The 112,334-nt window shown below is 37.5% G+C and carries 137 protein-coding genes, 1 tRNA gene, 5 pseudogenes and 3 riboswitches (2 of these 146 running past the window's edge); of the genes and pseudogenes, 36 read left to right on the top strand and 107 right to left on the bottom strand.

The annotated features are described in order from the left end of the window. On the bottom strand, nt 1–31 hold the beginning of the coding sequence (locus tag BMX63_RS04635) for a glutaredoxin family protein (protein WP_093132439.1). The gene continues 209 nt to the left of window position 1, outside the view; 31 of the gene's 240 nt are visible here — the first part of the coding sequence; its start codon is at nt 29–31; its stop codon lies off the left edge, out of view. A gap of 205 nt (nt 32–236) precedes the next feature. On the opposite strand from BMX63_RS04635, the gene BMX63_RS04630 reads away from it, so the two are divergent. Then, complete coding sequence (locus tag BMX63_RS04630; protein ID WP_093132437.1) at nt 237–854, top strand: class I SAM-dependent methyltransferase; 618 nt, start codon at nt 237–239, stop codon at nt 852–854. Between the two features lie 4 nt (nt 855–858). Here BMX63_RS04630 and BMX63_RS04625 read toward each other — a convergent pair whose 3' ends face one another. The 5 genes from BMX63_RS04625 to BMX63_RS04605 all read right to left on the bottom strand — a co-directional run bounded on the left by BMX63_RS04625 (nt 859) and on the right by BMX63_RS04605 (nt 5,005). Then, nucleotides 859–1,245: a VOC family protein gene (locus BMX63_RS04625; RefSeq protein ID WP_093132435.1), complete on the bottom strand. Its 387-nt coding sequence runs from the start codon at nt 1,243–1,245 to the stop codon at nt 859–861. Nucleotides 1,246–1,260: 15 nt separating this feature from the next. Beyond that, nucleotides 1,261–2,691: a hypothetical protein gene (locus tag BMX63_RS04620; protein ID WP_093132432.1), complete on the bottom strand. Its 1,431-nt coding sequence runs from the start codon at nt 2,689–2,691 to the stop codon at nt 1,261–1,263. Then, nucleotides 2,684–3,382 carry an ABC transporter ATP-binding protein gene (locus BMX63_RS04615; RefSeq protein WP_093132430.1) on the bottom strand — a complete coding sequence of 233 codons (699 nt, stop codon included), beginning with the start codon at nt 3,380–3,382 and terminating at the stop codon, nt 2,684–2,686. Before BMX63_RS04615 ends, BMX63_RS04620 begins: the two co-directional genes overlap by 8 nt. Nucleotides 3,383–3,460: 78 nt before the next feature. Next, nucleotides 3,461–4,360: a cysteine hydrolase family protein gene (locus BMX63_RS04610; RefSeq protein WP_093132428.1), complete on the bottom strand. Its 900-nt coding sequence runs from the start codon at nt 4,358–4,360 to the stop codon at nt 3,461–3,463. Between the two features lie 90 nt (nt 4,361–4,450). Next, nucleotides 4,451–5,005: a Rossmann-fold NAD(P)-binding domain-containing protein gene (locus BMX63_RS04605; protein ID WP_177167180.1), complete on the bottom strand. Its 555-nt coding sequence runs from the start codon at nt 5,003–5,005 to the stop codon at nt 4,451–4,453. Between the two features lie 142 nt (nt 5,006–5,147). On the opposite strand from BMX63_RS04605, the gene BMX63_RS04600 reads away from it, so the two are divergent. From BMX63_RS04600 to BMX63_RS04585, 4 genes and pseudogenes are all read left to right on the top strand, one after another. Further along, nucleotides 5,148–6,146 carry an LLM class flavin-dependent oxidoreductase gene (locus BMX63_RS04600; protein WP_093132516.1) on the top strand — a complete coding sequence of 333 codons (999 nt, stop codon included), beginning with the start codon at nt 5,148–5,150 and terminating at the stop codon, nt 6,144–6,146. A gap of 16 nt (nt 6,147–6,162) precedes the next feature. Continuing rightward, nucleotides 6,163–6,861, top strand: a complete 699-nt coding sequence (locus BMX63_RS04595) for a VOC family protein (RefSeq protein WP_177167179.1) — start codon at nt 6,163–6,165, stop codon at nt 6,859–6,861. A 133-nt stretch (nt 6,862–6,994) separates the two neighbouring features. After that, entirely contained in the window at nt 6,995–7,645 is a 651-nt protein-coding gene (locus BMX63_RS04590) for an MOSC domain-containing protein (protein ID WP_093132422.1), read from the top strand. A gap of 23 nt (nt 7,646–7,668) precedes the next feature. Then, nucleotides 7,669–9,458, top strand: a pseudogene (locus BMX63_RS04585) (M3 family oligoendopeptidase). Between the two features lie 191 nt (nt 9,459–9,649). On the opposite strand, the gene BMX63_RS04580 reads toward BMX63_RS04585, so the two are convergent. Beyond that, a complete protein-coding gene (locus BMX63_RS04580) occupies nt 9,650–10,144 on the bottom strand; it encodes a GNAT family N-acetyltransferase (protein WP_093132420.1) in 495 nt (164 codons plus the stop codon). A 251-nt stretch (nt 10,145–10,395) separates the two neighbouring features. Here BMX63_RS04580 and BMX63_RS04575 point away from each other — a divergent pair, with 251 nt between their 5' ends. Next, a complete protein-coding gene (locus BMX63_RS04575; protein ID WP_093132418.1) occupies nt 10,396–12,510 on the top strand; it encodes a heavy metal translocating P-type ATPase in 2,115 nt (704 codons plus the stop codon). A gap of 42 nt (nt 12,511–12,552) precedes the next feature. Continuing rightward, entirely contained in the window at nt 12,553–13,107 is a 555-nt protein-coding gene (locus BMX63_RS04570) for a hypothetical protein (protein WP_093132416.1), read from the top strand. Nucleotides 13,108–13,144: 37 nt separating this feature from the next. On the opposite strand, the gene BMX63_RS17920 is transcribed toward BMX63_RS04570, so the two are convergent. The 9 genes from BMX63_RS17920 to hisZ form a co-directional block, all read right to left on the bottom strand. After that, nucleotides 13,145–13,300 (bottom strand): hypothetical protein, encoded by a 156-nt coding sequence (locus tag BMX63_RS17920; protein WP_177167178.1) that lies wholly within the window; start codon nt 13,298–13,300, stop codon nt 13,145–13,147. A gap of 306 nt (nt 13,301–13,606) precedes the next feature. Beyond that, nucleotides 13,607–14,677 (bottom strand): histidinol-phosphate transaminase, encoded by a 1,071-nt coding sequence (hisC, locus tag BMX63_RS04565; RefSeq protein ID WP_093132414.1) that lies wholly within the window; start codon nt 14,675–14,677, stop codon nt 13,607–13,609. Continuing rightward, complete coding sequence (gene hisIE / locus BMX63_RS04560; protein WP_093132412.1) at nt 14,670–15,350, bottom strand: bifunctional phosphoribosyl-AMP cyclohydrolase/phosphoribosyl-ATP diphosphatase HisIE; 681 nt, start codon at nt 15,348–15,350, stop codon at nt 14,670–14,672. Before hisIE ends, hisC begins: the two co-directional genes overlap by 8 nt. After that, a complete protein-coding gene (gene hisF / locus BMX63_RS04555) occupies nt 15,347–16,111 on the bottom strand; it encodes an imidazole glycerol phosphate synthase subunit HisF (protein ID WP_093132410.1) in 765 nt (254 codons plus the stop codon). Before hisF ends, hisIE begins: the two co-directional genes overlap by 4 nt. Before the next feature lie 2 nt (nt 16,112–16,113). Next, a complete protein-coding gene (gene hisA / locus BMX63_RS04550) occupies nt 16,114–16,818 on the bottom strand; it encodes a 1-(5-phosphoribosyl)-5-[(5-phosphoribosylamino)methylideneamino]imidazole-4-carboxamide isomerase (RefSeq protein ID WP_093132408.1) in 705 nt (234 codons plus the stop codon). Then, nucleotides 16,815–17,432, bottom strand: coding sequence for an imidazole glycerol phosphate synthase subunit HisH (gene hisH, locus BMX63_RS04545; RefSeq protein WP_093132406.1), 618 nt, complete (start codon nt 17,430–17,432; stop codon nt 16,815–16,817). The genes hisA and hisH overlap by 4 nt, the downstream gene beginning before the upstream one ends. A 23-nt stretch (nt 17,433–17,455) precedes the next feature. Next, nucleotides 17,456–18,040 carry an imidazoleglycerol-phosphate dehydratase HisB gene (hisB, locus tag BMX63_RS04540; RefSeq protein ID WP_093132404.1) on the bottom strand — a complete coding sequence of 195 codons (585 nt, stop codon included), beginning with the start codon at nt 18,038–18,040 and terminating at the stop codon, nt 17,456–17,458. Nucleotides 18,041–18,057: 17 nt separating this feature from the next. Further along, nucleotides 18,058–18,696 (bottom strand): ATP phosphoribosyltransferase, encoded by a 639-nt coding sequence (hisG, locus tag BMX63_RS04535; protein WP_093132402.1) that lies wholly within the window; start codon nt 18,694–18,696, stop codon nt 18,058–18,060. 22 nt (nt 18,697–18,718) lie between these two features. Further along, nucleotides 18,719–19,717 (bottom strand): ATP phosphoribosyltransferase regulatory subunit, encoded by a 999-nt coding sequence (gene hisZ, locus BMX63_RS04530; protein WP_093132400.1) that lies wholly within the window; start codon nt 19,715–19,717, stop codon nt 18,719–18,721. A gap of 153 nt (nt 19,718–19,870) precedes the next feature. Between hisZ and BMX63_RS04525 the strand changes: the two genes are divergently transcribed. Beyond that, nucleotides 19,871–20,656 carry a histidinol-phosphatase HisJ family protein gene (locus tag BMX63_RS04525; protein WP_093132398.1) on the top strand — a complete coding sequence of 262 codons (786 nt, stop codon included), beginning with the start codon at nt 19,871–19,873 and terminating at the stop codon, nt 20,654–20,656. A 123-nt stretch (nt 20,657–20,779) separates the two neighbouring features. Here BMX63_RS04525 and BMX63_RS04520 read toward each other — a convergent pair whose 3' ends face one another. The 16 genes from BMX63_RS04520 to thiT all read right to left on the bottom strand — a co-directional run bounded on the left by BMX63_RS04520 (nt 20,780) and on the right by thiT (nt 40,482). Continuing rightward, entirely contained in the window at nt 20,780–21,595 is an 816-nt protein-coding gene (locus tag BMX63_RS04520) for a DUF368 domain-containing protein (protein WP_342731482.1), read from the bottom strand. Nucleotides 21,596–21,774: 179 nt separating this feature from the next. Next, on the bottom strand, nt 21,775–22,548 hold the full coding sequence (locus tag BMX63_RS04515; RefSeq protein ID WP_093132396.1) for an ABC transporter ATP-binding protein: 774 nt from the start codon (nt 22,546–22,548) through the stop codon (nt 21,775–21,777). Nucleotides 22,549–22,558: 10 nt separating this feature from the next. Further along, nucleotides 22,559–23,578: a FecCD family ABC transporter permease gene (locus BMX63_RS04510; RefSeq protein WP_245732716.1), complete on the bottom strand. Its 1,020-nt coding sequence runs from the start codon at nt 23,576–23,578 to the stop codon at nt 22,559–22,561. A 52-nt stretch (nt 23,579–23,630) separates the two neighbouring features. After that, nucleotides 23,631–24,608, bottom strand: a complete 978-nt coding sequence (locus tag BMX63_RS04505; protein ID WP_093132392.1) for an ABC transporter substrate-binding protein — start codon at nt 24,606–24,608, stop codon at nt 23,631–23,633. Nucleotides 24,609–24,766: 158 nt separating this feature from the next. After that, a riboswitch (cobalamin riboswitch) is annotated at nt 24,767–24,951 on the bottom strand. A gap of 323 nt (nt 24,952–25,274) precedes the next feature. Beyond that, nucleotides 25,275–26,858, bottom strand: a complete 1,584-nt coding sequence (locus BMX63_RS04500; protein WP_093132390.1) for a peptide chain release factor 3 — start codon at nt 26,856–26,858, stop codon at nt 25,275–25,277. A gap of 384 nt (nt 26,859–27,242) precedes the next feature. Then, entirely contained in the window at nt 27,243–28,196 is a 954-nt protein-coding gene (ilvA, locus tag BMX63_RS04495; RefSeq protein WP_093132388.1) for a threonine ammonia-lyase, read from the bottom strand. Nucleotides 28,197–28,252: 56 nt separating this feature from the next. Continuing rightward, nucleotides 28,253–28,840, bottom strand: a complete 588-nt coding sequence (gene leuD, locus BMX63_RS04490) for a 3-isopropylmalate dehydratase small subunit (RefSeq protein WP_093132386.1) — start codon at nt 28,838–28,840, stop codon at nt 28,253–28,255. A 27-nt stretch (nt 28,841–28,867) separates the two neighbouring features. After that, a complete protein-coding gene (leuC, locus tag BMX63_RS04485; RefSeq protein WP_093132384.1) occupies nt 28,868–30,286 on the bottom strand; it encodes a 3-isopropylmalate dehydratase large subunit in 1,419 nt (472 codons plus the stop codon). Between the two features lie 48 nt (nt 30,287–30,334). Continuing rightward, nucleotides 30,335–31,441, bottom strand: a complete 1,107-nt coding sequence (gene leuB / locus BMX63_RS04480; protein ID WP_093132382.1) for a 3-isopropylmalate dehydrogenase — start codon at nt 31,439–31,441, stop codon at nt 30,335–30,337. A 42-nt stretch (nt 31,442–31,483) separates the two neighbouring features. Next, nucleotides 31,484–33,028: a 2-isopropylmalate synthase gene (locus tag BMX63_RS04475; protein WP_093132380.1), complete on the bottom strand. Its 1,545-nt coding sequence runs from the start codon at nt 33,026–33,028 to the stop codon at nt 31,484–31,486. Next, entirely contained in the window at nt 33,015–34,049 is a 1,035-nt protein-coding gene (gene ilvC, locus BMX63_RS04470) for a ketol-acid reductoisomerase (RefSeq protein WP_093132378.1), read from the bottom strand. Before ilvC ends, BMX63_RS04475 begins: the two co-directional genes overlap by 14 nt. A gap of 22 nt (nt 34,050–34,071) precedes the next feature. Continuing rightward, nucleotides 34,072–34,593, bottom strand: a complete 522-nt coding sequence (gene ilvN / locus BMX63_RS04465) for an acetolactate synthase small subunit (RefSeq protein ID WP_093132376.1) — start codon at nt 34,591–34,593, stop codon at nt 34,072–34,074. Next, on the bottom strand, nt 34,590–36,311 hold the full coding sequence (ilvB, locus tag BMX63_RS04460; RefSeq protein WP_093132374.1) for an acetolactate synthase large subunit: 1,722 nt from the start codon (nt 36,309–36,311) through the stop codon (nt 34,590–34,592). Before ilvB ends, ilvN begins: the two co-directional genes overlap by 4 nt. A gap of 375 nt (nt 36,312–36,686) precedes the next feature. Beyond that, nucleotides 36,687–38,354 carry a dihydroxy-acid dehydratase gene (ilvD, locus tag BMX63_RS04455; RefSeq protein ID WP_093132372.1) on the bottom strand — a complete coding sequence of 556 codons (1,668 nt, stop codon included), beginning with the start codon at nt 38,352–38,354 and terminating at the stop codon, nt 36,687–36,689. A 12-nt stretch (nt 38,355–38,366) separates the two neighbouring features. After that, nucleotides 38,367–39,275: a branched-chain-amino-acid transaminase gene (ilvE, locus tag BMX63_RS04450; RefSeq protein ID WP_093132370.1), complete on the bottom strand. Its 909-nt coding sequence runs from the start codon at nt 39,273–39,275 to the stop codon at nt 38,367–38,369. 604 nt (nt 39,276–39,879) lie between these two features. After that, the gene (gene thiT, locus BMX63_RS04445; RefSeq protein ID WP_245732715.1) at nt 39,880–40,482 is read right to left on the bottom strand and encodes an energy-coupled thiamine transporter ThiT; all 603 of its coding nucleotides are present in this window, start codon (nt 40,480–40,482) and stop codon (nt 39,880–39,882) included. Between the two features lie 123 nt (nt 40,483–40,605). Then, nucleotides 40,606–40,709, bottom strand: a riboswitch (TPP riboswitch). A gap of 326 nt (nt 40,710–41,035) precedes the next feature. Between thiT and BMX63_RS04440 the strand changes: the two genes are divergently transcribed. After that, the gene (locus BMX63_RS04440; RefSeq protein ID WP_093132368.1) at nt 41,036–42,298 is read left to right on the top strand and encodes a helix-turn-helix domain-containing protein; all 1,263 of its coding nucleotides are present in this window, start codon (nt 41,036–41,038) and stop codon (nt 42,296–42,298) included. 138 nt (nt 42,299–42,436) lie between these two features. Then, the gene (locus BMX63_RS04435) at nt 42,437–43,210 is read left to right on the top strand and encodes an enoyl-CoA hydratase (RefSeq protein ID WP_093132366.1); all 774 of its coding nucleotides are present in this window, start codon (nt 42,437–42,439) and stop codon (nt 43,208–43,210) included. Nucleotides 43,211–43,249: 39 nt separating this feature from the next. On the opposite strand, the gene typA is transcribed toward BMX63_RS04435, so the two are convergent. Both typA and BMX63_RS04425 read right to left on the bottom strand, forming a co-directional pair. Next, nucleotides 43,250–45,076, bottom strand: coding sequence for a translational GTPase TypA (gene typA, locus BMX63_RS04430; RefSeq protein WP_093132364.1), 1,827 nt, complete (start codon nt 45,074–45,076; stop codon nt 43,250–43,252). A 138-nt stretch (nt 45,077–45,214) separates the two neighbouring features. Continuing rightward, nucleotides 45,215–46,120, bottom strand: a complete 906-nt coding sequence (locus tag BMX63_RS04425) for a helix-turn-helix domain-containing protein (protein WP_093132362.1) — start codon at nt 46,118–46,120, stop codon at nt 45,215–45,217. Between the two features lie 197 nt (nt 46,121–46,317). Here BMX63_RS04425 and BMX63_RS17915 point away from each other — a divergent pair, with 197 nt between their 5' ends. Both BMX63_RS17915 and BMX63_RS18830 read left to right on the top strand, forming a co-directional pair. Then, the gene (locus BMX63_RS17915; RefSeq protein WP_177167177.1) at nt 46,318–46,455 is read left to right on the top strand and encodes a hypothetical protein; all 138 of its coding nucleotides are present in this window, start codon (nt 46,318–46,320) and stop codon (nt 46,453–46,455) included. 914 nt (nt 46,456–47,369) lie between these two features. Further along, nucleotides 47,370–47,651 (top strand): annotated as a pseudogene (locus BMX63_RS18830) (3D domain-containing protein); the annotation flags it as partial. Between the two features lie 116 nt (nt 47,652–47,767). On the opposite strand, the gene BMX63_RS04415 reads toward BMX63_RS18830, so the two are convergent. After that, nucleotides 47,768–48,001: a hypothetical protein gene (locus tag BMX63_RS04415; RefSeq protein ID WP_093132358.1), complete on the bottom strand. Its 234-nt coding sequence runs from the start codon at nt 47,999–48,001 to the stop codon at nt 47,768–47,770. A 73-nt stretch (nt 48,002–48,074) separates the two neighbouring features. On the opposite strand from BMX63_RS04415, the gene BMX63_RS04410 reads away from it, so the two are divergent. From BMX63_RS04410 to BMX63_RS04400, 3 genes are all read left to right on the top strand, one after another. Continuing rightward, on the top strand, nt 48,075–48,263 hold the full coding sequence (locus BMX63_RS04410; RefSeq protein WP_093132356.1) for a DUF5370 family protein: 189 nt from the start codon (nt 48,075–48,077) through the stop codon (nt 48,261–48,263). A 75-nt stretch (nt 48,264–48,338) separates the two neighbouring features. Beyond that, entirely contained in the window at nt 48,339–48,950 is a 612-nt protein-coding gene (locus tag BMX63_RS04405) for a hypothetical protein (protein WP_093132354.1), read from the top strand. 110 nt (nt 48,951–49,060) lie between these two features. Beyond that, on the top strand, nt 49,061–49,357 hold the full coding sequence (locus BMX63_RS04400; protein ID WP_093132352.1) for a 4a-hydroxytetrahydrobiopterin dehydratase: 297 nt from the start codon (nt 49,061–49,063) through the stop codon (nt 49,355–49,357). Nucleotides 49,358–49,395: 38 nt separating this feature from the next. Here BMX63_RS04400 and BMX63_RS04395 read toward each other — a convergent pair whose 3' ends face one another. The 3 genes and pseudogenes from BMX63_RS04395 to BMX63_RS04385 form a co-directional block, all read right to left on the bottom strand. Further along, nucleotides 49,396–49,848 carry a GNAT family N-acetyltransferase gene (locus BMX63_RS04395; RefSeq protein ID WP_093132350.1) on the bottom strand — a complete coding sequence of 151 codons (453 nt, stop codon included), beginning with the start codon at nt 49,846–49,848 and terminating at the stop codon, nt 49,396–49,398. Between the two features lie 110 nt (nt 49,849–49,958). After that, nucleotides 49,959–50,170, bottom strand: a pseudogene (locus BMX63_RS04390) (zinc ribbon domain-containing protein). 196 nt (nt 50,171–50,366) lie between these two features. Beyond that, complete coding sequence (locus BMX63_RS04385; protein ID WP_093132348.1) at nt 50,367–50,564, bottom strand: cold shock domain-containing protein; 198 nt, start codon at nt 50,562–50,564, stop codon at nt 50,367–50,369. A 267-nt stretch (nt 50,565–50,831) separates the two neighbouring features. Between BMX63_RS04385 and BMX63_RS04380 the strand changes: the two genes are divergently transcribed. Beyond that, nucleotides 50,832–50,954, top strand: a complete 123-nt coding sequence (locus tag BMX63_RS04380) for a DUF4023 domain-containing protein (RefSeq protein ID WP_093132346.1) — start codon at nt 50,832–50,834, stop codon at nt 50,952–50,954. Between the two features lie 241 nt (nt 50,955–51,195). Here the strand turns inward: BMX63_RS04380 and BMX63_RS04375 are convergent, their stop codons facing one another. Beyond that, on the bottom strand, nt 51,196–51,405 hold the full coding sequence (locus tag BMX63_RS04375; RefSeq protein ID WP_093132344.1) for a YozQ family protein: 210 nt from the start codon (nt 51,403–51,405) through the stop codon (nt 51,196–51,198). Nucleotides 51,406–51,543: 138 nt separating this feature from the next. Here BMX63_RS04375 and BMX63_RS04370 point away from each other — a divergent pair, with 138 nt between their 5' ends. Then, on the top strand, nt 51,544–52,350 hold the full coding sequence (locus BMX63_RS04370) for a DUF2935 domain-containing protein (RefSeq protein ID WP_093132342.1): 807 nt from the start codon (nt 51,544–51,546) through the stop codon (nt 52,348–52,350). Nucleotides 52,351–52,396: 46 nt separating this feature from the next. Here BMX63_RS04370 and BMX63_RS04365 read toward each other — a convergent pair whose 3' ends face one another. From BMX63_RS04365 to ribD, 6 genes are all read right to left on the bottom strand, one after another. Next, nucleotides 52,397–52,879, bottom strand: coding sequence for a spore coat protein (locus tag BMX63_RS04365; protein WP_093132340.1), 483 nt, complete (start codon nt 52,877–52,879; stop codon nt 52,397–52,399). Between the two features lie 94 nt (nt 52,880–52,973). Beyond that, on the bottom strand, nt 52,974–53,486 hold the full coding sequence (locus BMX63_RS04360) for a GNAT family N-acetyltransferase (RefSeq protein WP_093132338.1): 513 nt from the start codon (nt 53,484–53,486) through the stop codon (nt 52,974–52,976). A gap of 10 nt (nt 53,487–53,496) precedes the next feature. Beyond that, nucleotides 53,497–53,967 (bottom strand): 6,7-dimethyl-8-ribityllumazine synthase, encoded by a 471-nt coding sequence (gene ribH, locus BMX63_RS04355; protein ID WP_093132336.1) that lies wholly within the window; start codon nt 53,965–53,967, stop codon nt 53,497–53,499. A gap of 20 nt (nt 53,968–53,987) precedes the next feature. Beyond that, nucleotides 53,988–55,193 carry a bifunctional 3,4-dihydroxy-2-butanone-4-phosphate synthase/GTP cyclohydrolase II gene (locus BMX63_RS04350; protein ID WP_093132334.1) on the bottom strand — a complete coding sequence of 402 codons (1,206 nt, stop codon included), beginning with the start codon at nt 55,191–55,193 and terminating at the stop codon, nt 53,988–53,990. A 55-nt stretch (nt 55,194–55,248) separates the two neighbouring features. After that, the gene (gene ribE / locus BMX63_RS04345) at nt 55,249–55,857 is read right to left on the bottom strand and encodes a riboflavin synthase (RefSeq protein ID WP_093132332.1); all 609 of its coding nucleotides are present in this window, start codon (nt 55,855–55,857) and stop codon (nt 55,249–55,251) included. Between the two features lie 5 nt (nt 55,858–55,862). After that, a complete protein-coding gene (ribD, locus tag BMX63_RS04340; protein WP_093132330.1) occupies nt 55,863–56,963 on the bottom strand; it encodes a bifunctional diaminohydroxyphosphoribosylaminopyrimidine deaminase/5-amino-6-(5-phosphoribosylamino)uracil reductase RibD in 1,101 nt (366 codons plus the stop codon). Nucleotides 56,964–57,123: 160 nt separating this feature from the next. Beyond that, nucleotides 57,124–57,268, bottom strand: a riboswitch (FMN riboswitch). Between the two features lie 152 nt (nt 57,269–57,420). On the opposite strand from ribD, the gene solA reads away from it, so the two are divergent. The 3 genes from solA to BMX63_RS04325 all read left to right on the top strand — a co-directional run bounded on the left by solA (nt 57,421) and on the right by BMX63_RS04325 (nt 59,252). Continuing rightward, the gene (gene solA, locus BMX63_RS04335) at nt 57,421–58,551 is read left to right on the top strand and encodes an N-methyl-L-tryptophan oxidase (RefSeq protein WP_093132328.1); all 1,131 of its coding nucleotides are present in this window, start codon (nt 57,421–57,423) and stop codon (nt 58,549–58,551) included. Nucleotides 58,552–58,698: 147 nt separating this feature from the next. Further along, nucleotides 58,699–59,019 (top strand): YbjQ family protein, encoded by a 321-nt coding sequence (locus tag BMX63_RS04330; protein WP_093132326.1) that lies wholly within the window; start codon nt 58,699–58,701, stop codon nt 59,017–59,019. 2 nt (nt 59,020–59,021) lie between these two features. Then, nucleotides 59,022–59,252, top strand: a complete 231-nt coding sequence (locus BMX63_RS04325; protein WP_093132324.1) for a hypothetical protein — start codon at nt 59,022–59,024, stop codon at nt 59,250–59,252. Between the two features lie 45 nt (nt 59,253–59,297). On the opposite strand, the gene BMX63_RS04320 is transcribed toward BMX63_RS04325, so the two are convergent. The 6 genes from BMX63_RS04320 to BMX63_RS04295 form a co-directional block, all read right to left on the bottom strand. After that, complete coding sequence (locus BMX63_RS04320; RefSeq protein WP_093132322.1) at nt 59,298–60,104, bottom strand: (2Fe-2S)-binding protein; 807 nt, start codon at nt 60,102–60,104, stop codon at nt 59,298–59,300. 157 nt (nt 60,105–60,261) lie between these two features. Next, on the bottom strand, nt 60,262–60,891 hold the full coding sequence (locus BMX63_RS04315) for a response regulator transcription factor (RefSeq protein ID WP_093132320.1): 630 nt from the start codon (nt 60,889–60,891) through the stop codon (nt 60,262–60,264). Between the two features lie 19 nt (nt 60,892–60,910). Next, nucleotides 60,911–61,945: a sensor histidine kinase gene (locus tag BMX63_RS04310; RefSeq protein WP_093132318.1), complete on the bottom strand. Its 1,035-nt coding sequence runs from the start codon at nt 61,943–61,945 to the stop codon at nt 60,911–60,913. Next, nucleotides 61,942–62,679, bottom strand: coding sequence for a cell wall-active antibiotics response protein LiaF (gene liaF, locus BMX63_RS04305; protein WP_093132316.1), 738 nt, complete (start codon nt 62,677–62,679; stop codon nt 61,942–61,944). The genes BMX63_RS04310 and liaF overlap by 4 nt, the downstream gene beginning before the upstream one ends. A 172-nt stretch (nt 62,680–62,851) precedes the next feature. Beyond that, nucleotides 62,852–63,493: a PspA/IM30 family protein gene (locus BMX63_RS04300; protein ID WP_093132314.1), complete on the bottom strand. Its 642-nt coding sequence runs from the start codon at nt 63,491–63,493 to the stop codon at nt 62,852–62,854. Between the two features lie 23 nt (nt 63,494–63,516). Then, the gene (locus BMX63_RS04295) at nt 63,517–63,867 is read right to left on the bottom strand and encodes a lmo0954 family membrane protein (RefSeq protein WP_093132312.1); all 351 of its coding nucleotides are present in this window, start codon (nt 63,865–63,867) and stop codon (nt 63,517–63,519) included. A gap of 239 nt (nt 63,868–64,106) precedes the next feature. On the opposite strand from BMX63_RS04295, the gene BMX63_RS04290 reads away from it, so the two are divergent. Beyond that, the gene (locus BMX63_RS04290; RefSeq protein ID WP_093132311.1) at nt 64,107–64,559 is read left to right on the top strand and encodes a YueI family protein; all 453 of its coding nucleotides are present in this window, start codon (nt 64,107–64,109) and stop codon (nt 64,557–64,559) included. 6 nt (nt 64,560–64,565) lie between these two features. Here BMX63_RS04290 and BMX63_RS18275 read toward each other — a convergent pair whose 3' ends face one another. Next, a complete protein-coding gene (locus BMX63_RS18275) occupies nt 64,566–64,712 on the bottom strand; it encodes a DUF5670 family protein (protein ID WP_220083814.1) in 147 nt (48 codons plus the stop codon). A 210-nt stretch (nt 64,713–64,922) separates the two neighbouring features. Between BMX63_RS18275 and BMX63_RS04285 the strand changes: the two genes are divergently transcribed. Further along, entirely contained in the window at nt 64,923–65,702 is a 780-nt protein-coding gene (locus BMX63_RS04285) for a Cof-type HAD-IIB family hydrolase (protein WP_093132309.1), read from the top strand. Between the two features lie 57 nt (nt 65,703–65,759). Here BMX63_RS04285 and BMX63_RS04280 read toward each other — a convergent pair whose 3' ends face one another. Beyond that, the gene (locus BMX63_RS04280; protein ID WP_093132307.1) at nt 65,760–66,683 is read right to left on the bottom strand and encodes a manganese-dependent inorganic pyrophosphatase; all 924 of its coding nucleotides are present in this window, start codon (nt 66,681–66,683) and stop codon (nt 65,760–65,762) included. A gap of 514 nt (nt 66,684–67,197) precedes the next feature. On the opposite strand from BMX63_RS04280, the gene BMX63_RS04275 reads away from it, so the two are divergent. The 3 genes from BMX63_RS04275 to mnmH all read left to right on the top strand — a co-directional run bounded on the left by BMX63_RS04275 (nt 67,198) and on the right by mnmH (nt 69,534). Beyond that, nucleotides 67,198–67,659 (top strand): LytTR family DNA-binding domain-containing protein, encoded by a 462-nt coding sequence (locus tag BMX63_RS04275; RefSeq protein WP_177167176.1) that lies wholly within the window; start codon nt 67,198–67,200, stop codon nt 67,657–67,659. A 17-nt stretch (nt 67,660–67,676) separates the two neighbouring features. Beyond that, a complete protein-coding gene (locus BMX63_RS04270; RefSeq protein ID WP_093132303.1) occupies nt 67,677–68,399 on the top strand; it encodes a hypothetical protein in 723 nt (240 codons plus the stop codon). Nucleotides 68,400–68,490: 91 nt separating this feature from the next. After that, nucleotides 68,491–69,534, top strand: a complete 1,044-nt coding sequence (gene mnmH / locus BMX63_RS04265) for a tRNA 2-selenouridine(34) synthase MnmH (RefSeq protein ID WP_093132301.1) — start codon at nt 68,491–68,493, stop codon at nt 69,532–69,534. 216 nt (nt 69,535–69,750) lie between these two features. Here the strand turns inward: mnmH and BMX63_RS04260 are convergent, their stop codons facing one another. After that, nucleotides 69,751–70,440 (bottom strand): LrgB family protein, encoded by a 690-nt coding sequence (locus BMX63_RS04260; RefSeq protein ID WP_093132299.1) that lies wholly within the window; start codon nt 70,438–70,440, stop codon nt 69,751–69,753. Beyond that, entirely contained in the window at nt 70,433–70,813 is a 381-nt protein-coding gene (locus tag BMX63_RS04255; protein ID WP_342731433.1) for a CidA/LrgA family protein, read from the bottom strand. The genes BMX63_RS04260 and BMX63_RS04255 overlap by 8 nt, the downstream gene beginning before the upstream one ends. 191 nt (nt 70,814–71,004) lie before the next feature. On the opposite strand from BMX63_RS04255, the pseudogene BMX63_RS04250 reads away from it, so the two are divergent. The 3 genes and pseudogenes from BMX63_RS04250 to BMX63_RS04240 all read left to right on the top strand — a co-directional run bounded on the left by BMX63_RS04250 (nt 71,005) and on the right by BMX63_RS04240 (nt 73,006). Next, nucleotides 71,005–71,366, top strand: a pseudogene (locus tag BMX63_RS04250) (Lin0512 family protein). Nucleotides 71,367–71,516: 150 nt separating this feature from the next. Continuing rightward, the gene (locus tag BMX63_RS04245; protein WP_093132508.1) at nt 71,517–72,566 is read left to right on the top strand and encodes an IS1595 family transposase; all 1,050 of its coding nucleotides are present in this window, start codon (nt 71,517–71,519) and stop codon (nt 72,564–72,566) included. 83 nt (nt 72,567–72,649) lie between these two features. Next, a complete protein-coding gene (locus BMX63_RS04240; protein WP_093132296.1) occupies nt 72,650–73,006 on the top strand; it encodes a hypothetical protein in 357 nt (118 codons plus the stop codon). Between the two features lie 212 nt (nt 73,007–73,218). Here BMX63_RS04240 and BMX63_RS04235 read toward each other — a convergent pair whose 3' ends face one another. After that, entirely contained in the window at nt 73,219–73,980 is a 762-nt protein-coding gene (locus BMX63_RS04235; RefSeq protein WP_093132294.1) for a PepSY domain-containing protein, read from the bottom strand. 172 nt (nt 73,981–74,152) lie between these two features. Between BMX63_RS04235 and BMX63_RS04230 the strand changes: the two are divergent. The 3 genes and pseudogenes from BMX63_RS04230 to BMX63_RS04220 all read left to right on the top strand — a co-directional run bounded on the left by BMX63_RS04230 (nt 74,153) and on the right by BMX63_RS04220 (nt 75,644). Beyond that, nucleotides 74,153–74,895, top strand: a pseudogene (locus BMX63_RS04230) (MerR family transcriptional regulator). Nucleotides 74,896–75,020: 125 nt separating this feature from the next. Beyond that, nucleotides 75,021–75,093, top strand: a tRNA-Thr gene (locus tag BMX63_RS04225). Between the two features lie 302 nt (nt 75,094–75,395). Then, nucleotides 75,396–75,644 (top strand): hypothetical protein, encoded by a 249-nt coding sequence (locus tag BMX63_RS04220; RefSeq protein WP_093132292.1) that lies wholly within the window; start codon nt 75,396–75,398, stop codon nt 75,642–75,644. A 245-nt stretch (nt 75,645–75,889) separates the two neighbouring features. Here the strand turns inward: BMX63_RS04220 and BMX63_RS04215 are convergent, their stop codons facing one another. From BMX63_RS04215 to BMX63_RS03995, 49 genes are all read right to left on the bottom strand, one after another. Further along, complete coding sequence (locus BMX63_RS04215) at nt 75,890–76,345, bottom strand: hypothetical protein (protein ID WP_093132290.1); 456 nt, start codon at nt 76,343–76,345, stop codon at nt 75,890–75,892. Beyond that, nucleotides 76,346–77,041 (bottom strand): DUF3800 domain-containing protein, encoded by a 696-nt coding sequence (locus BMX63_RS04210; protein ID WP_177167175.1) that lies wholly within the window; start codon nt 77,039–77,041, stop codon nt 76,346–76,348. A 226-nt stretch (nt 77,042–77,267) separates the two neighbouring features. Next, nucleotides 77,268–78,218 (bottom strand): glycoside hydrolase family 25 protein, encoded by a 951-nt coding sequence (locus tag BMX63_RS04205; protein ID WP_093132286.1) that lies wholly within the window; start codon nt 78,216–78,218, stop codon nt 77,268–77,270. Nucleotides 78,219–78,271: 53 nt separating this feature from the next. Continuing rightward, nucleotides 78,272–78,529 carry a holin gene (locus tag BMX63_RS04200; RefSeq protein ID WP_093132283.1) on the bottom strand — a complete coding sequence of 86 codons (258 nt, stop codon included), beginning with the start codon at nt 78,527–78,529 and terminating at the stop codon, nt 78,272–78,274. Nucleotides 78,530–78,547: 18 nt separating this feature from the next. Further along, entirely contained in the window at nt 78,548–78,832 is a 285-nt protein-coding gene (locus BMX63_RS04195) for a hypothetical protein (protein WP_093132280.1), read from the bottom strand. A 56-nt stretch (nt 78,833–78,888) separates the two neighbouring features. After that, a complete protein-coding gene (locus tag BMX63_RS17910; RefSeq protein ID WP_177167174.1) occupies nt 78,889–79,032 on the bottom strand; it encodes a hypothetical protein in 144 nt (47 codons plus the stop codon). Between the two features lie 113 nt (nt 79,033–79,145). Then, nucleotides 79,146–79,346, bottom strand: a complete 201-nt coding sequence (locus BMX63_RS04190) for a hypothetical protein (RefSeq protein ID WP_093132279.1) — start codon at nt 79,344–79,346, stop codon at nt 79,146–79,148. 14 nt (nt 79,347–79,360) lie between these two features. Then, nucleotides 79,361–82,795 (bottom strand): siphovirus ReqiPepy6 Gp37-like family protein, encoded by a 3,435-nt coding sequence (locus BMX63_RS04185; protein ID WP_093132277.1) that lies wholly within the window; start codon nt 82,793–82,795, stop codon nt 79,361–79,363. A 10-nt stretch (nt 82,796–82,805) separates the two neighbouring features. Further along, complete coding sequence (locus BMX63_RS04180; RefSeq protein WP_093132275.1) at nt 82,806–83,765, bottom strand: hypothetical protein; 960 nt, start codon at nt 83,763–83,765, stop codon at nt 82,806–82,808. A gap of 218 nt (nt 83,766–83,983) precedes the next feature. Beyond that, nucleotides 83,984–84,835, bottom strand: coding sequence for a phage tail family protein (locus BMX63_RS04175; protein ID WP_093132273.1), 852 nt, complete (start codon nt 84,833–84,835; stop codon nt 83,984–83,986). A 10-nt stretch (nt 84,836–84,845) separates the two neighbouring features. Further along, a complete protein-coding gene (locus BMX63_RS04170; RefSeq protein ID WP_093132271.1) occupies nt 84,846–87,320 on the bottom strand; it encodes a hypothetical protein in 2,475 nt (824 codons plus the stop codon). 35 nt (nt 87,321–87,355) lie between these two features. Then, nucleotides 87,356–87,505, bottom strand: a complete 150-nt coding sequence (locus BMX63_RS17905; protein WP_177167173.1) for a hypothetical protein — start codon at nt 87,503–87,505, stop codon at nt 87,356–87,358. 50 nt (nt 87,506–87,555) lie between these two features. Continuing rightward, on the bottom strand, nt 87,556–87,921 hold the full coding sequence (locus BMX63_RS04165; RefSeq protein WP_093132269.1) for a hypothetical protein: 366 nt from the start codon (nt 87,919–87,921) through the stop codon (nt 87,556–87,558). 13 nt (nt 87,922–87,934) lie between these two features. Continuing rightward, on the bottom strand, nt 87,935–88,513 hold the full coding sequence (locus tag BMX63_RS04160) for a major tail protein (RefSeq protein ID WP_093132266.1): 579 nt from the start codon (nt 88,511–88,513) through the stop codon (nt 87,935–87,937). Nucleotides 88,514–88,525: 12 nt separating this feature from the next. Next, nucleotides 88,526–88,855: a hypothetical protein gene (locus BMX63_RS04155; RefSeq protein ID WP_093132264.1), complete on the bottom strand. Its 330-nt coding sequence runs from the start codon at nt 88,853–88,855 to the stop codon at nt 88,526–88,528. Beyond that, entirely contained in the window at nt 88,852–89,199 is a 348-nt protein-coding gene (locus BMX63_RS04150; protein ID WP_093132262.1) for an HK97 gp10 family phage protein, read from the bottom strand. The genes BMX63_RS04155 and BMX63_RS04150 overlap by 4 nt, the downstream gene beginning before the upstream one ends. Beyond that, nucleotides 89,199–89,495, bottom strand: coding sequence for a phage head closure protein (locus BMX63_RS04145; protein ID WP_093132260.1), 297 nt, complete (start codon nt 89,493–89,495; stop codon nt 89,199–89,201). Before BMX63_RS04145 ends, BMX63_RS04150 begins: the two co-directional genes overlap by 1 nt. Next, a complete protein-coding gene (locus tag BMX63_RS04140) occupies nt 89,488–89,760 on the bottom strand; it encodes a phage head-tail connector protein (RefSeq protein ID WP_093132258.1) in 273 nt (90 codons plus the stop codon). Before BMX63_RS04140 ends, BMX63_RS04145 begins: the two co-directional genes overlap by 8 nt. Then, the gene (locus BMX63_RS17900) at nt 89,760–90,101 is read right to left on the bottom strand and encodes a hypothetical protein (RefSeq protein WP_177167147.1); all 342 of its coding nucleotides are present in this window, start codon (nt 90,099–90,101) and stop codon (nt 89,760–89,762) included. Before BMX63_RS17900 ends, BMX63_RS04140 begins: the two co-directional genes overlap by 1 nt. Nucleotides 90,102–90,130: 29 nt before the next feature. Continuing rightward, complete coding sequence (locus BMX63_RS04130) at nt 90,131–91,396, bottom strand: phage major capsid protein (RefSeq protein WP_093132256.1); 1,266 nt, start codon at nt 91,394–91,396, stop codon at nt 90,131–90,133. Beyond that, nucleotides 91,359–91,970, bottom strand: a complete 612-nt coding sequence (locus BMX63_RS04125; protein ID WP_093132254.1) for an HK97 family phage prohead protease — start codon at nt 91,968–91,970, stop codon at nt 91,359–91,361. Before BMX63_RS04125 ends, BMX63_RS04130 begins: the two co-directional genes overlap by 38 nt. Beyond that, nucleotides 91,954–93,135: a phage portal protein gene (locus BMX63_RS04120; protein ID WP_245732712.1), complete on the bottom strand. Its 1,182-nt coding sequence runs from the start codon at nt 93,133–93,135 to the stop codon at nt 91,954–91,956. Before BMX63_RS04120 ends, BMX63_RS04125 begins: the two co-directional genes overlap by 17 nt. 184 nt (nt 93,136–93,319) lie before the next feature. Next, the gene (locus tag BMX63_RS04115) at nt 93,320–95,065 is read right to left on the bottom strand and encodes a terminase large subunit (RefSeq protein WP_093132252.1); all 1,746 of its coding nucleotides are present in this window, start codon (nt 95,063–95,065) and stop codon (nt 93,320–93,322) included. Next, the gene (locus BMX63_RS04110) at nt 95,062–95,412 is read right to left on the bottom strand and encodes a P27 family phage terminase small subunit (RefSeq protein ID WP_093132250.1); all 351 of its coding nucleotides are present in this window, start codon (nt 95,410–95,412) and stop codon (nt 95,062–95,064) included. The genes BMX63_RS04115 and BMX63_RS04110 overlap by 4 nt, the downstream gene beginning before the upstream one ends. Nucleotides 95,413–95,496: 84 nt before the next feature. Beyond that, nucleotides 95,497–95,805: an HNH endonuclease gene (locus tag BMX63_RS04105; protein ID WP_093132248.1), complete on the bottom strand. Its 309-nt coding sequence runs from the start codon at nt 95,803–95,805 to the stop codon at nt 95,497–95,499. Between the two features lie 85 nt (nt 95,806–95,890). Then, nucleotides 95,891–96,322 carry a DUF3908 family protein gene (locus BMX63_RS04100; protein ID WP_093132246.1) on the bottom strand — a complete coding sequence of 144 codons (432 nt, stop codon included), beginning with the start codon at nt 96,320–96,322 and terminating at the stop codon, nt 95,891–95,893. Between the two features lie 79 nt (nt 96,323–96,401). Continuing rightward, on the bottom strand, nt 96,402–97,031 hold the full coding sequence (locus BMX63_RS04095) for a hypothetical protein (RefSeq protein ID WP_093132244.1): 630 nt from the start codon (nt 97,029–97,031) through the stop codon (nt 96,402–96,404). A gap of 131 nt (nt 97,032–97,162) precedes the next feature. Then, nucleotides 97,163–97,357: a hypothetical protein gene (locus BMX63_RS04090; RefSeq protein WP_093132242.1), complete on the bottom strand. Its 195-nt coding sequence runs from the start codon at nt 97,355–97,357 to the stop codon at nt 97,163–97,165. Nucleotides 97,358–97,591: 234 nt separating this feature from the next. Further along, nucleotides 97,592–98,170: a hypothetical protein gene (locus tag BMX63_RS04085; protein WP_093132240.1), complete on the bottom strand. Its 579-nt coding sequence runs from the start codon at nt 98,168–98,170 to the stop codon at nt 97,592–97,594. A 47-nt stretch (nt 98,171–98,217) separates the two neighbouring features. Further along, nucleotides 98,218–98,442: a hypothetical protein gene (locus tag BMX63_RS04080; protein WP_093132238.1), complete on the bottom strand. Its 225-nt coding sequence runs from the start codon at nt 98,440–98,442 to the stop codon at nt 98,218–98,220. Nucleotides 98,443–98,659: 217 nt separating this feature from the next. Continuing rightward, nucleotides 98,660–99,202 (bottom strand): site-specific integrase, encoded by a 543-nt coding sequence (locus BMX63_RS04075; protein WP_093132236.1) that lies wholly within the window; start codon nt 99,200–99,202, stop codon nt 98,660–98,662. Further along, nucleotides 99,199–99,648, bottom strand: a complete 450-nt coding sequence (locus BMX63_RS04070) for an ArpU family phage packaging/lysis transcriptional regulator (RefSeq protein WP_093132234.1) — start codon at nt 99,646–99,648, stop codon at nt 99,199–99,201. Before BMX63_RS04070 ends, BMX63_RS04075 begins: the two co-directional genes overlap by 4 nt. 139 nt (nt 99,649–99,787) lie before the next feature. Beyond that, complete coding sequence (locus BMX63_RS17895) at nt 99,788–99,961, bottom strand: hypothetical protein (RefSeq protein WP_177167172.1); 174 nt, start codon at nt 99,959–99,961, stop codon at nt 99,788–99,790. Nucleotides 99,962–100,062: 101 nt separating this feature from the next. Continuing rightward, entirely contained in the window at nt 100,063–100,737 is a 675-nt protein-coding gene (locus BMX63_RS04065; protein ID WP_093132232.1) for a DUF4407 domain-containing protein, read from the bottom strand. Beyond that, complete coding sequence (locus tag BMX63_RS04060) at nt 100,734–100,889, bottom strand: XtrA/YqaO family protein (protein ID WP_425441453.1); 156 nt, start codon at nt 100,887–100,889, stop codon at nt 100,734–100,736. The genes BMX63_RS04065 and BMX63_RS04060 overlap by 4 nt, the downstream gene beginning before the upstream one ends. A 112-nt stretch (nt 100,890–101,001) precedes the next feature. Next, nucleotides 101,002–101,241: a hypothetical protein gene (locus BMX63_RS04055; RefSeq protein WP_093132228.1), complete on the bottom strand. Its 240-nt coding sequence runs from the start codon at nt 101,239–101,241 to the stop codon at nt 101,002–101,004. After that, complete coding sequence (locus tag BMX63_RS18825) at nt 101,242–101,412, bottom strand: NrdR family transcriptional regulator (protein WP_425441448.1); 171 nt, start codon at nt 101,410–101,412, stop codon at nt 101,242–101,244. A 51-nt stretch (nt 101,413–101,463) separates the two neighbouring features. Further along, nucleotides 101,464–101,730: a hypothetical protein gene (locus tag BMX63_RS04050; protein WP_245732711.1), complete on the bottom strand. Its 267-nt coding sequence runs from the start codon at nt 101,728–101,730 to the stop codon at nt 101,464–101,466. Between the two features lie 25 nt (nt 101,731–101,755). Beyond that, nucleotides 101,756–101,950 carry a hypothetical protein gene (locus tag BMX63_RS04045; protein WP_093132226.1) on the bottom strand — a complete coding sequence of 65 codons (195 nt, stop codon included), beginning with the start codon at nt 101,948–101,950 and terminating at the stop codon, nt 101,756–101,758. Nucleotides 101,951–101,954: 4 nt separating this feature from the next. Then, nucleotides 101,955–102,119, bottom strand: coding sequence for a hypothetical protein (locus BMX63_RS17890; protein WP_177167170.1), 165 nt, complete (start codon nt 102,117–102,119; stop codon nt 101,955–101,957). Between the two features lie 338 nt (nt 102,120–102,457). Then, nucleotides 102,458–102,685, bottom strand: coding sequence for a hypothetical protein (locus tag BMX63_RS04035; RefSeq protein WP_093132222.1), 228 nt, complete (start codon nt 102,683–102,685; stop codon nt 102,458–102,460). Nucleotides 102,686–102,859: 174 nt separating this feature from the next. Beyond that, nucleotides 102,860–103,663, bottom strand: a complete 804-nt coding sequence (locus BMX63_RS04025; RefSeq protein ID WP_093132218.1) for an ATP-binding protein — start codon at nt 103,661–103,663, stop codon at nt 102,860–102,862. An 11-nt stretch (nt 103,664–103,674) separates the two neighbouring features. Beyond that, complete coding sequence (locus tag BMX63_RS04020; protein ID WP_093132216.1) at nt 103,675–104,412, bottom strand: DnaD domain-containing protein; 738 nt, start codon at nt 104,410–104,412, stop codon at nt 103,675–103,677. Nucleotides 104,413–104,447: 35 nt separating this feature from the next. Then, nucleotides 104,448–104,627, bottom strand: coding sequence for a hypothetical protein (locus BMX63_RS04015; protein ID WP_093132214.1), 180 nt, complete (start codon nt 104,625–104,627; stop codon nt 104,448–104,450). 424 nt (nt 104,628–105,051) lie between these two features. After that, nucleotides 105,052–105,345 carry a hypothetical protein gene (locus BMX63_RS04010; protein ID WP_093132212.1) on the bottom strand — a complete coding sequence of 98 codons (294 nt, stop codon included), beginning with the start codon at nt 105,343–105,345 and terminating at the stop codon, nt 105,052–105,054. A gap of 5 nt (nt 105,346–105,350) precedes the next feature. After that, on the bottom strand, nt 105,351–105,875 hold the full coding sequence (locus tag BMX63_RS04005; RefSeq protein WP_093132210.1) for a hypothetical protein: 525 nt from the start codon (nt 105,873–105,875) through the stop codon (nt 105,351–105,353). Nucleotides 105,876–105,928: 53 nt separating this feature from the next. Beyond that, nucleotides 105,929–106,066, bottom strand: coding sequence for a hypothetical protein (locus BMX63_RS17885; RefSeq protein WP_177167169.1), 138 nt, complete (start codon nt 106,064–106,066; stop codon nt 105,929–105,931). Next, nucleotides 106,038–106,754: an ORF6C domain-containing protein gene (locus BMX63_RS04000; RefSeq protein WP_093132208.1), complete on the bottom strand. Its 717-nt coding sequence runs from the start codon at nt 106,752–106,754 to the stop codon at nt 106,038–106,040. The genes BMX63_RS17885 and BMX63_RS04000 overlap by 29 nt, the downstream gene beginning before the upstream one ends. Nucleotides 106,755–106,810: 56 nt before the next feature. After that, a complete protein-coding gene (locus tag BMX63_RS03995) occupies nt 106,811–107,068 on the bottom strand; it encodes a helix-turn-helix transcriptional regulator (RefSeq protein WP_093132206.1) in 258 nt (85 codons plus the stop codon). A 148-nt stretch (nt 107,069–107,216) separates the two neighbouring features. Between BMX63_RS03995 and BMX63_RS03990 the strand changes: the two genes are divergently transcribed. The 4 genes from BMX63_RS03990 (at nt 107,217) to BMX63_RS03975 (ending at nt 110,990) form a co-directional block, all read left to right on the top strand. Then, nucleotides 107,217–107,645 carry a helix-turn-helix domain-containing protein gene (locus BMX63_RS03990; protein WP_093132204.1) on the top strand — a complete coding sequence of 143 codons (429 nt, stop codon included), beginning with the start codon at nt 107,217–107,219 and terminating at the stop codon, nt 107,643–107,645. A gap of 80 nt (nt 107,646–107,725) precedes the next feature. Next, nucleotides 107,726–108,694, top strand: a complete 969-nt coding sequence (locus BMX63_RS03985; RefSeq protein ID WP_093132202.1) for a hypothetical protein — start codon at nt 107,726–107,728, stop codon at nt 108,692–108,694. Between the two features lie 338 nt (nt 108,695–109,032). Continuing rightward, nucleotides 109,033–109,530, top strand: a complete 498-nt coding sequence (locus tag BMX63_RS03980; RefSeq protein WP_093132200.1) for an ImmA/IrrE family metallo-endopeptidase — start codon at nt 109,033–109,035, stop codon at nt 109,528–109,530. A 20-nt stretch (nt 109,531–109,550) separates the two neighbouring features. Then, nucleotides 109,551–110,990, top strand: coding sequence for a recombinase family protein (locus BMX63_RS03975; protein WP_093132199.1), 1,440 nt, complete (start codon nt 109,551–109,553; stop codon nt 110,988–110,990). On the opposite strand, the gene BMX63_RS18820 is transcribed toward BMX63_RS03975, so the two are convergent. Next, entirely contained in the window at nt 110,968–111,201 is a 234-nt protein-coding gene (locus BMX63_RS18820; RefSeq protein ID WP_177167168.1) for a competence protein ComK, read from the bottom strand. The two genes, BMX63_RS03975 and BMX63_RS18820, sit on opposite strands and share 23 nt — an antisense overlap. A 328-nt stretch (nt 111,202–111,529) precedes the next feature. On the opposite strand from BMX63_RS18820, the gene BMX63_RS03965 reads away from it, so the two are divergent. Beyond that, entirely contained in the window at nt 111,530–112,117 is a 588-nt protein-coding gene (locus BMX63_RS03965) for an SCO family protein (RefSeq protein WP_093132195.1), read from the top strand. 72 nt (nt 112,118–112,189) lie between these two features. Here BMX63_RS03965 and BMX63_RS03960 read toward each other — a convergent pair whose 3' ends face one another. Further along, nucleotides 112,190–112,334 carry the 3' end of an ABC transporter ATP-binding protein gene (locus BMX63_RS03960; protein ID WP_093132193.1) on the bottom strand. Its footprint extends 653 nt past the window's final position, so 145 of the gene's 798 nt are visible here — the last part of the coding sequence; its start codon lies beyond the right edge, outside the window; it ends in the stop codon at nt 112,190–112,192.

Genomic DNA, 112,334 nt, shown 5'->3' with positions numbered 1-112,334 from the left:
TTGTATATACCAAAACCTCATTTTGCCTCACCAGCGATCACCTCAATTAACATGGTGTCAATGCTGTCCTGTCATTATTGTTACCCTTCAATAAATTATCTTAAACTTCGTCCTTAAGACCAGCTGTAAAAAGGCACTGATTCTATCCAGTGTCTTAAAATGATTTAAGCCCATCTGATAAATATGATATTATGCCTTTATATAGTCTGGACGAGCATAAAAAGGAGATGTAAAATATGCTACAAGATACCGGTGAGCGCGTCATACCTGATAATATGGATTCAATGAATATGCTATTACTTGAGCATTTAGCCCGTTACCAATTTTCATTACCACATGTTCATGGAAGAGTATTAGATCTTTCATGCGGTGCAGGATATGGAACTCAGTTCATTGCAAAACGGTTAAAAAATGAGATCCATGAAGTCATTGGTATAGATATTGATAAGGATGTTATTCATTATGCAAAAGGGAGATACCATCATCCCAAAGCCAGTTATTATGTCAAAGATGCCACTGACCCTTCGCTCCCACAACAATTGGGGCAATTTGACAGCATTATTAGCTTTGAAACCTTAGAACATATTGCTAAGGAGGAAAAACTTCTTCAAAATTATTATCAGTTGTTAAAGCCTGGTGGGACATTAATCGTCTCGACTCCTTTTGGTAAAGGAAGAGGCAAAAAATGTGGTTCGCCTTTCCATGTCCACCAATTAACCCCAGGCGAATTTCGTGACTTATTTACTTCCTATCAAGAGGTATCTTTTTTCTATCAAAACGGTGTATTAATTGAACCCCACCCACCTAAAGAGGGGGTTTACTATCCGCTTGGTATTGCTGTATCTAAGAAGTGAATAGCTATTTCTTAACGATGTCACCACAAATCATAATGACATTCTCATCAGGATCGCTAATGTAAAACCATCCAAAGTTACCATGTGCCTCCACTTCACGTACTATTTGAATCCCCTCCTGCTTTACCCATTTGTAGGTAGCATACAGATGACTTGAAAAAAAGTTGAAAGCAGGGTGCTGAGAGGGGCTAAATTCAAATGCTGGATCGAAAGTATGGTCATCTAATGTCATATATACCCCTTCCTTTAAAGGCATATTGTATACAGGTGACTGCACATTTTCCGCATAATAGGGTAAATTAAGCAGCTTACTATACCATGAGGCAGACCTTTTTAAGTCTCTTACATGTACAAACACAGCATGAACAGATTGATTTAAATAATTAGACACGCTCCATTCTTCCTTTCATTTTAACGTTATTTCATCCGGGATAATCGTCATCCTGCTAAATCGTGTGTAGAGAATGAGGACAGCGAAAACAACACTTATCCATGGATTTTGAATACTAAAGAAAATGATAACCATACCCATCATTCTTCCAGCAAAAAACCATTCGTTTCCATTCCAAATTCCCATTAACCGCCTTACTTTTGGAGCAACGCACATCTCTAAGTCGAAGGAGACCCATAGAAAGTAAAGCACTACATTACCCAAAATGGCCAGTAAGCTTAACCCTTTCAGAAAATGCATGCCACTAAAAATAATGATAAAGAAAATCAACACAAACACAAACCACTTGTAATAAGATTTGAACCATTCTGTTACTCGCCAGGGAATGAAACGGGTTATGGGCTGTTGAAATTGATACATAAACATACTGCCTGAGATTTGATTGAGGACAAAGATTCCAAGCGCTATAGCTATACCAAGCTGCCATTCCCCTTGAAACCCAAATACAACTACCAGTAAAAGTATTACTCCTATTGTTCTTATGACTACTTCTAGTTGATCTTTAAATAAAGAGCGCCACAGGCGGACCGTTATTTTTGAAATCTGATATTCAAACGGCCTACTTGCTTTTTCCCCTTGCAAAACCTTCGTTAAGAATTGATACTTTCTCGAAGGTTTGATAGATGTTTTTGTCATTTGTTGTACAACCATCATATTCCATATCACGACATCACTGAAGCTTATCACCTTAGGCCAATCTACATTCTTTAAGGGATGGTTCATAGATAAAAAGATTGTTAATAAAAACCCCAGGATAAAACCCACCCACATTACCGGGATAACAGGAATAGAAGTAAACAGCACCATTGTCCGTAGTCCTATTAATAACACTATAGAGAAAAGAGGAATCCATATCTTATTGATCCCGTTTATCTGAAAAAGCCTCCATTGTATAACCCGTCCTAGTAATTGACCACACAAAAGGGCTATAAATAGTAAGCCAGTTGTTGCAAAAGTTACGGGCGTGAAAATATACAAAATCAAATGGATTAGAAAAAGCTGAACAACCGTTTTTATCATTGTTTCGATAACGTTATAAAGCCAGATCTTTTCTCGTGAATAAGGAAGCAGGCTTAATTGAAATTCAGTCGTTGTTACATAGAAGCCAGGATTACGGAAGGATATAATCAAGGAACGAATAATTATAGCAATAAAAAATGTAAAGACCCATTCATAAGATAACTGTTCAAAGATTGTAAAAAATTCAAAGCTATGGAACCAATCCCTGATGGCAATTAAGCTAATGAGACCAAACACAGATAAGTATATCGCTAACGTAAGATCCATAAACATATTGATAACCTGCTTATATAAAGCCAGCTTTTTTTTAAAGCGATTTCTTTTCAGCCATTTCAACGTGGGGTATAAGGAAGGAACATTACTCATCTACTTCCCTCCTTGTTAATCCACTAAATTCCTGTATATCCCCAGACTCAGCTATCATTCCATCGGCTAGCAATACATATTTATCACAAAGATCTGTAACTTTCTCCATCTGGTGGGAGGTTAGTAAAATCGACATTCCCTCTTTATTTCTTCTTTTTAGTTCGTCCAATAAGAACTGTGTGGCATAAATATCTAATCCCATAAAAGGCTCATCAATCAAAAGTAAAGGAACATCAGGAAGCAGCGCACAAATCGTTTGAACCTTTTGACGCATTCCCTTCGAAAGTGCCTCAGGGAACTCACTCAGTTTATCCTGGATTTCAAATTCACTCGTATAGTATTTAATACGGTTTTCCAGTATATCATTATCCATTTGATAGCTAGCTCCATATAATTGAAAATGCTGATAGACCGTTAGCTCTGTCATTAACAATGGTTCTTCAGGTATGTAAGAAAAGAGCGTTTTGAAGTAGAGAAAATTATCATCCTGAGACACTCCTTGAATATAAATCTCCCCTTGAAGTTTCTTATACCAGCCCATGATGGCCTTCATAGTTGTTGATTTCCCTGCCCCATTGTGTCCTATTAGCGCAAGAATTTTGTTATTCGGAACGTGGAAACTGATATCTTTAATAATCGTCTCATTTTGAATGGATAACTGTAAGCTTTTTACTTCTAACGCATTCCCCATTTATTTACACCCTTTTATTTTTTATATGATTACGTATTTATATGGCTAATGGTTTCGTATGCATTGAAAAGTAAGTCATCACCACTGATTTGAGGTAAGAAGCTGTATTCCATAATCTTTCTCCAATTGGGCAAATTCCTCTTCTGTCTCCTCTTCAAATCCTGGAATCGAACTCATACAATCTGTCAAAATATGAATATGATTAAGCTGATTTGTGCCTTCTTTTAAATGGTCGACGATTTGTTTAACAGATTCAATGACACAATGGGATTTTGCTTGTCCAGCAATAATTACGTTGTCATAGCCTTTTATCTGTTCAATAACGTCTCTTCTTACTAAATCCCTTTCACTATATTCAGGTTGAATGATTCCATACATTTCACTGAGCGGATCCTCTCCCTTTACAACCGTCTTCAGCTCGTAATCTCGCAATAAAGAATGGAGATAAGCCATTCTTGTAAACTGTCCTTCTAATGAAATGCCGTAGGAGCCTTGTATACAATGGTATGGCCAAATGCATAACTGTTTTTTACTTCTTTCCTCAAGCTTTTGAACATAGGTTTTACTTTCCTGTTCAAAAAAGCGCGGTTTCCATTTACTAGCTTTGATATCTGCCCACTCTATAATCGTTAATGGCTCTGGTTCATTTCCTTCCGCATCCTCCCACCAGCACGGATGAAAAATTTGCTGGGGCTTATGGGTATCAATCGAAGCCATCACATGAGTAATGTCTTCAAAGTGGTTATACATAAAATGAAGTAATCGTTCCATATCCTGTTTTGCACCTGGAACTCCTAATGCTCCTGAATCCATAAAATCATTTTGAACATCAATGGCTAATAAGAGTGATTTTTCTTTATCTGCCCCGGATTTTTGTATCGATTGATTTGGCTGTGCTAAAAAATCTCCTAGTGGTTGATTAATAGGTTCTCCTATTTTATCTACATCAACGATATGTTCAAATTCCCGAAGTTTCATAACCATTCCTCCTATTTTATTAATTTTTTGAAACGTCTTCTCCTCCACTAAAGCAAATCAATCAAACGTTTGATTAAATAGACTACTTACCTAGTGTGGCCGCTCATCCCAGGGTTCTATTTGACCTACAACGGTTTGAAGACGGCGATGATGTATAGAATCCTTCACTCCCTCTGAGATTTCCTGGTGAGTAAGCCAGCGGGAATGACCTTTATAAGCTTTAAAGCCTAGATAAATTTCATGATAGACACAATTACTAGGTCGTATAAGAGTTTCATTCTCATAATAACGGGTATGCGATTTTACATGGAAGAATTCAAACGGCTCGTTTTGATACTGATTTTGTAATTCTAATATGGCTGGAATGACCTCTGGTGCGGAAGAATGAACCCATGCCACTACCAAATTATATGGACCGTGCGTTTCCACAGCTTCCTTTAATGCCTGTTTTAATTCCTTTGTTTGATGGTAATCGACTAATAGGGCGGAAATATTATGGGAATGTTCGATTTGTTCCATTAATTGATGATATCTTTCTTTTCTTCGCCCTATTACCGAAACAAAATAACCTTTTTTATTCAACCATATCGTGACGTCTGAGAGCATACCAGTTCCACCAATAACCAGTGCATGTCCGGATTCCATTATAGTCCCTCCCATTCATCCTATTATTCCTATATTAGCCATTTATCGCCAAAACCCTCTTTTCGATCTAAGCAGGATGATTGAATTTTATCTAATGAAGGGGAAAAATAATCTTAAACCAATTTATAAAGGAATGTTTGTTATGTCTATAAAATTAAGTGTATTAGATCAATCACCATTACTTCCTGGTGCAACAGCCCGTGATGCGCTAATACAAACTACAGAACTTGCCCAATGGACAGATAAACTGGGCTACCATCGTTTTTGGGTATCGGAACATCATAGTACGAAAACCCTTGCAGGCTCTGCACCTGAAATTCTCATCACTCATTTAGCTGCCAATACGAAAAATATTCGTGTCGGAACAGGTGGGGTTCTCCTGCCACACTACAGTGCTTATAAGGTTGCAGAAGTTTTTCGCGTTTTAGAATCGTTATATCCCAATCGAATAGATTTAGGAGTTGGACGGGCTCCAGGTGGAATGCCTGGTGTGAACTATGCATTAAATAAAGGAAAATACCCTAATGTTCAAGAATATCCTAAACAAGTGATGGAATTAATGAATTATGTACGTGGGGAAAAACATCCTACTTATCAGGTGTCTGCAACACCTCTTGGTGAAACAGCACCCCCTATTTGGATGCTGGGATCCAGTACCAGAAGTGCTTCCCTTGCTGCAGAACTAGGGACTTCCTATACCTTCGCTCAATTTATCAATGGTGAGGGTGGAATAAATGCCATGAAAGATTACTATAATCACTTTAAGCCATCCGAACAGCAGAAGGTACCTCAAGGAAATGTAGCCATTTTTGTAGTCTGTGCAAAAACGGAAAAAGAAGCTGAATATTTAGCGAGCACGCTTGATCTTCAATTGTTACGCATAGAGAATGGCGATTTTCGTCATGGTTATCCAGACCCAGAAGAAGCTGTTGATTATCCTTATACATCATTTGAATTAGAAAGGGTACGTCAAAATCGCCAGCGAATGATTGTAGGCAATCCACAGCAAGTAAAAGAACAACTTGAAACGTTAGCCCAAACTTATGGTGTTGACGAAGTGATTGTCAATACGATTGCCACTTCTAAAGAAAAGCGTTTTGAATCTTATCAACTCATTATGGATGCTTTTAAAACGAAATAAAAAGGGGGGAGTGAATGTGCTTGCTTTTGATCACCTCGTTGTATTCTCAAAATCGATTGAAAAAGAGGTCCAGGATTTTACCAATCAGTATGACCTAATCTTCAGTAAAGGTGGAAATCACGAACCATGGGGAACCTATAATCATGTAGCCTTTATGAGTAATAATAGCTATATTGAGTGGCTTGGAATCAATGATAGTAACAAAGCAAAGGCGTCTGATAATCCACTTATTCAGCACGCAGCTTTCGCCAATGACCAAAACCATGAAGGACCTATTCAGTTTGCATTACGTACCCAGCAAATGGATAACCTCATTCACCATTATCAGAAAAATGGAGTTTCTTATAAAGGACCCTTCCCCGGTAGTCGTAAAAAGCCGGATGGAACTACACTCAGCTGGCGGATGCTTTTTCCTGAATATGAAGCTGGTCAAAACGTAAAGCCTTTTTTAATTGAATGGGAGAAAGAAGGGAATCACCCCCCGAATCAGGACATGGTTAATTCCGTCCCTTTTACAGCCATCCAAATAGGGGTCTCCTCTATAAATCAGGAGGTGGAGGCATTTACAAACATTTATAAGCTTCCAGAACCTGAATTCAGTCAAAACGATTATGGTCAAACCATTGCTGAATGGCCATTAGAAAATGGTGACCTTCAACTGGTAAAAGGGAATCATCTAAATGCGAGGTTTGGTCACATGATCTATTCCAGCTAGTCCACTTATCCGCTTCCCATCCATTTAAGGAGGACTCTTTACACTGGATTAACAGAATTTTTCGGCATATCAATCGACTGTGTTATGAATTATGCTAAACTATTAATAATTCCATAGGGATGGAGGACGTAAATTGAAACAAAAGATATTTCCGCTTCAATCGATTAATGTAGGAAAGGTTGAAACCCTACAATATGGAGAAAAAACATTAAAAACGGCTATGCGTAAACAACCTATAACAGGGCCAGCTTACATAAACAAGGTGGGATTTGTTGCGGATCAGCAGGAGTTTAAAAAACATGGCGGAACCGAAAAAGCCCTTTGCTTATATCCATCCGAGCATTATTCTTACTGGCGCGACATTTTACAGGGGATTGAGGTACATACTTCCCTTTTTGGAGAAAATTTAAGCTCTATTGGGATAACAGAAGACAATACTCATATTGGAGATATCTTTAAATTTGGAGAGACGGTTATTCAAGTTACTGAACCACGTACACCTTGTCATAAAATTGCGACCCGCTATAATGTTCCGGACCTGGAACGAAAAATGAGGGATAAAGGGAATACAGGATTTTTACTCCGCGTATTAGAAGAAGGCTATGTAAATCCAGATGATACCTTACAATTAATCGAAACAGATGCCCATGAAGTACCTGTATCCTTTGTGAATCATGTGAAGTTTTTTGATCCGAAAAATCCGGCTAAAATTGAAAAGATATTAGCTGTAGATGGACTGTCTAAAACATTACGAAGGTCTTTAGAGAAACGTATAGCCAACTAAATATTGTCACGAGGAGGAGCAACATGAGTCATACTTATTCAGAAGTTTGGGACCTGGAATCCATTTTTCCAGGTGGAAGTCATTCCACGGAGTTTCAACATCATTTAGATCAACTAAGAAGCCAGACAGCTGATTTTTCCAGAAAACTAGAGGATTTTCAAACCCCCAAAAAAGCTGATGATGTTGGTATGGTAGCTGAGTTAATAAACCAGGCAAAAAATATCAAGATGAATGTAACGCAGGCTGGAGGATTTGTAAGCTGTCTGGAAGCCCAGGATATGACCGACAAACAAGCCAACGTCCTTAGGAGTAGAATGACGCATTTAATTGCTGAGTTTTCAACAGCTTTTAATACCTTGCAGCAAAAACTGGCGAAAACAAATGATTCGGTTTGGAACGACCTCATTCAGCATCCTAAGCTACAGGAATTAACCTTTATTTTGAATGAATGGCGCAGGAAAGCAAAGGAGAAGCTTTCTGAAACCGAAGAGGCACTCATAGAATCTTTGGCTGTAGATGATATCATGGCTGGGGACAGATGTATGATACCATTGTAGGATCCATGACGATTCCCATTACAATAGATGGTAAGACAGAGGAATTATCCGTTGGGCAGGCCAACAATCTCTCTACACATGGAAATCCTGAGATCCGAAAAGAAGTATTTGATCGATTAGAAGAAGCCTGGAGTGAAAAAGAAGAGCTCTTTGCTAAAACCTTAAACCATCTGGCCGGGTTCCGACTTCATGTATATGAAAAACGAGGCTGGGATGACTTTCTTAAAGAACCACTGGAATATAACCGTATGCAAAAATCAACACTTCAAGCGATGTGGAATGCCATTTCCAAGCATAAAAAGCCATTTGTAGATTATTTAAATAAAAAGGCTCATTTATTAGGTAAAGATAAACTGGATTGGTACGATTTGAATGCCCCCCTATCGAATGATGACGAGACACTATCTTTTCAAGAAGGTGCTCAGTTTATCCTAAAACATTTCCATTCATTTAGCCCGAAAATGGCACAATTTGCAGAAAAGGCTTTTGAAGAAGCCTGGATTGAGGCTGAGGATCGCCCAGGCAAACGTCCTGGTGGTTTCTGTACCTCTTTCCCATTAAGTGGACAGTCCCGAATTTTTATGACTTATAATGGCTCGATGTCCAATGTGGCAACATTAGCTCATGAATTAGGGCATGCTTTTCATAGTTATACATTACAGTCCATGCATCCATTAAACCGCAACTATGCCATGAATGTAGCTGAAACAGCATCAACCTTTGCTGAATCCATTGTTTCAGATGCGTCAGTAAATGAAGCAAAGACAGCTGAACAGAGAAAATCACTTCTGGAAGCCAAGCTTCAAAGAAGTGTTGCGATGTTTATGAACATTCATGCTCGTTTCTTATTTGAATCAAGATTTTATGAAGAACGAAAACAAGGGATCGTACCAGCTTCACGGTTAAATGAGTTAATGGTGGAAGCTCAACGGGAAGCTTATGCAGGAGCTATCAACGAAGTACATCCTAGATTCTGGGCATCCAAGCTTCACTTTTATATTACGGATGTACCTTTTTATAATTTCCCATACACCTTTGGCTATCTATTCTCCTTAAGTATTTACGCGAAGGCCCGGGAAGAGGGCGCCAGCTACGAGGAAAAATATATGGCTTTGCTGCGTGATACAGCGATTATGCCTGTTGAAGAGCTGGTGATGAAGCATTTAGGTGAGGATATCACGGAAGAATCCTTCTGGGAGAAAGGGATTCAGCTTTGTATTAAGGATGTTGAGGCGTTTATAGAACTGGCCAATTAAAATGAACACAGGGTAACCTCTGATGTTTACATTTTTGGTTGATGGTGTTATTGAAGTTTATTCAAGAATGTATTAAGCGGGATGGAGATCTCCTCTTCATGATATTGTCATCTACTCGAAGCTTTCCAGTGATTGGACGCAGGATAAAAAAGCCTAAATGACATATACATCATTTAGGCTTTTTAAGATATTCAAAATCTCTTTTCATAATAATAGAAAGGCGCTTCCCTGCCGTCGTTTATCCGTTCCTCCACAAAATGATAGCCTGCCTTCTCAAACAGTTTTACTGCCCCTTGATTTTTGGAATAAGTATCTGTCCGTATGGTATGTATTCCTTTAGCTAATGCCATTTCCTCTGCCTTTTGATAAAACGTTAAGCCAATACCTTTTTTTCGTTCCAAAGGATTTACAGCGAGTCGCTTTATACAAAGATAAGGGGAGTCAAAAGACCACGCTACCTCGTCATACTCATGGTGCCCCTGATGACTAATACAGGCCACTCCCTGAACTCCTGTTTGATCTTCATATACATATAATTGACCGGCTTCTATATCATTTTCATAATGCTTGGCTAATGGATAGTCCTTACCCCATTGTTCATTTCTTTCTTCCTGCATAATTGCAACTGACGCCTGGATTAGATTCATAATGGTGGGAATATCAGAATGCCTGGCTTCTCGAATCATATATATCCTCCCTAGGTGTATAAATTAATGAAAGATTATCCAACATTATACAGGATTTAAAAAAAGCTGTCTCTAATTCCTGTCTTTAATTGACTAGTCATTATCCATATGAATATAATACAATCAAACCATCATTTAATGGAAGGTTATGAAATCTTTGAAAACAATAGATGTTCATTAGTAGATTCACAAAATTCAGTTTCTCATAGATGATCATTTAGTGTTTACCCACTTCATGGAGGTGAAACATCATGCCTAAGAACGATAATAAAGACATATATCGTATTGAAGGACTAACCTGAGCTAATTGTGCCGTAAAGTTCGAAGAGAACGTGAAGCACCTGGATGGTGTTGAAGATGCAATAGTAAATTTCGGAGCTGCAAAAATCGCGGTTTATGGAAAAACAACAACGAAAGATTTGGAGAAAGCAGGGGCCTTTGAAAATTTAAAAATAAAACCTGAGAATAATAGAGACAAACAAGATGAAGAAAAGGAATCCTTCTGGCAAAAATACAGTTTTTTAATGATAGCAATCCTATTAATCTTAATCGGTTATCTATCTAAAGAAGAAGTGGGCGAAAAGCACTTTTATACATTAATTGCCTTCGTAGGTGCCATTCTAATCAGCGGCTATCCCTTACTAAAAACTGGCTATAAAAATTTATTCCGCCTTGAATTTGATATGAAAACCTTAATGGCCATTGCTGTTACAGGGGCAGTCATTATCGGAGAATGGGGTGAAGGTGCAATTGTCGTCATTTTGTTTGCTATTAGTGAGAAACTTGAAGCCTTTTCTATGGATAAAGCCCGTTATTCCATTCGATCACTGATGGACTTAGCACCAAACCGGGCAATCGTCCGTCGTCATGGCCAGGAGATGGAACTAGCTGTAGAAGACATTCAAGTTGACGACATTTTATTGGTAAAACCTGGACAAAAAATTGCGATAGATGGAATCGTTACACGGGGGAACTCAACAGTAAACCAAGCTGCCATAACAGGAGAATCGGTGCCTGTCACCAAACAGCAAAGTGACGAAGTATTTGCTGGGACTTTAAATGAAGAAGGTTTTCTAGAGGTGAACGTCACCACAACTTCCGAAGATACAACATTATCCAAAATTATACATCTTGTAGAAGAAGCCCAGTCTGAAAAGGCACCAGCTCAAGCATTTATTGATAAATTTGCTAAGTTTTATACACCAGTAATAATGGCTATTGCCTTATTAGTAGCTGTTGTCCCACCACTGTTTGGAGCTTCCTGGAGCGACTGGATTTATCAAGGACTTGCTGTGTTAGTTGTGGGCTGTCCTTGTGCACTTGTGGTATCCACTCCTGTTGCCATTGTCACAGCAATCGGAACCGGGGCACGAAACGGCGTCTTAATTAAGGGGGGCATTTATTTAGAAGAAATCGGTGCTTTAAATGCCATTGCTTTTGATAAAACGGGAACCCTTACCATCGGGACACCTAAAGTGACCGATGTAAACTGGTTAACAGAAGCTAATCACAATCAGCATTTAGCTAATATCCGTGCCTTAGAATCCCATTCCCAACACCCACTTGGAAAAGCGCTTGTTAGCTATACAGAAGATATGGAAGTGACTAGTGAGATAGATATTTCTGACTTCACTTCTATTACAGGCAAAGGCATCAAGGGCCAAATCAATGGGAAAGCCTATTGGATGGGAAATACTGAATTAGCCTATGATAGAGCTCAAAAGGGATTATCTGAGTCGGCGAAACAACAAATCCGCGACCTGCAAAATAGTGGAAAAACCGTCATGCTTTATGGAGATGAGATTGAGGTTATTGCTGTATTTGCGGTAAGAGATGAACCAAGAGAGGAAAGTCAGAACATCCTGAATCAAGTTCATAGTCTGGGTGTTCCAAATACCGTCATGCTAACAGGGGATCATAAAGAAACTGCTCAAGCTATTGCAAAAGAAATCGGGGTCAAACATGTAAAGGCCCAATTACTACCTCAGAAAAAATTACATTTTATCAAAGACTATCAAAAGAAATATGGAAAAGTTGGCATGGTCGGAGATGGCATTAATGATGCACCTGCACTGGCTACTGCTGATGCGGGAATAGCGATGGGCGGCGCGGGGACAGACACCGCTCTCGAAACAGCAGATCTTGCTTTAATGGGAGACGACCTGTCAAAGCTTCCATTCACTATTCGTTTAAGTAAAAAAGCTTTATCCATTATTAAGCAAAATATCACCTTTGCCATCGGTATTAAAATATTAGCATTACTGCTGGTTATTCCGGGATGGTTAACCCTGTGGATTGCGATTTTCGCTGATATGGGAGCCACATTACTTGTAACCTTGAACGCATTAAGACTTCTCCGTGTGTAGAAAAATAGAAGGTTAGTGATTATTTTATAGAGGTGAGATGTTTTGAAGAATAAATTTATTCCTATTATAAGCTTTATTATTCTTATCACCGTAATCACAGGATGCCGTTCCGAAGTCAAGAAAAAAATCGAAGAGGGAAACTATGAGGGTATATGGACGACTAGTGATGAAGAATCCCAAGATATACGTAAAAAATTAAAATCACAGAATATCCACTATTTGTTCGAGAAAAAAAATAATAAGAGCTATCTTTATGTAGAACCAGAGAACTTTGATCAGCTCATACACATAATGGGATGGGATAGTACTACAAGGATTGTATTGGTAGCGGGAAAGCGGGTAATAGACGGAAATCACCAGCTACTAATAGCCAATAATGTTTTAAATCAGGAAAAAGTAAAAAATTTAAATTTTGATCAGGCATTATCATTCTCAAAGGAACATGGAGGAGGAACATTATTTACGGTTTCAAAGGATACTTATGAAAATGTTCGCCCTGGTTCTAAGATTGAGGTAACGTATAATCGAAGGAAACCAAATGAAGATTATGAAACCTATTTATTTACCGCTAAAAGTGTAGAAATAAAGGTTAAATAACTTATAGAGCTGTCTTTTAATAAGACAGCTCAGCTCTTTAACTTGGATCATTTTCATCCCATGATACAGTTGTTACATTCGTATAGTCGCCTTCTTCCACTTCCTTTTTAGTGGCTTCTTCTTTAAGTTCATCTTCCGTATCCATACCTGGTGCAATCGTTGGTTCTTCCTTCTTTCGCTTTTCTTTTCGCATGTACATCACTCCTTTTTTAGCAGAAGACTTTGTTAAACATGGGTGTTGATTTTAAGCTCCAACTAACTTGGTAAACCATCAACAATAAGCTTTAACACAGCCTAACAGAAATGAACTTCTAAAGCTCCTCTTTTTTATATTACCTTTTCTGTTTTAAAATATTATATACGTAAGAGTAAAAAACCTTCAGCAGGACTCCTTATCCGCTGAAGGTTAATTGAACCTATTAGAATTTACTTGCAAATGACTCTGGTGTTTCAACAGGGAATTGATTCAAACGTATATTTCTAGAAAAAAGAACAGGTTTTATTTTGTGACTTTTGGGATGTGTTTTTTGATGGCCTCAAGCAGTCTTTCCATTTCCTCAGGCTTTCCTATAGTAATCCTTACATAATGCTGAATTCTGGGCTTCTTAAAGTAGCGAATATAAATTTTTTGTTCTTTTAATTGGTTATAAAGCTCTTCTGCATCAACTTGGGAGTGAGAAACCAGCAGAAAATTGGCTTTAGACTCCACGACTTCAAACCCTAGGTTATCCAACGATTTAGCGGTCTGCTCACGCGTCTCAATAATTTTGGCACGTATCTCCTCAAAATAATCCCCATCTTCAAATGCCGCCTTAGCACCGGCAATGGCCAGACGATCAATCGTATAGGAATTAAAGGAATTTTTTATTCGATTTAGTCCTTCTATTAATTGCTTATCTCCTATTGCGTAACCAACACGCAGTCCAGCAAGAGATCTTGACTTCGACAAAGTTTGAATGACGAGCAGATTTTCATACTGATTTACAAGCTGCACTGCGGTGTCGCTGCCAAAATCAATATAGGCCTCATCAATGATGACGACCTTTTCTGGATTTTGATGTACAATGCTTTCTACTTCGAGCAAGGACAATGCACGACCAGTCGGTGCATTAGGATTTGGAAAAATCACACCGCCTTCAGCATGATAAAACTCCTCAATGGGTAAGGAAAAGTCTTCCCGTACCGGAACAACCTTATAATCGACATTAAATAGCTTGGCATATACAGGATAAAAGCTGTACGTAATGTCCGGAAATCGTATCGCTTCCCCCGGTTCAAAAAAGGCCATAAATGAAAAAGCGAGTACTTCATCAGAGCCATTTCCTATGAAAACCTGGTCCTGATGAACTTTATATGTCTTGGCGATGGTTTGCCTCAATTCCTGTAAAGTAGGCGTCGGATATAACCTCAAGGTTTCATTGGCAGCCCGCTGTATGGCTTTTTGCACTTCAGGTGATGGCGGATAGGGATTCTCATTGGTATTTAGTTTTATGACTTTGGTCTCATTAGGCTGCTCTCCGGGAACATAAGGTTCTGTCTGTTTCAGGCGACTGCTAAAAAATTTACTCATAGAGCTCACTCTTGGGTTCCCTTTTTGGTTCATATTCACGTTCCTTATGACGATTTGTCAGTTCCCGTTTAATATCTACAATTGAAATCCCCTGTTCCACCATTAGCACAATGGAGTGATAAATCAAATCGGAAAATTCATTAATCAGTTCTTTTTGATTCCGATTCTTTGCTCCAATAATGACTTCTGTTGTTTCTTCGCCTACCTTCTTTAAAATTTTATCCTGGCCTTTACGAAATAAGTAATGGGTATAAGAGCCTTCAACAGGATTTTCCTTGCGATTTTGTATGTACTGATACAAATAATCGACAATTTCACGATCTCCCTGGTCTTCTGTTTCAGTACCGGCTATGTCAACCTCATTAAAAAAGCAGCTTTCTGCCCCTGTGTGACAGGAATTTCCCATTGGCTCCACTTCAGCCAGTATAGAATCACCATCACAATCGTAGCTCAATCGTTTTACGATTTGCTTATTTCCAGATGTTTCTCCTTTATTCCACAACTTTTGACGGCTTCGGCTGTAAAACCATGTCGTATTCGTTTCAATCGTTTTTTGTAAAGATTCTTTATTCATGTATGCGAGCATTAACACTTTGCCGGTATTTACATTTTGCACAATAGCTGGAATAAGCCCCTTTTCATCAAAGGTTAATTCTTCTATGGAGAAATTCATGATATCCGCCTCACTTCTACATCGTTTGCTGCTAAATAATCTTTTAATTCCTTCACTTTTATTTCCTCAAAATGGAATACAGAAGCAGCCAGAGCAGCATCTGCCTTTCCTTCTGTTAGAACCTCCAGAAAGTGCTCCTGATTACCAGCACCACCTGAAGCTACAACTGGAATATTTACCTGTTCAGAAATAGCTTTTGTTATAGCTAAACTAAATCCGGTTTTTACTCCATCGGTATCCATGACATTTAAAACAATTTCACCTGCACCGAGCCTTTCTCCGTCTTTTGCCCATTCTAATACGTCCTTCTCTGTATTTACACGTCCTCCATTTAAATAAACGGTCCACCAGCCCTGTTCATTTTGCTTCGCATCAATGGATAAAACGACACACTGGCTTCCAAACTTTTGCGCCGCTTCCTGAATAATTTGCGGATTTTTTACTGCAGCACTATTGACCGAAACTTTATCCGCACCCGCTTTTAATACCTTGCGAAAGTCTTCTACAGAACGAATGCCTCCACCGACTGTGAATGGGATATGAACTTGCTCCGCTGTCTGCTCGACAACATCGATAAAAATGTCCCGAGCTTCATTTGAGGCCGTAATATCATAAAAAACCAGCTCGTCAGCGCCCTGCTCACTATAAGTCTTGGCTAAAGAAACTGGATCATCAACATCTTTTATATTTTGAAATTTTTGCCCTTTAACCACTCTGCCATTACGGACGTCCAGACATGGAATAATTCGCTTTGCAAGCATCCTTACACTTCCTTTAGCTCTTTTAATTCTATTTTTCCTGTATACAATGCTTTGCCGATAATCGCTCCATACACCTTTAACTCTGATAGCTTTTGAACATCTGCTAAGCTTGAAATACCACCGGAGGCAATGACATTCATCCCGACATGCTGATTGATGTTATCTATTTCTTCAAAATTCGGGCCGGATAGCATCCCATCTTTACTAATATCCGTATAAATGATGGATTGAACACCGTTTGCTTCAAGCTCCTGCGCAAAATCCAGGGCCTTATGATTACTTGTCTTTGTCCAGCCATCGGTTGCCGCAAATCCATTTTTAGCATCAATGGAAACCGCAATTTTTTCCGGGTAGTTTGATACAGCTTCCTTAAGAAAAGCTTCATTTGTCAGAGCTGCTGTCCCTAAAATCATTCGCTGTACTCCTATTGAAGCAAGAGCGTGCACCTGATGGATGGTGCGAATGCCTCCACCAACCTGGATAGGAATATTGGTTTGATTAACTATTGATTCAATTGTACTCAAGTTCTCTGAAGTTCCGGATTTCGCTCCATCTAAATCAACCAAATGAAGAGCGTGAGCTCCTTTATCCACCCATTTTTCTCCCATTTCAACAGGATCTCCGTAAACATCCTCTTGATTGTAATCACCCTGAATTAATCGGACACATTTCCCATTGCGAATGTCGATAGCAGGATATAAAATCATGTAACCAGCTCCCCAAAGTTTTTCAATAGCTTCATCCCAACTTCACTGCTCTTTTCAGGATGAAATTGCATGCCGTAAACATTTCCTTTTTGAACAGCTGCCGGGAATCTTACTCCGTAATCGGACCAAAGGACCACCTCATCCTGTTTTTTTGGCTCTGCATAATAAGAATGAACAAAATAGGCATAATCCTTCTCGGAGATACCCGCTGATATCCCCTTTTCCAGATTTGCATTCGGATTAGGGATAAGCGTATTCCATCCCATATGGGGAACTTTCACATCGTCCTGAAATCTCACAATCTCACCTTCCAGCAGGCTTAAACCTGCCCATTTGCCATTTTCATAGCTCGTTTCAAAGAACAATTGGAGTCCTAAGCAAATCCCCAAGATTGGCTTTCCTTTTTTTACATTTTCCCTGATTGGATCTACCAAATCCAGGGACACCAGCTGGTCCATGGCATCTTGAAAGGCACCCACTCCCGGCAGGATAAGAGCATCACTTTCATTGATTTTTTCTTTACTGGATATGATTTCGGTTTTAAAGCCTAAAGTACTTAGGGCGTGCTGTACACTTTTTAGATTACCCGCTCCATAATCAATAATAGAAATCATCGCTTAACTCCTTTCCGAATGTTTTAAAGCATACCTTTAGTAGACCTAACACCATGAATACGCTCCTGTACGGCTGTTGCCTCATCCACAATCCGGCCGAATCCTTTAAAAATCGATTCAATGATATGGTGCCCATTTTTTCCATATAATAGATTAATATGTAGCGTCACGCCGGCATGATTGACAAAAGCACGAAAGAATTCCTCAACAAGCTCCGTATCAAATGGGCCTACTTTTTCCACCGGCATATCTACTTGAAAATGTAGATAAGGACGATTACTAATATCTAGGGTAATCATGGATAGCGCCTCATCCATAGGGGAGTGTTCCGTTGCGTAGCGGGTGATTCCCTTTTTATCACCTAGAGCCTCTTTAAATGCTTGCCCCAGAACAATCCCAACATCCTCTACTGTATGATGAAAATCCACTTCTATATCTCCCTGGCAATCAATCTCTAAATCTAAAAAACCATGATTGGAAAATAAGATGAGCATGTGGTTAAAAAAACCAATTCCAGTATCGATATCACTTTTACCCGTTCCATCTATATTTAGTGCTACTCTGATTTGGGTTTCAGCCGTTTCTCGTGATAATGTTGCTGTTCTCATGCTTTTCCTCCCTTTCCTCATACCATTTCCCGTTCTACAATAGACTGCATCTCTTCAATTAGCGAATGAATTCGGTCTGTTTTCGTTTTAAAGCTCGCTTTGTTTACTATTAAACGGGCACTGATTTCAGATATATCTTCCAAAACCACTAAACCATTTTCTTTTAAAGTCGTTCCCGTTTCCACAATATCGACAATGACATCCGACAAGCCAATAAGAGGAGCCAATTCTACAGATCCATTTAGCTTAATGGTCTCAATGGACATCCCTTTTTTATGATAAAAGTTTCTGGCTACATTCGGATATTTAGACGCTACAGTTATTTTGGAGGCAGAACCATAGGTATAATCTGGAAGGCCCGCAACGGCAAACTTACATTGTCCAAAGCCTAAATCTAATACCTCAAAAACATCTGCCCCACTTTCCAGCAATGTATCTTTTCCAACAATACCTATGTCCGCTGCTCCCTTTTCCACATAAGTAGGAACATCACTGGCTTTAACCAGTACAATTTGATAGATATTTTCCCGGTCATTGAAAATAAGCTTACGGCTATCCTTTGTGAAATCGGGAAATTCAATGCCTAACTTTTTAAATGCCTGCAAAGTAAAGGATTCTAATCTTCCTTTTCCTAATGCAATTGTAATTTCGTTCACACCTATACCACCTTTACACTCATTAGTTGACCTTCATCATGCTTAGTAAATCATCTAAGTAAAAACCAAAACCGGTTGCAGGTAAATCCCATCCAAATTGCCTGGTTAATTGGTCATAGCGTCCTCCAAGCACAACAGGCTTTCCATAGTTTTTTATAAAGCCTTGAAAAATAATTCCTGTATAATAATTCAAATGATTAATTAATCCCAGATCCAAGGATAAGAACTGCTGATATCCCTCTACGCTAAGCTTTTTATATACTTTGCGGAGACGGTCTAATTCGTGTTTCATTTCATCATTTAAAGCGAGCTTTTCAGCTTTTTCTAATACGACTTCTGGTGTTCCATACAATAATGGCATAGATAAAATGGCTTCCTTAAAAGTTGTATCTAAATCGATTTCGTCTAAAATTTTCTGCAGTTCGGACACATTTTTATTTTCAATTCGAGTCCGAATCTCCTGAAGCTGCTCCTCTGTAATGGTTGATAAATTCACCAGTTCTTTAAAATAATTCGCCTGACCCAAATCAATTTTAAAATCCTTAAAGCCTAATTCTTGCATCGAATTAATAGCAAGCTTAATTACCTCAACATCGGCGCTTACATCTGAACGGCCAAAGAGTTCGATACCAGCCTGGGTCAATTCACGATTTTGTAAGTCCTGTTCACGATCGTTCATTCGAAAGACATTAGTAAAATAGGATAAGCGTATATCGGAACTTTTAGACTGATAGTTTGTTGCGACCATTCTGGCAATCGGAATTGTAGCATCTGGACGTAAAACTAAAATCTTTCCATCCCGATCAATTAATTTAATCATTTTCTCCTTAGCAATTGTTCCTTTAATATCTAAAAACAGATCATAATATTCAAAAATCGGTGTTTGTACTCTGCGATATCCATTCTTCTGATAAAGCTGTTTCAGTGTAGATATCAGGCTTTCCTTCTTTTCTAATGCTGCGGAATCTAAGTCTGTCACTCCCTCTGGAATCCTCTTACTCTCATGTAACAAAACAACCATCCCTTTATGTCTTTATCATTTTATCGCTTTATCGCTTTATTTAATTAAAGTTATAGTGTATTGTAATCATTATAGAGAAATAAGTCAACCGTAAGAAGTATGAATTTGTCAAAATGGTCTGATAGAATAATAGATAGAGAGGATGTAAACGAAATGTTTGACTACCACGTACATAGCCGTTTTTCCGCAGACTGTGAAGCCTCTATGGAGGAAATGATACAAAACGCTATTGATAAAGGGATAGAAGAAATTTGCTTTACGGAACACATTGACTATGACTATCCTGATCCATCGATTACCTTTCACCTTGATTTAGAATCTTACCAGGAGAAGCTAAAGGAAATGCAGGATAAGTATGGGCAACAGATTACGATTAAAAAAGGTGTGGAACTTGGAGTTCAGCCTCATGTTTTAAAGGACTATGAGAATATGGTTGCAAATGAAGCGTTTGATTTTATCATTTGTTCCATGCACACGACGAACAGGCAGGATTTGCATTCTGGAGAATACTTTGAGGATAAAACACTTGACCAGGCATATGAACAGTACTACCGCGAATTTTTATCCTGTATTCAATCCTTTAAATCATACAGCATTCTCGGTCACTTGGATCTTGTAAAGCGGTATAAATATGAGCCGAATGTTCAATCCTTTTTGGATATCATAGAAGAAATTTTTAAGGTAATCATTCCTGAGGGCAAAGGAATTGAAGTCAATAATTCAGGGTTTAAATATGGATTAGGACAGGCGATGCCAAGTAAAGACATTTTAAAGCTCTACAAGGAGATGAATGGGGAAATTATAACAATCGGTTCAGATTCCCATGCCCCGAAAACTCTGGGAACCCACTATGAAGACACGCTTAAGATGTTAAAAGCTATTGGATTTAAATACGTGGCAACCTTTGAAAATCAAAAGCCGATTTTTCATAAAATGTAAGCCTTAAAAAGCATTTTGAACTTCCACCTGTCAAGTAGACAGTGAGTGGAGGAACGAACAAAAATTATGGCACCAATCCTTTACATAGGGTTGGTGCCAATGTATGCTGCTTAAGGCTTTCTCTTATTTGTATTCAAATCGTCCAAGACCTACAGCCGCAATCAAACCTATAGCAAAGGCTGCAATACTTAGAATCGACATCATCACATTCGTTTCAAATCCTGGAAATATAACGGCTACAGACCCAATAACCAAGCCGATAATTATTGCGTAGGCAGCATAATAGTAGTGCTCCAGAAAGTAGCGGATGATTTTACTGCATAATACAATTCCAGTAATAACGCCTAGTCCCACAGCACCTACAGCTATCAGTTCAATGTTTTTAATCGCATACATAACGGTTCCGAATGTACCAATCAATAATAAGAGCATGGAACCACTTATACCTGGCACAATCATAGCCATACTAGCGATAAAGCCAGAGAAGAATAAGGAGAGTAAAACCCGGGGGTTCGATACGTCCAAAATTTGTTCTGTTGGCTCATGAAAAAAAGCCAAAGATGCAACGAGTATCGTCGCAATAATCAACAGCACGTAATGCCCTCCGTTAAAGTTGTTCTTTACATCTGCCTTATGAAATAAATAAGGAAGAACACCAATTATAAGCCCCATAAAGAAAAAGTTCGTTTGATTGGGGTAATTATTAAGCAGCCAGCCAATGATATGACTGATGGTAAACAATGCAATCAAAATACCTGCACCTAATGGAATTAAAAAACCTAAATATTTTTTCCAATCCTTACTCAATATCCCATTAATGGACTTAATAAGTTGATCATAAATTCCTAATATCACAGCAATGGTGCCCCCACTTACACCTGGCACAGCATCACTGGCCCCCATTAACATTCCACGAAAAATATTCTTCCACTCAATCATAAATGCTTAGGCTCCTTTGACATCAATTACACTCTTTCCTATTTTATCATGCATAATTTAGCAGTAAACCCCCCTCCTTCCTTTCATGAGGGGCTATAGTTCGATGAGAAATTCCCAGAGCTTTTCACTAAAAAAAGGCTCATCTATCAAATCATTATGAAATACTTAGGGAAGTTAGTCTATCTGCTTGTCAACAATATCTGAGGCACATGATTTTTGGGATGCATAACAATTTCAGGTACTGTTTCATACACTCTTTCTAAAATGTCTTTTTGGATAACTTCTTCATTTGTTCCAATCTCTTCAATAACTCCTTGATTAAGCAAAATTAGTTCATCACTATATTGGGCAGCCAGGTTTAAATCATGTAACACCATGATTACCGTAAGTCCAGTCTCTTTTTGCCAGTGGTTTACGAGTTCCAGAATATTTAACTGGTGTCCAATATCAAGATAAGTAGTTGGTTCATCTAATAACAGAATTTGAGGCTCCTGCACCATCGCTTTAGCAATGGCTACTCTTTGTTTTTCACCGCCACTTAACGTATCTAAAAGCTGATTTTGTAAATGAGAGATGCCTGTTAAGTTAAGAACATCCTGGACCTTTTCTATATCGTGTGCACGCTCACGTTGATACCATTTTATATGAGGATACCGGCCCATTAAAACGGTATCAAAAACAGAAATAGGGGATGAAGGCAAACCATCCTGGGACAATACAGCCATTTTCTTAGCAATAGTCTTCTGTTTTAGATGTAGGATATTTTTATGATTACATTTCACTTCACCAGAGGTTGGTGTAAGAAGTCCTGATATAATTTTTAATAAGGTAGACTTCCCTGAACCATTTGGACCAATAATGCCGACACAAGTCCCTTTATCTACCTGAAACGTTATATCCTGCAGAACTTTTTTTTCGCTAAAATGTTTAGTTACGGAGTCAACAGTAAGCATATCGATCCTCCTAAAAATAATTCGATTTCTTTTTTCGAAGTAAATAACCAAAAAAGGGAGCACCTAAAAAGGCTGTAATGATCCCGATTGGTAATTCCCTCGGTTCAAGAATCGTTCTTGCAATGGTGTCTGCTCCTACTAAAAAAATTGCTCCGCCGAGAACTGATAAAGGGAGAATTATACGATAATCCGATCCAAACAGTAAACGAATCATATGAGGAATAATTAATCCAACAAAGCCTATTGTTCCGGAGACAGATACGGCTACTCCTGTTAGAAGTGAAGCCACAACCAATAAAATCAACCGAACCTTTTGAACAGAGACACCCGAATGATAAGCTGCCTCTTCTCCAAGTGCCAGCATATTTAGTTCTCTCGTTAAAAATGTTACAAACAGGATGGTAAGTAACACAAAAGGAAAAATAACGCGGTTATAGCTCCAATCAGTTAAGGAGAGACTACCCATCATCCAGTACATAATCGTTTGCATTTTTTCGTCAGATAGAGCCAGAATTAAGGATAACATCGAAGCGATAAAGGCCTGAACAACAACCCCTGCTAAAATTAGGGTTTCCATTTGCAAACGGTAATTGATTCTGGCTAATGTATAAACGACAAATAACGTGAGTAAACCCGAACCAAATGCAACAACAGGAAGTGTAAATTGACCCAGAACCATACTCTCAAAGCCAAATAATAAAACAAGAGCTGCACCAAGGGCTGAGCCTGAGGAAACCCCTAATATAAAGGGATCTGCCAATGGATTACGCAGCACTCCCTGATAGATGGCCCCTGCCATTGCAAGGGCGGCACCTACCAGCATACCTAAAATAATTCGAGGCATTCGAATATTCCAAATGATGGTTTCCGTCGAATCCTTCCACGTTTGCTCCATTCCGTCTCCTAAAAATGGAATATTAGATCCAATCACAAGCCATACGGTCATCATGTCAATATCGGCGCTTCCTATTGTTATACTAATCGTTACAGTTAATAGCAAAACGATCAGCAAAACTGGTATCCAAATCATAAGCTTTTGGGAGTAATTTTGAGGCCCTTTCATATCATTCCACTACTTTCCACTATTCCTGGTTAAACTTTTCAGGATACAAGTTTTCCGCTATCATTTGTAAACCTTCTGTTATACGAGGACCTGCCCGCTCTGTAATATCTGAATTTAACGGATACACCTGGTCATCCTTAATGGCTGTAATATCCTTCCATGATTCACGGTCTTTCACCTTCTGTACAGCATTTTCCACATAGCTTGCATACGTCAGGAAAATAACGTCAGGGTTCGCCTGAATGACTTCTTCCTCATTTACTTGAGGCCAGCCTTCCTGATCTGAAATAATATTCTTTCCACCTGCTGTTTCAACAAGCTCATTTAAAAATGTTCCGCTTCCTGCTGAAAAGAGCTCTTCACCTACTTCTATCCAAACGGTTTTTCGTTCATCGTCAGGAATATCCTGTACAGCTGATTTAACAGACTCAACATCCTCTTTCATAGATCCTACTACTTCATCTGCTTTTTCAACTGCTCCTGTTGCTTTACCAACCGTTTGAATATCTTCATACGTTTCCTCCAGGCTCTGGGCCCCTAATACCAGGACGTTTACCCCGTGCTCTCTTAATTGGCTAATTGCTTCTCCATTATTCACATCAGCAACCACTAAATCTGGTTCTAAGGAAATGATTTTTTCGGTATTTAACTCTAACCCGCCAACAGATTCAATCTCTGTTACTTCTTCAGGATAATTATCATTATCCGTGACACCAACTACTTTGTCACCAAGGTCTAAACCGAAGATAATTTCAGTTGCACTTGGGATGACAGAAATAATACGCTCTGGTTCTTCTTCAATCACAACTTCTTCACCAGAATCATCGGTTATGGTTACCGGAAATGCAGATTCACTTGCTGCTTCCTGATTATTCTCTGATTCTTCTGTTGTGTTTTCTTCCTGATTCGGTTCATCATCTGATGCACAGCCTAATAATCCAATCGAAACTAGTACAATGAAAAAAAGAAGTCCTAAAATCCTTAAACCTTGTCTCATTTACTCTCCTCCTATGTATAAAATTCGACAATTTTCGGGTGGTGACAGGCACTCAATCAAAAAGCCCCGATTTCGTTTTTAAAGAAATCGAGGCTTTCATACAATACTCGGCATAAATGAATCCGTTATGTTAGCCTTTCCCTTTAAACCCGAAGGAAAATCAGCTGGATAATAAGGCAGGTCTCCTGGCTTATGGTCATTGCTCCCTAAATCTTCCCATCATTTTGATAGTGATATCCTTAGGTCGCTCCCAATTACAGTGGCGGGACCGCGCCGGATTTTAACCGGACTTCCCTTTTAAGCGGACAATTCAATTGTCCTCACCCTATTATTCAATATTTGATTTTCATCTATTATTTATAATAGATGGGTTGGGTCATTTGGTCAATGTTTTTATTTATTCAACGAAAAAAGCACCACCACTTACGGTAGTGCTAAGAGTTCATTTCAATTCCAGATTTTTGGTTCAGTTCATAAACAACTTTTTTTCCATTTACCATAACTTCAACTACTGTAAGGGTTAATCGAATTGCATCCTTCATCACCATCACTCCCCTACAAGAGTAAGTTATATGAATAAAAAATCTACTAACATTCTATGAACAAAACCAAGATTTGCAACTGACAAATAGCTCATGAAATCAATTTGTTTGGTGAAACTCCCCTTTATTCTGTCCTTGGAGGCCGTTCTGATAAAACGATGTCTTCATTTTGATTTTGGAAGTACTCAAGATTAAAATCATTTTTGAAAAGCATCACAGGTCGATCTACATAATCATACACCATCATGTTAGTGCTTGTGCGTCTTAATTTTTCCGGAACATCTCCCTCTGCTATCCAACGTGCAATTTGATAGCTTAACGTATCCATCACAAGATCCACACCATATTCTGCCTTCATTCGATAAATAAATACATCAAATTGCAGCTGACCAACTGCCCCTAAAATGGTTTCTTCCATATGTGGCGTACGATAAACCTGAATGGCACCTTCCTGGGCAATTTGCTGGATTCCTTTTATATACTGTTTATGCTTCATCGCATTTTTAGGCCGGACTTTAGCAAAATGCTCTGGTGGAAATTGCGGTAAATCACCAAAGCTGAAGATATTTTTAGATCCACATACAGTATCTCCAATTTGATAAACACCCGGATCGTATAAGCCAATAATATCCCCGGCATAAGCCTCTTCTACATTCTCACGGCTATCAGCAAAGAACTGCTGAGGTAGAGCAAGCTTCATCTGCTTGCCTGTGCGATCGAGCCAGGTTGTCATTCCTTTTTCATATTTACCAGAACAAATACGTAAAAAGGCAATCCGGTCACGATGAGCAGGATCCATATTTGCTTGAATTTTAAACACAAAGCCTGAAAATTCTTCATCTGTTGGTTTAACAGTTCCTTTTGTTGATTCCCGAGTAGACGGTAATGGAGCCATTTCCAAAAAGTGCTCTAAAAATGTAGGTACACCAAAGCTTGACACAGCACTACCGAAGAAAACCGGTGTTTGTTTACCGTTCTCCACAGCTTCATAATCAAACTCATTTCCAGCCTCATCTACAAGCATTAAATCTTCCATTAACTGGTCAATGGTTTCCTGATCTGTCACTTTTTCAAGATGCTCTTGCAGCTCATCATAGTCTTCAATTGCCTGTGTTCCTACTTTTTCTCCATTATCATAGTACTCAATTTGCTTCTCAAATCGGTCATAAACCCCTGTAAACGTCGGACCCATTCCAATTGGATAGTTAATAGGAGTAGATTCAATACCTAATACCTCTTCAATTTCCTCAAACAACTCAAAAGGCTCCTTACCAAAACGGTCCATCTTATTAATAAATGTAAAAATTGGAATTCCCCGGTCCCGACAAACTTTAAATAATTTCTTCGTCTGTTCCTCAACACCTTTGGCTACGTCTAAAATCATAACCACACTGTCCACAGCCATCAGGGTTCGATAGGTATCCTCACTAAAATCCTGGTGACCAGGTGTATCAAGAATATTAATCTTATATCCCTGGTATTCAAACTGCATTACGCTTGATGTAACGGAAATTCCTCGTTGTTTTTCAAGCTCCATCCAGTCTGAGGTTGCAAATTTAGCTGATTTTTTTGCTTTTACAGAACCCGCTGTACGAATTGCTCCACCTAATAAAAGCATTTTTTCCGTTAGCGTTGTTTTCCCCGCATCAGGGTGAGAAATAATCGCAAACGTCTTACGTCTATCCACTTCCGTTTTCATATCCGTCATTATCGTAACTCCTTCTACAGATGTGTAATGATGTTTTTCCAAAAGTTCTTTTTCTGCTAAAGAAGTTTAGTATCACATTGGACTAAATCCCCATTTCCGTTTCTTAATTACAAACACTTCTACTATCATACCATAATGGCTGGTATTGCGTGAACTCACGATGATCCTGGAGTATATGGCTCACATTCAATCGGGAAAGTGGAATAATTGGATTTCCTTTGTTTACATTTTTGTCTAACCACTCATTTTTCATGTCCATTCTTTTGTTAATCCTGTCGATGGTATTCTTTATCTGTTCATGCCACTACATTCGGTTCTACAATCTCATTTACTAACCCATAAAAAATCCGGTTAATCCATTTCTGGACCAACCGGACGATTTCATTAAGCCAGACAAGATAATTGATTTTGCTGTGCTAAATGTTGAATGTGCGGCATTTTAGAAATATCCATATTTCCACCACTGACAATAATGCCACAATGCTTAGATTGAATGCGATGACCATGTGCCAAGAGAGCAGCAAATGCACTAGCGCCTGCTCCTTCAATTAAGGTCTTGCTTCTCTCCAGCATATAAACCATCGCGCCTGCAATGTCTTCATCCGAAACCGTTACAATGTCATCCACATATTTCTGAATGAGTGGGAAGGTTTGGATGCCTGGTTTTTTCACGGCAATGCCGTCTGCAATTGTGGAAACCTTTTTGGCCGATGATGCTCCTTTTTGATAGAAACGATTAAAGGTAGGACAAGCTCCCTCTGCCTGAACTCCAATAATCTTAATGTTCGGATTAATGTTCTTGGCTGCAACGGCGATTCCACTAATGAGACCACCACCACCAACAGGAACAATAATGGTGTCCAGTCCTGGCTCCTGTTGAAGCATCTCCAGAGCGATGGTGCCCTGACCAGCCATAACATCAGTATCATCAAAGGGATGCACAAAAACCGAGTTTTCCCTTTTCATTTCTTCCATCGCAGCTTCATAAGCCTCCTGAAAGGATTCTCCTGTTAACACAATTTGAGCACCATATCCTTTGGTCGCCTGTGCTTTAGCAGCTGGTGTTTTCTCTGGCATAAATATTTTCGAGGGAATACCTCGCTTGGTTGCTGCCAGCGCAACACCTTGTGCATGGTTTCCGGCAGATGCGGCAATAACCCCCCTTCTCTTTTCACTTTCTGAAAGCTGTGAAATTTTATTGGTAGCCCCTCTAATTTTAAAGGCTCCGGTTTTCTGCTGATTTTCCATCTTAAAATAAACCTGTTTCCCTGTTAATTGATTAATAGATGTTGACGTGGTAAGGGGGGTGCGATGAACAACATCAATCATTTGCTGCATCGCATCCGTGATTTTTTGACCTGTTAAGCAATTCCCAATGTCTTCACACTCCTCTATTATTTCCCTATATTTTGTTCAAATTGATCAATTTTATCCGCCTGTTTTAGCGTAACTGCAATTTCATCCCATCCATTTAGTAGCATTTCCTTTTGATAGGATGAAATTTCGAAGGTTTCCTGCAATTCCTCCGAATCCCGAACGGTTTGTTCTTCAAGATTGACAGTTAACTCATAAGCCTCCATTTCAGCCTTCTCTATTAAGTGCTGAATGATATCCTCTTTTAAGGTTACGGGCAAAATTCCATTTTTAAAACAATTATTATAAAATATATCCGCAAAGCTTGGTGCAAGAACCACTTTAAATCCATAGTCCTCTAAAGCCCAAGGTGCGTGCTCACGGGACGAACCACACCCGAAATTTTCACCAGCCACTAAAATGGAAGCTCCTTCATATTTTTTATCGTTAAGTGAAAAGTCCTCACGTGGCTGACCGTCGTCGTTGAAACGCCAGTTATAAAAAAGGAACTGACCGAACCCTTTTCGTTCAATACGCTTTAGAAACTGTTTGGGTATAATCTGATCGGTATCTACATTTGTTCGATTCAATGGATATACAAGTCCTTTATGAATGCGTAGTGGCTCCATGGCATTCCCTCCTTTGAAAAAAACACTTTAGCTTAAAACGGGTGAGTCCATTTGACGAACATCCACAAAACGACCTTCAATCGCTGCAGCTGCAGCCATCTCCGGACTAACCAAATGTGTTCTCGCACCGTTTCCCTGACGTCCTTCAAAGTTACGATTGGATGTGGAAGCGCAGCGTTCTCCTGGTGGTACTACATCATCATTCATCGCCAGGCACATACTACAGCCAGCATCACGCCATTCAAAGCCTGCCTGCTGAAAAATGACATCCAATCCTTCTTGTTCTGCAGCTGCCTTTACACTATGAGACCCGGGGACAACCATAGCCCGAACGGTATCTTTTACTTTTTTACCATGAACAATTTTGGCGGCTTTTTGTAAATCACTCAACCTAGAATTTGTACAGGAACCAATAAATACGTGTTCAATTTCTACAGAGGAAATTGGCTGATTAGGTGCTAAACCCATATAATCAAGCGCTCGCTCAATTGCCTCCTTCTCATTAGGTGTAGTGGCATCATCCGGGTTCGGTACCGACTCACTAACTGGAATACACATACTCGGGTTGGTTCCCCAAGTGACTTGCGGCTCGATTTCTTCAGCATCAATCTCAACCGTTGCGTCATAGGTAGCTCCTTCATCCGTTGCTAGTGTACACCACTCTTCTACCGCTGTATCGAAGTCCTCTCCTTGTGGTGAATGGCGTTTTCCCCGTAAATATTCAAAAGTGGTTTCATCTGGGCTGATTAGCCCTGCTCTAGCCCCAGCTTCAATCGACATATTACAAATCGTCATGCGCCCTTCCATAGAAAGGTTTCGTATGGCTTCTCCAGTATATTCAATAATATAGCCGGTACCAAAGCGAACACCATGTTTGGCAATAATGGCAAGTATGAGATCTTTAGCTGTCACTCCTTTGCCCAGATTGCCATTAACTTTTACATTTAATGTTTTAGGCTTTTGCTGCCAAATGGTTTGAGTCGCTAAAACATGTTCTACTTCACTCGTACCAATTCCAAATGCCAGAGCACCAAAGGCTCCATGTGTTGAGGTATGACTGTCTCCACAAACAATAGTTTTTCCTGGCTGCGTTAAGCCTAATTGTGGCCCAATGACATGCACAATTCCCTGATCGGGGTGGTCAATATCTGCAAGCGGAATAGCAAATTCCTCACAATTTTGCTTTAACGTCTCCATTTGGGTTTTGGATATTTGATCTTTGATTACATGACGATGAATAGTTGGTACATTATGATCCATAGTCGCATAAGTCCGGTCTGGACGACGTACCTTTCTGCCTTTCATACGCAGACCTTCAAAAGCCTGGGGCGAGGTAACTTCATGAACTAGATGCAAATCAATATATAGCAAATCCGGTTTATCCGGCTCTTGGTCTACAATATGACGCTGCCAAATTTTATCTATAATAGTTTGCGGTTTCTCCATGTGTTCAACTCCTTTCCGGGGACTGTCCCCATAATTTAAAATGAACAGTTATACGTAGCAGCTCATAATGCTCTCAGATGCACTTCTGGAAGAAATTCCTTCAACAACAAGGCGGGTCATGACGTTTGTTCCAACCTGTTCACCTTCTTTTACATTTAAGTCAGCCGTATGATAACCCGAGCGTAATAATTCCTGAACTGCCTCTTCGACCGCATTAGCCTCTTCTTCTAATTGAAAGGAATGTCTTAACATCAGTGCGGTAGATAGAATCATAGCCAGCGGATTAGCCACTCCTTTTCCTGCAATGTCCGGAGCTGATCCATGAACAGGCTCATAAAGCCCCATACCATCTGCACGAAGACTGGCTGATGGAAGCATTCCTAAGGATCCTGTTAGGACGGATGCTTCATCGCTTAAAATATCGCCAAACATATTTTCCGTCACCATCACATCGAATTGGCCCGGATTGGTAATGAGCTTCATAGCAGCAGCATCTACCAGTAAATGTTCAACAGCTACATCAGGATATTCCCTCCGTTTCTCTTCTACAACCTCTCTCCAAAGCTTGCTGGAGGCTAATACATTTGCTTTATCTATAGATGTTAAATGCTTACGTCTTAGTCTTGCACTTTGAAAAGCCTGATCCACTATCCGTTCAATTTCTTCTCGTTTGTAAGCCAACGTATCAACAACGGACTGACCATCTTCACGGATTTCACTTGGTTCTCCAAAATAAAGTCCGCCAGTCAGTTCCCGCACAATAAGAAGATCACTGCCATTTATCACTTCTTCTTTTAGTGGAGAGGCATGTAACAACTGGGAAAATCCTTTAACCGGTCTTAAATTTGCAAAAAGACCTAAAGCTTTTCGAATGCCTAGTAAACCTTTTTCCGGTCGAAGGTGGGAAGGAAGGTTCTCCCACTTAGGGCCACCGACAGCACCAAGTAAAATGGCATCCGAACGCTTACAACCTTCAATCGTTTTATCAGGTAATGGCGTTTCTTGGGTTTCTATCGCCGCTCCCCCAATATCATAGGTATCAAACTCGAATTCATGGTCAAATTCAACAGCAATTGCATTAAGCACTTCCGTTGCTGATTGCATCACCTCTTGACCAATACCATCACCAGGCAACAAAGCAATTTGTTTTTTCATGAACCTAATCCTCCCCATTTTTTTAACTAAACTAAGCTCTCCTTAACTATGAATCTTTTTCTGATCAGCTTGGTGCTGACTAATAAATACTCGATTAAGAGCATTTAAGAAAGCATTAGCGGAAGCTTCTAATACATCCTGGGCAGCACCACGTCCACCCAGTTCCAGATCATTTACCTTCACCATGACATGAACTTCAGCTAAGGCATCTCGCCCTTTCCCAATGGAATTCAGTTGGTAATCAGTTAAATGAATTTCTTCCTGAACAAGGGATTCAAGTGTGTTATACAAGGCTTCCACACTTCCCTGACCAGTTTTTGCCGTTTCTACTCTGTATCCATCAGGAGTTAAGAGAGCTACTGTTGCTGTTGGCAGATTGAAGGATCCATATTGTACCTGGAATGATTCCAGTTTGTATTTGGCAATGTTTAGCGAATCAGCTTGTAAATCGGTCAGAATGGTAAATAAATCATCATCAGTAACTTCTTTTTTACGATCCGTAAGCTCTTTAAATTTGGTAAAGGCTTCTTTTATCTTTTCTTCAGATAGTTCAAAGCCAAGCTCCTCCACTTTGTTTTTAAAAGCGTGACGGCCGGAATGCTTTCCTAAAAATAGATTATTAGATTTAATTCCTACCATCTCCGGTGTAATAATTTCATAAGTGGAAGCCTCTTTTAACACCCCATCCTGATGAATACCAGATTCATGCGCAAAAGCGTTACGACCTACTACCGCTTTATTTCCGGGCACCATCATACCAGTGAATTTACTAATTAAGTCACTCGTCCGCTTAATTTCATTTAGGACTAAATTGGTTGAATGCTGATAATGGTCATTACGGATTTTCAATGCGACCGCAATTTCCTCCAGGGAAGCATTTCCTGCACGTTCCCCAATACCATTAATCGTACCTTCTATCTGAGTTGCTCCATTTTCAATGGCTGCAATGGAATTAGCAACAGCCATTCCAAGATCATCATGACAATGAGCAGATAAGGATACTCGATCAATATTCGGAACATGCTCCCTTACATATCGAAACATCCGGCCATATTCTTCAGGTGTTGTATATCCTACCGTATCAGGCAGGTTAATTACAGTCGCCCCAGCATCAATAACTTTTTCTATGATTTTAACGAGGAAGTCTAAATCTGAGCGACTGGCATCCTCTGCAGACCATTCCACATGGGTAAATTTTTTCTTTGCATAAGAGACCATATCAACGGATGTTTGGATTACATCATCTGGCGTTTTCTTCAGCTTGTGTGTCATGTGAATAGGAGAAGTTGCAAGAAAAATATGAATCCTTGGTTCCGCTGCATCCTTTAAAGCTTCCCAGGCAATGTCGATATCTTCTTTTGTAGTTCTAGCCAGACCTGTTACAGATGTATTTTTGATTGTACGTGCAATTTGTCTTACTGCTTCAAAATCGCCTTTAGAAGATGCAGGAAATCCAGCTTCCATAATGTCCATTCCTAAACGCTCCAACTGTTTGGCAATCTCAATTTTTTCAAGCTGATTCAAATTCACCCCGGGAGACTGCTCCCCGTCTCTCAACGTCGTATCAAAGAATTTAATTTGAGCCATGAGTTACGACTTCCTCCTTTTTCTTCTTTTTGGTCTGCTTAACAAATGGCATCAATGCTCGTAATTCTTTTCCAACCTGTGTTAACTGATGATTCTTCTCCATTTCATTAATAGCATTGAATTGTGGACGATTGACTTGATTTTCTAAAATCCAGCCTTTAGCAAACGCACCGGATTGTACGTCTTGTAATACTTCTTTCATCCGTTCTTTTGTTTCTTCATTAATCACTCTAGGTCCTGAAACAAAGTCTCCCCATTGAGCGGTATCAGATATCGAATAGCGCATATACTCCATTCCGCCTTCATACATCAGATCAACAATTAATTTCATTTCGTGTAAGCATTCAAAATACGCTATTTCTGGTTGATAGCCAGCTTCTGTCAATGTTTCAAAGCCTGCTTTTACAAGATTTGATACACCACCACATAACACGGCCTGCTCACCAAACAAATCCGTTTCCGTTTCTTCCTGGAAGGATGTTTTTAAGATTCCTGCACGACCAGAGCCGATTCCTTTGGCATAAGCTAAGGCTAATTCTGTCGCCTGACCAGTTGCATCCTGATATACACCGTAGAGTGATGGTACACCTGCTCCTTCTTCAAAGGTTCTTCTTACCAGATGCCCAGGTGCCTTTGGTGCAACAAGAAATACATCAACATCTTCTGGTGGAACGACTTGATTGAAATGGATATTAAATCCGTGAGCAAAAGCTAAAGCATTTCCTGGCGCAAGGTTTGGTTTAATTTGGTTCTCATAAACATCTGGCTGCAATTCATCCGGGAGAAGAACCATCACAACATCAGATTCTTCAACTGCATCTGCCACACTCTTGACATCCACTCCATCTTCAACTGCCTTATCCCAGGATTTACCCTTACGTAAACCGACCACTACATCAAATCCGTTTTCTTTTAAATTCAGTGCATGGGCATGACCCTGTGATCCATATCCTACAACTGCAACCTTTTTACTCCTTAATACTTCTTCCTGAATGTCATCGTGATAAAGTACTTTTGCCATTTTGAACATCCTCTCCTAAAAATTATTTTAATATTGAATAATCGGGAATCTCAGTTACTTGTGGCTGGTGCCCGCGAAGGAACGCTGTTAATCCAGTCCTTGCTAATTCTTTAATACCATAGGGACGAAGCAATTCAATTAAAGCCTCTACTTTGTCTGTCTTTCCTGTTACCTGTACCGTAAGACTATCCCGACTGACATCTATAATAGACGCGCGGAATGGTTCAATAATTCCCTGAATTTCATTTCTTATTTGACTGTTACTAACCACTTTAATTAATGCTAATTCCCGAGCAACGATGGCCTTATCTGTAATGTCCGATACTTTTAAAACATCAATCTGTTTATGAAGCTGTTTAATCATTTGCTCAAGCTTTTGAAAATCCGGTACTTCTACAACGAACGTCATTTTTGAAATACTTTCTGTTTCAGTACGTCCCACTGAAATGCTTTCAATGTTAAATTGTCTTTTGTGAAGCAATCCCGTTACACGGTTGAGCACACCACTTCGGTTTTGTACAGTTGCCGTGATAATTCTCCTCATGGTTTCACCCCTATCATTTCGTGAAGTCCTTTGCCTGGAGCAATCATTGGATAAACATTTTCAAGATTCAGAACTCGACAATCAAGTACGACTGGCCCACTGTAGGCAAACACTTCCGGCATAACCTGCTCAAGCTCATCCTTTGTTTCCACCTTAAATCCGCGTATGTGGTAGCTTTCGGCTAATTTCACAAAATCCGGTTGAACAGGCAGAAGTGATTCGGAGTAACGTTCTTCATAAAACGATTCCTGCCACTGTCTCACCATTCCTAATGCCTCATTATTCATAATGATGACTTTTACAGGTAAACCTTTATCTTGTAATAGGGATAGCTCCTGCAAAGTCATTTGGAATCCACCATCGCCAACTAAGGCTACAACCGTTTCATCAGGTTTAGCTAATTGAGCTCCAATGGCTGCAGGAAAGCCAAAGCCCATTGTTCCAAGTCCACCTGAGGTCACCCATTTATCAGGATTTGCAAACGTATAGTATTGGGCTGCCCACATTTGATGCTGTCCCACATCGGTTGTAATAATGGCCTTTCCTTCTGTCTCCTTATAAATGGCCTCTACTAACCACTGCGGTGACACTTCTTTATCGGCATTTTCATAAAATAATGGATACTCTTTTTTATATGCCTCCAATTGCTCCAGCCAATCTTGATGCCTTGGGCTTTCCTGAATCATAGAATGCATTTCAGTAAGAGCTTCTTTAGAGTCAGAAACAATAGGAATTTTTGTTTCGACATTTTTACCGATTTCCGCTGGATCGATATCAATATGGGCAACAGTTGCATATTTGGCAAAGTGTTTAAGATTACCTGTTAGCCGGTCATCAAAGCGAGCGCCGATATTAATGAGCAGATCACACTCATATAAAGCCATGTTTGCAGCATATGTGCCGTGCATTCCTGCCATTCCAAGCGATAATTTATGGTCTCCCGGAAAACTTCCCAAACCGAGCAAGGTCGTTGTAACTGGCAGCGAATATTTGACAGCAAAGGCTTTTAATGAGCTGGATGCTTTCCCATGCAGCACACCTGCACCCGCGAGCAAAACAGGTTTTTTCGCCTTTGCGATAGCATCTGCCAACTTTTTAATTTGTAAGGGATTCGGTTTTGTTGTCGGCTGATAGCCAGGTAGTTGAAACGTGGTATCATATGAATCCTCTTGTAAACTGGCAGCAATATCTTTTGGAATATCTACTAATACAGGACCTTTTCTCCCCGTAGTTGCAATATGAAAGGCTTCTTTTACAATTCGGGGCAAATCACTCATTGATTGAACCTGGTAATTATGCTTCGTAATGGGCGTCGTAATCCCCATAACATCCGCTTCCTGAAAGGCATCGGTACCAATGACATGTCGAGCAACCTGACCAGTAAAAACAACAAGCGGTAACGAATCCATCATGGCATCCGTTATGCCAGTAACTAAATTCGTAGCCCCTGGACCAGAAGTAGCAATGACAACACCAGGTTTACCCGAAACACGTGCATAGCCTTCCGCTGCATGAATAGCTCCTTGTTCATGGCGGCTTAAAACATGATGAAAGGATTCCTTTGCTTTATATAAGGCATCATAAATCGGTAAAACAGCCCCTCCTGGATAACCGAATAACGTATCAACACCCTCACGAATTAAAGATTCCACGAGCAAATCTGCACCAGTCCTGGTATTTGTTTCTGTACGCGTGCCCGCCTTTGCTTCAACGCTCACTTTTTAATCCCTCCTAATCACTTATTAGCCTTTTCTTTTAAAAATAGTTGTTAAAAAGTTAAAAAAGACCCTTTCTCCCTACACTCTGCAAAACACATTGGCAGAATATAAGGGGAGAAAAGGTCTTTTACTTTTCACGGTACCACCCTTTTTCACAGCATTCTCACAAACGCTGTCTCATGAAGCTAACAGGAGCCTCTTTGTTAACGAGTGTTCTGGAAACACCCGGCTAAGCCTAATGAGATAAATCCGTTCAGCTTAACACTCAGGGACGATGTCGGAATGAGTTGTATTTCCGGGCTTCCACCATCCCCGGATCTCTGGGAATACAATAACCCCATTCCTTTGTTCCCGTCATCGCTTTAAAATAACGTTTTATATTTTCATTACTCCTCCGGTATTTGCGGAAGTAACTAGTTTGGAGTACTTAGCTAAATAACCGGATTGAATTTTTGGATCTGGCTTTTTCCAATTTTTTCTCCTTTCTGCCAACTCCTCCTCGTCTACTAATAATTCAATCGACCGTGTCTCCAAATCAATCATGATGCCATCCCCATTTTCAACTAAAGCAATCGGTCCTCCCTCAGCTGCTTCAGGGGAAATATGACCAACTGATATACCTCGTGTAGCTCCTGAGAAACGTCCATCAGTAATTAAAGCAACTTCCTTTCCAAGACCACGACCGGCAATCGATGATGTTGGAGCCAGCATTTCCGGCATTCCCGGACCACCCTTTGGACCTTCATAGCGAATGACTACAACATGACCGGCCTGAACGGTACCATTATCAATTCCTTTCTGAGCCTCCTCTTGAGAATTGAAAACAATGGCATCACCCAGAAATTTTTTAATCGAAGGATCCACAGCACCAACTTTAATGACAGCACCATCTGGGGCGATATTTCCGTATAAAATGGATAAACCGCCAACGGGACTATACGCATTCTCTTTTGTACGAATTACTTTATCATTTTTAATTTCCGCATCTTTCACATTTTCATAGATTGATTTTCCTGTAACCGTGATTCGATCTTTGTGAATGAGTCCATCAATTTGGCAAAGCTCATTGATAATTGCACTTACACCACCAGCCAGGTGAACATCGTGCATAGTATAGTCAGATGCTGGGCTGATTTTGGACAAATACGGAACTTTTTCTGCAATGTCGTTAACCGATTTTAAGTCATATTCAACGCCTGCTTCATGCGCAATGGCTAAAGTATGAAGTACCGTATTGGTTGAACCACCCATTGCCATATCTAAAGCAAACGCATCATCAAAGGTTTCTTTTGTTAAAATATCTCGTGGGCGGATATCCTTCTTAACCAAATCAACTAAGTGATATGCTGCTTGGTAAATTAGGTCATGGCGTTCTTGGGAGGTAGCAACAATGGTTCCATTCCCCGGGACTGTTAAACCGAGCATTTCCATTAAGCAGTTCATGGAATTTGCCGTAAACATACCTGAGCACGATCCACATGTCGGGCATGCCAGCTGTTCCATTTGTGATAATTCCTGTTTGGTCATTGTTCCTGATTTATAAGCTCCTACTCCCTCAAACATGGAAACAAGTGATAGATGATCTCCACTTGGTGAGACGCCACCTTCCATCGGGCCTCCTGAAACGAATACCGACGGAACATTGGTACGTGCTGCTGCCATTAACATGCCTGGAGTGATTTTGTCACAGTTTGGGATATAAAAAACGCCATCAAACCAATGGGCATTAATTACTGTTTCAGCACTGTCGGCTATCACTTCCCTGCTTGGAAGCGAATAACGCATTCCAATATGCCCCATGGCAATCCCATCATCTACCCCAATGGTATTAAACTCGAATGGAATGCCTCCTGCTTCCCGAATGGCCTCTTTTACTACCTTTCCAAATTCATTTAAATGCCTATGGCCAGGAATAATATCCACATAGGAGTTACAAACTCCAATAAATGGTTTACCTATATCACTGGTTTTAACCCCTGTTGCATGCAATAAACTTCGATGCGGGGCACGATCGATTCCTTTTTTGATCATGTCACTTCTCATTGTGGAGCCCCCTTATATTGCCTCGACATTCTTTTTCTTTTCTGGATAGCATTGAACACCATCTATTAAAACAAGTTTTCTAAATTCCTGTAAGAGATGTTTTGTGATGCTGCCAATTTTCCCACCATTGATAGGGCGCTGGTCAACTTCTACAACCGAAATTACTTCAGCTGCCGTACCAGTTAAAAAGACTTCATCTGCTACAAAAACATCGTGTCGGGTAAATGGCTGTTCTTTTAACTCATAGCCATTTTCTTTTGCTAAGTCGATGATGGCATTTCTTGTGATTCCCTCAAGCGCACCTAAATAGATAGGTGGAGTATATATAGTTCCATTTTTTACAATGAAAATGTTATCTCCGGAGCATTCCGTAACATATCCCTGGTCATTTAACATAAGTGCTTCATCTGCACCAGCCTGCTTTGATTCTTGTTTAACTAATATATTATTTAAATAATTTAATGACTTAATTTGTGGACTTAATACATCCGGACGATTCCTTCGTGAAGCAACCGATGCCAGCTTAAGGCCACGTTCATATAGTTCTTCTGGATAAAGAGCGAGTGCTTCTGCGATCACTACGATGCGGGGTTCCTGGCATAAATCCGGGTCTAGACCAAGATTACCTTTGCCTCGAGAGACCACAACACGTATATAGGCATTCTCCAGGTTGTTTTTGCGAACAGTGTTCACAATAATCTGCTTAAAATCCTCCTTTGCATAAGGGATATCAAGCATTACAGAATGAGCTGATTCATAAAGACGATTAAGATGTTCTTCTAATTTAAAAACATTGCCACTGTAAACACGAATACCTTCGAATACCCCATCTCCATACAAAAAACCATGATCATATACAGAAATAACGGCATCTTCTTTGCGAACGTATTCGCCACTTAAATAAATCCACTGATCACCCATATACGACACTCCTCTCTTAATATATTTGTAATGAATCGCATAAAAGCGTTAACGCATTAAAGTATAAAAGTTCAAAAATAACCCCTTCTCTTAAAATCAATATTTTGAAGTTGTAAAGGGCTTTTATACTCTGATTGTTATGGGTTTCTTCATGTAGTTTTATTAATATTGTCGATAATCATAACGCCATTTTAGTTGGAGGTCAACCGGTAATTCGAAAAAATTCTGATAATTTTTATTAATCAGATATTAAGTAACCGCTTACATCATTGGTGCCGTTGAAACACTGAATCCTATAGGTATTTGCGTCATTTTTAGTGACTGATTGTGTTAAAGGTTATTATGATTTTTACCAAGTATATTGGAGCGGAAGTGCTGAGACTCCTGCGGGAAGAGCGGTATATGGGAGACCACACAGACGTATGCCCAGATAGCTCCCGGATCATCACTCACGGAAAGCGAGAGCAATTGAGAGGAAACCAACACCCATGGTTAACAAGCCTGGTGTCTAAAGATAATGGTGTCTCTGTATTAAAAGAACTTAAAAGCTGATAATAAAAGAGCTGCCCATTAAAGGACAACTCTTCACAATTAATATGGGAAATCAGCCTTTAAGACTATAGGCTTCAGGAGATGATTGAAAATATTTTTTAGGTAAAGCTGGAATTAATAGAGTTAATAGAATCATACAGAATAAAACAGAAAAGCTCATATATCCACCATTATATAAAAGTGAATAAATAACAACTGGCTGATCACCCGCAAAGGATGAAAAGAAAACAATCCCTGCTACAAAGTGACATAGGAAACGGAGAAAGCCTCCCAAAATCGTCCCCATAATCATAAAAGATATCCATTTCAAAGACTTTCCTTCTGTTATTCCTTCTTTCACCTGTTTTGCAAACATCCCCGCAACACCTACTAGTGTAAAGGCTAAGAAATAGTCAATGAAGCCTTGAACAGGATGATATATAGATGCCCCTAATAGAAGCTGTAATCCTCCAAATAGAAATCCGGATAGCAGCCCGCCTTTTATTCCCCATCGAAAAGCCATAATTAATACAGGAAGCATTCCTATCGATACAGACCCGCCTTGAGGCCAGAAACGCCCCGTTAAAAATTTAGATAGCTCATCAAATAATAAAGCTAAGGCTGTAAAGATGGCAATCTCCACAATAAATAACACTTTAGACTGATTTGTTGTCAACTTAATTCCTCCCCAATCTAATAATGAAAGTGAAGGTCGCCACATAGCGTATTGATTTAATACATAAAAAAGCAAAGTATGGCGCAAGGACGCGCAATACTTTGCTTAAGCTACAAAACAAACTGTCCTTAACACCACAATCCCTACGCAAGTACTAGCTTGACAGGTTCAAAGGGTCAAGAACTTCATCGTTCAATCTCAGCCAATTGGCTCCCCTTTGTGGCAAACTCATTCACTTTTGATTCTAATATACTATGGACTTCCTAAAAAAACAACTACGAAATATCAGATAATCGTTTTATTTTTGGCAGTATCCGTTTGCCAAACAACTACCCAGTATAGATAAGTATTATCGGGTTTAAATGAAAATGATCAGGCTGATTTATATCCTCAAATTTAAACTATATGGATTTTTCCTTGACCTTAAGCAAAATCTTAAGAAAAATATAAATAGAATAACATTAATCCATTTCATTGTTTTAGATATATTTTACTAGTAAAATGGATTTATTATAGTAAATATTAATGAAAATTTTATCCAGGAATGATGTGAATGTTTCAAGGAAAATTGATTAAATATCATCGTACAAGAAAAGAGATGACTCAAAAAGAATTAGCTGCTGGAATATGCTCGGTTTCCTATCTAAGTAAAATAGAAAACGAAACCATCGAACCTAGTCAGGATGTACTATCTCTTTTAGGAGAACGCCTTCACATCACCTTAGATATACAGGAAGATAGCCAGGATGTAGAAAAGCGTATCCTGGAGTGGTATAACCACATAAAAGACAATGATTATAAAAGAGCACAAAGCGAATATAAGAATTTACAAAAAATTTACCAAGGGACTAATAACCATGTAATAAAGTATTTATTTTTAACTATCGAATTTGGCTATCTATTAGCTTTTGAAAAAGACAATAAAATCATAACATCTCATTATAGACAACTACGAGAAATGCAGGAATTATTCAACCCATTAACTTATTACTATTTTCACAAATTAGAATCAATATATTTTTATAACAAAAATGATTTAGTTAGTGCATTAGAGTCCCTTAAAGAAGCAGAAAAAGTTTATCCATCTATCGATTTAATAGATTTATCTCTTTACTACAATTTAGCTGTCTATTATAGTCGAGCTGATCAATTATATAAGTCACTTCATAATGCATTTAAAGCTCTACATGAGGCTCAAATGAATTATGACCTGACTACTATAACGAAAACCTTTATTCTTATTTCAACTCTCTATATTAGAATTGGTGAGTACGGTTTTGCAGAAAACGAATTATTAAAACTAAAAAAAGAAGAATTAAATATAACACCACAATATAAATCTTTAATATATCATAATCTTGGTTATATATATTATCAGCAAAAAAAGTATGAAAAGGCTATTCAACATTTGAGAGATTCACTTGAACAAAGTGAATCTGAGGAGGAACAGGCGGAAACCATTTATGTACTTAGTTTAGTTTATTATACAATACTTGATTTAGATCAATTTGAAGAGACGGTCAAATTTGGGTTAGACCTGGCGGAAAAAATAAATTCCCGTAGATATTTATATAAGTTTTATATTATAGAAGCAAAGAAAAATCAGCAAATCTATGATACTCAATTCATTGAAAAGCTTCAAAAGGAAATTATCCCTTACTTCAAGGAATCTGGGGATCAATATGAACTTCTGCGTCTTTATAAATTAATCGGAGACATTCACTTCCATAATCGTCAATATAAAAAAGCCGGAGAATATTATCAGCTTACTCACCAATTTTATTCGAATACGTTTAGAGTAGAGGATTACCTATAAAAGAGTCATAAACGGCTCTTTTTTTATTTTATTCAAATAATTCTAGTAGGAATATTGATTACCATAATAGAATAATATATCTATTAGCTATGTATGCGTTTAAATTACATAATAGATAAAAGAAGAGGTGATACTTTTATGTCTAATTCCGTTTTACTATCCATCGAAGAAAAAACAGCAACTTTAACACTAAATCGACCGGAAAGCATGAATGCCATGAACGTTGAACTGTTAAATGAGTTACTTAATGGCTTACAAAGAGTAAAAGAAAGTGAAGCAAATGTACTGGTCATAACCGGTGAAGGGAAGGCCTTTTCAGCGGGTGGTGATATCAAAACGATGTTACTGCAGTCAGATGCTGACGTTTTTCATGATATTATGAAAACGATTAAGGATATAATGATTACGCTTTATACACTGCCCGCTATTACTATTAGTGCCATTAATGGTGCAGCGGCTGGTTTGGGTCTTAGTCTGGCTTTAGCAAGTGACTATGTAATTGCAGATAAGAAAGCAAATGTGGCGATGAACTTTATTGGAATTGGCTTAATTCCTGATGGAGCAGGGCACTTTTTTATGGAGCAGCGACTGGGTGAAGTAAGGGCCAAACACACGATTTGGGAAGGTCAGAAATTCTCAGCAGAACAAGCTCAAAAACTGGGATTAATAGACGAAGTAGCCGTTCCTGATTTAAATGATTTCATCCAGCAAAAGATAGATCAGTTACGTAGTAAGCCAATCAAAGCCATGATTGAAACAAAACTGATTTATGCTGAACAAAATCGAACAAAGCTCATGCATATACTTGATCAGGAAGCCATTGGTCAACAAAAAATGCGTCAAACGAATGATCATAAGGAAGGGATACAAGCCTTTTTAGATAAAAGAGGTCCTGCCTTTTCAGGAGAATAACGAAGAGCCAAGGATTACAGAAATCCTTGGCTCCCTTATTTAATCTTTCTTTCTTTTTGCCGCTTTTTCCCGCTCATTTTTATTTAAAATCTTTTTGCGAAGACGAACGTTTTCTGGTGTAACCTCGCAATATTCATCATCATCTAGATATTCGATGGCTTCTTCCAGGGATAATGTTCGAGTACTTCGAATGGTGGCGGTTTGGTCCTTCGTAGCAGACCGTACATTTGTTAAATGCTTTTCTTTTGTAATATTAACGGTTAAATCATTTTCCCGGTTATGCTCCCCGACAATCATCCCGGCATATACATCTGTTCCTGGTTCAACAAAGATAACGCCACGGTCTTCTAGGGACATAATACTATAAGTAGTTGTTTTACCGTTTTCCAAGGAAACTAATACACCTCGACGACGGCCACCTACTTGACCTGCAGTGACAGGCTCATATCCATCAAACGTATGATTGAGAATTCCATATCCTCTGGTTTGACTCATAAATTCTGTTGCATAACCGATAAGACCACGGGATGGTACTTTAAACTCTAGGCGAACTTGACCATTTCCCTGATTAACCATATCAAGCATTTCACCTTTTCTGGAACCAAGGGATTCAATGACAGAGCCTGAATAATCTTCAGGTACGTCAGCTTGTACATGTTCAACCGGTTCACACTTTTGTCCATCTATTTCTTTTAAGATTACCTGTGGCTTAGATAACTGCAGTTCATATCCCTCACGGCGCATATTCTCAATTAAAATCGATAAATGGAGTTCTCCACGACCTGAAACAGTCCATGCATCAGGGGAAGAGGTAGGCTCTACCCGCAGGCTCACATCTGTTTCTAATTGTGTCATTAAACGCTCTTCAATTTGACGAGCCGTTACATATTTTCCTTCCTTGCCGGCAAATGGACTGTTATTTACAAGGAAAGTCATTTGCAGGGTTGGTTCATCAATTCTTAGCAATGGCAATGGCTCTGGGTTGTCAGGTGCACAAACCGTCTCACCTACGTTAATATCTTCCATCCCAGATACAGCAACAATGTCACCAGCTTTTCCTTCTTCAATTTCAATTCTCTTTAACCCGATAAATCCAAATAGCTTGGTAACTCTAAAGTTCCGTACCGAACCACCCTTCTTCATCAGAGATACCTGATCTCCAACTTTAATGCTTCCACGGAAAACTCTTCCTACCCCAATTCTTCCGACATAATCATTATAATCCAGCAAGGTTACCTGAAATTGTAATGGTTCATCGGAGTTTTCTACAGGAGCTGGAACATGATCCATTATCGTTTTGAAAATAGGGTCCATCGTTTCGCCTAATTCATCTGGTTCATAACCCGAAGTTCCCTGAATCGCAGAAGAATAAACAACAGGAAATTCTAACTGATCATCATCAGCGCCTAATTCGATAAATAAATCAAGAACTTCATCTACTACCTCTTCAGGACGGGCATTTGGACGGTCAATTTTATTTAAAACAACGACAGGACGTAACTTTTGTTCCAATGCTTTTTTAAGCACAAAACGAGTTTGGGGCATAACGCCTTCATAGGCATCCACTACAAGCAAAACCCCATCAACCATACTCATAATCCGTTCAACTTCCCCGCCAAAGTCAGCGTGTCCTGGTGTATCGAGGATATTAATACGTGTATCTTTATAATGAATGGCTGTGTTCTTGGACAAAATTGTAATTCCGCGTTCTTTTTCTAAATCATTCGAATCCATAGCGCGTTCATCGACATGTTCATTTTCACGAAATGTACCAGAATAAGTTAACAGCTGGTCAACCAGGGTTGTTTTTCCATGGTCTACGTGAGCAATTATCGCGATGTTACGCAAATCATCTCTATGTTGCATGAACAACTCTCCTCTTAATACCTTTATGAATATTCAACCTTTCTATTGTAACATAAAGTTTTCCTTTTAGCCTCCTATATAAACTTTAATTGTTTTTCTACAAAAAATTAACAAAATTTAAATTTTCACTATCCCTTATTAATCTTTAATCATTTCAACTTCTAGTTCGTCCATTTCATCTACTGCCTCAAGTACTAAATCATATAATTCATTTTGTTCACTTAAATAAAAACAACTTGATGATATTTGAAAATTGTCCTTAGCTTCTTTATAATCTTTCATTAGTTCATAGCATCTTCCAATTTGAAAGTATAATTCACCTTGCAAATATAATAAATCAGCTTTTTTGGCATGACGCAACCCAATTCGGGCGTTTTTTAAGGCTTCATCGTATTCGTTAAAATCTACAAGTAAGCGAGTATAATTATAATAGCTTTTTACGAATATTTTTTCGTCAGTTATATAAATATTTTTATTTAATGCCGCTAAAAGTTCTAAATATATTTTTTTACTTTCTTGAAACCGGTTTGTCAAATGCATTATGATTGCTTTGGTTAACAAAATTTCTATCTCTCGTTGAGAATAATTTTTATTGGTGGTCAAACTACAAGATAAAGCCTCATTGATATAGAACATTGCTTCATCAATACTTTTGCCTAATTCAAACTTACATATTCCTTGATGCCATAATAAAAACTGCCTGCCTTCTAAATTGTTTTTAAATAGAGGATTCTTTAGTTCCAGTTCTACCATTTCTTCCACATGCTCATAATCTTTTTTATAAGTAGCAATTCGAATTTCATCCATAGTAACACTTACATATTCTGACCTTGAGGACTTGTAATTCTCAAAGAAATAATTCACTTCAACTCCCAAGCGTTTTGAAAGCATAAATAGAATATCAGCAGAAACATTAATTTCACCTTTTTCCAGTCTACTTACATAGGCTTGGGAACATATACCTTCACATAAATCTTTTTGAGAGATTCCATAAAATTCTCTTAAATCCTTAATTTTCTCTCCTATATTTCCACTTATAAGCATAAATTATCACCTTCTTCCAATATTTTTTGGTAATTTATTACAATAAATATTACTATCTTCATAACTTTTAACGTCTGAGCGACCTAAACGTAAAAATAGTATGTTTTTTCGGGAAAAATAGTCTAATTTGCCCAAAACATAAAAATTGAATCTTTGATATAACTATAATAGATAACTTAATAGAAAGGGTGAATATAATGAAGAAGGTTGTTGTAACACTATTATTAGCTTTTACAGTAGTTGTTTCATTCTCGAATGTAGATTTAACCCCAGATAATGAAATAGCTTCTAAAGTTGTCACTTTTGACCGAAAAGATCCAGGACCAGTTTATTAAGTAACTAGTATTTCCCTTCCAAATAAGATTTTTTGTTTATTATAATTCCGGTTAGAATGTGTTGTAATTAGCTTAAATGATTAGGTTTATCAAAATGAAGTTTGAAAGGGGTATGATGACCATGACAACGACTGAAGGAGATGTTATCACATTAGGGATTGGTATACTTATTGCAACCATTGCCCTTACCTGGATAACTTCTCTGTATCTTAAGCGTAAACATGGTTAATACGTGTCACCTTTCTTAATGAACTATTTTCCATTCCAATCCAAGAAGCAATCCCCAATTGCTTCAAACTGAACAATATGACGTTTAACTTTGCCTGGTGTAGACACCAGGTCTTTTTTTGTTCAAATAATATATCATGGGAATATTGTCAGATAATTGATTAGATTTTTTCGCTAAAATCGTACACTATTTAGGTTAATTCGTTAAAATCTTCCATATTCCTCTTTAATTTTTAAAGTTTTTGCACAATAACACTCTGCCATTTTCCTCTTTTTACCCCCTTTACTCAAGAGAAAAAAGGACTAATACCCAATAAATTTTACATTAATTTACGTTTTGTATTTAAATTGTATTAGTTTTGTTAAGCCGTTGTCATTGCATTGAAATGCACGGCTGTTATAATGACCGAATGTTAGGAGGTCATAACATGAAAAAAGTAATAACCTTAGTCGTTATTTTTATATTAAGCATTTTCACTTTAGGAACTAGTACTTTAGCACAAGAAAATCCAAACAAGACAATTGATGATAAAGATAAGATTCTGGAAGTGGCAAAGGACGAGCCAACAAGTGATATAGCCTTTGAAATTGGCGGTTCTATTAATAGTCTATTAAAATATAGCCAACTTTCAACGGAGTTATCCTTAACTGGACAAGACCTTTTAAAGAGCGAGAAAGAGCGTACGCTAACGATGAAGGCAACAGCCTACACTGCTAATTGCGATGGTTGTAGTGGTGTGACTAAAACCGGAATAGATCTATTAGAAAATCCTGATAAAAAAGTGGTTGCTGTTGACCCTAATGTTATTCCACTTGGAACCAAGCTTTACGTGGAAGGCTATGGTAAGGCTGTTGCCGGAGATATCGGAAGTGCGATTAAAGGGAATCGAATCGATCTGTTCATTCCTTCAGAGGCTGAAGCCAATAAATGGGGTGTACAAGAAGTGGAAGTAACTATACTAAAATAATGACTCGTTTATACCTCATCGCTCAAATTAAGAAGCGATGAGGTTTTATTAATGAAAAAAACGAGGCATTACTTCTATACAACTGGCTCGCCACCGGGAAAAAACGATGTACTTCCTTATGAATCTCCAGCAGACTGATCTCTACCTTTCATAACTCTGTTTAATTTCAGCATCTCAGGATCACTTTTTATCGTAGCATCCTTTGGATTCTTGTTTACTTCTTTTTTCGGATCCCCATCCATGGACACACCAGCTTGTACACCCGTTGAATCCTGATATATGCCTTCCCTCTCGCCATCTAAATGAGATGATGGTTCACCGGTATAGGTTCGTCTGTCACGTTCCTGCATTTTTACACCTCCTGCTAAATAGAATTATCCTCAACTGGGAAAAGTATGTACAAACTATATGGGAGGTCATAAAATGGGTGCGATTCAACAAGGAGATTTTCAATTTGATGTAGAATATGCCGTTAGTCTTCAGGAAGGAGCTATTCATGTATATAGGGATGGAGAATTTATTGAAGAGTTAACCTTTTCTTTTGGGGGTCAAAAACCTGACGAACAGCAAATTGAAAAACTTGTAAATGATTATGTGGAACGAAATACCTGAGTTTTTTTCAGAAATCCTTTCTGATAACTTTCCATGTTATAATATGGATAGCTACTTAGAAAGGATATCAGCAGTATGCGAAAAAGATTATTGTTACTCTTTAACTTTTGTATCGTAAGTATTCTTTTATTGAGTGCATGCGGTGACACACAAACAAACTCCACTTTAACCATTAGTCCACACAAATTAAGTGAAGAAGAGAAAACATTAATTAACAAAACAGGAGTTACGGACATCCACTATTTCACATTAAATGGTAATCTTCCTAAAGAAAAAGATTTACTCTTTGAAATAGAAACCTTTGAAAACGGAAAATCCAAAAGCGGTATGAAAAGTTCCGGATTTTTAAATTCAAATTTTAACGATTCCATTTTATCCTTTGGTATAAACTTCAAACAAAACGACCGTAATACTATGGACTTGATGATAGGAACCCCTTCTGGACTCGCCACACAAACTTATGAGCCTAATATTGATATTCAGGGCCATTCCTTTCAGTCTTTCATTCACGAAAATAAAACACTAAAATTAAATCAACCTGTGTACTTAGCAGGCTTTATAGGTACGAAAAGCAACTCTATGAAGACCCTGTCAGCTGCAGAAGGTGATTTACTTAGGGACGAAATGTTAAAAAAAGATCTTGCTCTGGTTTTGAAAGTGACCCTGGTAAACAAAGAAAATCACTAAAATAGTATTTGTCGAACGTTATCCTATTTCATTGAAAAAATGTGTTTTACTTAGTGGCCGCTTTCCCCTTATAATATTACTGTGATGCTAGATATGGAAGGGGTTATCAAATGGAGCGTTTACCAGCGGAGGAAATTGAAAAACAACTGGATTATCTTTCAGACTGGAGCGTTGACGACGGACGTTGGCTTACTAAAAAATATCGTTTTACTGAGTTCTTAACAGGCGTTCAGTTTGTGAACGAAATCGCTGAATTATCAGAAGAAGTGGATCATCACCCCTTTATTTCCATTGAGTATAAGGTGGTTACGATCAAACTTACTTCATGGCAAGCTAAAGGAATTACCGATTTAGATATGGAATTAATTCAAAAATATGATTCTATATTTTTACAAGTTACAGAATAAAAGTTTCAAAGAAAAGAAGTAAGTCAAGGATTCCTGACTTACTTCTTTTTGGTCTGCAATATCATATCAACATGTAATATTCCATCATCTAAGTATTCATCTGTTATGGTCTTAAAACCGTATTGACCGTAAAAATTTTGCAGGTGCGATTGGGCGTGAAGTTTAATTTCAGACTCTCCCCAATCTTCAATCATAATCCTTAAAGCCTTTTTCATCAATTCCTTTGCGTATCCTTGCTTACGAAACTTATTCTTCACAAGAATTCTCCCAATAGAGGCTTCATGGTAGATCGTATCATGTGGAAGAAGGCGACAATAAGCTGCAACTTCCCCATCATCTTCTAAATAGAGATGTGTTGAATCCTGGTCATAGTCATCAATTTCAGGATAAGGACAGTTCTGTTCGACAACAAAAACATTAACGCGTTCTCTTAATAATGTATAAAGTTCCCTTGCTGTTAACTGGTTAAATTCCTTTTGAATCCATTGCATAAGACTACCTTCATTTCTACAGGATGTTTTCCTGTCTTTTTTTGCTCATTGCTCGACCCATCGCAGTTTAGAAAACAGCTTTCTATAAGATCCTTTTATCATGCTTTCCTTTATCCGAAGAAAAAGTCGAAAACATTTCCCGCCTTTGATGCCTGCTGATTATAAAACTCAGAATATCCACAGTTTTTACAATAAACAACGGTAAAACGATTATTTTGTACATCAAACATTTTCGAAAGACCTGTACCCGTCATCGCCACATCCTTTTCCCGGCATCTGTACTACCGCACTTAATACATCCTTTTTGTTCAGACACTGACATTCCTCCTATTCTTCTCTTTTTATTAACTCATAAGACAGAAACGTAGGATAATTTTTATTCCTACTTCGTTTTCTTTATTAGGAATAACTTTTCCTCTAACGATGTAGCATTCCACTTTTCAAATCTTACATCCATTATATCATATGTAAAAAAAGCACATCCCACGGAATGTGGAATGTGCTTTTTATTTATCAGCTTAAAGCTTAACAACGTTTGCAGCTTGTGGACCGCGGTCGCCTTCAACGATTTCGAATTCAACACTTTGGCCTTCATCTAGTGTTTTGAATCCTTCTTCTTGAATAGCTGAGAAGTGTACGAATACATCGTCTCCACTTTCACGCTCAATAAAGCCGAAGCCTTTTTCTGAATTAAACCATTTTACTGTACCAGTCATTTAAAATGACCTCCTTATAAAAATATCTTACAAAAGAATTGAACCGTAACTTACTTTACCTACCTTTATAAAGAGGTCATCAAGTAAATATTCGTTCTTCAAATTCATTTTGCTTATTCCACTTTAACGCTTTTGACCCAAAAAAGCAAGTGTAACCTTCTTAAAATTCCATATTTCCATTATTTAATCATTCTTAGTCCATACATTTTTTGTACGCTACAGGGATATAGTAACAATCAAAACCAATTGTAAGGAGGTTTAGTATTCATGGACAGTACCCACGATTTTGTAGAAAGAATCCACGACAAACAAAGAAAAGACAGACAAAACCGAAAACGTCAAGGTAGAAATGATCCCTCTAACAAACTTCCGGGTAAAAATAAAAAATAAGACAGAAAAACGGAGGGAGTCCTTTCCGCATAAGCAGTGAACTTGAATCAGTAAGCTTAGCTCGCTAACAGTTAAAGAAAGACTCTCTCTGTCCTAAAGAATATTCCCCCGTGGATTGGGGTTATTAACCAATTCACGGGCCCTGCTTGTATCAATGACTTCGTCTTTCATATTATATCCCCTCAAAAATCTAAACGGTAAAAATTGGCTGCTCCCTCTCCGGAACAGCCTTCCCTAAAATTTATTCATATCCTTTTCGTGGAATATCTTCACGCTCACCATTTTCTCTTTCTATTTTTCCATCAATCGTACCTTCAGTTAATGTATCGCTTGCTTGCTCATGGGTCTCTGCGATTCCCGCTGATAATTGATCCTGTTTTTGATAATCCTCTGGTTCATAATACTTATCCGCTATGGATTTTTCTCTCTTCCGATTGTTTTTTTGACTCATGCTGCACCTCCTACATAGATTCACCTCTTATCTTTTGAAATATAGAGTAAAATATACCGGCTCTTAAGGAAAAGGTTACTAGGACAACTTATGAAGGAATATAATGGCATTGACTTTGAAAAAAGGAGGAATCATTTATTGAAGTCTTTTCAGGAAAGTGCTGCTTTTGAACATACGTTTTGGCTTCAGGTTTTAGGTGATCATGCACGGTTTATCAGGGACTCTCTGTACCCTGCTGAACAAAAAGATATTGAATCCTCCCGTTCATTCGTAAATATATTTGATGAATGGCTGTCTCAAGCCCGTCAAATGTCTACGGCAGAAACCTATAAGTCTCTATCCAATGAAGTGGAGGATGTAGTTAAAAGCTTTCGAAAGTTTAAACTCTCCATTATTGAACGACACCTAACTGGAAATATTAAGATCCACTTATCTCCTACTTTTATTAACCACATGGTAAACGAACTTGAAGAGTACTTACAAGTTCTAAAGTATTTACAAAAGGGCGAAGCTGTCCCTATTTTTCATGAGCTGCATCATCACCTTTTATGGCTACAGGACGCATACGGTCACGCAGGGGCAATTAATGATGAGATGGACGGAGTGGAAAAGAAGCTAAAAATGAAAAGTAATGAGTTCACCAGGCATTTTAAGAGTTTTTATTTGAAAGCCGTTGAAATGACAGGTTATCTCCGTACCAGTTTAACAACCTTCCCGGCACTGCATCGCTTTAATAATGAAGTTGAGCTGGAAATGTCTTTATTTCGCGCATTTTTAGAGGAAATTGAAGAATTAGAATTAAGCGATCAGGTATTATCAACATTTTCCGTGTTAATGGCTGACCATATGGCACGAGAGGAATGCTATTACTTAGTCAAACTGGCAGAATCCTCAGATGTATCTCTTCCAAATTGTGATCCTTCGAAGCCACGAACAACAACCTGACCTTTAATTTAAAAGGGCTATCTCTCAAGTGATAGCCCTTTCACGTTTACTTAGATAATGCTCTTTGTGCCAGCTTTAAGTCATTGGAGAATAACTTATTTAAATTATATGAAGGGTAATGACCCTGCTTATACATATAACGGTAAACCATATCATGCAATTTAATCGCTGAATTCAACTGTTTTGTAAAGACTTCTTTTAAAGCTGGAGTGGCGGTTTCTGTAATGGCAATCGAATAATTACGAACAGCTGCTTTCGTAAAAGCCAGCAGATCCCCCTCAAAAAGGGTATCTTGTACTCGTTCTTCTTCGTTACGGTCATCTGGAATCGGGACGTGGCGATAAAACTCTATTAATTCCCGAAGATCTTCTTGATTTTCCTGAATCCCTCGTTGATATAACCCTTTTAAAGTCCGATCGGTTACATTGGGCAAGGCCATTTTCATTTTCATAATGCCAATAGATTTAAAGGCCACGATTTCATGAAGTTCAAGTGATTCATGCCATGCCAGCGTTTCATGATGTTCCAAAATTCTCAACTCCTTTGGAAAATGTATTCATTACTACACTATGCATGACATTCAACTAATGGCACTTGACCAAAAAAACTAGGCATTGAAAAAATTATAAAGATAAGACCATTAAACATTCATCCAGATAGCCTTTTTCTGTTTTAAGGGCTCTAGGTTCTGTGGCATACGCCTTAAACCCAATGGATTCGTACAGGTGAATAGCTGCCGGATTTATTGAAACAACGGATAAATGGATTTGTTCGATTTCCCCATGTCTTCTCGCAGTTTGAATAGCTTTAAAAATCAGTTGCTTGGCAATCCCATGATTTTGATACTGAGGTGTAACATACATGGCTAAAAGAAAAGCCTTATGCCTTTCTTTTTCTTTATCTGTGAATTTAAGTGTTGTCACACCGACTAAACTGTCCTCGCTAAAAGCCCCAAACGTTATACTTTCTTCACTTGATAATTGCTGTGCAACCTGTTCTACAGGATTTACTCTCTGTAATGCCTCATCATAGCTTGTAAGAAAAGCATCTGGCGCTTCCTTTAAGGCTTCTAACCTAAGATTCCAGTAAGATTCTGCATCCTTTTCATTTAAAATCGTTACAACTATATTTGTCATTTTAATAGCCTCACTCTTCAATATTCTTTACAAGCTGAGCCATCTCCACTGCAGCTACTGCAGCTTCCGAACCTTTATTACCTGCTTTCGTTCCGGCCCGTTCAATTGCTTGTTCGATAGTATCTGTAGTAATGATTCCAAAAATTACCGGTTTTCCTGTTTTTAATGCTGCTGATGAAACACCTTTAGCAGCCTCATTACAAACATAATCAAAGTGCGGTGTAGAACCTCTGATAACCGTTCCAAGTGCAATGACTGCATCATACCTTCCTGATTCCGCCATTTTTTGAGCTATTAATGGGATTTCAAATGCCCCCGGGACCCAGGCAGTATCAATGTCATCTTCTGAAACTCCGTGACGCTGTAGTGTACCAAATGCCCCATCTAATAGTTTCTTTGTAATAAACTCATTAAATCGACCAACTACGATTCCTACCTTTAAATTTGTTCCTACCAGACTTCCTTCAAAAATTTGTCCCATTGTTGCTTCCTCCTTTTTCATCATGAATGAGTATGAAATTCTAATAAATGCCCAAGTTTTTTATGTTTCGTTTTTAAATAACGTTCATTTTCTTTTCTAGCAGGCAATTGAATAGGCACACGTTCAACCACTTCTAAACCATAACCCTTTAACCCTGTAATTTTTCTAGGATTATTGGTTAATAAACGCATTTTCCGAAGACCTAAGTCTCTTAAAATTTGAGCACCAATTCCGTAGTCTCTCAAATCAGGAGCAAATCCTAATTTCTCATTGGCTTCTACTGTATCATAACCTTCTTCCTGTAACTTGTAGGCACGAAGCTTATTAATTAAACCTATTCCCCGTCCCTCTTGTCGCATGTAAAGCAAAACGCCATTCCCTGCTTCTTCAATTTGAGAAAGGGCTGAATGAAGCTGAGGTCCACAGTCACAGCGGTAAGAACCGAAAACATCACCGGTTAAACACTCGGAATGAACTCTTACCAGCGTCGGTTTTTCCGCATCTATATTTCCTTTTACAAGTGCTATATGTTCACGCTCATCTACATCATTGGTATATGCTATTGCCTTGAAATCACCAAATTCAGTAGGAAGCTCTACCTCAACTTCCTTTTGAATAAGGTTCTCTGTATGATTTCGATATTCAATTAAATCTTTAATGGTAATAAACGTAAGACCAAACTCATCAGCGATTTTTCGCAAATCCGGCACTCGGGCCATTGTTCCATCATCCTTGATAATTTCACAGATGACTCCAGATGGAAAAGCACCACTTAGCTTAGCTAAATCAACAGCTGCTTCTGTGTGCCCAGCACGTCTCAAGACGCCACCCTTTTTGGCTACTATGGGAAACACATGACCAGGTCTTTTAAAATCAGCCGGCTTAGCTTTTGGGTTAAACAATTGCTGAATCGTCAATGCCCGCTCTGCCGCACTAATACCAGTTGTTGTATCCATATGGTCAATACTTACCGTAAAAGCTGTACCGTATGGATCGGAGCTTCGGTTCACCATTGAATGAAGCTCTAATTGGCTGGATAATTCCTCTGTAATCGATGTACATACAAGACCTCGACCATGCGTAATCATAAAATTGATAGTCTCAGCTGTTACCTTTTCGGAAAGAGCAATAAAGTCCCCTTCATTTTCCCGGTCTTCATCGTCCGCTACGATGACCAGCTTCCCCGCCTTCAAATCTTCTATAGCTTCCTCCACTTTATCAAACATGCTGTTCACATCCTTTTTCTATTGTAAATTCTTTATTCTCAATTCATTTTATCCGTTACCCTTTATTGGTCGGGATTTGATTGGGGAGCATATTGGACACATATTTTGCTAACATATCACACTCAATGTTAACAATGTCACCTTGACCTTTTTCTCCCAGAATTGTGTGTGAAACTGTATGTGGAATCAGCGAAATGGTTAAGATACTGTCCTCTATTCCAAAAACTGTTAAACTCGTACCATCTATGGCAACCGATCCCTTTAGCATCATCAGTTTATTCAGTTCATCCGGAACTTCAATATAATAATACATGGCATTGGCTATAGATTTTTTCCTTTTAATAGTTCCCACTCCATCGACATGACCCGATACGAAATGTCCGCCGAACCGACCATTAGCCGGCATGGAACGCTCCAAATTTACTTTCGATCCCTTTTCTAATATTCGTAATGAGGTAGCCTTAATGGTTTCTGGCATGACATCTACCTGAAAGTCACGACCAGAATACGTTGTAACCGTTAAACAAACTCCATTAACAGATATACTGTCTCCTGTACTGACATCCTGTAAAATTTCTGGTGCCTCAATCATCATGGCAATTTCCTGATATCCCTTTTGTATATCTTTTATCGTTCCTACCTCTTCAATAATCCCTGTAAACATGTTTTTCACCCTTCATACTCATTTTTAACTTCTGCTACAATCTTGAGGTCACCACCAATGGTTTCAACGGATTGGATGGATAGATCAAGGCTATCAGCTAAGTTTTGTACTCCATCTCCACCCATTGAAGTTGGCGCTTCTCTTCCACCAATAAGTTTTGGAGCTATATAGGTTATCACTTGCTGACATGCTTTTTCCTTTAAAAAGCTTCCGTTCACCTCTGCCCCTCCCTCTATTAACAGGGACATAATCTTTCTGCTCCCTAATTCCTTTAATACTTCTGAAACAGTAATCTCTGGGTTTTCCAGCTGAATCACTTCAACATGGGTAAATTTTTCATACTTTACCTTCTCTGTGTCATCTACTTCTGACCCTGTGACAATCCAGGTCAATGTATCATTCTTCCTAATGACGTTTGAATCGATAGGGGTTCTTAAATGGGTATCTAAAACAACACGTATAGGATTTTTCCCTCCCTGAGGTAACCGAGTTGTCAGGTTTGGATTATCTTCAATCACGGTGTTGACACCAACAAGAATGGCATCATGGGTATGACGGTAATGATGGGCGTCTTCTCTGGCCTTTTCACCCGTAATCCATTTACTTTCTCCAGAAGATGTTGCGATTTTTCCATCAAGGCTTGTGGCAGATTTAAGTGTGACAAATGGCTTTTGATGCTGAATATAGTAGAAAAACACTCTATTAATATAATCGGCTTCTTCCTTTAACACCCCAACATCCACTTGAATTCCTGAATCCCGGAGTCGTTTAATCCCCCGACCAGCTACTTTTTCATTTGGATCCACCGTTGCTACGACTACCCTCGACAACCCTTTTTGTAAAATGAAATCCGCACACGGCGGGGTTTTTCCGTGGTGACTGCAAGGCTCTAAGGTCACATAAATGGTTGCATCTTCAGCCTTGTCACCAGCCATGTGTAAAGCATGAATTTCGGCATGGGGTTCACCTGCCTTTAAATGTGCACCTAATCCGATAATCTGCCCATCCTTTACGACAACAGCCCCCACCGGTGGGTTTGGATTTGTTTGACCTGATACGGATTTTGCTAATGATATAGCTAAACTCATATAATATTGATCGTTCATGCCTACTCCTACTTTCTTACGTATCAATTTAATCGGGTTTAATAATAAAAAACCCTTCTGACATTGCATCAGAAGGGAGAAAGATTGCGTGTATATAGGTCGCCTAATAAAATCGATAAATAACGAATGAATTAGGTTCTTACAGATAACCTAATTCTACACATTCCTTCTCCCATCCAGACTTTCACTGTCGGTCCCGGATTTTCACCAGGTCCACCGCTTGACTCTCGTCTCACGGGTCACGGACTGAGGAGCACGACTCCATCACCGTCGGTAGGGAATTGCACCCGACCCCGAAGGAAATTTTTCATTTTATTTTAAGCCATTATATCACTAATATTTTTATTCGTACAAAAATTTTTATTAAGGTAAAATCAATGAATGATAAAATAAATGAAAAAGATAGCGCTGAACCATTTCGTAACAACAAAATAACCACAAGGAAAGGATGTTCAGGATGCACTTTCATACAATGATTGTTGGGGCTGGATCAATGGGGATGGCCGCTGGGTATTATTTAGCTAAGCAAGGTCAAACAGTTCTGCTCCTCGATGCTTATGATCCTCCGCACCAGAATGGATCACACCACGGAGAGACTCGTATTATACGACATGCATATGGTGAAGGGGAACATTATGTACCCTTAGCTTTAAGAGCACAAGAGCTTTGGTATGAGCTTGAAAAAGAAGCTGGAATGGATTTATTTTTACAAACAGGGGTATTAAATATCGGTACAAAGGCATCCTCATTTATCCAAGAGGTTCAAGCAAGCTCAAAAAAACATCATTTACCCTTAGAGACCCTGTCTGCAGAGGAAATCTCACAAAAATGGGAAGGATTATCATTACCTGATACATATATCGGTTGCTTAGAGACCACATCCGGGGTTCTTTTTAGCGAGAAAATTATTCAGTCCTATCGCTCATTAGCTGAAGCCTATGGCGCTACAATGAAAACCAATACTAACGTTATAGACATAGAAGTACATACAAACTCGGCGACAATACATACGGATACAGACACCTTTGAAGGAGACCGGTTAATCGTCACAGCTGGCCCATGGTCAAAACAATTAGGCGAAAAGATGAATGTATCTTTACCCTTAAAAACCACACGTAAGACGTTTTCCTGGTTCGATTGCAAGGACCATATATATGATGCGGAAAAGTTCCCGGCGTTCACCTTTGATATTGAGCAAGGAACCTATTACGGGTTTCCAAGCATTGAAGGATCTGGAGTAAAAATGGGAAGACATGATGGTGGTAGAGACATTCAAATAGGTGAATCCTTAAAACCTTATGGCCATTACAAAGAAGACCGTGGTGACGTCTCAAAGATATTACATTCCTTTTTCCCACATGTATCAAGTCAGAATGTAGGGAAAACCTGTATTTACACGATGACACCAGATGGGGACTTTATCATAGATCACCTGCCAGAGCACCCCCATGTTACTATTGCGTGCGGGTTTTCTGGTCACGGTTATAAATTCAGTAGTGCAGTCGGCGAAATCTTATGCAAAATGTCCATGAATGAAACGATAGATTTTGACCTCTCTCCATTTAGTATGAAACGTTTTATGAAGTAAATCATAAATAGAATGAACACCTATGGTATTGATTGCTTAAAAAGCATCAGCTTTACGTTTAGAGTGAAACTTTCCATTAAAGTTAATCGTAAAAAATATTAGTAGTTAGAAAACGATTATTATAAAAATGATACGAGGTGTATGGAAATGATTATTATGACTGGAGAAAAAGTACCTGGATATGAAGTGACGGAAGTATTAGGCCCAACTTTTGGCCTCACAGTTAGAGCCCGGGGTGTCGGGAAGGATATTACTGCATCTATTAAAGGATTATTTGGGGGTGAAGTTCGACAATATGTTGAAATGCTTGAAGATGCAAGAAAGGAAGCATTGGATCGTATGACAGAAAATGCGCAGCAAATGGGAGCAGACGGCATTATTATGTTCCGTTTTGATTCTGGAAGTATCAGTAGCAACATGAGTGAAATCGTAGCCTATGGAACCGCAGTTCGTCTGGAGAAAAAATAAAAATGATGAAATTTATTATTGGCTATTTTATGTTTCAAATCCTTTTACTTATTGTCATTTTGATTATAACCCACCGGACCGATAAAAATAGCCGTAAGAAATTTTTTCAGCCGAATGAGGTGCCGGAAGGATTTGAGAAAACAGCAGAGTCGTTTATCGACACCAAAACAAAAATGGTGATTCACGTTTACTATAATCAGCATACAGGAAAGCGTATTTATGTAGTACATTAAAAAGACAAGAATCCTTCACAGAGATAAGAGTGTGTGATTCTTGTCTTATTCGTTAACCTCCAATTCCTCTTTTCTCTTTTTACGCATGGTTTCTCGATCCTGCTCTTTTAATCTGGGACAGGTAAAACAGAGTTGTCCACCTTCACGTAAATAGTTTAAACAGCAGGTACATTCTACTGGAATTTGAATCGTTTCATCATCTAAACTCCTGATAAGACGCTGTTTTATATGAAACGGATTACGTTTTCGACCAAAAACCTCGGGTTCCATATTTTCAGCTAAGAACTGGTAATCTCTATCTATTTGTTCGCTCCATCCAAAAGCAATCGCCTGCTTCCACTTTTCTACAAAAATATCAAATTTTCTTGGAAATTGTCCCCATAACTGTCCGATATTCATCTGAACGGATTCGGCCATGGTTTCCAACAAAGGTCTCATGGTGTCTGAATAGAAGGTAACAAGCTGCTGATACAACCAATCCTCTCTTGGTATTTCATCCCTGTATAGTCGGGTTGTATACTGATTTAATTTAAAGGAAAACCAATACACTCCATTGAATGAATAGATTTGTACTGTAATATTTTGTGGAGATAAATCTATGGATTGATTCATAACAGATAACGCATACTGAAAAGCTAATGGGATACTGGCAAACCATCTGGCCAGTCCTGCCGCTGTAGCTGTAGGGTGCAAGGCTTTAAAATGAGGAGAATATAAAGCAACCAGTACATCCATATTTTCCTTTATAAATAGTTCAGTAAGGGGTTTTGAATAAATAGCATGCTCTTGATCTTCATCCGTGATAAAAAAATCATTCTTCATGATTTCTGGTATTTGATTCGGTTTCGGCATAATGGAAACTCCTCACATTGATGTCATAAGCACACTTGTCTAATTAATAATGATTCTCAAGTAGCACCTTCATCATAAAACAATAGGCCCTGTTTTGCAACGTACAGATTTTGCTAAACAGAGCCTAGCCTTGTATGGCCATAAACATGCATTTCTTTTAAACCAGTTTATTTTTGAAAGCATAAATAACCGCTTGGGTTCGATCCTGAACCTCTAATTTACCTAAAATATTGCTCACATGGACTTTGACTGTTTTTAATGCGATGAATAGTTCATCAGCAATCTCCTGATTTGTCTTCCCTTCTGCCATAAGCAATAGGACTTCTTTTTCACGTTCTGTTAGTTGATGATGAAGCTCTTCATCCTTGCTCGTCTGCATTTTTGACATGATTTTTCCTGTTACTTCTGGTTCTAAAATCGATTGACCTTCATAGGTTGCGCGAATGGCATCTGCAATCTCGTTAGCCTTAGATGTTTTCAGCATATAGCTGGTCGCCCCTGCCTCCAGGGCTGGATATACCTTATCATCATCCAGAAAGCTTGTTACAATAATAATTTTTGCCTCTGGCCAGGCTTCTTTAATGTTTTGTGTTGCTTCAATACCATCCATTTCTTTCATAACCAGATCCATGAGAATAATATCAGGCTTGTGTTCAAGCGCCATTTTTACTGCCTCTTCACCATCACTTGCTTCTGCAATTACATCGATATCCTTTTGGGAGGCCAAATAGGATGACACACCTATGCGAACCATTTCATGATCATCTGCAAAAAGGACTCTTATCATTCTGAGCCACACCATCCTTTTAGTAATCCTTTAAATAAGGGACTTTCACTTCTAATCTTGTACCCTCATCCTCCAAACTGACGATTTTCAGAGTTCCGCCTATTTCCAGAGCTCGTTCATGCATATTTTGCAAGCCATATGAGCTCGTTTTCGCTTCTTCAACATTAAAGCCTATCCCATCATCCAAGATGCGCATAATAACATGATCATCTCTTTCTATTAAGAGAACCTCGAGTTTATTGGCTTTTGCATGTCTGAGTGTATTTGAAACAGATTCCTGTACTATCCGAAATAATTGATCTTCAATCCCTTTTTCCAGCGATATGGATTCCAGCTGCCAATTAACCTCCATCGGTACTTTTTGGGTTAATTCCTCTAACAGCTCCTCTATCCCCTCCTGAAGGGATTTCCCTTTTAAAGCCACAGGTCTTAAATGCAGCAATAGTGCCCGCATTTCTAATTGTGACTGATGGATCATATTTTCTGTTAAAGTTAATTGCTTTTGTAACGCTGTATCCTGGGGTGGATTAGATTCATTAATAGCTGACATCATCATGGAAGCTGCAAACAACTGTTGACTAACCGAATCATGAAGCTCTCTAGCCAGCCGGTTCCTTTCCTGAACAACCACTTCCTGTAAACTCTGTTCTCTATCCTGCGCACGTTCCGTAGCCAATCGTTGAAAGGTTTCTGTTTGCTTTTTAAATTTCTCATCAATCTGCAGAATTTGCTCCTGGATAAGCTGTAGATCCTTTATCATTCCTTCATCTTCTGTTGTGAGCTTCGGGCCCTGAATCAGTTCATCCAGCTTCCTCTGGACAAATTGAAGATTTTGTCTGGAAACCATTCCATAGGTCAGCCCGCCAATAATGCCTAAAACAATGGATAAGGCTAATATAAACCAGATAAAAGGAAACTTGTTTAAAATATAAGTATCCAGGAGCATTTGCCAGTTGTCTAACGGAAAAGTGAGAAAGGTAACGAATAAAATGAGTATCGTTAAACTGATAGCTGCTATGATTCCCACCATCATTTGTTTAAAGATCCAATTCATATGCGTCTCACCTCAATATCTCCAGACCATATTGAGGTGATAATTTTCACCCTGGACTCATGGGTGTCATAGTTTTTTGTCTTGTAGGCGAGGGTATCATTCATCAACTTTTTATGATGTTCACCTAAAATATGCGCACGCCCAAAGATTGAACTATGAACAAGCTGTACCTCTACTTCATAGGGAACATAAATGACAATGTTTCCAATTAAATGGCGAATGGATATAACGGCCTGGTTAGGGAGAACCGTATGACTTAAATCGATAATCCGGTCCCCAAAACCACTATGAATACTTATATCACTCCATTTATAAGAAGTACGAGAGGTTGTCTGATCACCAAATAAACGATTGTTTAATAATGGCTTCATTTTAATTAATGATTCCTGATTATCCACTTGATGCATTTCATCAACTTCAAATTGCGGTGTGATTTGTTCAGGCTCCTTTTTCATTCTCTGATAGTGAAGGATAAAAAGTATGACACCAGCTATAATTAAAAATCGAACCGCCATCGTATTCAATATATTAAAGAAGAGGCTTACACCGCCTATCAAAAAGACAATCTTTCCCCATGTATGTGAGAATTTTCTCCACCCGACAAAAATCATGAAAGCAGAAAATAAAATAGAAAAAATTAACCATCCATTAAAAAACAAAATCTCTAACAAAAAGAGAGCAATCACAATAACAATTATCCAGTTTAGAGTATCGGTCGGTATACGTTGAAACATCTGTGAAGCCCTCCTTAATCTAAAAGCAAAAAATGTCTGGGTCAGCTCCCATTATAAAATAACGTATGAACCATTATGTAAAAAAGACACAGAATTTCTGCGCCTTTTTTATAAACCTAAATCTGAAACGACGAATGTTGTCTAAATATGTTATTAGCATACCACATTTCATTTAATTGGCGGAAGTTTTTTCCTGCTCCTGCAGCTTTCGTTCTAATTGATCCATTTTACTATCAAATGTGTTTCGATAATAGGCACTGTTTACTTTTTGTTCTATGTTCTGGATGTAGCGGTCTATTTCATCAAAACGCGAAAAAGACTTTTCTGGATATTCATCCATTACTTGATTGATACGGTATTGAGCACGGGCTACATTTTCTCTGGCCATTAAATCCATACGTTTTAATTTCATATCTTTAAGTCGATGCTTCATTTCCTCATATTTACGTTCCAGCATCTCAAGCTTCTCTTCCATTTCATTCCGCATGGCCTTCATGCGTTCAGCACGAGATTCATATTCAGTAAGTTCCTGGCTGGCAAACTGTTCCATTTCTGTTTCTCCAGCTTTATTAGCAATTTCAGTTTGTCGTCTACGCTTGTCCGCCATATCTCTTGCTTGATAATACTCTCTTGTATACTCCTCTTTTAAACGGTATTGTCTACTAATGAGTTTCCGCACATTTTCGGTTTCCTTTTCACTCTCACGAAGATACTGATTCAATTTTGCTATCGGATTTTTCTCCTCCTTCTCATCCATCATTTGATGAAGATCTGCTGAAATGGAATCTGTTAATCGTTTAAATAAATTCGCCATAAAAAATCTCTCCTTTTCGCCTCTTATTTATTTAATTCAGCCCATTCGCTCTCAAAGTTAACGAAAGGGTCTTCTGAAGAATCAGAACGTGACCGATTAGATTTTTCGTGTTTCCATTCTTTATAAATGAGGTATAACCCATATCCAGCTGCAAGACCTATCACAGCAAACAGATTAGAAAAGGCAACACTTACAACAAACAATCCTAATATCGCCCAGCCAATTTTACCTACAGTGGAATCTGCTTTCATGAATTGTTTAAATATGATATACAATAACCAGACGCTCACCCCAAGTAAAATCATTGGCCCAAGATGAGCTAACAATACCAATAAGGCAATAAGCCCTAAAATAAATAATCCAAATTTTTTCATGTACACCAGCCTCCCTTCAAAAGCTTGTCTCTATCATATCGAGAAAAACACCTAAGCATAACGAACCACAGATATATTTCCATATAAGACTTAAGGTTTAGTTAGGAAAGCGGAAGGGTCTTGATTAGCTCCGACTGTGTAAGCAAGCCCCATGGAGTGGTATGCTTTTGGCCAAATTAAACGAGCTTCAGAATGAATCATTAGAGTAGAAAAATACATCAAGAAAGGTGGGAGATTTTATGTCCAAATCAAAAATGGATGAATATATAGAAGAAGGGATTTACGGAAAAAAACAAACAAAACCTGATGAAAGAAGACGATATTTAGGCTCTTTACGTGAGCGGGTGATTTTAGCATTAACCAAAGGACAGGTTATGAAGAAAAAGGGAATGAAGCAATTGGAAGAGGAAATAAAAGCACACCCTGATGCAAGGATTCTTATCAACGGAAAGATTCGATCTTCATATTTTAACCAGTACAAAAAGGTAGCCAATCAGTATAATATCCCATACAAATCTGTCACCAATAAAAATGTCAAAACAGAGTTAGGGTTAATTTTAGTTGTGGATTATGCCATTGAGAAGGAAAACATTTATATGAAAGAAGATCAGGCAGCAAATCAGGAAAAAGAAGCAAACTCAAATAAGCTACTATCTATTTTAAAATATTTATTTACTGGTTCAAGAGATTAAATCAGTCTATTTTTTAGAAAAACGCTGGCCTATTTTAAACACTATAACAAATAGAGCTACAACCAAAAGGATATGGATAAATTTCCCTATCACATTTAAAATCAGACCAATTATCCATAACGATAGAATGAACATGATTATTTTCCAAAGCATATAGATCACACCTTTCTTTAAAAAATATGATTCGGTTACATCTCGTTTCAGGGACTGAAGACTTAAATAAGATTAAGCTGTACAATTGTTTCATTATCCCTGCTAACCATAAGAAGGTTCCTCCTACTTATTCATTTTATCACTTCCATAGGCGTTGTTCTTATTTTAGTGTAAAATAGAACGAGACTAAAAGAAAATAGGTGATGGAATTTGACAACAAAAAGCATCGTATTTTTTGATATTGACGGAACTTTACTAGACCACGACAAAAAATTACCTGACACGACTAAAAAAGCAGTATTAGATTTAAAAACCCAGGGTCACATTGTTGCCATTGCGACAGGACGGGCTCCTTTTATGTTTGAGAACATAAGGAAGGAACTGGGGATTGATACCTATGTCAGCTATAACGGACAATATGTGGTTTCACAAAATAAAGAGGTCTACACAAACCCGATTAACAAGAAAAGCATGGAAGAGTTAACGAAAATGGCAGTGCAAAACAATCACCCACTTGTTTATATGAATGAGCATATGATGAAATCAAATATTAAATATCATGCTCATGTAGACAAAAGTCTTTCCGATTTAAAATTCAGTCATCCTGAATATGATCCTGAATTTTTCAAAGGTCGCGACCTGTATCAGTCATTGATATTCTGTACGGCAGGAGAAGAAAAACCTTATGAGGAATATTTTAACGATATAACCTTTATACGCTGGCACGAACTTTCCATGGACGTTATTCCAACCGGAGGCTCAAAAGCAAAGGGTATTCAAGAGGTAATAGATGATCTGGGCATTCCACTCGAGAATGTTTATGCTTTTGGTGATGGCTTAAATGATATTGAAATGCTCAAAACCGTACCAAATAGTATTGCAATGGGCAATGGGTTTCCAGAGGTGAAAAATGCAGCTCAATATGTAACAAAACCTGTAGATCAAGATGGTATTCTCCACGGGCTAAAGATGGTCGAATTAGTTAAGTAAATGACCAATAACGAAAAAAGGTTGTGAACCAGCACAATTGGTTCACAACCTTTTTTGTTACATCGCCTCTTTAACAAAAGGAACGATTTGTTTCTTACGGGATACAACGCCTTCTAACGTTGCTTTATTTTCGGATAATGTTACATCAAACGCTTTTTCTACAGCATCAACGCGATTTCCTAATGCCAGAGCCTCGGAGTTGTTATTAAGAATATCTGTAACAACAAACAGGAATAATCCGAGCCCTTTATCATTAATGGTTTTAGTGATTGCCTCTTCCATCTCGCTTTGGCGGGATAAAACATCATTAGGATCTACCACATTCACTTGTGCAATTTCTACTTTGTCTGAACCCATTTCGAACTCTTTAGCATCCAGTGAAATAAGATCTTCAGCTGTTTTATCACTAACATCTGCACCCGCTTTTAGCATTTCCAACCCATAGCTTTCTGCGTCTACGTCTGCAATCTCAGCGAGCTCTTTAGCCGCTTGAACATCTTCCTCTGTGCAAGTAGGGGATTTAAATAATAGAGAGTCAGAGATAATGCAGGATAACATTAAGCCGGCAATGTCTTTTGGAATCTCAACACCATTCTCTTTATAAAGCTTATTTAAAATGGTTGCTGTACAGCCCACAGGCTCTGCACGATAATATAGTGGATCACTGGTTTCAAAATTTGCAATACGATGGTGATCTACCACTTCTGTTACTTGTACCTGGTCAATGTCACTAACGCTTTGCTGACGCTCATTATGATCGACTAAAATAACTTGATCTACTTCATTGGCAACTGCCTCAACATATCTTGGAGCCTCTACCTGAAATTGATCCAAAGCATATTGGGTTTCACCATTGACCTCGCCCAAACGTACAGGCTCTGCATCCATACCTAGTTCTGATTTAAGATGTGCATACGCAATGGCTGAACCAATCGTATCTGTGTCAGGATTTTTGTGTCCAAATACGAGTACTTTACCCATTATGAATTCTCCTTTTCATCTATAATTTAGTATGTAGTCTAGTTAAACTATTTTTTATATAAACTTCATATCTACAATAAAATAAACGGGAATAATAATCAAGAAACTTCATAATAAAAAGGGAATTACTGACAGGTCTTACGAAGAACAGCTGGTGTAAATGGAAGGGAATTAGTTCATTGAGAGAAAGGTTGTAAAGCAATGTCATTGGGGGGGTACAGAGATTTCAACGTGATAAAATATGGACAGAAAGGGATGATCAATGAGAACGCTAGACTTCCATAAATCAATCGATCATTTTTTGACTAGACGCTACTCTATTTATTTTATATAATGATGGAACCGTTCACGAAGCCTATAACGTTCTATGAACATCCACTTTGTCAAACTCGTAAAAACACGAGTAGTTATCTTCCTATTTAAGTATATAAAGGATGAATTGCAAAGAAAAGGCAAGTCGATGTTCATGAATTTTTATTGACAATACAATTGTATTATGGTAGGAGTGATCTACTTGTCAACTTCAGATTCATGCAAATATATGACGGTAATAGAAGTCGGGTCGGATAAATCTTATAAAAATGTGATGATTAATTTAAATGATGTCGATTATATCGAATCAGAAAACCGTCGCCTAGTATATTATATTGGCGATAAACGTTACCTTCAAATCACAAAATTAAGTGAAATGAAGTCCGTTCTGAATGAACAGGATGGATTTGTCTCTTTAGATCGTACCAACTTGGTTAATTTAAATAAGGTTAAGGAATATGACCAGAACTTGGGCAATGTTTATTTTGATCAAAAAAGCGAAAGCGAAGGTAAAAGGAGCTTTACAACGATTGCAAAAATAAAACAAAAAATTCTCTCCCCTCTTATTCACAGAGCTATCGCCCAAAACCTAGGTTTGCAGAGGACAACAACTGTGGATAGTCAAAATAAACAACGTTTGTTTAAACAACCAGAGCAGGAATAAGAAGGAGACCGAAGGATATGTCCAGTTTATTATTTATTTTGGAATTCGTATTTGGAGCTCTTGAAGCCTTTGCAACATTACTATTATCTATTACGATTTTTCGTATCCCATTTCGCAGTGTATATTTTCGACTGCTACTTTTAGGCTTTATTATATCAGGTATATCTCTATTATTTTATAATGTGTGGAATCTCCCATTCTATTTTGGAGAAATGGTGAATCACAGTTTAACAATCCTCTTTTTCTTTCTTTTCGTGTATCTAAAATTATGGGAATCCTTTATGGTAACGATTGTTGGTTATTTAAGTGCATCATTAGTTCAAGGTGTCGCTTATTACTTCTTAAGTACAGTCGGAATCATTGAAGGAAATTTGGTTTCGACATCACTAGAAAGTTTTACTTCATTAATGACACTTCAATTTATTTATGCGATTATTATTTTTCACCTGTCTATTATTTTTTATCGTTATCGTTTGGGATTTCTTATATCTACAGATACCCATTCATCTAAAAATGACAGTCACACAAAATCGATAAAGATCTCTATTATCATTAGTATCACGCTTTTACTGGCCTTTTTTGTGGGTCATTTTGTTGTTATGAATAAGCTGGATTCTATTCAATCGTGGATTATCCTCATATACCTTGGTGCTGCTTTGCTCAGCTTAGTATTTATTTACTTACTCAATCGTGAACATTTGGAGGATGAATATGAAAATCTAAAAAACCATTTTCATTAAGATTAAGCCTCTGTGATTTTCTTTTTTTGCTTATTAGATTTACAATATATGTGGACAAGGTTTTTTCTATTATTAGAAAGGCTGATTTTTTATGTTTCAGGAAATGACATTAGAAGAATTACAATCTAAAGCAAAACAAGGAAAATTAACTATAATTGATGTTCGTTCTCCTTCAGAATACGAAGACTCGAAGATACCGAATAGTGTGAACATCCCCGTTTTTGATGATGAAGAACGAAAAGAAGTAGGGACTATTTATAAACAAGTGAGTCCAAAAGCAGCAAGAGAGAGGGGGATTGAAATTTTTTCAGCTAAGCTCCCTCAATTTATCAATGAAGTCAAAGAATTAGACGGAGAAAAGGTTGTATATTGCTGGCGTGGAGGTATGCGAAGTAAGGCCGCAGCAACTGTTGTTGATTTAGCGGGAACCCCTGTATTTCGACTAAACGGTGGCTTTAGAACCTATCGAAATTGGGTCGTCAATACCCTTGAAAATTTTGATATGAAGCCACACGCATTTGTATTAAACGGTTATACAGGTACAGGGAAAACAGAAATTTTACAAAAGCTTAAGTCTGAAGGCTATCCTGTTTTAGACTTGGAAGGAATGGCCAATCATCGTGGTTCTATTTTCGGGCAAATTGGACGAAAGCCTCACAATCAAAAAAAATTTGATTCCTTGTTAGTTCATGAACTTCTTCGTTATCAAGACGATGAATATGTACTCATGGAAGGAGAAAGTAAGCGCATCGGAAAAGCCGTTCTTCCTTCATTTTTAATGGATAAGAAAGATGAAGGGGTACAGATTTATATTGAGCTGCCAAAGGAAGAAAGAGTAAGGATTATTCTGGATGAATACCAGCCATGGAACTATCCAGAGGAATGTATAGAAGCTTTCCATATGATAAAAAAACGAATACACACACCGGTCGCTAAAGAAATCGAACAAGCCCTGCATGATGAAAATTTTGAGATTGCCATTGAATTACTGTTAGACTATTATTATGACCCACGCTATCAACATTCTATTACACAATACGCCGAGGACCAGATTATCCCGATTAAAGCTAAAAATACTGAAGATGCTACACAACAAATCAAACAATTACTGACAAAGAAGAATGTACTCCATTAGAATGTATAAAAGCCAAAGCACCCATTAGCGACGTACGGACTGGACGAAAGCCGTAAGCATTAAAAGAAACACCAGTAGCGGAATCGAGTTGATGTTGACTTATTCTATGGAAGTTCCGCTAGTCGCCGGCGCTGAAGCTGAACGTGGCTATTCCTGTATGTTATTAGCAGTTCATATACTATGAAAAAAACCGCCCCTAAAGGACGGTTTTTTCATTTACATCAATATATTTGTAAGTATAGGACTTAAAATGGAAATAACAACTGCACTAAGTGACATAGCCACTGTACTAACTGCACCTGCCAGCACACCGTATTCCATCACTTTCGATGTGCCAATAGCATGAGAGGCACTTCCCACCCCTATTCCTATTGCCAAAAAATGGGTAATCCCCAACCGTTTTAGAATCGCCGGTCCTGTAATAGCTCCGCCAATTCCTGCTATCATGACAAACACTGTTGCCATCGGGGCAATCCCACCTAATGATTCGGTAATTTCCATCGCAACAGGTGTGGTAGAATTTTTCGGAATAAGGGAGTAAATGACTTGATGATCAAAGTGTAACCACTTGGCTAATAAAAGCCCTGTAGTAATTCCTAATAGAGACCCTATTCCTACACCAGCTAATAAGGGAAAAGGATACTTTTTCACCATTTCCCACTGATTATATAGTGGATATGCTAACGCTACAACTGCGGGCCCCAGTAACCAATCAATCCATTTCCCTCCCTGCATATAGGCATCATAAGGAATATGAAATAGAATGAGTGTAATAGCAATAGCTACTGTTGCCACAAAAACAGGCAGCAAAATCGGATAGGGGTATTTTTGATAAATGTAAAGAGCTCCCATATAGGCAATTAAAGTACCTATTACACCTAGAAGTCCCAAAAATAAGCTATTCATGATCATTCACCCTTTTTCTCGCTAAATACTGACTTATTCCGCCTGAACCAACAATAACTATCAAAGTACTGATAAAAGCAATTGGAATAAGCAATATCCCTTTTCCATTAAAAATAGATAAATAATTTATAATACCAACAGTGACCGGAATAAATAATAGAGGCAAGTGCTTAATTAATAATTTTGCCCCTTCATCCACCCATTTCGTTTTAAATTTTGTTGTCAGTAAAACCATAAACAACAACAGCATTCCAATAATACTTCCTGGAATAATGAGATGAAAAAACTGTTGAATCTTTGTCCCTATTACGTAAAAAATCGATAAAATACCAACTTGCAGTAAGATTTTGGCTACAGCATGAATGTTTCCCAAGTTCCCGTGATCCTCCTGCTCTGAATGTATTCGTTTGGCTGTGTTAAAGCTTATAGTTGATTTTTTCCCAAGTTGATTGGAGCGGAAATCAACTCAACACCTATGTTTAACAGAGCCGTTCGTTTAATTAACAGTCTCTATTTTATTATAATATATGTAGCAAGCTTAAATGAATAAAAGGAGTATGTGTCATGAAAAAATTATTATTTATTGAAACTGGAATGGGTATTGATGTACACGGTCAAAATGTGACAAAAGCAGCTGTTCGTGCTGTGCATAATGCGATTCACTTTAACTCGATGCCTGGAATAAAGGAATTACTGCCTGACCAAAACCTGGAAAATATGCGCGTGAATATCAAACTTGGTATACCAGAAAAAATCAAGATCAGTTAGATAAAGAGGATGTAAAAAACGAAATCCCTTATGGGAAGGTTATGGTAGATGTACAAAAAGGCGGACTTGCCACAACTCACGGTATTGTACTTGAAGATAAAGAAGATCAAAACGATTTAATGTACATGGTGGTAGCTGCTGTTGAAGTAGGATATTAGGGTATAAATAGCGCTGAACCATTGGCTGCTAGTCGGCCTTCGGGTTCAGCGTTTTTCTTTTTTCTATAGGCTCTGTTAAAGTTAGTTGTTGATAATTTGATTAACAGGAACAAATGTTCTATAATTGGCTTAACAATATAAAAGTTGGTGATGACCGTGAGAGCAACTGATATTCTAAAAGCCATTCAAAAACTAAATCCAGCAGAGAAGCATCGTTTACGTGAGTATTTAATTGATGCTCTTACTGCATCTTCCTCAACAGGAACTGTTCTGCAAGAAATATCTGAACGCAAAAATAAGGGTGGTTATCAATGTCCCGATTGTGAGTCAGAGCATATTGTTAGGTATGGGAAATACTCAACTATTGTTGATGGCGAAGAAGTAGAAAAGCAACGTTATCGCTGTAAAGCGTGTAAAAAGACATTTACTGACCTAACAAATACTGCTCTATATCGAACACGCCATCTCAATCAATGGATTAAATTCATCGAATGTATGATAGAGGGATATTCTCTGCGTAAATCTGCTGAATTAGTTGGTAATGTTACTCACGTTACATTGTTCTACTGGAGGCACAAACTCTTATCATCATTAAAACAAATGGAAATATCTAATTTTGAAGGTATCGTTGAAATGGACGAGACCTATTTCCTATACTCAGAAAAAGGACAAAGAAAGATAAAAGACAGAAAACCCCGCAAACGTGGAGGTTCCGCTAATAAACGGGGCATAAGCAACGAACAAGTTTGTGTCTTAGTCGCAAGAGACCGTGAAAAGATGACTTTTTCGCAGACATTGGGAATGGGTCGATTAACAAAAGAGCAGTTAGACAAAGCTATCGGACATAAACTTTCAAATGAAAATGTTTTATGCACCGATTCTTGGCGTGCCTTTAAAACATATGCTGCTGAAAAAGGGATGGATATTTATCAATTCAAGTCTGATGGTAAGGTTCGCACAAAGGGACTATACCATATCCAGAACGTTAACAATTATCACCGAAGACTTAAAGGATGGATACAACGTTTTAATGGAGTTGCAACTAAATATCTGAATAATTACCTTGCTTGGTTTCAGGTGTTAGAATCCATTCAACATCAAAGGAATCCTATTACTATGAATGACTTGATGATTAAAGGGAATTTAATACAAAATATGGAAACATATGATACACTTAGGTTATCTAGATTCACGATATAAACATTACTGCTTGTTCAATAACTGTGACGAAAAAAATGGTGGAACGTCTATATAAACAAGAACTTATGCAAGGAGGAAAATGTATGAAAAAAATAGTTTCCTTGGTGCTTTTTTTCCTATTTCTAGTTGGATGTTCTTCAGCTAATTCGTCTAATCATACTGAGCAATTTATCGGAGAAATAAATGCGATAAATGATAATGTGGTCAGAGTAGATTGCTCTGATGAAGTTAACAAAACGGATGATACTTGGGGTTATGAATGTCCGATAGAGGTTACTGATGAAACAACCTTGGAAGAACAAGGTGGGAAGAAATTAAATTTCGAGAACTTTAGTGAAGGTTCGGTAGTAGAGGTAACTCTGACTTCTAGCAGAGACCTTATGAATGATGCTAAACCATTTAGGGCAGATAAAGTTATGAAATTAAGTGACAGTGAGTAACTTTATCTATTATTGAAGTATTGGGAGTGCATTAGTTTAACAAGCAAATATTATAAAAATGGAACTTCCACAAATTAGGAAGTTCTATTTTTATAAGTAATATCAACATTAAACTTTAACAGAGCCTTTCTATAAGAGGACGTATAACACATAGAAAAAAAGAAAACATATAACGAAGGCTAAGGAGTCACAGCCAAGCGTTATTTCAAGTGCTAATCATCTTCACGCTCTGTTGATATGGATAAGATAGCTCCTGTGTATGCATCAATTTCAATCTCAGCTTCATGGGTTGCACTCACCATTTTGATGTCATAGTATAACCGCCCATCATCATCAAGTTCTACTTCTTCTACTCTTCCATCAAAGGTAATTTCTGATTGGGCTATTTGGATAGCTTGATCCTGGATAATAGGAAGTTTTTGTTTTTTAGGCTGCTCAAATCTTACGGCTTTTACATCATCATCAGCTTTTTCAGCTGTAGAATGATGGTTATCATTCTCCTGCTCTGAGGGGTTATCCGTTTTCACCCTTTTCCTTTCATCATTATCGTTGTTTTGCTGTTTGGATTTGTTTGTTTGGGATGTTTCAGAATTTGCATCTTCATCAGTATTTTCGGTTGAATTTTCCTTTTTTGTATCATCGGCTTCTTCTGATGACTCTTTTGACGCACTCTTTTTTTCAACCTTCGCCGAAGCTTTCTGTTCCAGTCGTATAACCTCGCCTGTTTCCCCATCTAAAACAAGTTCGTATTCGTGTCTATCGCCCTTCATTTCCATCTCATAAACGACACGATTCCCATCCTTCTCAAGTCCAATCTCTATAACCTCGCCTTGAAACTGACTTTTTGCAATATCACGTGCTTCTTCAATCGATAATGAGGCTGCAGATGAAGTTTTCGACATTTGATATATAACCATTCCAACACTAAATGCCACAACCATCGCAATGATGGAAACCAGAACTTTTTTCTTCATGTCTTCCCTCCTATAATGATTCTACCTTACTTCCTTCTCGTTGGGCTGCTATTTTTCCTTTTTACAGTAAATTATGTGGTGAGCATACGAAAAAATAAGATAAATCCGATTTGTCCAGGGGTTGACTTTCACGTAGCGTGATACTTTAAGGTATAGAATGAAAGGATGGTTTATGCTCATGAAAATAAAAGAAGTAGCAAATTTAGTCGGGATTAGTGTGCGCACACTTCACCATTATGATGAAATCGGATTATTGACACCAAAAAAGAAAAATGACTCAGGATACCGTATTTATACAGAAAAAGACCTGGAGACCCTGCAACAGATTTTATTTTTCAGAGAGCTGGACTTCTCTTTAAGACAAATTAAAGAAATGATAAATAGTCCAGTATTTGACCGGGAAGAAGCACTTATTATGCAAAGAAAAATGCTGCAGGAGAGACGTCGTCGGCTTGATCAAATGATTGAGACCATTGATAAAACGATTCAAATGAGAAAGGAGAAATTAGAATGTCGAACAAGGAAAAGTTTGCGGGCTTTGATTTTACCTACAATCCCTATGAAGAAGAAGCACGTGAACGTTGGGGAAATAAAGCCGTAGATGACTCCAGAGCCAAAATCAACAACATGTCTAAGGAGGAACAAAAAGGATTAGGCGAAGAATTTGATAAAATTTATAAGGATCTAGCTGCTATACGTCACCTCTCACCAAAGTCTGTCGAGGCGCAGAATACCATTAAAGTGTGGTATAATTACCTAAACAAAATCGGCCATTACTCCTTAGACGCCTTTAAAGGTTTAGGTCAAATGTATGTAGACGATGAACGTTTTACTCAAAATATCGACCGGTATGGAGAAGGATTAGCCGTATTCATGCGTGATGCTATGGCCTTTTATGCAGACCGAAACAAATAACCAAATAGAATATCTTGCTCTGACTCTGTTTAGTAAAAAAAGTAAATTGTATGTTACCCTTGAAGATTTTGATAGAATGTATTATTATTTTCTATGTGACTTTTATAACCCAACTATAACGATATGCTGGTGTAGCACAGTTGGCAGTGCACTTCACTCGTAATGAAGGGGTCGGAGGTTCGAATCCTCTCACCAGCATCTTTCACAAAAATTGCTATAAAGCAATTCCTGATATGTTCGGGGATTGCTTTTTTATTTTTCTAATCCCTTTTTGCCGACATTTTGACGGCGAAACCGCAAAATTTAATGATTTTAGATGGTCTGAAGTGGTGCGAAATGCAAACTCTGCACTTAAATATATAAGGAAAAAATAATCCCACCAATTACTACTAAAGCAGAAAAAATACCTGCTGCATATTCCTTATCGGACTGATTCATATAAAGGAATTATTTAACTTTTGTCGAATATATAGAGTTAATCACATGGAGGGGAGAAACAAATGAATAAATTTCTGCATGTAGGTGACGTTTTGGAAGGCCTATTTCAACTGGTAGAAGATGTAAAACTTGATAAGCATTTAATGAAGGGATACCAGGAGATAACGGAGTATTACTATTCATTGGAGAAAGATGAATCGGAGTATACACGGATTTGTGTGGAGCAGATTGAGGAAACAATCAAGGAAATGGACAGGATACTCTTTAGCGTGGATATGGAGACAAAAGATAAGCCTCACCTGTTAGGGTGAGGCTTTTGGTTCCTATTGATGGATGTTATTCATTGAATTTAGCATTATATATAATATATCACATAAAATATAAATGAACAGGCAACTGATTACTAGCAAATAAAAAAGCCCAGGAACATCTGGGCTTTTTTAGCCGCTGATTTGCTGGTTCAGCTGACTGAAACCTTTGTAGGTCCCAATACATTAAGTAAAGGACGATTTGTTAATTTAATTATACTTCTTATCTATGTATATTACAAGAGAAATCACTTATAAAAGTGTTTTGGAGTCCATATTGGATTTTTTCGTATTAATTTTGAAACACGGTTGTTATCAACTAAAAAGGCTGTAACAAAGTGAGCTTTATGATAGTCCTTGTTGTTCAAATTGATTACCACTACATAATCGTCTGGAGTAACCACACACACTCGTCTAGTAAAATCATTTCTTTTTCTCTTTTTATCATATCCAGCGTATAAAGTTAAATTTTTATCTTTTAATGCTTTGCCTATCCATTCTATTCTTTCTGCTCTATCCCAATTAAATACACTTTTATCTTGTTTTTTTCTTGATGAACTTGAGAAAAAGGCATGATCAAATTGTCTTTTAGAGAATCTAACAGTTGTTTTGTCAAAGGTTTCGATTGGATTTGCACAATAAGTTTCTTCATAATACATTCGATATTCTTCAATAGTTTGGAGTTTTAGGAGACTGTGATACATTTAGTTACCTCCATTCCAAATATGAAAAATATTGAATTTACTAGTATATGAAGGTGTTGGTCCAATCGACATACCTAAATATGATTCAATCTTATAAATTAAATTTAACTTTGCTTCACTACTGTTTATTTCATTATATTTATAATTTATAGCACCCATAAATAAATCTGCTAATTGTATAAATTCAGATTGATGGGAGGCAATAGCTTGTACACGATAAATTACTGACCAGGGATTTGCATTTTGTAAAACATCATGTAACACATTTAAACGATCAGGGTCTTTATTTTTCTTCTGATCAAGATAAATTGCATATTCATTATCATTTTTTATTTTATGGTGTAATAGCTGATAATAAAATTTATAAAATCCTAATTCGCTATCATTTTTATGATACTTCTCCATGTCTACCTTGTTACTATCTACAATGAGAGCCCTAAATTGAAGGCCATCTTCCTTAAAAAATAAATCAACCAAATCAAAGTAAAAATCTATCTTAGATGGGCTTACTGAATTCCATTTAAATTCATTTTTAATATTGTGTTTATTTCTTAAATATTTAATTTTGCTTTTAATTTTTTCTTTTTCTTCTTTAGGTAACCAAATGCCACCAAGAGAAAAATATGTTGCATCTTTTTTTGCCCTCTCACTATACAGTAATTCTGGCCTACTTTCATCACAAAAAATCAAATTCAATATCATACACCTCAATAGCCATTTTTCTTTAAATAAAATTATGGAATTGTAACTGTCCCAAATCTATAATAGTAGTGATAATGCTAGATAATGTTCGACTCAATTCTCTATAATTCTATCAAATATTATGGTTATCCACAACATTCTCATAAACTTATCCACATATTTATTAAGATGTTATCCACAATAAAAGCCCCACCATAAAGGTGAGGCTTTTCCTTATTTCTTATTTTACTCTCAATTTTTGGCCGGTATAAATCAAGTTTTTATTCTTGATATTATTCCACTTTGCTAACTGATTAACAGTTGTGTCATAAGCATCTGCTATCCTAGTTAGGTTATCCCCTTCTTCTACAATGTAATATTTCTTCTTTACGGATCCGTTGATTGTTAATTTTTGACCTGGATGAATTAGGTCAATATTATCTATGTCATTATTCTGGGCAATCTGATCTACGGTTGTATCATACTTAGCTGCGATTTTAGATAAAGTATCACCGGACCTAACCGTGTATATTTCGAGTCCACCCAGCTTTTCTTCTTTATCTTCTTTTTTAGGCTGTTCCTTCTTGTCTCTAAAATGACTATAAGCATAGTTCATATCGACTCTCCCTGCAATTCCATCAACATGTCCTGTGCTTGTATATTGCCACATCTTATACTGGCCATCATAAGTACACTCATCTGACCATTGAGCAACCCATTTGTCAAAACGATTTAACTTTGAACTATTTAATTTAGTTGTAAGCCAGTGAAGGTTAGCATAAAGAGATACATAGTACCCTGCATCTTCAACTTTATCTAAGAAGGTATGACAAATTTCTACTAGTTCTTTATCGCTAGGCATACCACGATCACGTTTGTAATGGTCAGCATCTTCCATATCAAACGCTACAGGAAAGGTTGGATTCTTACCTTTCAACAATCGTAAAGCATGGTCAGCTTCACTTTTTGCAGCTTGTACATCCATAGCATAACTATAAAGGTAAGCACCCCATGGGATACCTACCCGTTCACACTCTCGTACATTTCGTTCAAATTTTTCATCATCCTGAGATTTAATGTCACTACCATAACCCATACGAATCATCGCAAATTCAATTCCATCTTTTTTGACTGCATCCCAATCAATATTTCCTTGGTGTTTTGACACGTCAATACCTTTTAGTTTTACCATTAATTATCATCCTCTCCTTTTCATAATAAAAAAGGCGCCTTTAATCGAGCGCCTTATTTCGCAACTTTGTTCTTCTTTTTCACTAGCTCAAATAACCCGGTAGAAGCAAGTCCAGCTAAACCACCAGACCAAATACGCATTGTCAGTCCCAAATCAGTGAACGGATAACCTACAATTCCGATTAGAATACCGATAAGAAAACTGATGAACGGAATATATTTTTTAGGTATTTTCTGTGTCTTTTTCACCAATTCAACCAATGCAGTAATTACAGGAGCAAGGATTGTTGCGAACATTAATACTTGTTCCATTCTTTTCACCTCCTTCCTTTAAATAAATACTTTTAAAAAGGCAGCTGCTAATCCTAAAATGCCAATAATTAAACCGCCCCAATTCAGGACGGCTTTACCCACTTTTGATTTACCTTCTTCTACTTTTTGCATGGCAGCTACTTTCTTCTCTAATTCTCCAATTTCTTCCCTTAGCCCGTTATATTGTTTAATCATGGTGCGTGTTTCTTTCATGTCACTTCTCAGGTCCTTGAAGTCGTCTTGGATAGATAATATTTGCTCAAATAACTGCTTGTTTGTGTACCATTGTTCCTGTTCTGTCATACTTGACCCCCTACATTTAGACATAAAAAAGACGCCTTATCGGCGCCTAAAATTCATTAAATGAAATCGTTATAGCCATCTTCATATACTACTTCTTCACCAAATCTTCCATCTAACTCTTCGCCATACTCCACTTCTTCTAAGTCATCGAATTCAATTTCCGGATCTGTTTGAAAGAAATTTAAAATTCTTTTAAACATGGATTCACCTCAACTTGTTAGAAGGTTATTTTAAAGGTAGCATATCCATATTAAGTCCACATTATAAGTTTGTTCGATTTCTGTAAATTAAATGTACGCATAAAAAATACGCCTTACTTGGCGCTCGTTTTTTCTTGGGCAGATTTTGGCTTTTCATTAATATTGTGTTTTTCTATAATGTCTTCTAATTCTTCTGCATATTTAACCACACTCTGTTTAGCAGCTATTTCATTAGCCAACTGTAGTTCTAAATTCGCAATTTTATTAGCAAGATTTGCTTGTACATCTTGCGCATTGATTTTTACAGGATTCATATTAATCTCTCCTTTTAAAACCCTATAGCTAATATTTGATAACCTATACTACTTTCCGGCTTCTCTGAATCACCCCAAGCCTGAACAATATTAAATGAACTTGATGATATAGACTCAACAGTGGTATTATGCCACAACCCTCTGTCGTTACCTAGAACTTGTGTTTGTTGAACGGTTAAACAAGCATTAGGAAATGGTTTGGGAAAAGAAACTGTATCGGTATAGTAAGTGGCAGGACTATACGATCTTCTTGGAGATTCAAAGGTAAACCATTGAATTATTAGACCGTTCGGAAATTCGATATACCCTTCACCGCTACTATTAAAGTCTACATTAGCCGAAGAAAATACATCTTTCCCCTTCACCTTTAAGTCATTCTTAAAGTCCGAGGTATCTAAACTAATCTCCGCTATATTCGATCTTAAAGAGTCTAACCTTCCGTCCAAGATATTAAGGTTTAAAACGCCTTGCTGTGCTATATCGAAGTTAACATCACTACCAAGTTTACTAATTTTCCAGCCACCGTAAGATGTTCCTCCAATTGATTCTTGATATGCTCCGTCTTTTGGCGTTAAACCGAACCAATTGTCATATATTCCGTTATAAACATGACCAGCTACACCTTCCGACCCACTAAAAACTGTCTCAACTGTGTAATTTTCATAATCACCAAATCCAGTATATTTGGTTCCTGTGAAATTCATTCGAGCATCATCTATGGTCATTTCTCCCCAACCGCCATTAGATTGGAAGCTAGAACCTTCAATTATAGCTCCACTAACCGTACCACTAAATGTTCCACTTGCACCTTCTAGGTCTCCAGCAAACTTTAAGTTACCGTTTTCATCCACATAGAAGACATCGCTCCATGGATCTGCGGCATCATCTCTACTCTGAACAAATATACCATCTGTTGCATTTAAGCCACTTCTCACTAGCTCATCTGAGCGAACCGCTAAAAATCCATCTGCGTTTGATATACTAACACCATTATATTCTTGACCTTCCATAATGCCGTTTTCATCCACATAAGCTTCTGCGTCTGCTACCGCGTCTAAATAAGCATTTTCACTCACAGTATCCGCGTATCCTTCTGCTGCTGATTGTGATTGATTAGCTTTGGTTTGTGCACCTGTTGTAGTTTCTATCGTTCCTGTACCCACGTCAACATCAATCTTATCTTTGGCACTCTTACCAGCGTTTGCATTATCTCTCACAATTCCGGCATTGGAACCACCAACATTAGCAGTATCATTAGAAGTATTTTCACTAGTTACATCCCCAATTTTTACCCAATCAGCACTACTAAAAGTTGCACTTTGAGTCTTTGTTACCGTAGATCGATAAACAGCCCCGTTATTATCCCATAAGTCACCTGCATCATATGGGGTAACAGGTTGAGCGACAAATACTCTTCGTTTACTGTCAGCTGTATCTTGAGCATCTGCTGCATCCTCAAGAGCTTTTGCGATTCCTTCATCACGTACTAACACCCATTCATAAATTCCATTCTTTTTAGCAAACCTGTAGGAATAGCCATTATCAGTGTTAAAAAACAAGTCACCAACATGACGTGACCTCATGTCATCGTCTGACCATTCAATTGCTGGCATGTTGGTTAAAGTTGGCGTGTGAGCGTAGAAGTGAGACTGAACTTGATGATCTATCTGTGCTTGGATGTCAGCAATATCACTGTCATAAACGGTAGCTTCTACATAATTTGTTAAACGAGAATCCGTATAAACATTAGCATTTCTCTCAGCTTGATCCGCCTTTTCCTGAGCCCCTTGTTTATCTTCTATAGTACTGGATGGTCTACCATCAACATTTTCTGTATCATTGGCCCTATTTTTACCTGTCACGTCTGCACCAGCTTCGTTTGGCTTCAAGTCTTCAACTAAAGTGCCGTCAGAATAAACAAGCTCCCCTGCTTCCGTTGGTGTTGCTTTACGCCATATTGTACCGTCATGTGCTTTTAAAATATACGGATGCTTACTTATATCAAGCCATAATACTTCCGTATCTGACGGAGCTATAGTGCTTTTGATAACTTTCTTTTCTGCATACTGTTCAGTATAGTTAATTGCGTTTTGTTCAGCTTCTTTGGATTCTTCACTAGCATACCGCTTAGATTCCTCTAAATTTTCCTGCGCTTGCTTAACTCTTTCTTGTTGTTCTTTTGATAGTTGACCATCACTATATTCTTTTGCTTCCTGGGCTTGAATCTTAGCAAATTTTGCAGGGATTTCTTGCTTTTCTACACCGTTTAACTCATCAAACTTGTTCTTGATTTTAGTAATAAATGTTGGAAGGGACTCGCCAAACGTAGCTTCTAAACGAAATCCTCCAGCTTCATGTACTTCTAAAAATTTAGTTATGGGAGCTGCCATTTTAACTCCCCATGACTTATTTAGAATACTAACCCTATCCCCTAAATCAAAGTCTACTTCATATTCAAATGGAGTACGGACAATTTTTTGGCCGTTCGGAATTCGATTAATATTTTCAGTAACGGGCGTTAATATCTGCGCTTCCAAATACAATTTATTTTGCATTTCCGATAGCTTTAATTCGCCACGTTCGATCAGTTGTTGTTCAATTTCATCCTCTGATAACTCTTCTTCAGAACCTTCACTATTCCCAATGTCACGAGCATCAATAAACGTTTCTATTCGATCTAGCCCTTTTTCTTCATCACCAATTTCAACAATCTTTCTTTCTTCTCCTTCACCTTGTCCTCCTACATAGGCACTATTTTTATATTCCTTATCTGAATCGGAGAAGTGTTGAGACTTTACGGTTCCAAATTCAGGACTGAAAACGACAGGTGAATTACCTTCAGTATTGTTTTGTCTTAAGTCTTTTGACTTCAATACATCAAAGATGAATTTTTTGTTTTTGGTATCAGCGTAAACCATCCAACCTAAACCAGTACGTTTTCCTATAGCCTCTAACTCATCGCTAACCTTTTTATAGCGAGATTCATACTCTATGTAATCTCCCTGATGAAGGTTAGGGGCAATTTCGAGCTGTGGCATTTTTCTCTCAGGATCTTCAGGGGTTATAAAATGTTTATCAATAAAATGTTTCATTACCGTTTCTGCATCACCACTTATCTGATCATGAGATTTGTTGTCTGGTGGTACGGTAATTCTTCTAGTAATGATTCCTTTTAATGAATACCCTGTTATCTTCCAGTTTTCCGTTTCCTTTCCATTTTGATCAAGTGCAATTTCCTTCGTTAGGATAATCCCTGCTTTGTGTTTTTGCTTATCCAAAACGATAATATTCCCTTTTTTAAACGCATCCGCACCATGCATATATTTGTTAATGTGTAATTCAAAACTACCAACACCATAGAAGTCACGTTCAAATTGTAAGCTTGAATAATTGTCCGTTTCCATGACTAAATCAATAAATGGAGTATACACTCTGATTGGCAATTGCATGCTATACCACCTACTGTATTTTCGCCCAAGTTAAGAAGGCGTCATTAAAATTAATAGTACTTAGTCCTGTGGAGAATGGATGCAAATAGAAGGTGACCCTATCCCCCGCTTCAAAATATTGAAATCCATGGTTAACAAAAATATTATCGTTATTGTGAGATACCACGAATGAGAAGAGTAATCTACTGTTCTCACCGTTAACATACGTCCTAAACTGTATTTCGCTACCAGGTTCTAAGCTAGGTTCGGTCGAAACGTATATTCTAAACATATACACACCGGATTTTTGAATAGTGATTTCGCTCTTTTCAGCATCATAATTAGTGTTGATGTTTTTTCTAGCAGCTCCAAATGGAATTTTAGTGTGAACATCATTATTACCAGACCAGCTTTGATTATTAGCTGTATCAAGGTAAGGGCTATTAATAACGCTAAAAATACCATTTTCATCTACGTCAATTCCTCGATAAATATTATGAAGAGGAATATACCCACAAACATTTCGATTTGTTCGCTCGTCCGTAATTTGACTTTGCTCAACGAATGATTTACCTGCAATAATTCGTACCTGCGCTACACTTAATTCATGTACATAGTCATTGCGAGTTAAAGCAGGAGGCACTGGATCAGTAGAGGGGGTTCCTTTTTTTATATATGCATAGACTCTACGCTCGTCAGGATCATTATCGAAGGCTATAACAACTCGATCAATACGATCTTCCGTTGGCTCGGCTGTATCGTGAGTTAAGTCCATTGCACTAGTATTCTCATACATATAACCATTAGCAAAAGCATAACCAGCACCTAGAGATACAGTCATATTCTGTTTTTCCGTTACAGTTAAATCTGGCAAATCAGCTGTATTTGATACTCCATTTCCAATTATTTGGGCATGAAATCGTGCAAAATCCGCTGCTTGATAGATGCGTTGATCTTGATCTGTACTGTCAAAAAAATAACTTCTTTCCATTGTTTCAACTCCTTCATACATTTTAAAAGATGTTGTTTTAAAACCTTTTAATGGGCCTGCACATAGCCTTTCGCATATGTTTTTATTCTCTGATGAAGTAAAGAGTGTATTTTTTGCGGATTATGACTATTTTGAACAGTTAAATTAGTATTTTGTACTATGGTCGTCTCTTTTGAGTCGACCTTTTTTCTTTTCCTCATTTTACATTTACCCCCTTCCTAAATCCCTACATATCTCGATTGCCAACCAACTGCTACAATCGCATTAGCAACACCACTATCTGCAATATACTCTACTTCGTTATCCCCAGGTAACAGTGACCAAAAGTCTGAATCGTCGTCCAAATACCCCCATGCTTTTTCTATAACACTGCCATTACGGTAAATTTCAACTCTTTTATTCTGTGCATTGGTATCAATATGAAGAACTTCATCAGACGATAGTGTTCGATTTAGTTTGATGAATTTGTTTGTTGTTAGATTTCGCACTTCTGGATTTGTAACAGGCCCCTGAATATCAATCGTTATTGGAGCATCTGTATCACCGTCATTTGTTAAAGTCGTAGAGTCTCCACTAACACCTAATTCAATAGGAAAGTTAAACGGAAAACTAAACTTTCCTTGATAAGCACTTAGTGCCCGACTAACTTCCTGCGGGTCTTTCCAGTATGGATCAGGGCATTTCCAAGTAATCATGAATTGTTGAACTGGATTTGTACTACGTTCGGGAAACATTGGGACACCATCTAATGCACCGTATATTTCTTTGATATCTCCATCTAATTCAAATGTAATTTTTCCTGGCCCTAATTTCGGATTACAGACACGTAAGATTTCTTTACGATACTTTTTGATTTCCTTTAAATTAACTTTTGTAATGGCACCTTCCAGCTCAATATACCTTGGTTGCAATACGGTATCGATATGTGTATCTCCATCTTGATAAGGTGCTTTTTGGCTTTGTAAATCAGCATCCACTTCGCCAATTCCTGTTAAAGATACAATCAAAAAAGGTGATAGATAAAAAGTAATGCTCTCACCTCTACTATTTTCATAAGTTAAACGTCTCATTATCTATCACCTACCATTCCCATTCCATCGCTAATTGTCTACTTGCTTGTTTCATTTTACGTGCATTTTCCGCCGGAGATGTTGGTTCAGGACTGTTGATTGTGATATATTGGTTGATACTTTGGCCAGTATTATTGCTATTTTTTCCTGTAACAGCTGACTGTGATTCTGGTGCTGAAAATTCAGGTGCATTCTTTGGCACACTAGATTCAGCTAACCGTTGTCCAGCACTTGCAACTCTACCTTCCATATCCTTTATCCCTATTTCTAGACCTTCACCTGTATATTCACCAATTTGACGAAATACCTTAGAAGGAGATGCTATTCCTAAAAGGTTTTTAGCCCCTTCAACAGCATTGTCCACTACACCTTTAGCCGCATCAACCACACTACCGGCCATATTTAAAATTCCATCTTTTAAGCCCTCCATGATGTTTATACCGATATCTAACCAATCTACTTCACCAAAAGCATCAAAAATAGCTCCAACAATTTTAGGTATGGCCCCAATTAAATCAGGTATTGCATCAAGCAACCCGTCAATGAGTGCAAAAAGAATCTTTATACCCGCCTCGATGATTGTAGGTAATTCAGCAATTAATGCTCCTACCAGTTCAATAATTAACTGTACACCTTGTGAAACTAATTCAGGCAAGATTGAGACAATCCCATCAATAAGAGCGTTTAATAATTGAATACCCGCATCAATAATCTTTGGAAGGTTCTCAATCAACACATTAAATACGGTCATAACTAACTCAAGAGCCGTATCCATTAATTCAGGGAGTATATCAAGAACACCTTCGATTAAAGCATTTAAAATTTTAATACCGGCATCAATCACCATGGGTAAATTTTTAATTAAAACATCGATTAAGGAAGTCACCAATTGTAGCGCCATGTCCATTAATTGAGGAAGCATGTTTACAATACCATCAATTAAAGCATTCAAGATTTGAATACCTGCATCAATGATCATGGGCAAATTTTCTACAATCACATTCAACAACGTAGTAAGCAATGTGATAATCGCCTGCATAATACTAGGGAGGGCATTTAATATACCTTGAATCAATGCTTGAATGAGCATGATTCCCATCTGAATGATTTGTGGCAGGAAAGTATTAAGGTTTTCAGCTTGCATTTGCATGATTTGCGGCCATAATTCCAACAATTCTGGTATGGCAGTGATAATCCCTTGAATAATGTTTTGCAAAATCTGCATCCCTGTTTCCATCAACATCGGTAGGTTTTGGACAATACTATCAACCAACGATGTTATAATCGACATACCTTGCTCGGCCAATTGTGAAAATAACGCCTGCAAACCTTCTCCTACACTATCAAAGCTCTTAACAAGTTCTACACTCTCATTCACCCAACCAACGATTTCAGCAACAAAGTTTTTCACCATCGTTACTAAAGGTGAAAGGTTGGTAGACAACTCACCTAATGCACTATTTAAATTTTCCTGTGCTTCTTTTTGAGCGACTAATTCTTTATTTCCGTCCCTATATTCTTCAAAGTAACCAGCAAGCCCGGAGTTGGTTAAGGTTTCTAAGACCATTTGTTGTCTCTCTTGTGCGGAGGTTGTTTGTGCAAGTCTTTCGTTAAACTTATCAACGTTAATACCTGATCTTGATAGCATTTCGTCAAACTGACCTATTGCTTGTCCTGATGCGATTGTTTCTTGAATTCCGTCTGAAAGACCTTCAACATTCAAGGTATCTGACCATTTTATGGCAGCCCCCGAAATAGCGTTAGTGGCTTCGGTTATGCCTGATGGGTCAAAACCTGCTGCAATTAAGTTTGATACAGCTTCAACAGAACTGTCCGTCTCATCAGATACCACCTTCATTTGCTTGAAGGCTCCATTCACATCATCCATGCTTACGTTAGCTTGTTGCGCATTCGTTTTTAGCCTTGCCATGGATGTGTTGTATTCTTCCATACCTTCAACTAATCCACCAATTCCGGCCGCTCCAGCCGCACCTATTCCTGCTGCAGTTTTCGCAACGGTTTTAAATGAATCTCCTAAATTTTTAGCTGATTTTTCAGCTTTATTTGTTGCTTCATCTATATCCTTCATATCTTTTTCTGTATTTTGTAGAGCCTTACCATCATCGACAGATTCGAGACGTTTTTCAAACTTTCGTAATTCTGCTTCTGTGAATTGGATTTCTCTTTGAAAGGACCTGTATTGTTCTTCTCCAACGTCTCCACGTTCAAATTGCTGTTGTACTTGTCTTTCTGCTTGTTTTAATTGATCTAACTTGTTAGACGTATTCTCAACCTGACTCGCCAACAGTCTTTGTTTTTGCGCTAACGCTTCTGTATTACCAGGATCAAATTTAAGCAAGCGTTCAACATCTCTTAATTCAGAGTTTAAGTTCCGAGACCTTTTATTAACATCTTGCAGAGCATTATCGAGACCTCGTGTTTCCCCTTCCAACTCAATGGTAATACCCTTTATCCGTTTGGCCATCTCCTCACCTGCCTTTCTGATATGGGAGATAGGCTTTAAAAGCTGTCAAAGTCTTCTTGTGTAGCTTGTCTTACTTTCGTCCTGTTAGGATTTTTCTGCTCAATATACTCATCAATGTAGTCCATGCACATGCCAATCGTCATATTGTCCATGTCGTCCCAACCAAGACCTACTTGCCTGCACATATATAAAAAGGAATCGGAAGTAAGTGGTTTACCTCCTGATTCCTTTTTTTCTACTTTTTTTTAGTGCTTTGAAGATTTTTAACAATTAACTCCTGAACTTCTGGGAATATATCCATTAAAGGAAATTCGTCGAAGCCATCCAACCACGTCATAGGGTCTGGAATGTTGTTGTCTGCGGTTTTAGCCAACGCCCAAAGAATACCATAAAACATATCAAATTCAATTAAACTAAAGGCTTCCTGTATCCTTTCCACATCGTTTTTATCAATATTTTTTAAATCTAATTTGGAAAGAGGAAACAGTTTTACAATATCCGCATAAAACTCTCTTCCGTATTGCTGTTTATATCGTAAAGGTGTTGCTGCAGTCGATTTAAACCGCACTTTTTTTCCATCAATCGTTAATGTTTTTTCCATTTATATCCCTCCATTAGGCAGCTGTTGTTCCCGGTTCATAGACAGATTCATACCAAGTGTCATAGACCCCTTGCGTTGTATCTGCCGTTGTCGATACCTTAACGGCTTTATCTTTTTCTCGTGGAGCCGCTACAAACGACAGTTCAGATGTAGATGGTTCTTTTGAACTTGTTCTGGTTGAGCCCGTAACATTTGGACGAGATGCTGAACAATTATAAAGAAGGTGCCTTACTGCTTTCTGGTCACCATCAAATTCAAACATAAGAGCAAAGTTTTGCGGCTTTGCATTTTGCTTTTCAATTAGAACGCTGTCCGTTTCTTCCAATTCTTCTCCCAATACCTCTTGCTTAAATTCATCAGTTAATTTAGCAATGGTAAGTGTACCGTCATATCCCTGGTTGTTGGATGATGAATAATAAAGCATGTCGTCCGCATAGAATTCAGCCGGATCTCCACGTCCTTCTAACGATAATTCCACCGATCCTGGTAAAGGTTTAGGTGTTCCATATGTCAATTCACCTGTAGTCTCATCTTCAGTAATAACTGCATAATGAGCATTTTTCAGGCCAAATACCACTTTATTCTCTGGCATGTTCTATCACTCCTAAAGTGTAATATTATAAATTTGTTGGAAAAGCCTTTCGGACTCAATCCATACTTCATCTTCAAGTTCGAAAGGCAATCCATTATCATTTAAAGCTGTTTCTAACTTTTGTTCTACGCTTAAGTCTTTTTTATCGGTGTATAATTCAACTGTCGGATTTTTAATAGGTACATAAACCTTGTTATCAGCGAAAAAGTTGGCACTTCCATCATCTAAATAAGTGATAAAGGGTGGTGACGGAGCTGGACTTGATTCCGTATTTTTGAAGTGACTATGGGCAACCGGTAATCCTGTGCTATTTAATATGGACACAAGTTCCTGTAAAGTCATCCCCCGATCACCTTTTCTGCTTTTTCTTCATATTCTTTAATTGCCTTTTCCTCTGCAGGTTCTATATGTTTCTGACCACTAACCCGACCCCCGCCACGCTTAGCATGACCTTTTTCCAACAGGTGTGTAAGCTGCGGTTTCTTTCGGTTGTAGACAGCTTGACCTGTTTTAGTTTTCTTTCGATTCCAACCTTTCTTATATGCACCCGTATTTACTGGACTTGTCCTTTTCAGTTCTTTAACTGTATCCTTTGCTACTTCGTATTGCGCTTCAGCAAGCCCTTCTTCTACTTCACTCGTATATTCGGTTAATGCTTGTGTGATTTCTTTCTCAATATCAATCATTACCGATCACTCTTTTCACATGTTAGTTCGACTTCTTCAAAATCTTCTTTATAAGTACGGATTACCTTATATTCCGCACCCTCAAATACCACTTGTTGTTCATCTTCGTATTCATAACCATGTATAACGAATTCAATTTCTGGCTTCATTCCATGTGTGGCAGCTTCATAGAACTCATTTCTCCCAATCGAATTAACCTTACAAAGCACAGTGTTTCTGGATTCTTCTATTGTTTGATTACCTAAGTCATCCGTAACAACCGTTTGTTTAATTAACACCAGTTCATGGTTATACATTTGAACCACCGTTAATAATCAGATTGTGTAAACGAAATTGAAGATGTCTGGGCATTGCGTCCATACTATCTTTATTTTGATAACGCCAGGTTGATAAATCGACCACAAACATTAAATGAAAAGAGTTGGTACTATCCAGCACCAACCCTTTAGTCTCTTCTAATTCAGTTACTACACCTTTGATAATTTCTTGAAGATACGTATCGCGCACCGTTGTACTAATTCCTAACCTGGCTTTTACTAATTCTAGAGCCTGAGATTCCATTATTCATCATCTTCTTTCACTTCTTCAATTAACGCATTCTCAGCTGCAATGGCTTCTTCCTTTCCACGAATTTTCTCACCGTTGGATAGTTCATAATAACCGCCACCAGTGTGTTTAGGAAACTTCTCATTTTCACCAGAATCATCTACAGATAGCTTATTTTCTTGAGGTTCATCAACCTTAACAATTAATTTTCGTTTTACTCTATTCTCTTTACTAGACAATTCTTTAATTCGCTCTTCACTAGGTTCATATCCTTCTCTTGGGTAATTGTCCCCTTCATGATAATGATGCATATTATCGTCAATGTCCCTGAAATTCTTCAAAACTAGATAACTCATAGATACACCTCCAATTAAATTCTCAACAATTATGCAGCTGGATCAGTAATCGTAGCAAGAGCAAATGCTGATGGTTTAACTGGTTTACCATCGAATCGTCCTTTTCCACGGAATGCGGTTTGATCTTCTGTGAATCGCGCATGTTGTGAACTATCAATCGTAATGTTTTCGCGTTCAACAAGTGTGTATTGCTGAAACTCACCAAACAACACTTCGTCTTCTTCTAGATTGTTGTTAAATACAACACGTAGACCTAGTAAATCAGGCTGTGATAGGTTCGGTAATTTTCCGACTACATTACCGCTAGAATCCACTTGCACACTAAATTCAAACAGCCGATTGTAGTATGTTTTACGGTTCATGACAGCAACAATTTCACCAACGCTATCATCACCAGTATCAATAAGGCCAATTTGTTTTACGAGATTTTTGAGTAAATCTTCATCTGCTGTAACACCTACATTGTTTTCGGAAGGCAGATTTGGAATAACACCCGCTGGTTGTTTGTCACCTGAGCCAGTTCCGTTGACAATAGCTTTGTCCAAAGCTTTTGCAATAGCACGAGCAATTTTACGAGTTACATAACTATCTAGATTAATAATTGAATCTTGTAGGAGATAATTATCTACAAACGTTACTTTTCCAACTTTGAATCCGTCAAAGTCTACATCTGTAATTGTTCCTACATCGCCTTGAGGCAGTGCAGAAGATTGTTCCATCCAAGTTGCTGCAGAAGTATCCGCATCAACTAAAATACGGGTTGTGCCCTTTACCTGTATTTTATCTACGAGTGGATAAAGAGTAGTATAATCACCCATAATATCCATGATACGATTGACCACTACATCCGGGATGGTAAGCTCCCCACCGGAAACAGCGCGCAAATTTTTAAAATTATCATAAAACTCTTTAACCTCACTGCGCTCATAGTATTCTCCTGTTTTTAATAGCTCCCTTACTTGTAGACGGTTCATATCTCTTGTCTCCCCCTTTTGATTGTTTGTACGTTTTGGATTGGAAGGTTCATTGCTGTTCAGTTCTTCAAGTTCCTCTTCAAGCTCACTGATTTCACCCTCCAGCTTTGATTTTTTATCATCGTGTTCTTGCTTTTCATTTTCCAATTCTTCAATAGACGATTCTACGGTGGATACTTCTTCCTCAGTTTTAGCTTCGTTGATGGATTCTTCCAATTCAGCAGATCGGGTAGCAAATTCATCATCCCTTTTAAGAAGCTCATTTAATGAAGCTTTCCTTTGATCAATCTTCTTCTGAATCATCAGTTTTTTTAGTGGCATCTTTCAATCGCTCCTTTAATTTATTTTTTCGTTGCTCCAATTTGCGCTTTTCATGCTGCTCAACTTCTTTCTTCCTAGCTTGTACACCAGTAGCTTCATATGCAGGGAACGTAACGACAGATACTTCGTGTAAATCAATTTCCTTTAAGATCCATTTAACAGTTCCATCATCACGGAAATCTGTTTCTTCATTGATGATCCTGAACCCAAATGAACACTGGTCAACATCTCCTCGTTTAACGCGTTCATATAGATTAACAGCATCACTGTCATTTTCGTTAATCTTAATAATCCCCCAGAGCCCCCTGCTATCCACTTCTAAACTAAGGGTCCCAGATTTATTACGACCAAGGACTAATCCAGTATCATGATTGATTAATGCTCGGATATCATTACTCATGGTGCTGTCAAAAGCGCCTGGGTCAATTTCTTCATAGGCACCTGGAAATAGCTCAGTCTCGGAATTAAAAACCGCAAAGTAACCCTCAATAACCTTTTTTTCGTCCTCAGCCCTCGTTTTTAAATCCGAAGCAAGACTTCTAATTTGCTTTTCATCTCTATTCGCTATTGTCATCACCACCTTTCAATTTATTTTGCTGTGCTATCATATTTGCTGGAATATAATTCTCAAGAATAACCAGTTCATTAAGCCCTTCTTTCGGTGAAAGCCCTATCCAATTCCGGACTTCGTTTCCCCACATCAAACCGTTAGCGTACAAATGCGCTCCAACATCCGCCAATTCAGTAAGGTCATAGTCATATAAACTCCGGGGATTAAACCTAAAATACATATCTGGACTGATTAACAGTTTCCTGGTTAATTCTTGTTCCAATCCTTTCGCAAAAGGAAGAATCCGTGAATTAATAAAATTGTTGTATTCATCTTTGTTGTATTTTCCAACTCCAAGAAAAAAAGCAGGAACATCCAGGATGCCTGCCACGGTCTTCTTATCTATTTCAACGGATTCATTTATCGCAATATCTTTCAGTGATAACGGCTTAACCGATTCCACTTCTAATAATTCAGCCGGAATAATCCAAGGTTGGCCAGCATTGGCTGATTCCAAATACTTATTGTAAACAGAATCCCTTCCCTCCTGACTGGATAATTCAGCTGTATTTGCATCAACTTTAACGATGAGAGAAGGCATATACTTTCCACTCATAAAACTCTTCTTTGTTGCCCCAGCTTGTTTAAGGTTGTATACAATATCTTTCAGAACTGCTTTATATCCGGTTCCCTTGTACGGCTTTTCTGGGTCCGGATTAATGGTGAAATGGATAATTTCATCATGATTGTAAAATCGGCCGTTGTATCTTATCCGATAACCATTTTCCGTTTCAAAATACGATACCTTTGAGGGCTGAAGAGGAATTAATTCGTCAATTAGTCCATCTTTCATTTTAGGATAAACAACACTGTTTCCTTCACCGTCGATCAAGAGAGTATATACAATGTTGTATACCCAATCTTTTCGTGTCATAAGGCTGCAAGGATTAATATCAATTTTTCTGGACAATTCATTTTGTATCCTGACATCACCATCATCAGTGTTTTGCATGAGGTGGATAGTCATGGATGAAATGAGATCAGCAATTTTGTGAGCTGCTATTTTAACCTCTGGATTATCAGATAATCTTGTATATCCAGGGATAGCCAATGTATTGTATGCATCCTGTGTCATGAACCAATTTTCTGTATCAGATCTGGTTTTCCGCCTATTAATCAAGAATCCCAATATCAATCACCCCCTTTATATACAAGAAAGGCCAAACCCATGAACATCAATCCAGTTGCTATGAATCCCGCAATAACGGACCAAACAAAAAAGCCTATTGAAACCATCAGAATTCCAATAAGCAAAAATAGTTCAATTATATTATCCCTGATAAACTTAAATATCTTCGTTAGTATTTCTTTTATTAATTTGATTTTGCAGCACCTCCTAACCAATTTGCTGCTGAAGTAGACTTTTCGATATTCTCAATTTTTCGTACGGCCCCGAAAACTGCAGCGTCAAAAATATCAATGCGCTGCTCCGGCATAACTTTTTCATATTGAATCATGTCATCTGTTTTTTCAATAGCCTGTACGTTTTGTACACAATATTCAAATGGTTCTGCATGGAGATAATAGAGCTTTCCGTCTTTTGCTTTCGTTTCAATCCGCCTAAAGCCTTGTGACTTTTTATAAAAGTATTGAGGCTGGTCCACTATTGAAAATCCTTTTCGCTTCATCTTCAGGAAAAACTCCTGGCCAAACTTTCGGTCAAAGCCAATTTGTTTAATTTTAAATCCCATCTGTTTCATGCTAACAAACCAGTTGACGACTTCATCAAAATTCGTAATAGGCGCGTTTGACATTGATAGCCAACCGTCATCTTTCCAGCCAAACAGTGGAATATTATCTTCGTCGGCTTTGTGGTGTGCAGCCACAATAGGAAACCACGCATGCGGTATGATGATATCAATCTCTTCGCCTTCATGTTCATAAGACCCATATAGTGCTGCTCCGGTTAAGTCATGTAGTTTTGCCAAATCAACTCCGCCATACCAATCAATCGGTAGTTTGACTAATTCTTCAAGCGTCCATTTGTATTTTCTATCAGACGCTCTGAACTCTTCTATGTTAAAATATGCTTTCATGGCAGCTGTATAAATATTAATGGATTTTGCGAAAAAATCCTTACGCTGCTGCGGATCGTTTTGTGCTTGCAATGCATCATTCATGATATCTTCCGGCCGAATGGTCACACCATAGTTTGGATTGGCCTTTTCATGCTGTTCTGCGCTTGTATAATCTACATCGCCATTTTCATCCTCATCCGCTTTTGCAATGAAGACAAAGTAGGCTTCATCAGAAACCGTTTTATCAAGAATCTTTTTACAATATTGCAAACGCTGATAGCAGAAGCTTGTCATATTATCTCCGGCAGTAGTTATACCAATTGCCAGTTTATTTGTATAAGCTTTTCCCATTTCTTTAATAACGTTATACTGCTTTGCATTTTTGTAAGCATGCAACTCATCCAGTATTTGAATGTTACCGTTTAATGAGTCCTGTCTATCTGGATTGGCAGCGAGTGCTTCAATGTATATGGAACCATCACCTAAGTCACCGTTGATTGAATGTTCCTGGTTATTATTAAGCACCCTAAAATTTTCTCTTTCTCCCATTTGAGATAAATTAAAATCTATGAAATTAAAACTTTGCTGGGACTGTTTAGCAGATGCGGCAACGATATAGACTTTTGAACCAGACTTTCTTTCCAGTAGAGCCATTGACCACGATAATGCTGCAACAAACCTTGTTTTCCCATTTTTCCGTGGGATATAAATAAACGCTTCCTTGTAGCGTCTAATTTTAGTACCCTTTTTAAAAAAACCGAGCAAATTATATATAATAAATTTTTGCCACGGTTCCAATAAAAATGGCACACCACGTAATGGTGTGCCATCTAAGTTTTCTCCCTGGTCATGCACAAATGTTTTTTCGATAATCTGTATTACAAATTCAGCATCTTTTGGATTGAAATCATACTCTTTATTTTTCAGATCGTTTAAAAATCGATAACAGGCCTGTACGATTTCTTTACCCGCTATCTTTTTACCCTTAATAATGCTTTTAGCATACTCCATGACCACATCATAATTCGCATGCTTACTCATTCGAGCCTACTCAAAACCCCGGCAAGCTTTGATTTACTTTCTTTTTCTGCGGTAACGTTCTCCAGGGATTTTGGATTTAGGCAAAGACGATCGGAGTATGCTAAAATATCTTTTCTCAAGTTTTCCAGGGTTGCAACAATAGGTGATTTTTTTGCACCACCTGCAGCTGTAAAAACTTGAACTTCGTATTCACCCTCTTCAAACTTTTCATTCAAAGTTAAGTACTGATGAACCAGTTCAGAATATATGTCAATCAGCCGATTATACTGGGATTTATGAACACCTAACTTTTTCATGTCAGAGATTGTTCTTCGCTTTATCGTTTCTTTAGTTGGTACTTTTGCCATCGTCTTTTCACCTCCCAAAAAATTTTTTCTGGAGAACCGCACTATTGGAAAAAGTTCCCCTCCACCGGTACCCCGGATATATTTTCAAAAGTGTAAGAGGTGGGGGACCTTGTCTTTTATGCGTTCTACCCATTTCAGGCCTATGTCAGTAAGCTCATTCGTGTATCGGTCGTGCATCTGTTCATGGCATGTATTACACAGACTTAATAGATTGATGTTTGTTAGTTTGTACTCTGGATAATCCTCCAACGGATAGATATGATGTACTGTTGCTGCAGGTGTCACCTTTCCATATCTCCTGCAGTGTCTGCATTGATATTCATCTCGCCTAAGAATGACTTCTCTCTTTCGTTTCCATCTCTTAGATTTATAGAATGGATTTACTTGTTTCATAATACCACCTCATCTCCGATATAGTTCACTCCCCTGTGTTTTCATCAGTAGTCATTTCTTTTTTGAGCAAAAGAAAAAGCACCCGTTAGGATGCTGTTTTTAAGAGTATATAAATTTCTTCAATGGTTTTAGCAAATTTATATGCCCACGCTGAATTTGTGTCAGATATTGATTCTAAAAAAATATAATCTTCTATACCTTGGAAAGCTATGGATAATCCGCGTTCTAAATCACTTCCTGCTTTCATTTCTAAAGTTAACTTCTCGATATTATTAATATTATAAGTGGATAATTTAAAGTATCCGTCATTGAAGTCAACTTTTATAATTTTGTCATCATAAATAAAATATAAAACTAAATTACCGTAAACAAACAACCCTTGAGGATAAAAATTTCTTAAACCTTGTTCTAATTGAAGTCTTTCAGATGTTTTTATAAAATCATTTATAATACTCTCACTTATACCATTTTCGACTACTACATCTTTGGTTAGTGTTTTGAATTCTCTATAATCCATTTTTGTCCCTCCCATCAAATACCTTCTTCAACAAAAGAGTTTATATTCCTGCAAAAGAAAAAGCACCGCTGTGGGTGCTTCATTTCACATCGCTCCATTTATGAAACTTTATTTCTGCGTTTTCTAATTCAGTTTTTATTACTTTAATACAGTTTTCAATTATATTAATTTGTTCAAAAAAGAATTCCTCAGATATATTATATTCGGTGAAAACCCCTCCACCTTCATCCTGTCTTGTTTCGGAACTATCAGTTACATAATTGTTAATCTTAATAAGTGTTTGTTTTACTGTCATAACATTACTAAAGATAAGTCCTCCACAATGGATAGACTTACCAAGCATCTCTTCTAGATACCTATTTGTAAACATTTTTACATATTCAGCCGCATTTTTCTTATTGGAAGCTTCTTCAAAGTTTCTAAAATGAATTAATCCTTGTATAAAACCCTCTAATTGGTTTTTTATTTCCTCGCCATTGCTCTTTATTAAAGGATAGGAATCAACAAAATCCTTTCTGCGTTGATTATCTATAGTTGCCTTAACACCCACTAAGGTTAATGCACCTCCTACAGCACCACCAATTATAGATGCTACAATTGTATAATCTTCAGAGGTAAGATTGAAATTTTTTAAAGCTAGAATTATTGCACTAACGAAGATAAATATGGACATTGATAGAATCACTGTTTGTTTTAAATAAGTAATCATTTTTTAACGTTTTTCCTCCTTTTCATCGAACCATTTCGACAAAAAGAGATATTTTCCTGCTAAAAATGCCACCTGCAACCGCAAGTGGCTTAGAACTCATTAATTTTAACCTAATATAATAATACATGTGCTTAGTTAAGCAAGTCTACTAAAATTGATTTTTCTAATGTTTCACGTTCGCAATTTGTATGATACCAAAACTCATTTGGCCATAATCCAGCATCAAGTTTTAGCACCCCGCCGTACAATTCACCTAATCTTTGTAAATCAGACTCTCCGGCTACTGGTTTAATTTTAAAACAGTTTTTGTATTCCGTTATTTCCATTCCAACACCTCCACCGTTTTAATTCTTACACCTAATATATCACAATAACCACCTAGCCAACAGCAGGAGGAAACTGCCAGCCGAGTATCTAGTAAGCAATGTAAATTACATCGTATAAAAAGGACCACCCATCCTATGGATAAGTGGCTGATGAACTCATTATTTTAACTCAATATCATAATAACTCATTTATGTGTATTTTTCTTGCCTTTTTTCTGCCAAAAGTCTGCCGCTTTATTTATAAAAGTTTAATTTCTTGTGAAACTTTGTAAAAGTAGGCTTTAAATCCCCGTCTTCCAGTGCCTCTTGATCAAATTGATTAAAAAAATCAATATAATTTATTACATCATTAACAAACTTCAAAGCTTTCTTGTGTATATTAGCAAGCTTTGTAATGGTTTCATCGATATCTACCGTAACAGGTTGAATCCATTTTGAATCAAAGACTAATTCTCCCAGTTCATTTTTCTCCCCATAACCAGCCTTGGGTCTTTCCAGTCCATAAAACCTAAGATTGCCTCTGTGTTTCAAATTATTAGCCAGAGTATCCCTTAAGTATATGATTTCATTACTAAAACGATAAGTATCAATTATGTCCTTTAATTCTTTAGCTTCCTTATTTTTTTCAAGCATTTTATTTAAGTTTCTATAATTACATAATTTAAGAATTCTATTATAATCTTCCTGGCTTCTAATATGCTCACCATGTATATCAAATGCAAACCATATTATTTGATATGTATAATCTTCAATCGAATTATATCCTAAAATGGAATTCTTGAGATATTCTGCTCTTAACCATTGATGAGACATATAGTTATTTCCTGGTCCAATTAAACTACTCTCATAAATCTTAACGTTTAATTGATATATAAATTAAATCTAGCACTAGTTATTACATAATACAATTCTCTTAGCATCTCTAAAGATATTGAATAACCTTTATTAAAAACCAACATGTAATCAATTATCCAAGGATTATTTAAGAAGTTATTAGGAATATCCAATTGCTCTGCAAAATCATCATAATGTTTTTCCCATTCTTCCCATGAGTATTCTTCGCCTCTATAATTAATCTTTATCATGTAAGCACTACTCACTCCTTAACATGTAATTACCCATATCTTATATAGTGTTACATTCAGCCAACGCTCAAAACCCTTGATACTCATACATACACCTAAAATACCTAAAATGAATGACACATCTTTCTATTATGATTCATTGTACAAGAAAAAGGGATAAATTGGTAGATTGATAGCGAAAAAAGTCAAAATTAAAAGCCCATCATTTTTGATGAGCTTATATCTTAAATTCCTTCATAGCCTTATCTAAGTTGTCCTGGTTAATCCCAATATACTTTAAGGTAATGGATGGACTTGAATGATTGAATATCTCCTGGAGCATGGCCACATCTTTTGTTTGTCTGTAAAAATGGTACCCAAAGGTTTTTCTTAATGTATGAGTGCCAATTTCATCTAAACTTACATACTTTGCAGCATCTCTCAAGATCTTATACGCCATGCTGCGGCCAATTGGTTTATTAATACCCTTTCTGCTTTTAAAAAGGTACTCATAGTCTTCTTTCCCTTCCACGTAAGCCTTTAATTCTTTTCTTAGTGAAGGTGGCATATCAATTCGCTTTTGCTTTCTGGTTTTCTTCTCTCGTAAACTAAAATATGGCCTTTTTGCATCACTAACTCTTAATGGTAGAATATCTGAAATTCTCAGGCCACTATTAATACCTACAAGAAATAACATATAATTTCGTTCATTCTTTTCCTTTAGGTATTGTTTGATTGCTCTTATCACTTCCGGGTCTCTTATCGGCTGGACAAAGTTCATGATGATTTCACCTTCTCTTCATATACCTCAATTTTCAGGATAAATGCCAATTTATAAAAGGCTCTTGACTTCAATCTATAATACTTACGCTCACTAAAGCCTAATTCATTGTAAACTTCATAGTCGAACACATCATCACTTTCTAAATACCGTTTAATGATGACTGACCTTTCATTAAAAGCTAATCGGTTTACAGCCTGTCTTATCTTATTCAGGTAACGATGTCTAGTAATCTCTTGGTCCAGTCGCTTCACAGCTAAATCTTCGGTCTTGGAGTGAAATTCGTTGGTGTTTGTTGGAGGAGCTAAAGTGAAAGATGCTGTTATTTTTGGTGAAAGTTCTTCCGGCTCCATAAGCAAGAACATTTGATACTTTGTGAGTGCTTCTTCAACAGCTTTCTTTGTTTCTTCACGGTTAATTTCAGGCAATTTAAATGAGATTTGCATCAATCATTCCCCTTCCCTTTTAAAAGGTTCTCACTTTCATTAAATAAGGTTTGAACGTACTTGCTTCTCTTTATAGGTGATAAAGGGCCTCTGCGTCTATCTTTCCGATATTCACTAACTGTCCACTGATAGATATATTTCAAAGTTTTCTCACCAACTTCCAAAGTAGAAATATAGGCCACAACATCGTGATAAAGAGCAAAATAAACATGTAAATCGTTTCTTCTGTGTCATCCTCGTAGATGTATTCCGTGCTATCATGCCAAACAGCTACTGCAGCACCAGCAAGCATATATAAACTCATCCAAAACATATCGACACCTCCAATAAAAAAGGACACCAATAAAGCAGCTGCATAAACAGCTAACTTAATCAGTGTCCTCCAGTGGGCTGGTAAGACTTTTTAAATTAGTTTTATTCATCCTCATTGTGATAATAAAGATAAATTTTTCTGAGAGAAAAATATAGTATTAACATAATTGCCGAAGTTATCAGAACGGAATATAAAATATTTATTCGATTCTGTTCTTTTAATCGTTGCATATCATTGTTCCTTTTTGCTAATGCCTCTTCTTTTTCAGCAAGCGACTTTTTAATATTTTCTTTTTCTTTGGTAAATTGTTCTTTAACAATAGTAAATTTCTTTTGCTTTTGGGTTAATTCTTTCTTCTCATTTTCTAATTGTTTTCTATCTTTTTTTAAACTATTTTCCTTATTTTTGTATGTTTTGAGGTTATTTTTTAGTGATGTATTTTCTGTTTTAAGTTTTTCAATTTCACTATTTTTATCAGTAACTGTATTACGTAAATTGTTTAATTGTCTTTCTAGGGTGTCTATTTCCTCTTTAAATGATTCGATTTGACTTTCGTAATACCATGAAGAACTTGAATCGTTACTACTATTTGTATTATTAGAACCACCATTATGGTAATGATACTCTCCATAATTAAGCCCGTATTGCCCACAATTAGTCCTACAAGTATGTCCGCCATTTGAATCAGTATTACCTGGGTGTGATTGTGCCGTAATATCAGTTAAGCAAACAGATAAAATAACTATAAAAAAACTAGTGACTATTTTCCTTGTCAAAACTCCTCCCCCTCATCAAACTTCAACCTCTTTACCCTCCCCTGGTGAGTAATCACTTTTGTTTCACCATGATCAGGCAAATAAGTTTTCCTTGCTTTCCCATTACAATATACGACACAAAACGGCTTATTTCCTTCTATATCGATTTCCATTTTCTTTGAACTTGTATCTACATTAACATCTTCTAATCGCACGAAGCAGGCCCCCATGTTATAATAGATTTAGGATGACCAAAGTCGGGAGCCACGCTTTCGGCTTTTTTATTTATGTCTCTTGGAACATAATTTTTTCGTTTATCATTTCTGCTAACTTCTCATATACTTTAACTGGACTTTTTGATGCCTCATGGATATCCTCAGTTTCAATCTCATATATTCCAAGCTCATTTTTCCTAATAATCCCTTGTTCCAGCTCTATGTAACCACCATTCTCTAGCTGATTTATTTCCTGGAACAACGGATCACTTTCTGTACCAAAGTATTCATAAATATCCACCTGTTCCAATTACTTCGCCTCCCTTGCTGCAGATTCAGGTATGCTTTCTGTATCAACGTACTCATAAGTATTAAATCGAATTGAGCAGGATGGACATTTTCTTCGCCTCTTAATTTCTCTTCCGAACGGCCTTGAATCAATGACTTTAGTAATCTTGTGTTTACACGTAGGGCACTTCACAACATCACCCTCTCTTATTTTAAATATGTCATATTCTGGTCGAAATGCGAATTAGTTTATTGACCAATTAATCCCTACCTTCATATGTTCAGAACCAATTTCATTCTCGGGATAGTTTGTATTTAGAAACTTCATACATTCCCATTGTGTTCCTTCAAAATAAATCGCATTATTCCTTGAATCAATAACAGCATAATCTTTGTTTTTATCCGCTTCATAAGAATCAATTTGCTGTTGCACTAAGTCCATCAAATCAGGTTGTCCTTTATTTAATTCTTTAATTCCTTTAATCCAATCCTCATATTTTACTTCTTTCATTGTTTTCCTCCTTCGCATTTTCTGTCTAATCCTCATCATCTAGATTAATCACCATTATCCATTTATCAGGATTTTTGGCCTTGGCTCTCAGTTTCTTGTAGGAAGGCATGGTGTAATGGCGAAAGCTTAGCAACTTAATTCCCATCTTTGCTGCACATTCTTGCTCAGTACCAATGCAAATAACTTCTTCCCCACGATAAACGGCGTATTCCTTTGACATACTTTCACCCTTTCTGTCTAGATTTTGGCCATCTGTAATCCACTTGCCTTTGTTGACGTTTAGCTTTCTTACGATGAAACAGATTCACAGCTCTTCCTTTCTGTCGCTCTGCCAATTCTTCGGGTGTTAAATAATAAGTCTTAACTGGTCCATGAATGGATTCAAGCATGTGATTTCTCCTTTCTTTTAAATATGTTTCTTAATACAGGGTGTCACTTATATCTTCTTTGAGCCATTCTGTATCAACTTTGGTGATTGGTGGTTGTTCTCCGTATTCATTAACAGCAAACTCTTTTAAACGTCTGACTTCCTTTTGCATAACTTCTTCCCCCTAATTTTTTAATTATCATAAGAATCCTTGCCCCTATCGAGATTTCTAAAAATGTCATGGTAGATTCAAAGCCTTTAACCTCTTTAGGGATAGGAGTTTCAAAAAATCTCGCTCCTGAACTAATTTCTGAAACAATGATTTTATCCGTGACTGGAACAGCACTGAATTGGAAGTCGTTAACTTTTACTCTTAAAAGCATTACCAAAAACCCCTCCTTCTCGTGGATTTATATGACCCTTATCTGCTCGATCTAGAATAATTAAAGCAATTTCAATCTGAGGTCTATTTAATTTTTTGGCTATATCGTGTAAAGGCTCTCCTGAATTCCACAATTCTTCAAATTCATTTAGTTCAGCCGGTTTCCAATCTAAGCTGCGTTCATCATGAGCTATGTATACCGGCATATGCTTTCACCTCGTGCTTATAAATTGCATCACTTAATCTTTTGTTGAAATCAGCTAACTCTTTATCTAGTTGCTCCCTGGACTTTGGTTCGCAGTCAGGACATTTCTCAACCTGAGCACATCCAATCGCAACTTCAACCCACATAACACCACGCCCGTTGCATAAAGGACACATTAATCCATCACCTCCACTCGCATATCTTTGCTTTCAAAGGTAATTACTTCTGCACCAGACAACATACGGGAAAGAATACGTTTGGATTGTCGCCCGTATTTTTGCTCCATTTCAGCACTTGTGTAGTTGGTTGTGTAAATAGTGGGCTTATTTTGGCGAATGTTAGTGATTTGGAATAATATATCAGCTGCCCAGGACTCAAAACCATTGGGATCTACTTTCACATATTCTGACCCAATATCATCGAGAATAAGTAAGTCCAATTCACCTATAAAACTCATAAAATCCTCTTGAGACTCATGAGAATTAGATTGATAGGTTGCTTTAATTGCGTTCATAAGGTTCGGTACAGGAATAAATAATACTGAATAGCCCTTTCTTTTTACTTCCCTTGCAATGCTGTAGGCTAAATGGCTTTTACCTATACCCACATCACCTTTGAACAAAATCGAATGATTCTTCTCAAACTCTCCAAATTTTTTAGCATATCCCATTGAAAGTCTCTTTGCATCATGTTGGGAGTCTGTAGTTGGTTTAAATGTAGCAAAAGAAGCATGCTTTATACTTTCGTCCACGTGTTCATGATTTTTCACCCAAGACTCCAACCTTTTTTTTGGAACATCTTCTTTGCTTGGTAGATTAGCTATCAAAATATTGTTATCACATCTTAGGCAGATTGAATGCTTATGAACATTTCCTTCTGAATCCGTCCGTTGATAAATGGGGACAGTAGAACCGCATTCTTCACAAGTCCGTTCACCAACTTTATCGATAGATCCTATTAAGTTTGCTATATTTTTCAAAAACTCACCACCTAGAATAAATGCGAATAATCACCTGATACTTTTTGTCCTTTTTGTTGTTTTTTATGCTTGAATTGTTCAAACTGGTTATCGTCTTTAAAAACATTGGCCAATGACTTAATTCCTTTTTGGTACCATTTTCTTAATACACCAGCTGCATAATCAAAGTTTTTCATTTCCCTTTTGGCTCTTTTCATCGCTTCAAGTACCAACTCTTCTCCTAAGTCATCAATGTAGCTATCTAAGGTCATTTGCTGTTTTGGACTAAGAACCATAAAGTATTCCTGAGCTGTTTGAATAACACGCGAATAGGATAGGTCTTTGTTTTGTTTATGTTTAGTTTCGTTTGGTTTAGTAATAGCGACAGGTTGTGCGACAGATAGTACGTCAGACTGTGCGACAGGTTGCACGTCATTTTGTGCGACTTTATGACCGTCTAAACTTTTCATCTTATAAACTGCAGCCTGATTTCCTTTTCTAGATTTCCATTCAATTAACCCACATTGGTACAAGCGATTTCTTGAACGTTCAATCGTTCGCCTAGTTAATCCTGTTTTCATTTCCAGGACTGATATGGCTACCGCAAACTGTGCTCTCCATCCACTTTTATTGTTTATATGCATCAATGCATGCCATAAGACAATGTCTGATGCTGAAAGCTTGTTTGTTTCGAGCCAATCATAAAAGGCGTTAATCTCCTTTAGATAATTCATTGGGTTATCGACCTCTTTTATTAAAAATTTGGTCATGAAATGATGAGATCTTCATAGAATAGTACAAACCATCAAAGTAAAGTGAGTTTTTTGGGCTGACAGTGTGCAATTTTGCCCTCAACTGCAATCAATTCATAATCTGGATAAGCAGTTATCAACCAATTCTTTAATTGATTAAAAAATAAATTGGTGTCCTGATCACGTAGATTAGCGATTTGACCTGGAATAATAACCTTATGAGGCACTAGCAATTGGTTCACACTCCTTTCATATTGTTTTTTGAACAAAGCTGTGAGAAAATATATTTAGCAATATTTTCTAAGGGAGCGATTCTCACATTTTGTGGAGTCGCTCTTTTTTTATGGTGCCTAGCTGCACCGTCATGCCCGGGAATGTATGGCAAATAAACATTCAGAAATGAAGGGGAATTAGACACTCGACCATCTTAAACAGACGCAATTTGTTAATAGGAGGTAATCATCATTCCCAGGCATGACGGCAAAGCCAGACCTTGCCGTTTTTATTCATTTGTGGTAAATTTAATTCACTAGTTATTCCATAGAAATCAGTAAGCTAAATAGCTTGCTGATTTTTTATGCATTTAGACGGATAACAACTTGCCAAACAATGAACATCAATACAGAGAAGAAATACATCCAACGGTCAACTGCTTTATCATTCATAACCATTTTTCCCCTTCATCCTCAAGATGTGTTGCATCGTTAATGGATTTAGTGGAACGGCTTTAACCATCACTTGGTGCTTTTCTCGATCACTAATGATTTTGTTATTTCTCATATAATTAAGTGTGTTTAACGTCTTCTTTAAGTCCTGGTAAAAGTATTCAACGGATTCAAAATTCCCATATTCAAACTCAAGCTTCATTGGCTCAATTAAGTAAATTCCACATGCACGCTCTTGTTTCGCTCTTTCAATATCCTCAGGTAAAAACTGGTCTTCAAAATTCATATCAATCAGCTCCTAACATAATCACGAGATTTTAGTTTTCTATGATGTTCATCCCACTGTTCGGACCAATTTAATTTGTATTCATCACAAACAACTGCTATCCAGTTCACTCCAGCTGTCACAACATCCATCATTTCTTGAACAGATTGTTTAATTTCTTGTACCTGAAAGCTTTCAACAAAATCAGGATTTAATGACGTTTTGACTCGCTTAATGGCTTCGAGTGCTTCTTCCAACTCTTCTGCTGTCTTGTCCTTAACGGAACTTCTATGTAGGTCTGCAGCTCGTCCATCTAAACGGGTAACGCCCCATCCGACGTATTCTTCCGCAGCTTCCAACGCCACCCATGGGTTGTTATATTGATCCATAAAGTGCTGCGCCATTTCCGGCTGAACCTTGTACTCTCCATTTTCCTGCTTACAAACTGCTTCGCGGGATAAGTAAGTTTCCATTGAAAGTTGCTGTTGGGTTTTCCCTGTACTTTTTCGTGAATTCTTAAGTGTATTTGCAGCTCGACTACCTTTTGCCATTTTTCACCACCTCCCTTCTACCATTAATAAGTAATTAGATTGATAGGATTAAATTAGACGGCTTCCTGGTCACCGTCTTGTTCCTTGTTCTTTTTCTTAGTAATTATTTTTGGTGCTGAATGTTCGGCAAAAAAACGAACAATGGTCAATTTTGTTTCATGACTAATTTTTGGTGGTTTTATGTCTTTCATTTAGATCACCCTCATCGTTTGTTGTTTCGATTTCAATTCTTAAACCGGTAGATGGTTGCCACATTCCGATAAAACGCAATCCATCTTCAAATTGTTTTTTAGGTAAATCACCGTATCTAGGAAGAGAGAAATGTTTTTTGAATTCTCTCCAAAACTCGGAAAAAGCTTTTCTGTTTAATTGCTTGTAAGCAGGTGATTCTTTGCCACCTAAAGCTTCAATAACAACAGAGTTTGCTTTAGAGCGAATCTGGAATTCTTGTCCACCATCAATGCGCATGGTTTCTTCCAGGTTCGTGATTCTTTTATCTTGGCTAACTATTTCGTTAACTGCGCCTTGCAAAATTTCTAATTGGCTTTTAGGTTGTTCTAATTCATAGGAACCTGTTTTTCTGATTGAAGGAATTACTTCATGGGTAATCCAGCGCTTGAATTGTTTGGCTTCAGGTTTGCGACTAGATAATACTAAGTTGTAAAGACCGAACTCGTTAACTCCACTTACTTGTTGAAGTCCTCCAGGGGTGTCCACTTTAACCGACCCCCTTTCGTCATTATCAAGTCGAGAGACTGCATCTCGGTATTTTGAAATAGATAGAATGTCACACACATCTTTGGCAACAAACCAAGGTTCATTTTCTAACTCAACAATTTTTAACTCGTGGCCATCAAATACTTTTGTTAATTGATTCATATTGATTTCTCCCTTTTATATTTAGGAATTTGTATCCAATGCGAATCGATAGGCAGTTAGATCACCTCCCGACCACACAACGTTTTGTTGTATTTCTGTTTAAAAAAAATTTCTTCTGGATTAGAGTTAAAAATCTTGGCTATTGATAGAGCCAATTTCAGGCTTGGGTTTCTTACCCCCTGCTCAATCATGCCATAATAACTGTCAGTTATTTTGATTCCAAAGTCTTCACGCAAAGTAGTAACAACATCTTTTTGTGACATAGACATATTTTTTCTTAATTCAATTAGGATCCATCGCTTTTCTTTTTTCATGAAGTCACCTCCCAACGTTTTGTTGTTTTTATCTTAACCCAACATTTTGTTGTTGTCAACATTTTTTACAATTTTTCGTTGTATTAATATAAATGCCCAACTATATGTTGTACAATATAGTTACGCTAGTATAAAGGATGATCGAGAGATGGTAGATGTAAGTATAAGATTAAAAGAACTAAGAAAGAAAAATAAACTTACACAAAAAGATGTTGCGGATTACTTAGGTATCACGGAAAGTGGTTATGGTTATTACGAACAGGGGCGAAACGAACCTTCTATAGAGATACTTAAAAAGTTATCTAATAAATATGGAGTCTCGATGGACTATTTAACAGGAGAATCTAACCAACCAACATATGATAGGAATCATGATTTTGATTCATTGGCTGAAATCAATCGCCTGGTTAAAGAATATGGTATCGACCAATCCGGTTTCTTCGATATAGAGAAATGGAGAAACATGGGGGCAGAGGAGATTAAGCAGCTAGAGAGTTATTTTCAGTTTATTACGGAGCAGGCGAGGAAGAAAAACAAAGAAGAACAAAATAATAACGATGATTCCTTCTTCGGGTAAATAATTAATATTATAAGGTATTAACATCTAGACAAGCTAAAGTATGTTTAGGTGTTTTTTATCATTGGAGGAGTTTTGGAATGGATTACAAAGGTTTGAATAACGAATCAAAATTTCAAGTTTTTTTAAATAACACTATAAAAATAGAAGGTGAAATAAGAAAACTGTATACAGAACGTTTAAAAACGTTTAATAAGACTAATTTAGAACATAATCCTGAACCATTTAGACTTTTAAATCCAGACAACTGTTCAGTAATTTTGTTCATTGTTCCGTATGAGTTTGATTTTTCAACAGCATGCCAAGTTTTTCTTTTATCTACTCCCGGTAAACGACATGAACGAGTAATACCGCTTGGTCATGATGATTTAATGGATGTAGACAGTTATGATAATAAAGAAATCTTTTTCAACTCAGTTGTTTTACCCAAGCATGGTTACCATCCTTCTCAAATTATTATGGATTTTTCTGATTTTTATACTAATAGAGATAAGGATTTAAGTATACTTTACAACACAGTAATTCCTGATCGGTTCATGTCTACTCACAGTATTAGAAGTAATATAATAAATACGATTCGTGATGAAGTATCAGAATTTAAAAGCGTGAATAATACCAAACTAAGTTATTTTGCTAAAGATGCGTATAAATTCCCTTTTTCTATAATAGACTTAAAACCACTTATTGAGTTAGTTAATGACGATGACTTTTCATATCAATTAGATCAAGCGATGGCCGCGTACCACGAAAACTTGTTTTTGCCTTGTGCTGCAACACTAGGAGTTGTTTTAGAAACGGTGTGTATAAAAGTTTTAGAACTGCATGACGGAAAAACTCCAAAATCAGGTGAGACTCAATTAGGAAAATTAAAAGATTCGCTAATGAGTAAAGAGATTATTTCCCGAAGAGATAATAATAGACTAGAGGTGGCCTATAAAATGAGAAATATGGCATCTCACACAAGCCCAGGTATCGCTTTAAAAGAGGATTGCCATTTCATGTTAAATGTGATTAACGCCATAGCTTTTGAATATTTAGAACAAAAATAATCACCATGGACACTGTGATATTTTTTCACTAGCATAAAACGGATCTTCTTCAACTTTAATATTATGTTTTTCAATTTGATGAAGAATATCTCTAGTTATATTACCAAGGTACCCATTTATATCTACAGACTCATAATCCATTTTTGCAAAATGAACAGCTCTATAAATTACAGCCAACTGATCATTGGTAAAATTCTATTTTATTCATATAATCCATACCTCTTCTTATCCATTTATCTTACTACGGTTAATAATGAAATGTCCACAAATTGGACATTTTCTTTTTTATTGTAAAAACGAACAATTGTTCGTATAATTAGGAAAAGGATGGTGACATTATGGCACTAAATAACTATGCAACAACCGCATTAGAAGATTGGGTTTCAAATTGGTACATTCGAAATTATATTGATTCCCCCATGGATCTTAAAATTGAAAAAATTGCACAGACTTACAGAATTTTTATTCATCAAAAAGAAGTTCCGGCTCGCTTTGATATTGTTGGCCGTTACAAAGCGATTGTTTTGGACAAACGTTGTAGTCAAGAGGAACAAAGAGAACAATTCTTTCATGAACTATGTCATATATTAAGACACACTGGGCATCAAACAATGATGCCTGAATCGTTTAGAGAGCTTCAAGAATGGGATGCTAATCATTTTACTCTATATGCCGCTCTACCCTATCACATGATTAAGCAATATGATTTTGAAAATCCGGGAATCATATCTACCCTTGCACAAGATTTCGAGGTAACAGAAGATTTGTGCCGAGACAGATTGAATAAAATTAACAGAAAAACTACCAATATGCAATCCTCTTATCTTTTAAGATGATGTTAGATGGGGTGTAAAAAATGAAAACAGGAATTTATATACGCGTTAGTACTGAGGAGCAAGCGAGTGAGGGTTATTCAATATCAGCTCAACGTGAAAGACTACAAGCATATTGTATTGCACAGAATTGGGACGTGGTGGGTTTTTACGTTGATGAGGGCATATCAGCAAAGGATACGAACAGACCTGAACTTAAACGAATGTTAAAGGACATAGAGACTAGGGAAATAGAATGTGTCCTAGTTTACCGGTTGGACCGACTAACTAGATCCGTACTAGATTTGTACAAGCTATTGGATACTTTTGAGAAATATGATTGTAAATTTAAGTCTGCTACAGAAGTATATGATACAACTACCGCTATGGGACGATTGTTTATTACGTTAGTTGCAGCTCTTGCCCAATGGGAACGTGAGAATATGGCCGAACGTATTAGTATGGGCCTTCAAGAAAAGGCTAGGCAAGGTAAATATACGCACAATCAACGTCCGTTTGGTTATAATCTTAAGGATGGAATATTAACAATTAGAGAAGATGAGACTGAAACGCTACGATTAATTTTTGATCTCTATCTAAATGGAAAAGGGGCCAATGCGATATGCAAATATTTAAACGCTCGAAATATAAGGACCAGGGACGGAAATACCTGGAACGATAAACCATTAATCCAGATTTTAAAAAATCCTCTCTACAAAGGCACAGCTACATGGCTAAGGGGAACAGAAAACGAAATTAAAATAGAGGATGCGCATCCGGCAATCATTGATAAAGCAACTTTTGAAAAAGTTCAACAAACCATAGAAAGACGTAGAACCTTATCCCCTGTTAATGTATCAAGCGATTATATTTTTTCTGGTAAAATCAAATGTTTAAAATGTGGATACCCAATGGTTGGTTATAGGGTTTATGTGAACAACGCCAGAGGTGAAAAAGTAGATTACAAGAATTATCGTTGCTTACATAAGAAAAGTGGTCAATGTACAGGCTCTAAGTCCATATCCGAAAAGAACCTTAACAAAGCCTTTATGGAATTTATGAATCATGCCGTTTTTTCTCAAGAAGCCGATCAAATTTCTAATCAGAATATTAAATTGAAAGATCGTGCTGCTGAAATCAAGCAAGCTGAGAAAGATTTAAAAGAAGTTGAAAAGCGCAAGAAGAAATGGCAATATGCTTGGGCGAATAACTTGGGAATGAGCGATTCTGACTTTGAGAAAAGAATGAGAGAAGAAAACCAAATTGAAGAAGAAGCTAGGGAAGTACTTCAAAATTTACAAGTCGAGGAAGAAACAGCTATGGATAATCAGGAGTTAAAAAGAATCTTGAAAAATTTCAATACAAATTGGAAAGAACTTGATGAACAAAAAAAGAAAAACCTCGTTCAATTAGTAGTAAAAAAGATTGATTATGATTATGATGAAGACAATAAATTATACGTTAAAAACGTAGAATTTCATTAGTTTTTAGTATCTCCATAACCCCGAAACCTCTCAAACTAGATCCAAAGTACTTACATGCCTCATCAATCAATTTGCGAGGAGACTGTCGTATACTGTACTCATTTTTCTCTTCCAACGCTATCGAACCAGTCATTCCATTTTCCAAAAATTCCGGAACGATAGCCAACGTAAAGGGGGAAATCTCGTATTCTGTTTTCTTTAATGGTTTCACTTTATCATTCCTTTCTCCTATTTATATCCATAATATAGCATAATATTAAGAAAATTGATATATGAATAAAAGAAAGCATATTTAAAAAAACAGCATTTTTTAACAGCAAAAATCATTTTTCTCATGAACTATATTTTAATTTTCCGGGTTAAGTTTTGTTTAAAAATCAATTTTTAAGTTTTTGCAGAATCTATGAGATTCGTCACAAAACAGATAAACAATCGTCGAAGTTTCTTCACACATCTCTCCCTTACTCATTTTGGTTTCAACTATTATGAAACTATATGGAATCTTATTTAATTGATTTAGATTTTGGGAGGCGATGGGGATGAGGAAAACGTATTATGCTCTGTTTGCCACTATTCTTGCAATGGGTATAGGGTTAGGGATTATGTACCTTGAATTTTGGCGAGATACAGGAATCAAACTTCCAGAGGATGTAACGATGGAATCTGTTTCAGGGGAAAACTACTCATTTCAGGATATGGAGCCAAAAGTAAGACTGGTAGAATTCTTCTACGCTAAGTGCCCGGATGTTTGTCCACTTACGACACAACGTATGATGCACTTAAAGAAGCAGTTTGAAGAAGATGGTATATTTCATGACGAAGTAGAGTTTATTTCGATTACAATTGATCCGGAAAATGACACGAAACAGGACTTAACAGATTATATGAGGCGACATGGAATTAAACAAAACGAAGGCTGGATTTTTCTAAGAGGAAGTCTGGAGGATACTGAAAAAGTTGCAGAACCATTTCGCTTTTTATTTAACGACAACGGAACAGACTTCATTACCCACACATCCTTTTCATACTTATTAAATGAAGATAATCAACTTGTAGAAAAGTTTCCAATGGGTGAGGGGTTTAATAAGGAAGAGATATCCAATCGTATTATAGGAATGATAGATTAATCAATTAATCCAGAAACAAGGTCAGAGACTACTTCCACTGACCTTGTTTCTATATAACCCTTTTAACCAGGATTAACTTGATAGCACGGCACGATCATTATCAAATTTTTTGCCCCTGATTTTCTGGAATTCTTGAATTAAGTCTTCAACAGTCAAGCCTGCCTTTTGTTCCTCATCTGCATCAAAAATAATTTGCCCTTCATCCATCATAAACAGA

The organism is Salinibacillus kushneri (assembly GCF_900111405.1).
Lineage (GTDB): Bacteria > Bacillota > Bacilli > Bacillales > Alkalibacillaceae > Salinibacillus > Salinibacillus kushneri.
The sequence above is the reverse complement of the archived record's forward strand: the minus strand, read 5'-3'. Positions and strand labels throughout refer to the sequence as shown.

Bases quoted from the DNA above. Each gene is read 5' to 3' on its own strand.
- BMX63_RS04180 (WP_093132275.1), bottom strand. From the start codon at position 83,765: ATGGAAAGAAGTTATTTTTTTGACAGTACAGATCAAGATCAACGCATC.
- BMX63_RS03975 (WP_093132199.1), top strand. From the start codon at position 109,551: ATGAAAACAGGAATTTATATACGCGTTAGTACTGAGGAGCAAGCGAGT.
- BMX63_RS04100 (WP_093132246.1), bottom strand. From the start codon at position 96,322: ATGGATTATAGAGAATTCAAAACACTAACCAAAGATGTAGTAGTCGAA.
- leuC (WP_093132384.1), bottom strand. From the start codon at position 30,286: ATGGAGAAACCGCAAACTATTATAGATAAAATTTGGCAGCGTCATATT.
- BMX63_RS04620 (WP_093132432.1), bottom strand. From the start codon at position 2,691: ATGAGTAATGTTCCTTCCTTATACCCCACGTTGAAATGGCTGAAAAGA.
- BMX63_RS04270 (WP_093132303.1), top strand. From the start codon at position 67,677: ATGTCCAGTTTATTATTTATTTTGGAATTCGTATTTGGAGCTCTTGAA.
- BMX63_RS04630 (WP_093132437.1), top strand. From the start codon at position 237: ATGCTACAAGATACCGGTGAGCGCGTCATACCTGATAATATGGATTCA.
- BMX63_RS04295 (WP_093132312.1), bottom strand. From the start codon at position 63,867: ATGAAAAAATTTGGATTATTTATTTTAGGGCTTATTGCCTTATTGGTA.
- ribD (WP_093132330.1), bottom strand. From the start codon at position 56,963: ATGAACGATCAATATTATATGAGTTTAGCTATATCATTAGCAAAATCC.
- BMX63_RS04240 (WP_093132296.1), top strand. From the start codon at position 72,650: ATGAAAAAAATAGTTTCCTTGGTGCTTTTTTTCCTATTTCTAGTTGGA.
- BMX63_RS04330 (WP_093132326.1), top strand. From the start codon at position 58,699: ATGATTATTATGACTGGAGAAAAAGTACCTGGATATGAAGTGACGGAA.
- BMX63_RS04160 (WP_093132266.1), bottom strand. From the start codon at position 88,513: ATGCCAGAGAATAAAGTGGTATTTGGCCTGAAAAATGCTCATTATGCA.
- BMX63_RS17905 (WP_177167173.1), bottom strand. From the start codon at position 87,505: ATGTGCAGGCAAGTAGGTCTTGGTTGGGACGACATGGACAATATGACG.
- BMX63_RS17895 (WP_177167172.1), bottom strand. From the start codon at position 99,961: ATGTTTTGGATGAGTTTATATATGCTTGCTGGTGCTGCAGTAGCTGTT.
- BMX63_RS04290 (WP_093132311.1), top strand. From the start codon at position 64,107: ATGTCCAAATCAAAAATGGATGAATATATAGAAGAAGGGATTTACGGA.
- hisA (WP_093132408.1), bottom strand. From the start codon at position 16,818: ATGATTTTATATCCTGCTATCGACATTCGCAATGGGAAATGTGTCCGA.
- hisIE (WP_093132412.1), bottom strand. From the start codon at position 15,350: ATGAATTTCTCCATAGAAGAATTAACCTTTGATGAAAAGGGGCTTATT.
- BMX63_RS04400 (WP_093132352.1), top strand. From the start codon at position 49,061: ATGGAGCGTTTACCAGCGGAGGAAATTGAAAAACAACTGGATTATCTT.
- BMX63_RS04200 (WP_093132283.1), bottom strand. From the start codon at position 78,529: ATGGAACAAGTATTAATGTTCGCAACAATCCTTGCTCCTGTAATTACT.
- BMX63_RS04325 (WP_093132324.1), top strand. From the start codon at position 59,022: ATGATGAAATTTATTATTGGCTATTTTATGTTTCAAATCCTTTTACTT.
- BMX63_RS04105 (WP_093132248.1), bottom strand. From the start codon at position 95,805: ATGAAACAAGTAAATCCATTCTATAAATCTAAGAGATGGAAACGAAAG.
- BMX63_RS04580 (WP_093132420.1), bottom strand. From the start codon at position 10,144: ATGATTCGAGAAGCCAGGCATTCTGATATTCCCACCATTATGAATCTA.
- ilvN (WP_093132376.1), bottom strand. From the start codon at position 34,593: ATGAGGAGAATTATCACGGCAACTGTACAAAACCGAAGTGGTGTGCTC.
- BMX63_RS04500 (WP_093132390.1), bottom strand. From the start codon at position 26,858: ATGACGGATATGAAAACGGAAGTGGATAGACGTAAGACGTTTGCGATT.
- BMX63_RS04130 (WP_093132256.1), bottom strand. From the start codon at position 91,396: ATGCCACTAAAAAAACTGATGATTCAGAAGAAGATTGATCAAAGGAAA.
- BMX63_RS04300 (WP_093132314.1), bottom strand. From the start codon at position 63,493: ATGGCGAATTTATTTAAACGATTAACAGATTCCATTTCAGCAGATCTT.
- BMX63_RS04385 (WP_093132348.1), bottom strand. From the start codon at position 50,564: ATGACTGGTACAGTAAAATGGTTTAATTCAGAAAAAGGCTTCGGCTTT.
- BMX63_RS03995 (WP_093132206.1), bottom strand. From the start codon at position 107,068: ATGAAAAAAGAAAAGCGATGGATCCTAATTGAATTAAGAAAAAATATG.
- BMX63_RS17910 (WP_177167174.1), bottom strand. From the start codon at position 79,032: ATGTTTAAAAGAATTTTAAATTTCTTTCAAACAGATCCGGAAATTGAA.
- BMX63_RS04035 (WP_093132222.1), bottom strand. From the start codon at position 102,685: ATGCCGGTATACATAGCTCATGATGAACGCAGCTTAGATTGGAAACCG.
- solA (WP_093132328.1), top strand. From the start codon at position 57,421: ATGCACTTTCATACAATGATTGTTGGGGCTGGATCAATGGGGATGGCC.
- BMX63_RS04515 (WP_093132396.1), bottom strand. From the start codon at position 22,548: ATGCTTACTGTTGACTCCGTAACTAAACATTTTAGCGAAAAAAAAGTT.
- mnmH (WP_093132301.1), top strand. From the start codon at position 68,491: ATGTTTCAGGAAATGACATTAGAAGAATTACAATCTAAAGCAAAACAA.
- BMX63_RS04525 (WP_093132398.1), top strand. From the start codon at position 19,871: ATGTTTGACTACCACGTACATAGCCGTTTTTCCGCAGACTGTGAAGCC.
- BMX63_RS04010 (WP_093132212.1), bottom strand. From the start codon at position 105,345: ATGAATTTTGAAGACCAGTTTTTACCTGAGGATATTGAAAGAGCGAAA.
- ilvE (WP_093132370.1), bottom strand. From the start codon at position 39,275: ATGGGTGATCAGTGGATTTATTTAAGTGGCGAATACGTTCGCAAAGAA.
- BMX63_RS04190 (WP_093132279.1), bottom strand. From the start codon at position 79,346: ATGAATCCTGTAAAAATCAATGCGCAAGATGTACAAGCAAATCTTGCT.
- BMX63_RS03980 (WP_093132200.1), top strand. From the start codon at position 109,033: ATGGCACTAAATAACTATGCAACAACCGCATTAGAAGATTGGGTTTCA.
- BMX63_RS17900 (WP_177167147.1), bottom strand. From the start codon at position 90,101: ATGAGTTATCTAGTTTTGAAGAATTTCAGGGACATTGACGATAATATG.
- ribH (WP_093132336.1), bottom strand. From the start codon at position 53,967: ATGGGACAAATTTTTGAAGGAAGTCTGGTAGGAACAAATTTAAAGGTA.
- BMX63_RS04380 (WP_093132346.1), top strand. From the start codon at position 50,832: ATGGACAGTACCCACGATTTTGTAGAAAGAATCCACGACAAACAAAGA.
- BMX63_RS03990 (WP_093132204.1), top strand. From the start codon at position 107,217: ATGGTAGATGTAAGTATAAGATTAAAAGAACTAAGAAAGAAAAATAAA.
- ilvD (WP_093132372.1), bottom strand. From the start codon at position 38,354: ATGAGAAGTGACATGATCAAAAAAGGAATCGATCGTGCCCCGCATCGA.
- hisB (WP_093132404.1), bottom strand. From the start codon at position 18,040: ATGAGAACAGCAACATTATCACGAGAAACGGCTGAAACCCAAATCAGA.
- BMX63_RS04435 (WP_093132366.1), top strand. From the start codon at position 42,437: ATGTCTAATTCCGTTTTACTATCCATCGAAGAAAAAACAGCAACTTTA.
- BMX63_RS04140 (WP_093132258.1), bottom strand. From the start codon at position 89,760: ATGGAATCTCAGGCTCTAGAATTAGTAAAAGCCAGGTTAGGAATTAGT.
- BMX63_RS04220 (WP_093132292.1), top strand. From the start codon at position 75,396: ATGAATAAATTTCTGCATGTAGGTGACGTTTTGGAAGGCCTATTTCAA.
- liaF (WP_093132316.1), bottom strand. From the start codon at position 62,679: ATGTTTCAACGTATACCGACCGATACTCTAAACTGGATAATTGTTATT.
- BMX63_RS04440 (WP_093132368.1), top strand. From the start codon at position 41,036: ATGTTTCAAGGAAAATTGATTAAATATCATCGTACAAGAAAAGAGATG.
- BMX63_RS04125 (WP_093132254.1), bottom strand. From the start codon at position 91,970: ATGACAATAGCGAATAGAGATGAAAAGCAAATTAGAAGTCTTGCTTCG.
- BMX63_RS04110 (WP_093132250.1), bottom strand. From the start codon at position 95,412: ATGGCAAAAGTACCAACTAAAGAAACGATAAAGCGAAGAACAATCTCT.
- hisH (WP_093132406.1), bottom strand. From the start codon at position 17,432: ATGATTTCTATTATTGATTATGGAGCGGGTAATCTAAAAAGTGTACAG.
- BMX63_RS04070 (WP_093132234.1), bottom strand. From the start codon at position 99,648: ATGCAAATCTCATTTAAATTGCCTGAAATTAACCGTGAAGAAACAAAG.
- BMX63_RS17890 (WP_177167170.1), bottom strand. From the start codon at position 102,119: ATGCTTGAATCCATTCATGGACCAGTTAAGACTTATTATTTAACACCC.
- BMX63_RS04115 (WP_093132252.1), bottom strand. From the start codon at position 95,065: ATGAGTAAGCATGCGAATTATGATGTGGTCATGGAGTATGCTAAAAGC.
- BMX63_RS04090 (WP_093132242.1), bottom strand. From the start codon at position 97,357: ATGGAAATAACGGAATACAAAAACTGTTTTAAAATTAAACCAGTAGCC.
- BMX63_RS04085 (WP_093132240.1), bottom strand. From the start codon at position 98,170: ATGTCTCATCAATGGTTAAGAGCAGAATATCTCAAGAATTCCATTTTA.
- BMX63_RS04195 (WP_093132280.1), bottom strand. From the start codon at position 78,832: ATGACAGAACAGGAACAATGGTACACAAACAAGCAGTTATTTGAGCAA.
- BMX63_RS04060 (WP_425441453.1), bottom strand. From the start codon at position 100,889: ATGGAAATCGATATAGAAGGAAATAAGCCGTTTTGTGTCGTATATTGT.
- typA (WP_093132364.1), bottom strand. From the start codon at position 45,076: ATGCAACATAGAGATGATTTGCGTAACATCGCGATAATTGCTCACGTA.
- BMX63_RS04320 (WP_093132322.1), bottom strand. From the start codon at position 60,104: ATGCCGAAACCGAATCAAATACCAGAAATCATGAAGAATGATTTTTTT.
- hisC (WP_093132414.1), bottom strand. From the start codon at position 14,677: ATGAGTAAATTTTTTAGCAGTCGCCTGAAACAGACAGAACCTTATGTT.
- BMX63_RS04405 (WP_093132354.1), top strand. From the start codon at position 48,339: ATGCGAAAAAGATTATTGTTACTCTTTAACTTTTGTATCGTAAGTATT.
- BMX63_RS04605 (WP_177167180.1), bottom strand. From the start codon at position 5,005: ATGGAATCCGGACATGCACTGGTTATTGGTGGAACTGGTATGCTCTCA.
- BMX63_RS04375 (WP_093132344.1), bottom strand. From the start codon at position 51,405: ATGAGTCAAAAAAACAATCGGAAGAGAGAAAAATCCATAGCGGATAAG.
- BMX63_RS04075 (WP_093132236.1), bottom strand. From the start codon at position 99,202: ATGAACTTTGTCCAGCCGATAAGAGACCCGGAAGTGATAAGAGCAATC.
- BMX63_RS04615 (WP_093132430.1), bottom strand. From the start codon at position 3,382: ATGGGGAATGCGTTAGAAGTAAAAAGCTTACAGTTATCCATTCAAAAT.
- BMX63_RS17920 (WP_177167178.1), bottom strand. From the start codon at position 13,300: ATGCGAAAAGAAAAGCGAAAGAAGGAAGAACCAACGATTGCACCAGGT.
- BMX63_RS04395 (WP_093132350.1), bottom strand. From the start codon at position 49,848: ATGCAATGGATTCAAAAGGAATTTAACCAGTTAACAGCAAGGGAACTT.
- BMX63_RS04360 (WP_093132338.1), bottom strand. From the start codon at position 53,486: ATGACAAATATAGTTGTAACGATTTTAAATGAAAAGGATGCAGAATCT.
- BMX63_RS04185 (WP_093132277.1), bottom strand. From the start codon at position 82,795: ATGCAATTGCCAATCAGAGTGTATACTCCATTTATTGATTTAGTCATG.
- BMX63_RS04005 (WP_093132210.1), bottom strand. From the start codon at position 105,875: ATGGCAAAAGGTAGTCGAGCTGCAAATACACTTAAGAATTCACGAAAA.
- hisZ (WP_093132400.1), bottom strand. From the start codon at position 19,717: ATGGTTGTTTTGTTACATGAGAGTAAGAGGATTCCAGAGGGAGTGACA.
- BMX63_RS04165 (WP_093132269.1), bottom strand. From the start codon at position 87,921: ATGGAAAAAACATTAACGATTGATGGAAAAAAAGTGCGGTTTAAATCG.
- BMX63_RS17915 (WP_177167177.1), top strand. From the start codon at position 46,318: ATGAAGAAGGTTGTTGTAACACTATTATTAGCTTTTACAGTAGTTGTT.
- BMX63_RS04080 (WP_093132238.1), bottom strand. From the start codon at position 98,442: ATGATAAAGATTAATTATAGAGGCGAAGAATACTCATGGGAAGAATGG.
- ribE (WP_093132332.1), bottom strand. From the start codon at position 55,857: ATGTTTACAGGGATTATTGAAGAGGTAGGAACGATAAAAGATATACAA.
- BMX63_RS04145 (WP_093132260.1), bottom strand. From the start codon at position 89,495: ATGTATAACCATGAACTGGTGTTAATTAAACAAACGGTTGTTACGGAT.
- BMX63_RS04510 (WP_245732716.1), bottom strand. From the start codon at position 23,578: ATGATTTGGATACCAGTTTTGCTGATCGTTTTGCTATTAACTGTAACG.
- BMX63_RS04260 (WP_093132299.1), bottom strand. From the start codon at position 70,440: ATGAATAGCTTATTTTTGGGACTTCTAGGTGTAATAGGTACTTTAATT.
- BMX63_RS03985 (WP_093132202.1), top strand. From the start codon at position 107,726: ATGGATTACAAAGGTTTGAATAACGAATCAAAATTTCAAGTTTTTTTA.
- leuD (WP_093132386.1), bottom strand. From the start codon at position 28,840: ATGGAGCCACTACGCATTCATAAAGGACTTGTATATCCATTGAATCGA.
- BMX63_RS04045 (WP_093132226.1), bottom strand. From the start codon at position 101,950: ATGTCAAAGGAATACGCCGTTTATCGTGGGGAAGAAGTTATTTGCATT.
- BMX63_RS04475 (WP_093132380.1), bottom strand. From the start codon at position 33,028: ATGGCTCAAATTAAATTCTTTGATACGACGTTGAGAGACGGGGAGCAG.
- BMX63_RS04600 (WP_093132516.1), top strand. From the start codon at position 5,148: ATGTCTATAAAATTAAGTGTATTAGATCAATCACCATTACTTCCTGGT.
- BMX63_RS04520 (WP_342731482.1), bottom strand. From the start codon at position 21,595: ATGATTGAGTGGAAGAATATTTTTCGTGGAATGTTAATGGGGGCCAGT.
- BMX63_RS04415 (WP_093132358.1), bottom strand. From the start codon at position 48,001: ATGCAGGAACGTGACAGACGAACCTATACCGGTGAACCATCATCTCAT.
- BMX63_RS04350 (WP_093132334.1), bottom strand. From the start codon at position 55,193: ATGTTTGATAAAGTGGAGGAAGCTATAGAAGATTTGAAGGCGGGGAAG.
- BMX63_RS04155 (WP_093132264.1), bottom strand. From the start codon at position 88,855: ATGACTTTACAGGAACTTGTGTCCATATTAAATAGCACAGGATTACCG.
- BMX63_RS04170 (WP_093132271.1), bottom strand. From the start codon at position 87,320: ATGGCCAAACGGATAAAGGGTATTACCATTGAGTTGGAAGGGGAAACA.
- BMX63_RS04020 (WP_093132216.1), bottom strand. From the start codon at position 104,412: ATGACCAAATTTTTAATAAAAGAGGTCGATAACCCAATGAATTATCTA.
- BMX63_RS04215 (WP_093132290.1), bottom strand. From the start codon at position 76,345: ATGTATCACAGTCTCCTAAAACTCCAAACTATTGAAGAATATCGAATG.
- BMX63_RS04410 (WP_093132356.1), top strand. From the start codon at position 48,075: ATGGGTGCGATTCAACAAGGAGATTTTCAATTTGATGTAGAATATGCC.
- BMX63_RS04610 (WP_093132428.1), bottom strand. From the start codon at position 4,360: ATGAAACTTCGGGAATTTGAACATATCGTTGATGTAGATAAAATAGGA.
- BMX63_RS04505 (WP_093132392.1), bottom strand. From the start codon at position 24,608: ATGAGACAAGGTTTAAGGATTTTAGGACTTCTTTTTTTCATTGTACTA.
- BMX63_RS04280 (WP_093132307.1), bottom strand. From the start codon at position 66,683: ATGGGTAAAGTACTCGTATTTGGACACAAAAATCCTGACACAGATACG.
- leuB (WP_093132382.1), bottom strand. From the start codon at position 31,441: ATGAAAAAACAAATTGCTTTGTTGCCTGGTGATGGTATTGGTCAAGAG.
- BMX63_RS04315 (WP_093132320.1), bottom strand. From the start codon at position 60,891: ATGATAAGAGTCCTTTTTGCAGATGATCATGAAATGGTTCGCATAGGT.
- ilvC (WP_093132378.1), bottom strand. From the start codon at position 34,049: ATGGCAAAAGTACTTTATCACGATGACATTCAGGAAGAAGTATTAAGG.
- BMX63_RS04235 (WP_093132294.1), bottom strand. From the start codon at position 73,980: ATGAAGAAAAAAGTTCTGGTTTCCATCATTGCGATGGTTGTGGCATTT.
- BMX63_RS03965 (WP_093132195.1), top strand. From the start codon at position 111,530: ATGAGGAAAACGTATTATGCTCTGTTTGCCACTATTCTTGCAATGGGT.
- hisF (WP_093132410.1), bottom strand. From the start codon at position 16,111: ATGCTTGCAAAGCGAATTATTCCATGTCTGGACGTCCGTAATGGCAGA.
- BMX63_RS04175 (WP_093132273.1), bottom strand. From the start codon at position 84,835: ATGAGACGTTTAACTTATGAAAATAGTAGAGGTGAGAGCATTACTTTT.
- BMX63_RS18275 (WP_220083814.1), bottom strand. From the start codon at position 64,712: ATGCTTTGGAAAATAATCATGTTCATTCTATCGTTATGGATAATTGGT.
- BMX63_RS04205 (WP_093132286.1), bottom strand. From the start codon at position 78,218: ATGGTAAAACTAAAAGGTATTGACGTGTCAAAACACCAAGGAAATATT.
- BMX63_RS04245 (WP_093132508.1), top strand. From the start codon at position 71,517: ATGACCGTGAGAGCAACTGATATTCTAAAAGCCATTCAAAAACTAAAT.
- BMX63_RS04050 (WP_245732711.1), bottom strand. From the start codon at position 101,730: ATGAAAGAAGTAAAATATGAGGATTGGATTAAAGGAATTAAAGAATTA.
- BMX63_RS04000 (WP_093132208.1), bottom strand. From the start codon at position 106,754: ATGAATCAATTAACAAAAGTATTTGATGGCCACGAGTTAAAAATTGTT.
- BMX63_RS04425 (WP_093132362.1), bottom strand. From the start codon at position 46,120: ATGCTTATAAGTGGAAATATAGGAGAGAAAATTAAGGATTTAAGAGAA.
- BMX63_RS17885 (WP_177167169.1), bottom strand. From the start codon at position 106,066: ATGAAAGACATAAAACCACCAAAAATTAGTCATGAAACAAAATTGACC.
- BMX63_RS04095 (WP_093132244.1), bottom strand. From the start codon at position 97,031: ATGATTACTTATTTAAAACAAACAGTGATTCTATCAATGTCCATATTT.
- ilvA (WP_093132388.1), bottom strand. From the start codon at position 28,196: ATGCAGCAAATGATTGATGTTGTTCATCGCACCCCCCTTACCACGTCA.
- BMX63_RS04150 (WP_093132262.1), bottom strand. From the start codon at position 89,199: ATGATTGATATTGAGAAAGAAATCACACAAGCATTAACCGAATATACG.
- BMX63_RS04310 (WP_093132318.1), bottom strand. From the start codon at position 61,945: ATGAATTGGATCTTTAAACAAATGATGGTGGGAATCATAGCAGCTATC.